The organism is Serratia sp. JSRIV002 (genome assembly GCF_019968725.1).
Lineage (GTDB): Bacteria > Pseudomonadota > Gammaproteobacteria > Enterobacterales > Enterobacteriaceae > Chania > Chania fonticola_B.
Genome location: NZ_CP074143.1, coordinates 403701 through 519043, shown reverse-complemented (window position 1 = coordinate 519043; position 115343 = coordinate 403701). Strand labels below are relative to the sequence as shown.

Annotated in this window: 94 protein-coding genes, 11 tRNA genes, 6 rRNA genes and 1 riboswitch (1 of these 112 only partly in view); of the genes, 49 read left to right on the top strand and 62 right to left on the bottom strand. The window is 53.9% G+C overall.

Annotated features, from left to right (window positions below):
• The 7 genes from hflX to nnr form a co-directional block, all read right to left on the bottom strand.
• Positions 1 to 564: the 5' portion of a ribosome rescue GTPase HflX gene (gene hflX, locus KGP26_RS02325; protein ID WP_021807555.1), read on the bottom strand. Its footprint begins 717 nt before the window's first position; the window shows 564 of its 1281 coding nt (coding positions 1-564); the start codon lies at positions 562 to 564; its stop codon lies beyond the left edge, outside the window.
• Positions 565 to 662: 98 nt separating this feature from the next.
• Positions 663 to 974, bottom strand: a complete 312-nt coding sequence (gene hfq, locus KGP26_RS02320) for an RNA chaperone Hfq (RefSeq protein WP_021179001.1) — start codon at positions 972 to 974, stop codon at positions 663 to 665.
• A 113-nt stretch (positions 975 to 1087) separates the two neighbouring features.
• Positions 1088 to 2029: a tRNA (adenosine(37)-N6)-dimethylallyltransferase MiaA gene (gene miaA / locus KGP26_RS02315; protein ID WP_223664969.1), complete on the bottom strand. Its 942-nt coding sequence runs from the start codon at positions 2027 to 2029 to the stop codon at positions 1088 to 1090.
• Positions 2022 to 3884: a DNA mismatch repair endonuclease MutL gene (gene mutL / locus KGP26_RS02310; protein WP_094982809.1), complete on the bottom strand. Its 1863-nt coding sequence runs from the start codon at positions 3882 to 3884 to the stop codon at positions 2022 to 2024. The genes miaA and mutL overlap by 8 nt, the downstream gene beginning before the upstream one ends.
• A 28-nt stretch (positions 3885 to 3912) precedes the next feature.
• The gene (amiB, locus tag KGP26_RS02305) at positions 3913 to 5655 is read right to left on the bottom strand and encodes an N-acetylmuramoyl-L-alanine amidase AmiB (protein WP_094982810.1); all 1743 of its coding nucleotides are present in this window, start codon (positions 5653 to 5655) and stop codon (positions 3913 to 3915) included.
• 7 nt (positions 5656 to 5662) lie between these two features.
• Complete coding sequence (gene tsaE, locus KGP26_RS02300; protein ID WP_021178997.1) at positions 5663 to 6133, bottom strand: tRNA (adenosine(37)-N6)-threonylcarbamoyltransferase complex ATPase subunit type 1 TsaE; 471 nt, start codon at positions 6131 to 6133, stop codon at positions 5663 to 5665.
• Between the two features lie 10 nt (positions 6134 to 6143).
• A complete protein-coding gene (nnr, locus tag KGP26_RS02295) occupies positions 6144 to 7658 on the bottom strand; it encodes a bifunctional ADP-dependent NAD(P)H-hydrate dehydratase/NAD(P)H-hydrate epimerase (RefSeq protein ID WP_223664968.1) in 1515 nt (504 codons plus the stop codon).
• On the opposite strand from nnr, the gene queG reads away from it, so the two are divergent.
• The gene (gene queG, locus KGP26_RS02290; protein WP_059199518.1) at positions 7657 to 8796 is read left to right on the top strand and encodes a tRNA epoxyqueuosine(34) reductase QueG; all 1140 of its coding nucleotides are present in this window, start codon (positions 7657 to 7659) and stop codon (positions 8794 to 8796) included. The genes nnr and queG overlap by 2 nt on opposite strands.
• A 288-nt stretch (positions 8797 to 9084) precedes the next feature.
• Here the strand turns inward: queG and KGP26_RS02285 are convergent.
• The 4 genes from KGP26_RS02285 to KGP26_RS02270 form a co-directional block, all read right to left on the bottom strand.
• Positions 9085 to 9160 (bottom strand) — tRNA-Gly (locus KGP26_RS02285).
• A gap of 55 nt (positions 9161 to 9215) precedes the next feature.
• Positions 9216 to 9291 (bottom strand) — tRNA-Gly (locus KGP26_RS02280).
• A 64-nt stretch (positions 9292 to 9355) separates the two neighbouring features.
• Positions 9356 to 9431: transfer RNA gene (locus tag KGP26_RS02275), tRNA-Gly, on the bottom strand.
• 233 nt (positions 9432 to 9664) lie between these two features.
• Positions 9665 to 10483: a helix-turn-helix domain-containing protein gene (locus tag KGP26_RS02270; protein WP_021807562.1), complete on the bottom strand. Its 819-nt coding sequence runs from the start codon at positions 10481 to 10483 to the stop codon at positions 9665 to 9667.
• Positions 10484 to 10585: 102 nt separating this feature from the next.
• Between KGP26_RS02270 and KGP26_RS02265 the strand changes: the two genes are divergently transcribed.
• The 10 genes from KGP26_RS02265 (at position 10586) to KGP26_RS02220 (ending at position 19856) form a co-directional block, all read left to right on the top strand.
• Positions 10586 to 11752 (top strand): efflux RND transporter periplasmic adaptor subunit, encoded by a 1167-nt coding sequence (locus KGP26_RS02265; RefSeq protein ID WP_115159448.1) that lies wholly within the window; start codon positions 10586 to 10588, stop codon positions 11750 to 11752.
• On the top strand, positions 11749 to 13275 hold the full coding sequence (locus KGP26_RS02260; protein WP_037376537.1) for a DHA2 family efflux MFS transporter permease subunit: 1527 nt from the start codon (positions 11749 to 11751) through the stop codon (positions 13273 to 13275). The genes KGP26_RS02265 and KGP26_RS02260 overlap by 4 nt, the downstream gene beginning before the upstream one ends.
• A 38-nt stretch (positions 13276 to 13313) precedes the next feature.
• On the top strand, positions 13314 to 13724 hold the full coding sequence (locus tag KGP26_RS02255) for a hypothetical protein (protein ID WP_021807564.1): 411 nt from the start codon (positions 13314 to 13316) through the stop codon (positions 13722 to 13724).
• 269 nt (positions 13725 to 13993) lie between these two features.
• The gene (locus KGP26_RS02250; protein ID WP_223664967.1) at positions 13994 to 15166 is read left to right on the top strand and encodes an acyl-CoA dehydrogenase family protein; all 1173 of its coding nucleotides are present in this window, start codon (positions 13994 to 13996) and stop codon (positions 15164 to 15166) included.
• Between the two features lie 39 nt (positions 15167 to 15205).
• Positions 15206 to 15625, top strand: coding sequence for a thioesterase family protein (locus tag KGP26_RS02245; protein WP_223664966.1), 420 nt, complete (start codon positions 15206 to 15208; stop codon positions 15623 to 15625).
• A 51-nt stretch (positions 15626 to 15676) separates the two neighbouring features.
• A complete protein-coding gene (locus KGP26_RS02240) occupies positions 15677 to 16582 on the top strand; it encodes a CoA ester lyase (RefSeq protein WP_037376538.1) in 906 nt (301 codons plus the stop codon).
• A 4-nt stretch (positions 16583 to 16586) separates the two neighbouring features.
• Positions 16587 to 17252, top strand: coding sequence for a pyridoxal 5'-phosphate synthase (locus KGP26_RS02235; RefSeq protein ID WP_223500762.1), 666 nt, complete (start codon positions 16587 to 16589; stop codon positions 17250 to 17252).
• Positions 17243 to 18472 carry a cystathionine beta-lyase gene (gene metC / locus KGP26_RS02230; protein ID WP_223664965.1) on the top strand — a complete coding sequence of 410 codons (1230 nt, stop codon included), beginning with the start codon at positions 17243 to 17245 and terminating at the stop codon, positions 18470 to 18472. The genes KGP26_RS02235 and metC overlap by 10 nt, the downstream gene beginning before the upstream one ends.
• On the top strand, positions 18466 to 19107 hold the full coding sequence (locus KGP26_RS02225; RefSeq protein WP_094982814.1) for a glutathione binding-like protein: 642 nt from the start codon (positions 18466 to 18468) through the stop codon (positions 19105 to 19107). The genes metC and KGP26_RS02225 overlap by 7 nt, the downstream gene beginning before the upstream one ends.
• A 23-nt stretch (positions 19108 to 19130) precedes the next feature.
• Positions 19131 to 19856 (top strand): glutamine amidotransferase, encoded by a 726-nt coding sequence (locus tag KGP26_RS02220; RefSeq protein ID WP_094982815.1) that lies wholly within the window; start codon positions 19131 to 19133, stop codon positions 19854 to 19856.
• 62 nt (positions 19857 to 19918) lie between these two features.
• On the opposite strand, the gene orn is transcribed toward KGP26_RS02220, so the two are convergent.
• Positions 19919 to 20464: an oligoribonuclease gene (gene orn, locus KGP26_RS02215; protein WP_021182111.1), complete on the bottom strand. Its 546-nt coding sequence runs from the start codon at positions 20462 to 20464 to the stop codon at positions 19919 to 19921.
• A 162-nt stretch (positions 20465 to 20626) separates the two neighbouring features.
• Here orn and rsgA point away from each other — a divergent pair, with 162 nt between their 5' ends.
• The 3 genes from rsgA to mscM all read left to right on the top strand — a co-directional run bounded on the left by rsgA (position 20627) and on the right by mscM (position 25992).
• Positions 20627 to 21676: a small ribosomal subunit biogenesis GTPase RsgA gene (gene rsgA, locus KGP26_RS02210; protein WP_021182110.1), complete on the top strand. Its 1050-nt coding sequence runs from the start codon at positions 20627 to 20629 to the stop codon at positions 21674 to 21676.
• A gap of 64 nt (positions 21677 to 21740) precedes the next feature.
• Positions 21741 to 22634 carry an archaetidylserine decarboxylase gene (gene asd / locus KGP26_RS02205; RefSeq protein ID WP_021807572.1) on the top strand — a complete coding sequence of 298 codons (894 nt, stop codon included), beginning with the start codon at positions 21741 to 21743 and terminating at the stop codon, positions 22632 to 22634.
• A gap of 4 nt (positions 22635 to 22638) precedes the next feature.
• Positions 22639 to 25992, top strand: coding sequence for a miniconductance mechanosensitive channel MscM (mscM, locus tag KGP26_RS02200; protein WP_021807573.1), 3354 nt, complete (start codon positions 22639 to 22641; stop codon positions 25990 to 25992).
• A 50-nt stretch (positions 25993 to 26042) separates the two neighbouring features.
• Here mscM and epmA read toward each other — a convergent pair whose 3' ends face one another.
• Complete coding sequence (epmA, locus tag KGP26_RS02195) at positions 26043 to 27020, bottom strand: elongation factor P--(R)-beta-lysine ligase (protein WP_021807574.1); 978 nt, start codon at positions 27018 to 27020, stop codon at positions 26043 to 26045.
• A 403-nt stretch (positions 27021 to 27423) separates the two neighbouring features.
• Here epmA and frdA point away from each other — a divergent pair, with 403 nt between their 5' ends.
• From frdA to blc, 5 genes are all read left to right on the top strand, one after another.
• Positions 27424 to 29226: a fumarate reductase (quinol) flavoprotein subunit gene (frdA, locus tag KGP26_RS02190; protein WP_021807575.1), complete on the top strand. Its 1803-nt coding sequence runs from the start codon at positions 27424 to 27426 to the stop codon at positions 29224 to 29226.
• Entirely contained in the window at positions 29219 to 29953 is a 735-nt protein-coding gene (locus KGP26_RS02185) for a succinate dehydrogenase/fumarate reductase iron-sulfur subunit (protein ID WP_021182105.1), read from the top strand. Before frdA ends, KGP26_RS02185 begins: the two co-directional genes overlap by 8 nt.
• Positions 29954 to 29969: 16 nt before the next feature.
• On the top strand, positions 29970 to 30362 hold the full coding sequence (frdC, locus tag KGP26_RS02180) for a fumarate reductase subunit FrdC (RefSeq protein ID WP_021182104.1): 393 nt from the start codon (positions 29970 to 29972) through the stop codon (positions 30360 to 30362).
• Between the two features lie 12 nt (positions 30363 to 30374).
• Positions 30375 to 30734 (top strand): fumarate reductase subunit FrdD, encoded by a 360-nt coding sequence (frdD, locus tag KGP26_RS02175; RefSeq protein ID WP_021182103.1) that lies wholly within the window; start codon positions 30375 to 30377, stop codon positions 30732 to 30734.
• A 95-nt stretch (positions 30735 to 30829) separates the two neighbouring features.
• Positions 30830 to 31363, top strand: a complete 534-nt coding sequence (gene blc, locus KGP26_RS02170) for an outer membrane lipoprotein Blc (protein ID WP_223664964.1) — start codon at positions 30830 to 30832, stop codon at positions 31361 to 31363.
• On the opposite strand, the gene sugE is transcribed toward blc, so the two are convergent.
• The 4 genes from sugE to efp form a co-directional block, all read right to left on the bottom strand.
• A complete protein-coding gene (sugE, locus tag KGP26_RS02165) occupies positions 31357 to 31674 on the bottom strand; it encodes a quaternary ammonium compound efflux SMR transporter SugE (RefSeq protein WP_021182101.1) in 318 nt (105 codons plus the stop codon). The two genes, blc and sugE, sit on opposite strands and share 7 nt — an antisense overlap.
• Positions 31675 to 31844: 170 nt before the next feature.
• Entirely contained in the window at positions 31845 to 31976 is a 132-nt protein-coding gene (locus tag KGP26_RS02160) for an entericidin A/B family lipoprotein (protein WP_021807577.1), read from the bottom strand.
• A gap of 120 nt (positions 31977 to 32096) precedes the next feature.
• A complete protein-coding gene (locus KGP26_RS02155; protein ID WP_021807578.1) occupies positions 32097 to 32228 on the bottom strand; it encodes an entericidin A/B family lipoprotein in 132 nt (43 codons plus the stop codon).
• 69 nt (positions 32229 to 32297) lie between these two features.
• Positions 32298 to 32864 (bottom strand): elongation factor P, encoded by a 567-nt coding sequence (efp, locus tag KGP26_RS02150; RefSeq protein ID WP_024484772.1) that lies wholly within the window; start codon positions 32862 to 32864, stop codon positions 32298 to 32300.
• Positions 32865 to 32906: 42 nt separating this feature from the next.
• Here efp and epmB point away from each other — a divergent pair, with 42 nt between their 5' ends.
• Entirely contained in the window at positions 32907 to 33935 is a 1029-nt protein-coding gene (gene epmB / locus KGP26_RS02145; protein WP_179248732.1) for an EF-P beta-lysylation protein EpmB, read from the top strand.
• A gap of 74 nt (positions 33936 to 34009) precedes the next feature.
• Here the strand turns inward: epmB and KGP26_RS02140 are convergent, their stop codons facing one another.
• From KGP26_RS02140 to KGP26_RS02130, 3 genes are all read right to left on the bottom strand, one after another.
• A complete protein-coding gene (locus KGP26_RS02140; RefSeq protein WP_024484770.1) occupies positions 34010 to 34354 on the bottom strand; it encodes a DUF4156 domain-containing protein in 345 nt (114 codons plus the stop codon).
• Positions 34355 to 34657: 303 nt separating this feature from the next.
• Complete coding sequence (gene groL / locus KGP26_RS02135; protein ID WP_021807582.1) at positions 34658 to 36304, bottom strand: chaperonin GroEL; 1647 nt, start codon at positions 36302 to 36304, stop codon at positions 34658 to 34660.
• 48 nt (positions 36305 to 36352) lie between these two features.
• Positions 36353 to 36646 carry a co-chaperone GroES gene (locus KGP26_RS02130; RefSeq protein ID WP_004952634.1) on the bottom strand — a complete coding sequence of 98 codons (294 nt, stop codon included), beginning with the start codon at positions 36644 to 36646 and terminating at the stop codon, positions 36353 to 36355.
• 502 nt (positions 36647 to 37148) lie between these two features.
• Here KGP26_RS02130 and KGP26_RS02125 point away from each other — a divergent pair.
• Positions 37149 to 38084: an IS110 family transposase gene (locus tag KGP26_RS02125; RefSeq protein WP_059199132.1), complete on the top strand. Its 936-nt coding sequence runs from the start codon at positions 37149 to 37151 to the stop codon at positions 38082 to 38084.
• 66 nt (positions 38085 to 38150) lie between these two features.
• On the opposite strand, the gene KGP26_RS02120 is transcribed toward KGP26_RS02125, so the two are convergent.
• Positions 38151 to 38642 (bottom strand): FxsA family protein, encoded by a 492-nt coding sequence (locus tag KGP26_RS02120; protein ID WP_115159442.1) that lies wholly within the window; start codon positions 38640 to 38642, stop codon positions 38151 to 38153.
• A gap of 351 nt (positions 38643 to 38993) precedes the next feature.
• Here KGP26_RS02120 and aspA point away from each other — a divergent pair, with 351 nt between their 5' ends.
• From aspA to KGP26_RS02090, 6 genes are all read left to right on the top strand, one after another.
• Positions 38994 to 40430, top strand: a complete 1437-nt coding sequence (aspA, locus tag KGP26_RS02115; protein ID WP_021807586.1) for an aspartate ammonia-lyase — start codon at positions 38994 to 38996, stop codon at positions 40428 to 40430.
• 122 nt (positions 40431 to 40552) lie between these two features.
• Positions 40553 to 41854, top strand: a complete 1302-nt coding sequence (locus KGP26_RS02110) for an anaerobic C4-dicarboxylate transporter (protein WP_021807587.1) — start codon at positions 40553 to 40555, stop codon at positions 41852 to 41854.
• Positions 41855 to 41980: 126 nt separating this feature from the next.
• Entirely contained in the window at positions 41981 to 42304 is a 324-nt protein-coding gene (gene cutA / locus KGP26_RS02105; RefSeq protein ID WP_021807588.1) for a divalent cation tolerance protein CutA, read from the top strand.
• Positions 42280 to 43995, top strand: coding sequence for a protein-disulfide reductase DsbD (locus KGP26_RS02100; protein WP_223664963.1), 1716 nt, complete (start codon positions 42280 to 42282; stop codon positions 43993 to 43995). The genes cutA and KGP26_RS02100 overlap by 25 nt, the downstream gene beginning before the upstream one ends.
• 40 nt (positions 43996 to 44035) lie before the next feature.
• On the top strand, positions 44036 to 44611 hold the full coding sequence (locus tag KGP26_RS02095) for a transcriptional regulator (protein ID WP_021807590.1): 576 nt from the start codon (positions 44036 to 44038) through the stop codon (positions 44609 to 44611).
• A gap of 143 nt (positions 44612 to 44754) precedes the next feature.
• Positions 44755 to 44830, top strand: a tRNA-Phe gene (locus KGP26_RS02090).
• A 93-nt stretch (positions 44831 to 44923) separates the two neighbouring features.
• Here the strand turns inward: KGP26_RS02090 and KGP26_RS02085 are convergent.
• The gene (locus KGP26_RS02085) at positions 44924 to 45142 is read right to left on the bottom strand and encodes a hypothetical protein (protein ID WP_223664962.1); all 219 of its coding nucleotides are present in this window, start codon (positions 45140 to 45142) and stop codon (positions 44924 to 44926) included.
• A 193-nt stretch (positions 45143 to 45335) separates the two neighbouring features.
• Between KGP26_RS02085 and KGP26_RS02080 the strand changes: the two genes are divergently transcribed.
• From KGP26_RS02080 to KGP26_RS02070, 3 genes are all read left to right on the top strand, one after another.
• Positions 45336 to 46439: a hypothetical protein gene (locus KGP26_RS02080; RefSeq protein ID WP_223664961.1), complete on the top strand. Its 1104-nt coding sequence runs from the start codon at positions 45336 to 45338 to the stop codon at positions 46437 to 46439.
• 444 nt (positions 46440 to 46883) lie between these two features.
• Positions 46884 to 47177 carry a DUF1778 domain-containing protein gene (locus KGP26_RS02075; protein WP_223664960.1) on the top strand — a complete coding sequence of 98 codons (294 nt, stop codon included), beginning with the start codon at positions 46884 to 46886 and terminating at the stop codon, positions 47175 to 47177.
• Positions 47174 to 47662, top strand: coding sequence for a GNAT family N-acetyltransferase (locus KGP26_RS02070; RefSeq protein WP_223664959.1), 489 nt, complete (start codon positions 47174 to 47176; stop codon positions 47660 to 47662). Before KGP26_RS02075 ends, KGP26_RS02070 begins: the two co-directional genes overlap by 4 nt.
• Before the next feature lie 89 nt (positions 47663 to 47751).
• Here KGP26_RS02070 and KGP26_RS02065 read toward each other — a convergent pair whose 3' ends face one another.
• Complete coding sequence (locus tag KGP26_RS02065) at positions 47752 to 48354, bottom strand: NAD(P)H-dependent oxidoreductase (protein ID WP_218519966.1); 603 nt, start codon at positions 48352 to 48354, stop codon at positions 47752 to 47754.
• 109 nt (positions 48355 to 48463) lie between these two features.
• Here KGP26_RS02065 and KGP26_RS02060 point away from each other — a divergent pair, with 109 nt between their 5' ends.
• A complete protein-coding gene (locus KGP26_RS02060; RefSeq protein ID WP_223664958.1) occupies positions 48464 to 49087 on the top strand; it encodes a TetR/AcrR family transcriptional regulator in 624 nt (207 codons plus the stop codon).
• A 36-nt stretch (positions 49088 to 49123) separates the two neighbouring features.
• Positions 49124 to 49657 carry a metal-dependent hydrolase gene (locus tag KGP26_RS02055; protein WP_223664957.1) on the top strand — a complete coding sequence of 178 codons (534 nt, stop codon included), beginning with the start codon at positions 49124 to 49126 and terminating at the stop codon, positions 49655 to 49657.
• A 69-nt stretch (positions 49658 to 49726) separates the two neighbouring features.
• Here the strand turns inward: KGP26_RS02055 and KGP26_RS02050 are convergent, their stop codons facing one another.
• Positions 49727 to 50989 (bottom strand): hypothetical protein, encoded by a 1263-nt coding sequence (locus KGP26_RS02050; protein ID WP_223664956.1) that lies wholly within the window; start codon positions 50987 to 50989, stop codon positions 49727 to 49729.
• A gap of 116 nt (positions 50990 to 51105) precedes the next feature.
• A complete protein-coding gene (gene gltP / locus KGP26_RS02045; RefSeq protein ID WP_021808073.1) occupies positions 51106 to 52422 on the bottom strand; it encodes a glutamate/aspartate:proton symporter GltP in 1317 nt (438 codons plus the stop codon).
• An 885-nt stretch (positions 52423 to 53307) separates the two neighbouring features.
• On the opposite strand from gltP, the gene acs reads away from it, so the two are divergent.
• The 4 genes from acs (at position 53308) to KGP26_RS02025 (ending at position 58801) form a co-directional block, all read left to right on the top strand.
• Positions 53308 to 55266: an acetate--CoA ligase gene (acs, locus tag KGP26_RS02040; protein ID WP_223664955.1), complete on the top strand. Its 1959-nt coding sequence runs from the start codon at positions 53308 to 53310 to the stop codon at positions 55264 to 55266.
• Positions 55267 to 55457: 191 nt separating this feature from the next.
• Positions 55458 to 55769 carry a DUF485 domain-containing protein gene (locus tag KGP26_RS02035; protein ID WP_021182245.1) on the top strand — a complete coding sequence of 104 codons (312 nt, stop codon included), beginning with the start codon at positions 55458 to 55460 and terminating at the stop codon, positions 55767 to 55769.
• Complete coding sequence (gene actP, locus KGP26_RS02030) at positions 55766 to 57418, top strand: cation/acetate symporter ActP (protein ID WP_021808071.1); 1653 nt, start codon at positions 55766 to 55768, stop codon at positions 57416 to 57418. The genes KGP26_RS02035 and actP overlap by 4 nt, the downstream gene beginning before the upstream one ends.
• A 291-nt stretch (positions 57419 to 57709) precedes the next feature.
• Positions 57710 to 58801, top strand: coding sequence for an IS4 family transposase (locus KGP26_RS02025; RefSeq protein WP_223664561.1), 1092 nt, complete (start codon positions 57710 to 57712; stop codon positions 58799 to 58801).
• A gap of 304 nt (positions 58802 to 59105) precedes the next feature.
• Here KGP26_RS02025 and rrf (KGP26_RS02020) read toward each other — a convergent pair.
• The 5 genes from rrf (KGP26_RS02020) to KGP26_RS02000 all read right to left on the bottom strand — a co-directional run bounded on the left by rrf (KGP26_RS02020) (position 59106) and on the right by KGP26_RS02000 (position 64327).
• A 5S ribosomal RNA gene (gene rrf, locus KGP26_RS02020) occupies positions 59106 to 59221 on the bottom strand.
• A 102-nt stretch (positions 59222 to 59323) separates the two neighbouring features.
• Positions 59324 to 62231, bottom strand: a 23S ribosomal RNA gene (locus KGP26_RS02015).
• A gap of 219 nt (positions 62232 to 62450) precedes the next feature.
• Positions 62451 to 62526: transfer RNA gene (locus tag KGP26_RS02010), tRNA-Ala, on the bottom strand.
• A gap of 108 nt (positions 62527 to 62634) precedes the next feature.
• Positions 62635 to 62711, bottom strand: a tRNA-Ile gene (locus tag KGP26_RS02005).
• 75 nt (positions 62712 to 62786) lie between these two features.
• Positions 62787 to 64327: ribosomal RNA gene (locus tag KGP26_RS02000) — 16S ribosomal RNA — on the bottom strand.
• Together the 16S, 23S and 5S rRNA genes with 2 tRNA genes alongside form the textbook arrangement of a ribosomal RNA operon.
• Positions 64328 to 64988: 661 nt before the next feature.
• Here KGP26_RS02000 and purH point away from each other — a divergent pair.
• Both purH and purD read left to right on the top strand, forming a co-directional pair.
• On the top strand, positions 64989 to 66578 hold the full coding sequence (purH, locus tag KGP26_RS01995) for a bifunctional phosphoribosylaminoimidazolecarboxamide formyltransferase/IMP cyclohydrolase (RefSeq protein WP_179249379.1): 1590 nt from the start codon (positions 64989 to 64991) through the stop codon (positions 66576 to 66578).
• A 49-nt stretch (positions 66579 to 66627) separates the two neighbouring features.
• Positions 66628 to 67911 (top strand): phosphoribosylamine--glycine ligase, encoded by a 1284-nt coding sequence (purD, locus tag KGP26_RS01990; RefSeq protein WP_209555371.1) that lies wholly within the window; start codon positions 66628 to 66630, stop codon positions 67909 to 67911.
• A 50-nt stretch (positions 67912 to 67961) separates the two neighbouring features.
• On the opposite strand, the gene KGP26_RS01985 is transcribed toward purD, so the two are convergent.
• The 6 genes from KGP26_RS01985 to nudC all read right to left on the bottom strand — a co-directional run bounded on the left by KGP26_RS01985 (position 67962) and on the right by nudC (position 72344).
• Positions 67962 to 68600 (bottom strand): DUF1481 domain-containing protein, encoded by a 639-nt coding sequence (locus KGP26_RS01985; RefSeq protein ID WP_021808055.1) that lies wholly within the window; start codon positions 68598 to 68600, stop codon positions 67962 to 67964.
• 67 nt (positions 68601 to 68667) lie between these two features.
• Positions 68668 to 68943 (bottom strand): nucleoid-associated protein HU-alpha, encoded by a 276-nt coding sequence (gene hupA / locus KGP26_RS01980; protein WP_021182173.1) that lies wholly within the window; start codon positions 68941 to 68943, stop codon positions 68668 to 68670.
• 189 nt (positions 68944 to 69132) lie between these two features.
• Positions 69133 to 69723, bottom strand: a complete 591-nt coding sequence (locus KGP26_RS01975; protein ID WP_021808056.1) for a YjaG family protein — start codon at positions 69721 to 69723, stop codon at positions 69133 to 69135.
• A 51-nt stretch (positions 69724 to 69774) separates the two neighbouring features.
• A complete protein-coding gene (nfi, locus tag KGP26_RS01970; RefSeq protein WP_223664954.1) occupies positions 69775 to 70458 on the bottom strand; it encodes a deoxyribonuclease V in 684 nt (227 codons plus the stop codon).
• Positions 70459 to 70474: 16 nt separating this feature from the next.
• Positions 70475 to 71539, bottom strand: a complete 1065-nt coding sequence (gene hemE / locus KGP26_RS01965; RefSeq protein WP_021808058.1) for a uroporphyrinogen decarboxylase — start codon at positions 71537 to 71539, stop codon at positions 70475 to 70477.
• Between the two features lie 37 nt (positions 71540 to 71576).
• Positions 71577 to 72344 (bottom strand): NAD(+) diphosphatase, encoded by a 768-nt coding sequence (gene nudC / locus KGP26_RS01960; RefSeq protein WP_059201909.1) that lies wholly within the window; start codon positions 72342 to 72344, stop codon positions 71577 to 71579.
• A gap of 101 nt (positions 72345 to 72445) precedes the next feature.
• Here nudC and rsd point away from each other — a divergent pair, with 101 nt between their 5' ends.
• The 7 genes from rsd (at position 72446) to thiH (ending at position 78775) form a co-directional block, all read left to right on the top strand.
• Positions 72446 to 72961: a sigma D regulator gene (gene rsd, locus KGP26_RS01955; protein ID WP_223664953.1), complete on the top strand. Its 516-nt coding sequence runs from the start codon at positions 72446 to 72448 to the stop codon at positions 72959 to 72961.
• A 104-nt stretch (positions 72962 to 73065) separates the two neighbouring features.
• Positions 73066 to 73188: riboswitch (TPP riboswitch) on the top strand.
• A 117-nt stretch (positions 73189 to 73305) separates the two neighbouring features.
• The gene (thiC, locus tag KGP26_RS01950; protein WP_074032210.1) at positions 73306 to 75249 is read left to right on the top strand and encodes a phosphomethylpyrimidine synthase ThiC; all 1944 of its coding nucleotides are present in this window, start codon (positions 73306 to 73308) and stop codon (positions 75247 to 75249) included.
• The gene (gene thiE, locus KGP26_RS01945; protein ID WP_098929066.1) at positions 75242 to 75895 is read left to right on the top strand and encodes a thiamine phosphate synthase; all 654 of its coding nucleotides are present in this window, start codon (positions 75242 to 75244) and stop codon (positions 75893 to 75895) included. Before thiC ends, thiE begins: the two co-directional genes overlap by 8 nt.
• Positions 75885 to 76634 (top strand): HesA/MoeB/ThiF family protein, encoded by a 750-nt coding sequence (locus KGP26_RS01940; protein WP_223664952.1) that lies wholly within the window; start codon positions 75885 to 75887, stop codon positions 76632 to 76634. The genes thiE and KGP26_RS01940 overlap by 11 nt, the downstream gene beginning before the upstream one ends.
• Complete coding sequence (gene thiS, locus KGP26_RS01935; RefSeq protein ID WP_024531023.1) at positions 76631 to 76831, top strand: sulfur carrier protein ThiS; 201 nt, start codon at positions 76631 to 76633, stop codon at positions 76829 to 76831. Before KGP26_RS01940 ends, thiS begins: the two co-directional genes overlap by 4 nt.
• A gap of 1 nt (position 76832) precedes the next feature.
• Positions 76833 to 77612, top strand: a complete 780-nt coding sequence (locus KGP26_RS01930) for a thiazole synthase (protein WP_223664951.1) — start codon at positions 76833 to 76835, stop codon at positions 77610 to 77612.
• Positions 77612 to 78775, top strand: coding sequence for a 2-iminoacetate synthase ThiH (gene thiH, locus KGP26_RS01925; protein ID WP_223664950.1), 1164 nt, complete (start codon positions 77612 to 77614; stop codon positions 78773 to 78775). Before KGP26_RS01930 ends, thiH begins: the two co-directional genes overlap by 1 nt.
• 178 nt (positions 78776 to 78953) lie before the next feature.
• Here the strand turns inward: thiH and shiA are convergent, their stop codons facing one another.
• The 14 genes from shiA to KGP26_RS01855 all read right to left on the bottom strand — a co-directional run bounded on the left by shiA (position 78954) and on the right by KGP26_RS01855 (position 94699).
• On the bottom strand, positions 78954 to 80300 hold the full coding sequence (gene shiA / locus KGP26_RS01920) for a shikimate transporter (protein ID WP_223664949.1): 1347 nt from the start codon (positions 80298 to 80300) through the stop codon (positions 78954 to 78956).
• A 109-nt stretch (positions 80301 to 80409) separates the two neighbouring features.
• Positions 80410 to 84633, bottom strand: coding sequence for a DNA-directed RNA polymerase subunit beta' (gene rpoC, locus KGP26_RS01915; protein ID WP_021808068.1), 4224 nt, complete (start codon positions 84631 to 84633; stop codon positions 80410 to 80412).
• Between the two features lie 118 nt (positions 84634 to 84751).
• Positions 84752 to 88780, bottom strand: coding sequence for a DNA-directed RNA polymerase subunit beta (gene rpoB / locus KGP26_RS01910; RefSeq protein WP_021182159.1), 4029 nt, complete (start codon positions 88778 to 88780; stop codon positions 84752 to 84754).
• Positions 88781 to 89112: 332 nt separating this feature from the next.
• Positions 89113 to 89478 (bottom strand): 50S ribosomal protein L7/L12, encoded by a 366-nt coding sequence (gene rplL / locus KGP26_RS01905; protein ID WP_021182158.1) that lies wholly within the window; start codon positions 89476 to 89478, stop codon positions 89113 to 89115.
• 65 nt (positions 89479 to 89543) lie between these two features.
• Entirely contained in the window at positions 89544 to 90041 is a 498-nt protein-coding gene (gene rplJ / locus KGP26_RS01900; protein WP_021182157.1) for a 50S ribosomal protein L10, read from the bottom strand.
• A 330-nt stretch (positions 90042 to 90371) separates the two neighbouring features.
• Positions 90372 to 91076, bottom strand: coding sequence for a 50S ribosomal protein L1 (gene rplA, locus KGP26_RS01895; protein ID WP_021182156.1), 705 nt, complete (start codon positions 91074 to 91076; stop codon positions 90372 to 90374).
• Between the two features lie 3 nt (positions 91077 to 91079).
• Entirely contained in the window at positions 91080 to 91508 is a 429-nt protein-coding gene (gene rplK, locus KGP26_RS01890; RefSeq protein ID WP_021182155.1) for a 50S ribosomal protein L11, read from the bottom strand.
• A 157-nt stretch (positions 91509 to 91665) separates the two neighbouring features.
• Positions 91666 to 92211 carry a transcription termination/antitermination protein NusG gene (nusG, locus tag KGP26_RS01885; protein WP_021182154.1) on the bottom strand — a complete coding sequence of 182 codons (546 nt, stop codon included), beginning with the start codon at positions 92209 to 92211 and terminating at the stop codon, positions 91666 to 91668.
• Position 92212: 1 nt separating this feature from the next.
• Complete coding sequence (gene secE / locus KGP26_RS01880) at positions 92213 to 92596, bottom strand: preprotein translocase subunit SecE (protein ID WP_021182153.1); 384 nt, start codon at positions 92594 to 92596, stop codon at positions 92213 to 92215.
• A 256-nt stretch (positions 92597 to 92852) separates the two neighbouring features.
• The gene (gene tuf / locus KGP26_RS01875) at positions 92853 to 94037 is read right to left on the bottom strand and encodes an elongation factor Tu (protein WP_046808053.1); all 1185 of its coding nucleotides are present in this window, start codon (positions 94035 to 94037) and stop codon (positions 92853 to 92855) included.
• 111 nt (positions 94038 to 94148) lie between these two features.
• Positions 94149 to 94224: transfer RNA gene (locus KGP26_RS01870), tRNA-Thr, on the bottom strand.
• A gap of 6 nt (positions 94225 to 94230) precedes the next feature.
• Positions 94231 to 94305, bottom strand: a tRNA-Gly gene (locus KGP26_RS01865).
• Between the two features lie 195 nt (positions 94306 to 94500).
• Positions 94501 to 94585: transfer RNA gene (locus tag KGP26_RS01860), tRNA-Tyr, on the bottom strand.
• A 38-nt stretch (positions 94586 to 94623) separates the two neighbouring features.
• Positions 94624 to 94699: transfer RNA gene (locus KGP26_RS01855), tRNA-Thr, on the bottom strand.
• A 393-nt stretch (positions 94700 to 95092) separates the two neighbouring features.
• Between KGP26_RS01855 and KGP26_RS01850 the strand changes: the two genes are divergently transcribed.
• Both KGP26_RS01850 and coaA read left to right on the top strand, forming a co-directional pair.
• Entirely contained in the window at positions 95093 to 95641 is a 549-nt protein-coding gene (locus tag KGP26_RS01850; RefSeq protein WP_021182235.1) for an N-acetyltransferase, read from the top strand.
• 220 nt (positions 95642 to 95861) lie between these two features.
• The gene (coaA, locus tag KGP26_RS01845; protein WP_021808140.1) at positions 95862 to 96812 is read left to right on the top strand and encodes a type I pantothenate kinase; all 951 of its coding nucleotides are present in this window, start codon (positions 95862 to 95864) and stop codon (positions 96810 to 96812) included.
• Positions 96813 to 96853: 41 nt separating this feature from the next.
• Here the strand turns inward: coaA and birA are convergent, their stop codons facing one another.
• From birA to pepQ, 10 genes are all read right to left on the bottom strand, one after another.
• Positions 96854 to 97816 (bottom strand): bifunctional biotin--[acetyl-CoA-carboxylase] ligase/biotin operon repressor BirA, encoded by a 963-nt coding sequence (gene birA, locus KGP26_RS01840; protein WP_037376753.1) that lies wholly within the window; start codon positions 97814 to 97816, stop codon positions 96854 to 96856.
• Positions 97813 to 98850 (bottom strand): UDP-N-acetylmuramate dehydrogenase, encoded by a 1038-nt coding sequence (gene murB / locus KGP26_RS01835; RefSeq protein WP_094983248.1) that lies wholly within the window; start codon positions 98848 to 98850, stop codon positions 97813 to 97815. The genes birA and murB overlap by 4 nt, the downstream gene beginning before the upstream one ends.
• Positions 98851 to 99494: 644 nt before the next feature.
• Positions 99495 to 99610 (bottom strand): 5S ribosomal RNA (gene rrf / locus KGP26_RS01830).
• Positions 99611 to 99712: 102 nt separating this feature from the next.
• Positions 99713 to 102620 (bottom strand): 23S ribosomal RNA (locus KGP26_RS01825).
• A 242-nt stretch (positions 102621 to 102862) separates the two neighbouring features.
• Positions 102863 to 102938: transfer RNA gene (locus KGP26_RS01820), tRNA-Glu, on the bottom strand.
• A 145-nt stretch (positions 102939 to 103083) separates the two neighbouring features.
• Positions 103084 to 104624: ribosomal RNA gene (locus KGP26_RS01815) — 16S ribosomal RNA — on the bottom strand.
• A 433-nt stretch (positions 104625 to 105057) separates the two neighbouring features.
• On the bottom strand, positions 105058 to 105591 hold the full coding sequence (gene hemG / locus KGP26_RS01810; protein ID WP_021181453.1) for a menaquinone-dependent protoporphyrinogen IX dehydrogenase: 534 nt from the start codon (positions 105589 to 105591) through the stop codon (positions 105058 to 105060).
• 23 nt (positions 105592 to 105614) lie between these two features.
• Positions 105615 to 107066, bottom strand: coding sequence for a Trk system potassium transporter TrkH (gene trkH, locus KGP26_RS01805; RefSeq protein ID WP_021181454.1), 1452 nt, complete (start codon positions 107064 to 107066; stop codon positions 105615 to 105617).
• 35 nt (positions 107067 to 107101) lie between these two features.
• A complete protein-coding gene (locus KGP26_RS01800) occupies positions 107102 to 107716 on the bottom strand; it encodes an IMPACT family protein (RefSeq protein WP_021807951.1) in 615 nt (204 codons plus the stop codon).
• Positions 107716 to 109047 carry a Xaa-Pro dipeptidase gene (gene pepQ / locus KGP26_RS01795; RefSeq protein WP_179254002.1) on the bottom strand — a complete coding sequence of 444 codons (1332 nt, stop codon included), beginning with the start codon at positions 109045 to 109047 and terminating at the stop codon, positions 107716 to 107718. Before pepQ ends, KGP26_RS01800 begins: the two co-directional genes overlap by 1 nt.
• Positions 109048 to 109367: 320 nt before the next feature.
• Here pepQ and fadB point away from each other — a divergent pair, with 320 nt between their 5' ends.
• Positions 109368 to 111560, top strand: coding sequence for a fatty acid oxidation complex subunit alpha FadB (fadB, locus tag KGP26_RS01790; RefSeq protein WP_059199062.1), 2193 nt, complete (start codon positions 109368 to 109370; stop codon positions 111558 to 111560).
• Between the two features lie 10 nt (positions 111561 to 111570).
• The gene (gene fadA, locus KGP26_RS01785; protein ID WP_223664948.1) at positions 111571 to 112734 is read left to right on the top strand and encodes an acetyl-CoA C-acyltransferase FadA; all 1164 of its coding nucleotides are present in this window, start codon (positions 111571 to 111573) and stop codon (positions 112732 to 112734) included.
• 153 nt (positions 112735 to 112887) lie between these two features.
• Here fadA and fre read toward each other — a convergent pair whose 3' ends face one another.
• Together fre and ubiD are read right to left on the bottom strand one after the other, a co-directional pair.
• The gene (gene fre, locus KGP26_RS01780; RefSeq protein WP_021807955.1) at positions 112888 to 113589 is read right to left on the bottom strand and encodes an NAD(P)H-flavin reductase; all 702 of its coding nucleotides are present in this window, start codon (positions 113587 to 113589) and stop codon (positions 112888 to 112890) included.
• 51 nt (positions 113590 to 113640) lie between these two features.
• A complete protein-coding gene (ubiD, locus tag KGP26_RS01775; protein WP_059199063.1) occupies positions 113641 to 115137 on the bottom strand; it encodes a 4-hydroxy-3-polyprenylbenzoate decarboxylase in 1497 nt (498 codons plus the stop codon).
• Positions 115138 to 115343: the final 206 nt, after the last annotated feature.

Below are 115343 nucleotides of genomic sequence, written 5' to 3'. Positions count from 1 at the left end.
CCCTTGATCGCGCTGCTTCTCTACGCGCTCAAGGCGGCGCAGAATCAGACTGATGCGATCGCGTAGCAGACGACGGTCAGTTTCTAACTGAGTCTCCCCCGGCCCGCGTAGGCCAATCCCCCCTTTCTGACGTTCAAGGTGAGTCCAACCACGAACCAGACGAGTGGCAATATGACGCAATTGCGCCAACTCTACCTGCAGCTTACCTTCATGGGTACGGGCACGCTGGGCAAAGATGTCGAGAATCAACCCGGTGCGATCGATCACCCGGCATTCACACAAGCGTTCGAGATTTCTCTCCTGCGCTGCGGAAAGGGCGTGATCAAACAGGACAACAGACGCGCCGCTGGCTTTCACCGCATCTGCAATTTCTTCGGCCTTTCCTTCACCGACAAAGTATTTTGGGTGAGGTGCTTTGCGGCTACCAGTAACCACTTGCAAAGCCTCAACGCCCGCAGAGGACACCAGCGATTCGAACTCACTGAGATCTTCTGTATCTTTGTCTTGCGAGAAATAGATATGAACCAGGACGGCCTGCTCACCGGCTTCATAACGGTCAAACAAGCGTGCAACCTCTCAAACGGAACAAAACCGCGAGTTTGGGGGACATAAACAGCACTGCGCTGCTTATGCTCCCCGTCATGGTTGACTCGCAACGCGCTTTATTCAGCGTCATCGCTTTCCTGCTGCGGCTGTTGCGGCGCAGACGGGTTGTTACCATGGTGATAATTGCTGGTGCCGCCGCTGCTCGGGGTGTTGCTGTGGTGCGATACCGGGCGCGATGGAACAACGGTAGAGATAGCGTGCTTATAAACCATCTGGCTCACCGTGTTCTTCAACAGGATGACAAACTGGTCAAAAGACTCAATCTGGCCTTGCAGCTTAATACCATTCACCAAATAAATAGAAACCGGAACACGTTCACGACGCAATGCGTTCAGGAACGGATCTTGCAAAGATTGCCCCTTAGCCATTCTATCTTTTCCTTATTTGTTTGTTGTTTTTAACCAAGAACCTGTCGGCTCAAAATAAACGACCTAAAAAATTTGCGCGCTGAATACTCATCAATTGTACACAATCACTCAACCTATGCACTAACAACCTGTGTTACCGAGTCTAAAGCCTCTCCCGGCTTTTCACTGTCCAACCACCGAACCGACTCCCAACCCCGTAACCAGGTCATCTGGCGTTTGGCCAACTGACGTGTTGCGCAAATACCTCGAAAAACCATCTCATCGTAACTAATCTCGCCAGAAAAATATGACCACATCTGGCGATAACCGACACAGCGAATGGAAGGCAAATCCGTATGCAAATCACCCCGTGCAAAAAGTGCACGCGCTTCCGCCTCAAAACCCGCCGCCAACATCTGATTGAACCGCAGCTCGATACGTTGATGCAACAACTCCCGGCTGACTGGCGCTATCGCAAATTGGTGAACATGATACGGTAACGATTCACCCGAAATTTTAGTCAGTTCAGTTAAAGTTTTACCCGAAATCAAAAAAACTTCCAGTGCTCTGGAGAGTCTCTGTGGATCATTCGGATGAATACGTAAGGCTGCAACCGGGTCTATCGCCTGCAATTGGCGGTGCAAAGCCTCCCAACCAAGCTCCGCCGCCTGCTGCTCAATCTGCTCGCGTACTGCGGGATCGGCAGAGGGTAATGGCGATAACCCTTCCAGTAACGCCTTAAAATAAAGCATTGTGCCCCCCACCAACAGCGGAATACGTCCGGCGGCAGTAATATCAGCCATTTCCCGCAACGCATCGGCACGAAAATCGGCCGCCGAGTACGCTTGCGCAGGATCGCGGATATCAATCAACCGGTGTGGTGCCTGGGCAAGCTCTTCCGCCGAAGGCTTGGCGGTTCCAATATCCATACCGCGATAAATCAGGGCGGAATCGACACTGATCAGTTCGACGGGCAAGCGCTCACGCAGCGCCATCGCCAAGGCGGTTTTGCCTGAGGCCGTTGGCCCCATGATAAAAATGGCTGGGGGACGAGAGTTCATTTCAATGTCAGTCATGCTTAAGCGCTGCCAATGCAGCCTGCAAATCAACGGGTTGTAAAAGAGCGGCAGGAGGGGATTTGACCAGTTGCGGGCAAAGTCGTTCAACTTCTGTCAACAATTGTATCGCTTGCGAGCTGTTCCACACTTCGTGTTCGCTGCCTAATTGGCTGGCGATCCAGATGGATAGCACCGTTGGCGACATCTCCTGATGTTCGGCCAGATAGCCTAACAGCTCGGGTATCAACTTTTGTAAATTTTGTTGGCGTAATGGTAAAGGTACTGCGCGCAACGTCACACGACCGTGATCGGATTGCAGCTCCAACCCCATTTTGACCAGCAGTGCCTGATGTTGCACGCAGGCGGCCGCTTCATTTTTATTCAACGTCAGCTTAATCGGGATCAGCAGCGGCTGCGGCCGTAATCCCTCTTCCGGCGGGCAAAGCTGCGCCTGACGCAGCCAACGTTCGGCCATGGTCAGATTCAGTAACGCCAACTGCTGACGCTGTTCAACCAGCGCATAGCTCGGCGGGCAAATCATCAGAACGCGGCCAAAACTGTGCTGACTACCAGCGAGCGGGGTTTCCTGCACGGCGTTAACCGGCGGGAACAGCGGCTGTTTTACCGTATCTGCTGGCGGTGTCGCCTGCAACAGCTTGCCATACAGCTCGCCTTCACGCTTTTGGTAACCCGCACCGGCCTGATAGGCTGGCTGCGGGGCTCGTTCACGGGCAGCGGAGGGCTCTGCAGGCTGACGTTCACGCTGTGGCGCAGGCTGGGAGAAGTGGTTGCCACCGGCAGCAACGCGGTTCTCCGGCTGCCAGACGGGAGCCTCCTGCGCAGCGGACTCTTCAGCCAATGGCAGCGCGACATTACCCGCCTGCTGCAACACCGTGGTAACCGCCTGGTAGATAAAATCATGTACCAGCCGAGCCTGATGAAAACGCACCTCATGCTTGGCCGGATGAACGTTGACATCTACCTGATGCGGATCCACTTCCAGATACAGCACATAGGCAGGCAGTTGATCGTCTTTCAACTGATCCTGATACGCCTGACGAATGGCATGATTAATCAGCCGATCGCGCATCATCCGGCTGTTGACGTAGCAATACTGCATTTCGCCAAGCTGACGCGCTCCTTGCGGATCAGCCACCCAGCCGCGGATGCTGAGATCGCCATGCTGCCAGGAAATCGCCAACGCATGCTGCAAGAAGGCGGGGCCACAAATGCTGGCCAGACGCCGCTCATGCTGGCTTTCTTCTTTTGCCGCGCGGTACTGACGCATCAGCTTGCCGTTATGGCTGAGGTTGATCGCCACATCGAAACGCGCCAGCGCAATGCGCCGCACTACTTCGTCGATATGGCCAAATTCGGTTTTTTCGGTGCGCATGAATTTGCGCCGTGCGGGGGTGTTGTAAAACAGATCGAGTACTTCGAGCGTGCTGCCCACTGGATGAGCTGCCGGTTTGACGGTGACCGCCTGATCGCGTCCTTCCGCGTAGGCTTGCCAGGCTTCGCTCTGTTCCGCCGTGCGTGAGGTCAACATCAGGCGTGACACCGAGCTGATACTGGCCAACGCTTCGCCGCGAAAGCCCAGGCTGACTATGGCCTCAAGATCGTCAAGCGTACTGATTTTACTGGTGGCATGGCGCGCCAGGGCCAAGGCCAGGTCGGCTTTGGCAATGCCGCAGCCGTTATCACGGATACGGATCAGTTTGGCCCCGCCGCGTTCGATATCAATATCAATCCGCGTTGCCCCGGCATCCAGGCTGTTTTCTACCAGCTCTTTGACTACCGACGCAGGCCGTTCGACCACTTCTCCGGCGGCAATCTGGTTGGCTAGCTGTGGCGGTAACACCTGGATAGGCATGGGGCTCCCTCTGTTGTTGGCATCAGGCCTACGGAATGATCAGCGTCCGATCCAGCGGCGCAACATCCGACTTTAATTTGTTAACCCGTTTAAGCTCGCTGACGCTGACGCCATATTTCGCGGCGATGGATGACAGCGTATCACCGCGAGTCACCTTATGTTTGCTCGGTTTAGCGCTTTTTGCCTTGGCCTTGGCCTGAGCCGGTGCTGCCGCCGTTTTCCCGGCAGGGACCTTCAGACGCTGGCCAACCCAGACGCCATCTTTTTTCAGTTTGTTCAGCTCACGTAGCGCCGCCATGCTGGTGCCATAACTATCGGCAATGCCGGAAAGCGTTTCCGCCCGCTTCACCACATGGATCTGCGTTTTTCCTACGCTGGCGCTGCTTCTGGCCGGGCTGGTCACCGGCTCAGGCTGTCTGAGATCGTCTGTCGTGGAGTTAACCGCCGCTGCGACGTCCAGCGGGCGGTTTTCCACCTTTGGGTCGGCTTGTAGCGGATGCGCCAGGAAATAACTGCGCAGGCCGTTGTGGATCGCCCGTGCAATTTTATCCTGATATGCGCTACTGCCCAGCAGTCGCTCCTCCGTGCTATTACTGATAAACCCGGTTTCCACCAGTAAAGATGGAATATCCGGTGAACGCAGCACTCCCAGGCTGGCGTGTTCCGGACGGCGTTTGTGCAATGAACCTACGACCTGTAACTGCTGTAATACCTTGACGGCTACGTCATAACCGACGCGCTGCGAATGACCGAACTGCAGATCCAGCACCGCCTGACTCAGATAAGGGTCGGCCTGGCTATTGGCCAACAGATCGCCCGCACCGCCCAGCAGTTCGGACTGTTTCTCGTGCTGTTCCAACCAACCGGCCATCTCGCTGTTAGCCCGGCGATTGGACAATACCCAAACCGAAGCCCCTTTGGCGCTACGATTCGGCGCGGCATCCGCGTGGATGGACACCAACACGTTAGCCCCCTGCTTGCGCGCCACATCAGAACGGCCCATCACCGAAATAAAGTAATCCCCGTTACGCGTCATCACCGCTTTGAACATCGGATCGGCATCCAACAACGCACGCAGACGATGCGCGATAGCAATGGTGACGTTTTTCTCTTTCAGACCGTTTGGCCCGATAGCGCCAGGATCCTGTCCACCATGGCCGGCGTCGATCGCCACCACCACCCGATCGCCAGAACCGGCGGACACCCGGCTGCTACGTGGGGTAATGCTGGTTGCCGTGCCTGATACCGCAGCCGACTTCGGAGTAAATGGATTGGCGCTACTTGACGTGACCGGAGTCTTACGCACTGGCTCACTCACCACCGGCACAGGCACAGGAACTGGTGCCTTACGAACGGTGTTAGTCGCCGTCCTGGCTTCTGAGGTGATGGTGAAGACGACGATGTAACTGTTACCCTCTTGACGCGTCGCTACACGGGTTTTGGCACGTTGGGTTAAATCAAACACCAAGCGTACGCTTTGCGCATTTTTCGGCTGACTGGAACGAATTCTTTTTACCAGGTTCTGGCCGCTGAAGTTCAACGGTAGGCCGCCCACCTTGCCAGTTTGGGTAACGTCCAGCACCACCCGATCCGGGCCATGTAACGTGGCGAAGGTATACTCCGGAGGGCCAGTAAAGCTCACTGACACCGTGGCTTCACGCTGAGCATTGGTCACTTTGACGTCGGAGAGGGACGATGCCGCCCAGGCACCAAACGGCCCCAGCAACGCAAGCAAGGCAATTACAGCAAATCTTCTTAACCCATACATCATTGCTGCGTCATCCTTGTTGCCTCTGGATACTTTCTAATAATTGTTCGCCATAGGCGGAAACCGCCTGGAGCTTCGCCTGACGCCCTTCGTCTTGGTAACTGAGATGCAGTTCCAGATCGGGATCGGGCAGCACGCCGGTACCCTGCTGCGGCCACTCCACCAGGCAAATCGAGTCCTGGGCAAAATAGTCGCGGATACCCATAAATTCGAGTTCTTCCGGATCGGCCAAGCGATAAAGATCAAAGTGATAGACCGCCAGCGGTTGCAGCGCATAAGGTTCCACCAGCGTATAGGTTGGGCTTTTCACATTGCCCTGATGGCCTAACGCCTGCAGAAAGCCGCGGCTGAAGGTGGTTTTACCGGCACCCAAATCCCCATAAAGATAAATCACGCTGGCACGATCGCATGCCTGGGCCAAGACGGCCCCCAGTGCGACTGTGGCTGCCTCATCCGGCAGCGGTAAAACGAGTTCTTTCATTCGATAATGTCTATTTTGCCAACTCAGGGTTAACGTAATAAGGGATCACCGCCAGCAGATCGGTGGCCAGTAATCCCCTTGTTCCTTGTTTTGCAGCAACCTGATCTGCCGCTGCGCCGTGCACTACGCAGCCCGCGCAGGCAGCATCATACAGCGGTAGCTTTTGCGCCAGCAAACCGCCAATGATACCCGACAGCACATCTCCCATGCCACCGGATGCCATGCCAGCATTGCCAACGTCGGCGATCGCCACCTGTCCATGCTCATCGGCGATCAAGGTACCTGCGCCTTTCAGCACCACAACGCCGCCGTATTGCGCGACCAACCTGCGGGTTGCAAGTAAGCGATCACTCTCAATATCAGCGGTGCGGCAGCTCAATAATCGCGCGGCTTCACCAGGATGCGGGGTAATAATACGATTCTGACGCTTCTCGGGGTGTAATGCCAGTAAGTTAAGCGCATCAGCGTCCCATAATGTTGGTTTATCACTGGCTTGCAGCTGTTGCAACGCGTTGCGGCCCCAATCGCCCTGGCCAAGCCCCGGGCCAATCACGACCACATCGGCCCAGTCCAGCGCCTGTTGCAGGATATCATTACTCAGGCGTTGCACCATCAACTCAGGCCGGGCGGTCAGCAGCGGCCCAATGTTCTCACTGTGAGTAAGCACTCGCACTAGTCCAGCCCCAGCACGCAGTGCGGCTTCTGCTGCCATGCGGATGGCTCCGCCAAAACCGTGATCGCCCCCCACCAGCAGTAAACGACCATGCTCCCCTTTATGAGAACAAGGGCGGCGAGGCTTCAGCCATCTACCCAAATCGTCAGCCGTAAGACGCTCGATTTGCAGGGACTGTGTTGCCAGCCAATCCGCTAATCCTAGCGTACTGTAATGCAGTTGCCCCACCCAATCACGCGCCTGCCCGGTCAGCAACCCTGGTTTGAGTGCAATAAAAGTCAGCGTAAGGGCCGCACGGATCGAGACTCCCGGCACGGCTCCGCTTTCAGCCAGCAGGCCAGAAGGGATATCCAGAGCAACCACTGGCGCCTCGGCTCGGTTGGCCGCTTCGATCAGGGCATCATAGGGCGCTCTGGGGGCCGCCCCCAATCCGGTGCCTAATAAACCATCAATGATGAGATCGACATCCTCTGGCCAACGGCTGGTCGCGGGCAGGACTTCTCCGCCACTTGCCAACCAGGCTTGCCGGGCGTTGGCAGCCTCTGGTGGCAATGGACGAACGCCTTCGCAGGCAATCAGCGTCACCTTGATACCCGCCGCACGGGCCAGACGAGCAACCACGTAACCATCGCCACCGTTATTGCCATGCCCACACAGCACCAGCCAATGCCTGCTGGCCGGATACCGGTCGCACGCCAGCTGGTAAGCCGCCGCACCGGCACGCTCCATTAACGAATACAAGGAGAGGCCCAGCGTTGCGGCAGCAGCAGGTTCTGCCTGGCGGATCCAGTCTGCAGACCAAACAGAGTGTGGTAAACTGGAACAGTATTGTTTCTCACTATGGCCCGTCATGACACACCCCCTCGATCTCGATCAACTAGCCCAACATATCAAGCAATGGGGGCAATCGCTAGGATTCCAGCAGGTGGGGATCTGCGATACCGATCTCAGCGCGGAAGAACCCCGATTGCAGGCGTGGCTGGATAAGCAATACCACGGCGAGATGGAGTGGATGGCACGTCACGGCATGATGCGCGCGCGGCCACATGAATTATTGCCCGGCACACTGCGGGTGATCAGCGTGCGCATGAACTATCTCCCCGCGAAAGCCGCGTTCGCCAGTACGTTAAAAAACCCGCAGTTGGGCTACGTTAGCCGTTATGCGCTGGGGCGTGACTATCATAAGCTGCTACGCCAGCGGCTAAAAAAACTCGGCGATCAAATCCAGGCTTACTGCGGTGAACTGAATTTCCGGCCCTTTGTGGACTCGGCCCCCATCATGGAGCGAGCCTTGGCCTCAAAAGCCGGCATCGGCTGGGTTGGTAAACACTCACTGATCCTCAACCGCGACGCCGGTTCCTGGTTTTTCCTGGGCGAGTTGTTAATCGATCTGCCCCTGCCGGTGGATAAGCCGCAGGAAGAGCAGTGTGGCCGCTGTGTCGCCTGCATTACCACTTGCCCCACCGGTGCGATAGTAGCCCCTTACACCGTCGATGCCCGGCGCTGCATCTCCTATCTGACCATCGAGCTGGAAGGTGCTATTCCAGAAGAATTCCGCCCTCTGATGGGCAATAGAATCTACGGCTGCGACGATTGCCAGCTCATTTGCCCGTGGAACCGCTTCTCGCAGTTGACGGATGAAGACGATTTCAGCCCTCGCGCTGCGCTGCATGCCCCGCAACTGATCGAGCTGTTTGGCTGGAATGAGGAGAAGTTTCTCCGTATCACCGAAGGCTCTGCCATCCGACGTATCGGCCATTTGCGCTGGTTACGCAATATCGCGGTAGCACTCGGCAACGCCCCTTATCTGGATCAGATCGTTATCAGCTTGCAGACCCGGCAGGGTCAGGATCCGATGCTGGACGAGCATATCAGTTGGGCACTGGCTCAACAGCTTGCACGCCGTGAAGCCCTGGCGGTTGAGGTGCAGACGATGCAGAAAAAACGTTTAATTCGGGCGGTCGAGAAAGGATTACCGAGGGATGCCTAGAAAACCCTCAGACTCTCCCTGTGGATTTGTGCATAAAAATAAAAATGCGTTGTCTTTCAAGCGTCACAAAAAGAGCAAGTGATCGAGATAACGTTTTATAAGAAATAAATATTGATTATTATCAATAAGATATAAATTTCATTTGTGAGGCGTTGCATTTTTGCACAGAAGGTATTATGTACAGGATCTGTGGATAACTCTGTTCACAACCTATTTTCTGAGTATGTATAACTGAAAGAAAGTCACACCTGAAGCGGCGTAGGATTGAATCTAAACTGGAGATAAATTTGGAGCGGGAAACGAGACTCGAACTCGCGACCCCGACCTTGGCAAGGTCGTGCTCTACCAACTGAGCTATTCCCGCATTGATATGCTTGAAGCATCCGGCCAACAATGAACAACATGGCCTTTGAAATTTTTGGAGCGGGAAACGAGACTCGAACTCGCGACCCCGACCTTGGCAAGGTCGTGCTCTACCAACTGAGCTATTCCCGCGTCGCATGGGTGTTACTTTAACTACTTTTTCTTCATCATGCTACATCAGTAGCATTTTTGAAGTTGGAGCGGGAAACGAGACTCGAACTCGCGACCCCGACCTTGGCAAGGTCGTGCTCTACCAACTGAGCTATTCCCGCCCGGCGTAACGATGGTGAATGAAACGAAATTCTTCATCGGTACGGGGTGCGCATTATACGAGAAATCCTTTTCGCCGCAAGCCCCTGAAAGCAAAAAAACGCGAATTTTGTCTGATTGCTGCTTTAAGCACCGAAATGGTGAATTTTCATGCCAGGATAGGTAAAAACCTGCTTTGCGGGCAACCAAGGTCAGGATTTGGTCTCTCATCACGGTGAACAACCAATGGTCCGAATCACAGCGACTTGCGCTTGGAGAAATAATGGGCGGGAGAATCGCCGAAACACCGTCTAAACATCGCAATAAAGTTGCTGGGGGTCGCGTACCCCAAGGCATCCGCAATACTGCTCACAGGCATACCATTAGCCAACATTTCCAACGCGTGAGACAACCTTGCCTGTTGACGCCATTGTGCAAAGCTGTTGCCCGTCTCGGCCATAAACAATCGCGATAGGGTGCTGGGGGAAAGCCCTCCCCAAGCCGCCCAGGCTTGCAAGGTTCTGGTGTTATCAGGCTCGGCAAGGATCGCATTGGTGATCCGTAACAAGCGCCGGTCGGTAGGCATTCTCAAATGCAGCGGCTGATGGGGCGAACGCCGGATTTCATCCAACAACACCGCAATCATCCGCTCCTGTTCAACCTGCAAAGTCTCTTCAAACGACCAGGACACCGCACGGCGTACTAGCGCATTCATCAACTCACTGATGCCAATCACGCAGGGTTGGTCGGGCAAGTCTTTGCTCGCATCAGGCGTAATCAGCACCGTCCAGCCGCTCATGACGCCGCTGATGCTGACCTTGTGCGGCTCGTGTGAGGGTATCCAGCCAGCGCGGTTCGGGGGTAACAGCCAGGATCCCTGCCTGGTGCGAACATGCAACAAGCCGTTCTCCACGCAGAACAACTGCCCCCGCAAATGATGGTGCCAATCGTATTCGCGCGTCCCCAGACAAAACTCAAGCCCCGGATCGTCTTCACCCCACATAGCGATGAGTGAAGGGCCATCGGCTCGTTCACTGAGGTCGGAGGGATGGTTGGCAAGCACCGCTACCGTCATGATTGTTTCTCATTGTTTTTAGCCTAAATAACGTTACCCAACTTTTCGTCAATTGTCCATTATTCATACATTCTCCGCTCATTGACCAACCAGAGGCCCCTAATGAATGACGTTAAGACCCCTTCCCCCACCCCTGCCAAAAGTAAACGCCCTTGGCTGCTGTATTTACTGGGGGCAGCCTGTCTGCTTGCCGCTATTCTCTGGGGGGGATGGTATGGCATGTATGGCCGCTGGTATGCCAGCACCGATAACGCCTATGTTCAGGGTGATGTCGTACAGATCACGCCACAGTTTCATGGCACCGTGGTGTCCATCAACGCCGATGATGGTGAATTGGTGTTCGCTGGCGATACGCTGGTTGTGCTCGATCCTGGTGACAGCCAACTGGCACTGGACAATGCCAAGGCCCATCTGGCCAACGTGGTGCGCAAAGTACGTGGTTTGTATAGTGCGGTCAGCGGTGCCAAGGCCGAAATCGCTGTCCGCCAGGCCACGCTGGACAAAGCACGCGCCGATTACCAACGACGCCGCGCACTCACCCTTTCTCATGCCATCTCCAAAGAGGAGTTAGCCCATGCCAACAACGCTTTTCTGGAGGCACAGAGCGCGCTGGACGCTATCGAGCAACAGTACCAGCAAACTCTCTCATTAGTTGATAACACCAGCCTGACTTCGCACCCAGAAGTACTGGCAGCGATAGCGGCATTGCGTGTCGCTTACCTCGATCGCTCACGCACCACCATCGTCTCCCCGGTCACAGGGTATGTCGCCAAACGCAAGGTGCAGTTGGGACAGCGGGTACAGCCAGGCGAAGCGCTGATGGCCGTCGTGCCGCTGGATAAAGTCTGGGTCGAGGCTAATTTCACTGAAGCTCAACTGCGTGATATTCGCATCGATCAGCCAGTAGAGATCTATGCCGATGTCTATGGCAAAACCATACGCTATAACGGCCAAGTTCAGAACCTGGGTATTGGAACCGGTGCCGCATTCGCGCTGCTGCCAGCACAAAATGCAACGGGGAATTGGATCAAGATCGTTCAGCGTGTACCGGTACGGATCTCCCTCACTCAGCCCGAGCAACTCATTAGCCACCCGCTACGCATTGGCTTGTCCATGCAGGTCAATGTGGATCTGCATGACCGTAGCGGTGCGTTATTAGCTCAACGCTCGCCAGAGCCCTTGCTGGCGACAGATGTCTATCTTGATCAACTGAGTCAATCAGACGCCTTGATCGAACAGATCGTTAAGGCCAACGGAGGGGACATATGAGCTCCGCTATCCCTGCCCAGGATTTCCGTCCGCCCAGCGTCAACTGGACCACCTTTGGCCTGGCTCTGGCGGTATTTATGTACGTGCTTGATGGCACTATCGCCAACGTGTCCTTGCCGACCATCGCCGGTAATCTGGGAGCCAGCAGTAGCCAGAGCGCCTGGGTGATCACCAGTTTTGCCGCCAGCAACGCGATTGCCTTGCCACTCACCGGTTTTCTGGTACGTCGTGTTGGCCAACTGCGGCTGTTTCTCTGGTCAATGGGATTGTTCACTGCCGCTTCATTAGCGTGCGGAATGGCCATCAATATGGAAATGTTAATTCTCTGTCGCGTGTTACAAGGAGCGGTGGCTGGGCCACTGATCCCGACGACCCAAGCGCTGATGTTGTCGATTTATCCGCCGGAAAAACGGGGTTATGCGCTGTCGATGATCGCCATGGTCACCGTGGTCGCTCCGGTTGCAGGCCCTTTGCTCGGCGGGTGGATCACCGATTATTACTCCTGGCGCTGGACCTTCCTGATCAATATTCCCGTCGGCATTTTTGCCTGCACGCTGGTTGCCAGCCAAATGCATGGTCGCCCCGAGAGCACCCAGCGTGCCAAGGTGGATCGAGTTGGCCTAGTCGCGTTGATCCTGGGGGTTGGAGCACTCCAGATCTTGCTGGATAAAGGCAACGAAGAGGATTGGTTCAACTCTACCCAGATCGTCGTGCTGGCTATCGTTGCCGTGGTCAGCTTACTGTTTTTTGTGATCTGGGAACTGACCGACTCACAGCCGATCGTCAATTTGCAGCTATTTCGTCATCGCAATTTCCGGGTGGGTACGCTTGCGCTGATCGGTGCCTATTCCGCGTTTTACGCTACCAACGTCATCATGCCACTTTGGCTACAGCGCACCTTGGGCTACACCCCCATCTGGGCGGGGTTGGCTGTCGCTCCCATGGGGATCTTGCCGCTGCTACTGATGCCCTTTATGGGCAAATATGCGCCGCGTTTCAACATGCGCTGGCTGGTGTGCGGGGCTTTCATCCTGCTAGCTACGGCCTCTTACCTGCGCTCAGGCTTTGTCATTGAGATTGATTTCCAGCATATCGCGCTGATCCAACTGTTACAGGGGTTGGGGCTGGCCCTGTTTATCATGCCGATCAACGCCATCCTGCTCTCCGACCTCAAGCCAGACGAGATCGCGGCTGGCTCAGGGCTTGCCACTTTTATGCGTACGCTGGGTGCCAGCCTGGCGGTCTCCATCACCACCCTGATGTGGGATCGCCGTGCGATTTCCCATCACGCCCAATTAGGCGAGTCCCTGACGGCCTACGATCAAGACACTCACCAGGCGGTCGCGACTTTAGGGCAGGGCCAGGCGCAGCTAGGCTATGAACGGCTGAATAGCCTGCTCTCCGAGCAGGCCACACAGATCGCCTTCAATGATATTTCTTATGCGCTGGCTGGCGTATTTCTGCTAGCCATCGTGCTGGTTTGGTTTGCCAAACCGCCTTTTGTGCCTAAAGCCAAAGCATAGTCATCATCCCATTCACCTTAATAGACAGAGGAATCACCATGACACTGAGTTCACAACGCTTTACCGTCTACGACATTCGACAATTCCCTTTGGTGATCATGCGTAACCAGGCCATCGTGCCTGGTTACACCAAACGGTGGGAAGAGGAACTCAATAGCCTGATCGCTCAAGCTCTCCCCTTCGTGATCGTTTTCCCCCCCAATCGCCCTAAAGAAGAAAGCAATGACGATCGCAAATGCCGTATGCGCTGGTTCAAAGCGAACAAGGAAAAGTTTGGCAGCATCTGCCGCGCCCTGATTAGCGTCGAACCTGATGCTAAAGAGCGTGAACAACAAATGGCTCATGCCAAAGAAATGATGAAGTTTTTCGGCACCCCGCTGGCAACAGCGGCAACCCTGGAAGAGGCGCTGACATTAGGTGAAAAGTTGATGAGTGCTGATAACCGTTAGCGCATTTTTCGGCGCTGTCGGGTGTCAGTCTCGCTGAATCTCCCAACAGCGTCGAAATAGGGCGACACAGTGATTCGCTAATATGGCCAAAATTCATTATTTTTAGTGCCAAAATCATTATCCGGCTTCCTTTTTATTGTTTAAATATAACCAGTAACGCTAAGCCAGAAAAGCCAAGCCGAAAGATTATCAGTTTTTTCATTGATGAAAAAATACGTTTGTTATGGTGACATCAAAGGATCATAGCGAGAGACATGGAGGGGTTCAAAATGCAATTCGACTGGACGGAAGAGCAAAGAGAAATTCGAGCAAAATATTATGCTGTGGGTACCTCATTAGCCCATCAGGAAAACAACTCCCTCGGTGAATTTAATACCGAAGGATGGCAACGGCTTTTACAGGAAGGGCTTTGGCAGTATATCGTGCCATCGGAATATGGGGGTAACGGGTTAGGATGGTGGCATTTCACCACGGCGCTTGAAGGGGTCGCGTCATCCATCCGGAAACCCGGTTTATTGTTATCGATTATTGCTCAAGCGGGCATGGTACGCGCATTAACGCTGTACGGTAATGACATGCAGCGTGAACGGTATTTCCCTGCCATCCTACGGGGAGAGTTAAGTGCAACCGCCATAGCCGAGCCAGAGACAGGAACCGATACGCGTAACATTAAAACCATGCTCATTGAAGATGAACAAGGTTATCTGCTGACAGGCGAAAAATACAATATTGCTCACGCTCCTATCACTCAATTTACCTTGGTTGTCACTCGCCTGGCCAATACGGAAAATCAGGGTGGTATCGCTTTGGCACTCGTCGATCGCGAAACCACAGGGGTTACCTACCAAACACCAGACAATAAATTAGGGCTGGCAGATTTGCCTACCGGCAGCATACGTTTTGCAAATGTGCGTATCCCCCCTGAACAACTGCTTGGCAAACCGGGCAATGGCCATAAAAACTTAATACAAATCATATCACTAGGCAGAATATATTACGGCTTGGTCGCCGCGCTTATTCCCACCTGCTTTATGAAGGACGCCTTGTCTTACATCCACAGCCGGGCAAGCTTTGGCAGCACCATCGATCGGCACCAGTACGTTCAGCAACGCATCGTCGAAATACAGCTCGGGATCGAGCGCAGCCGCTGGCTGGCTTATGGGGCGTTAAGTCACTTGCTCAATGAGCATACGGAACAGGAATTATTGATGGTCAGTTCCATGGCAAAAATTATGGGTGCCAATGATTTGGTCAATAATGCCACCAGCTTGCTCAAACTGTACGGCAGTATCGGCTATCAGCAAGGGCCAATAGCCGACTTTGTTCGCGATGCGCTCGGTTTTTGCAGCGTGGGAGGAACAGAAGAAATGCATAAAAAGAATATTTTCAATCAGATTAATCGCCTGCCGATTTATAAGCAGCGCATTGACCCAACTCGATAATTTAACTCCCTATTTTCGTCATAACGTTGGAGAATACTTATGGAAAAGCAAGCCTTCATCATTGCGCTGGAAGTCAAATACCGTGACACTGATTCAATGGGGCATGTCAGCAGCCCGGTTTATTACGAATATATTCAGCATGCCTATGTAAAATATATGCACACCCTTTTAGCGATCCCTTACAGCGAAAAGTTACCGCAAATCATGGTGAAAACCTCTTGTGAATATATTGCGCCGGCTATATTAGGCGATAATTTAGAGGTCAGCTGCCGCGTGATCAATTTCGGCAGCAAAAGTTTTGAAATGCATTATGAAATCCATAAAAACCAGCATGGCGACAAGACACTGATTGCGCAAGGTGCCTCTACGCATGTCTGTTTTGATTACCTGATTAATAAATCGGTCCCAGTACCTGATGACATGAAACAACGAGTAAAGAATTTCCAGGACTCGTTATAACGGCTCCAATACTCATCGCTTGATACAGCCTTTTAACACAGGGGATCGTTAATGCCATTATCCGCACCCATAACACCGTCAAACCCACGTCGTTCATGGCTATTTTTAGCTGGGGCCGATCGCGATGCCTTGCGACAAGGGGCAGAGAGTGGGGCTGATGTCCTGATACAGGAACTGGAGACTTTTACCCCCCCAGCACTAAGACCACAAGCCAGGCACTTGACCAAAGAGATCCTGCCCATCTGGCACGCCGCGGGTTCACTGACGTCGGTACGCATCAACCCGCTTGATGACGGGGGGCTAGAAGACCTTGATAGTGTGATGTCCGCACGCCCAGACATCATCATGATGTCCTTGGTTTCCACGCCACAACAGGTTGCAGAATTGGATAAAGCGGTTCATCACTTTGAAATACGCTACGACATTGAGCCTGGTTCGACAGAATTGGTCCCCAATATCGAATCCGCTCGCGGGCTCATCAATACCTGCGCCATTGCACAGGCAAGTTCGCGTATTCGCGCCATTCTGGTCGGCACTGAAGATATGGTGGCCGATATCGGTGCGGAAAGAACCCGGGCCGGCAGCGAATTAAGCTACATACGCCAGCGCTTTTTGGTCGAATGTACGGCAATGGGCATTACACCGATTGATTGCCCCTACAGCTATTCGGATAACGAAGGTGCACAACGCGATATGCGCCAGTCCCGCAGCATGGGGTATCGGGCCAAAGCCATTGTTAATGAGCAATTTGTGGGGCTGGTGAATCAAACGTTAACCCCTTCGGCTCAGGAAATTGCACAGGCCAGGCAGATTATCTCCACGTTCGAAACCGCATGCCAGGCAGCAAATGGCAAGCGCGTTGCCGCCGCCGTGGTGAACGGCTTCCTCACCGAAGTGCCCGACTATCTTGCCGCACAGCGGCTTCTTACATTCGCCGCTCAATTTCACAGGGAGTAATGGCATGCTAATAGATATGAAAACCAAGCTGGCTCAGTTGCAGGTGTTTTCCGGTTATGCACCCACACCGTTCGATACCGCAGTCGCTCCCGGCACACCCCAGGAACTGTTTGAACAATGGCTGGATCAGGCCATTGCCTTGCAGGTGATGGAACCCCACGTGATGACCTTATCCACCGTCGATCGTGAAAACATGCCCGATGCGCGCGCCGTCGTGCTGCTGGATGTCACCACGCAGGGTTGGCACTTCGCCATCAATATGCGCAGCCCTAAAGGCCAACAGCTCGATCATCACCCCTATGCTGCACTCACCTGTTACTGGCCTGAGTTAGCCCAACAAATCCGTCTGCGTGGCCCTGTCGTCCCCCTGTCTGCGGAAGCCAGCATTGCCGATTTTTCACGCCGCCCAGAACGCTCTCGTGCCGCTATTCTGGCAGCACGGCAAAGTGAAATACTCGAGTCCCCAAGGGACTTGGAGACAGCCATACAGGGACAACTGTATCGGCTTAGCGCCGAACCTGGCCTTATCTCTCCACACTGGGTTCTGTTTGCACTGGCTCCCAGAGAAGTCGAATTTTGGCAAGCCGATAGTAATCGCCACTTTACCCGCCTGCGATATCGTCGTGACGGCGACGATCAACGTTGGGAGCGTAACCTGTTATGGCCATAAATCACTCACACGACGAGGTCCTCTCCTCATCCCTAACCGTAGGCTGTAACACCTTGCTGACTCATACGGGGCGTAAATCCAGTGAGTACCACGGCTTTGTAAACCCACCGGTCTACCACGGTTCTACCGTGTTGAGCCCAACGGTGCAGGATTTACTCAACCGAACCCAGCCGTATATTTACGGGCGGCGTGGCACCCCCACTTCTGAAGCCCTGGAACAAGCCTTGAACCAACTGGAAGGGGGCGCAGGGGTGGTATTATGCCCCTCCGGCCTTACGGCCTGTAATCTGGCGTTACTCACCTGCCTGAAACCCGGTGACCACCTATTAATGACCCGGGGTAGCTATGCACCGGTGCGTCATGCCTGCGATACCCTGCTACGCCGTCTGGAGATCAAGACTTATTACTACCAGCCCACCATAGGCAGCGGCATAGCGGCATTAATCACTCGGCGTACCCGTGCCATCTACATTGAAAGCCCCAACTCCAACACCTTTGAGCTACAAGACGTTGCCGCTATTGCCCGTATTGCGCACCAGCGTGGAATTACCGTCATCATGGATAACAGCTGGGCCACCCCATTCTTTTTCAAACCCCATGAGCACGGCGTCGATCTCTCCATTCAAGCGGGCACCAAATACTTGGCAGGGCATTCCGATGCCATGCTCGGTACCGTATCCGCAACGGCACGGCTCTGGCCAAAACTAAAGCAGTTGCACGGCGATCTGGGGCTATGTGTCGGCCCTGATGATATTTATCTGGCACTGCGTGGCTTAAGAACGCTTGGCGTTCGGCTGCGTGAGCATCAACGTAACGCGCTGGCTATCGCACGCTGGTTAACCGGGCGGGAAGAAGTCCAGGCGGTGCTGTATCCGGCCCTGGAAGACTGCCCAGGCCATCCCATTTGGCAGCGTGACTTTAAAGGTGCATCGGGCCTGTTCTCAATAGTACTGCGTCCTTTCCCGGCACAGGCGATTGCCGCCTTCTTAAACGGGCTCAGGCTGTTTGGCCTTGGCTATTCCTGGGGCGGTTTCGAAAGCCTGGCAATCCCATTTGCACTCGATAAACCAAGCGCAGCGGCACGCTGGGCCGCAGGGAGTTCAGGCATTCGTTTGCATATTGGGCTTGAAGATCCCGAAGATTTGATCGCGGATCTCAACGACGGTTTCACCCGGTTGACCACCGTATCCATTGGCTCACAGAGGGAGTTGCCATGCTAAGCGTTTGGGGGCGTAAAAACTCATTTAATGTGCAGAAAGTGATGTGGTTTATCGGTGAATTAGGCCTGCAATATCACCTTATTCCTTTTGGTGGGCAATTTGGCGATTGTGACACAGAGGAGTTTGCCGTCATTAATCCAACCCGCCATATCCCGGTGATCGACCTGGATCGGCAGGTTGTCTGGGAATCTCACACCATCCTGCGCTTCCTTGCTGCCGGTAGTCATTTTTGGCTTGATGATCCGCGAAAACGGGCCCATGTGGAATGCTGGATGGACTGGTGCCAAACCACCTTGGAACCGGATCTGATGATGGGGGTTTTTTGGGGGCTGATCCGCACCCCTGAGGCCGAACGGGACTGGCCAACTCTCCATGACAAGGTGGCCCGCTGTTCTCGTCATTTCCAGGTGCTGGAGACAATACTAAGCCGACAACCTTTTTTAAGCGGGGACAGTTTTGGCCTGGCTGATATTCCCACCGGGGCCACCTTGTATCGCTATTTTTCGTTGGATATCGAACGCCCGCCGCTCCCTGCCGTGGAGGCTTGGTATCAACGGTTACAAAGCCGCCCAGCCTATCGCGAGCATGTGATGGTTCCCTACGATGATTTACGTGGGCAGCGCATTCGTCTGTAAGGTTTCCCCAAAAAGATAATGATATGAAAACAATCGCTAAACCGGCATCTTTGCCAGTACTCATCGTTTTACACCGGGAGCAATCCGCTCCCGGGCGTGTTGGTCAGTTGCTGCTGCAACGGGGCTATTCCCTTGATATTCGCCGCCCACCGCTCGATGATCCGTTACCCGATACACTCGCCAAGCACAGCGGTGCGATCGTCTTTGGTGGCCCCATGAGTGCAAATGACAATACAGACTGGGTTAAGCGCGAAATTGAATGGATAGGAGTCCCCCTGCGTGAAGACGTTCCTTTTTTAGGCATTTGCCTTGGCGCACAGATGATGGTTCGTCATCTCGGGGGCCGGGTGATGGCCAGAGACGATGGACGAGTCGAGATTGGTTACTGGCCCATTTACCCAACCCGGCCAGGTCGAAAGCTAGGTGTTTGGCCGACACATGTTTATCAATGGCATAGCGAGGGATTCGACACTGTCGAAGGCATGGAGCTTCTTGCAACAGGTGAGCAATTTTGTCATCAAGCCATACGTTACGGCAGGCAGGCATATGGCGTACAATTCCACCCCGAGGTCAGCTACCAGACCATGCAACGCTGGGGTAGGGCTGCCGAACATAAATTAAGCCAGCCAGGGGCACAGTCCCTGGCCGAACAGCAACTCAACGGGCAAAGGTATGACCGTGAGGGTATTGCCTGGTTAAGCGCCTTTCTGGATATGTGGCTACGGCCAAACGATAGGAAAAATGATTAACCGCGCAATAGAAAAGGGGGCGAGGATTACTCCTCCGCCCCCTTTTATGAACCTGCTCTCGGCTACAGCTGAATAAAATGCTCGCGGTAGTACGCCAGTTCCGCAACGGATTCGCGGATATCATCCAACGCCTGATGGGTACCCTGCTTCTTGAAGCCTGGCAGGATTTCCGGTTTCCAGCGGCGTGCCAGCTCTTTCAGGGTGCTGACATCCAGATAACGGTAATGGAAGTAGGCCTCCAGCAGCGGCATATAGCGGAACAGGAAACGGCGATCCTGACCAACGCTGTTGCCACAGATAGGTGATTTACCTGCTGGCACCCACGCTTGCAGGAAAGCGATAGTCGCCAGCTCGGCGGCACGATCGTCATGCTTGCTGGCTTTAACGCGCTCCACCAGCCCACTGCCGGTATGCGTACGCACATTCCAGTCATCCATTCGCGCCAGTTGCTCATCTGATTGATGCACCGCGATCACCGGTCCTTCGGCAAGGATATTCAAATTGGCATCGGTCACCAATGTCGCGATCTCGATAATACGATCGCGTTCAGGGTCCAACCCGGTCATCTCCAGATCGATCCAAATCAGGTTGTTTTCGTTTCCTGTCATGATTTTTCCTGCGTAAAAGCCGAAAGATAAACAAACCACGGGCAAACCCGCGGCTAATGCCAGCGTGCGTGGCGGTCAAGAACGGTTATTTAATATAAAATAGCGTGTATCATAGCCTTTTTGCTCGCCCCGAGCGATAAATGCCGATTCAAGTGAGGCTCAGTGAGTAAGAACAAACTGTCCAAAGGTCAAGAACGCCGCGTACAGGCCAACCATCAGCGTCGCCTGAAGCGTACTGACAACAAGCCGGAGCTGGATGATTCCCAATTGGGCGAACCGCAAGACGGGATCGTCATCAGCCGCTTTGGCATGCATGCCGACGTGGAAGCCGCAGACGGCGTCCAGCATCGCTGCAACATTCGCCGCACCCTACGTTCGCTGGTTACCGGCGATCGCGTGGTCTGGCGCCCTGGCGTAGGCACTCATGCGGGGGTCAAAGGCATCGTAGAAGCGGTGCATGAACGCACCTCGGTGCTGAACCGCCCTGATTTCTACGACGGCGTTAAACCTATCGCCGCCAATATCGATCAGATCGTCATCGTGTCGGCCATTTTGCCCGAACTTTCTCTCAACATGATCGATCGCTACCTGGTCGCCTGCGAAACGCTGCAAGTCGAGCCGCTGATCGTGCTCAACAAAATCGACCTGCTGGACGCCGCAGCGCGTAAGGTGGTCGACGGGATGATGGACATCTATCGCCATATTGGCTACCGCGTTCTCGAAGTGTCCAGCCAGACCCGCGAAGGGATGGAAGCCTTTGAACAGGCGCTGGTCGACCGTATCAGCATCTTTGCCGGGCAGTCCGGCGTGGGCAAATCCAGCCTGTTGAACGCCCTGCTGCCGCAGACGGAAAAGCAAATTCTGGTAAATCAGGTTTCCGATGTCTCCGGCCTGGGGCAACATACCACCACGGCGGCGAGGTTGTATCACTTCCAACATGGCGGTGATGTTATTGACTCCCCCGGCGTGCGTGAATTTGGTCTGTGGCATCTGGAGCCAGAGCAGGTCACCCAGGCCTATGTCGAATTCCGCGACTATTTGGGCGGTTGTAAATTCCGTGACTGCCGCCACGACACCGATCCGGGCTGCGCCATTCGCGCCGCGATGGAAAGTGGCGCGATAGCCAAAGAGCGTTTCGACAACTATCACCGCATCTTGGAAAGCATGGCGCAGGTTAAAACCCGCAAAAACTTCCCGGACGCAGATAACTGATCCACAGTGCGGGGGTTGCGCTAATCGCCACCTTCGCCCTTATATCCCCTTTCAAGAGGTTAATGTGCTGGATAGCATCAAGATTAAATTACAGTATTGGCTGCCAAAGCTGGCGTTAACCCGCCTGGCGGGCTGGGGCGCAGATAAAAAGGCCGGTTGGCTGACTAAGCTGGTGGTAAAAGCGTTTGCCCGCTATTACCGCGTGCAGATGCAGGAAGCACAGAACCCGGATTTAGCCTCCTATGCCACGTTCAATGAATTCTTCGTTCGTCCATTACGTGATGGCGCACGCCCGATCGTAGAGGAGCCTCACGTGCTGGCACTGCCAGCAGATGGTGCCATCAGCCAGCTCGGTGCAATCCGCGACGATCAGATTTTCCAGGCCAAAGGCCATAATTACACGCTGGAAGCCCTACTGGCCGGTAACTATCTGTTGGCGGAGCCTTTCCGTAACGGCCTGTTCGCCACCACCTATTTGGCCCCAAGCGACTATCACCGTGTCCATATGCCATGTGACGGCGTACTGCGCGAAATGATCTACGTGCCGGGCGATCTGTTCTCGGTCAATCCGCTAACTGCCGCCAACGTGCCGAATCTGTTTGCGCGCAATGAGCGTGTGATCTGCGTATTCGATACCGCCTTTGGGCCGATGGTGCAGATCCTGGTCGGCGCGACTATTGTGGGCAGCATCGAAACCGTCTGGGCCGGTACCGTAACGCCCCCCCGCGAAGGCATCATCCGCCGCTGGACCTATCCAGCCGAAGGCATGGAAGGCGCGATCCAACTGGTCAAAGGTGAAGAGATGGGCCGCTTCAAACTCGGTTCCACGGTCATCAACCTGTTCACGCCTGGCAGCGTACAGTTCGCACCGCACCTGAACAACGGCACCGTAACCCGGATGGGCCAGGCTTTTGCTGAAGCCGCAGCCGCGCCAGAAGCCACCTTCGAAGGGAATTGATGCTGTGCGCCTGATTATCGCTTTATTGCTCAGCCTGCTACTGATCCAGCCGGCTCTCGCCGCCGCGATCCCCAATGAGTCCCAGTTACGGCAAGAACTGAAGCTGGCCGAGGGCAATAAAAACGCGCCTAATCAGGCGGAAACGGTTGAGGCGCTGCAAAGCGCCATCAACTGGCTCACCGAACGCAAAGAGTCGCAGAACAATTCCCAGCAGTATCAGCGGGTGATCGACGATTTCCCGAAGATGACGCAGGAACTGCGCCGCCAGCTTACCCTCGAAGAAACCAAAATCCTGCCCAACGGTGAAAACCTGCCCGCCAGCGATCTGGAACAGTTAATCCTGCAAACCAGCAGCCAACTGCTGGAACAGGCCCGCCTGTTGCAACAGGAACAGGACCGGACACGCGAGATCAGCGACTCTCTCAGCCAGCTGCCACAGCAACAAACCGAAGCTCGGCGCGCATTAACGGAAGTTCAGCGCCGCCTACAGGCTCAGGGCAATAACCAAACCACGCCATTGGCACTGGCGCAGCTTGCTCTGTTACAGGCAGAAGCGGCGGCACGTAAAGCGAAAGTGGATGAGCTGGATCTGGCTCAACTCTCGGCCAATAACCGCCAGGAACTGGCGCGGATGCGTGCCGATGTCTACAAAACGCGGCATGAAAAAATTGATGTCCAGTTACAGGCGCTGCGTAACAACCTCAACAGCCAACGCCAACGGGAAGCGGAACGGGCGCTGGAAAAAACCGAGCAATTGGCCGAACAGAATGGCGATTTACCCGCCAGCCTGCGCAAGCAGCTGCAAATCAACCGTGAACTTTCTGCTGCGCTGAACGATCAGGCGCAACAGATGGATCTGATCTCTTCCCAACAGCGCCAGGCCGCCGCACAAACGCTGCAGGTACGCCAGGCATTGAGCACCATCATTGAGCAGTCCCAATGGTTGAGCGCCTCTACTGCACTGGGGGAAACCCTGCGCGCCCAGGTCGCCATCTTGCCTGAAATGCCAAAACCCCGGCAGTTGGACAGCGCCATGGCCGATCTGCGCGTTCAACGCCTGAATTTTGAAAACCAGCTGGAAAGCCTGCCTCAGCGAGCTAAAGAGCTTAAACAAGACGACGGTAGCCCCCTGACCAGCGCCCAGCAGCGTATCGTCGATGCCCAGCTACGCACCCAGCGTGAGCTACTGAATTCGCTGCTTTCCGGCTGCGATACCCAGATCCTTGAGCTGACCAAACTGAAGGTGGCCAACACCCAGTTGGTCGATGCGCTGAACGAAATTCAGGATGCAGCGCACCGTTACCTGTTCTGGGTACCAGACGTCAGCCCCATCACACTGTCGTATCCGCTCAATGTGGCACAGGATCTGACCCGTGTACTGTCACTGGATACCCTGACGCAGCTCAGCGGCGCTTTCGTGATGATGGTCACTAGCCGGGAAACCTTGATCCCGCTGTTTGGTGCGGTGCTGTTGGTGATTTTCAGCATCAGTTCGCGCAAGCATTACCATGCGTTCCTGGCACGGGCCAGCAGTAGAGTAGGCAAGGTCACGCAAGATGAATTCCTGCTGACGCTGCGTACCGTATTTTGGTCAATCCTGGTGGCCTTGCCGCTGCCGGTCTTGTGGGCAGCGCTGGGCTTCGGCTTGCAGAATGCCTGGCCGTATCCGGTTGCTGTCGCAATTGGTGAGGGCGTCACCGCCACGCTGCCAGTGTTGTGGATCTGTATGATCAGCGCCGCCTTCGCCCATCCGCAGGGGTTGTTCATCGTGCATTTCGGCTGGCCGGTGAAGCAGGTTTCCCGCGCCATGCGTTATTACCAGATGTCGATCTGGCTGATCGTGCCGTTGATTATGGCGCTGATCACCTTCGACAATCTCAACGATCGCGAATTTGCCAATACCCTTGGCCGCCTGTGCTTCATTCTGCTCTGTCTGGCGCTGGCGCTGGTCACCAACAGCTTGAAGCGGGCCGGTATTCCACTGTATCTGGATAACAAAGGCTCCGGTGAAAATCTGATTAACACCGCGTTGTGGGGGCTGTTGCTTTCCGCACCGCTGATTGCTGCGCTGGCTTCCACCGTCGGCTATCTGACCACCGCACAGAAGCTGCTGGCACGCCTGGAGACCTCGGTTGCCATCTGGTTCCTGCTGTTGGTGATTTACCACATTATCCGCCGCTGGATGCTGATCCAACGGCGCCGTATCGCCTTTGATCGTGCCAAACAGCGCCGTGCCGATATCCTGGCGCAGCGTGCCAAAGGCGAAGAAGAATCCACACATACCCCTAACAGCATCGAAGGTGCGATTGAGGTAGATGAAACGGAAATCGATCTGGATGCCATCAGCGCCCAGTCGCTGAGGTTGGTGCGTTCGATCCTGACGATGGTGGCACTGGTCTCATTGATCGTCCTGTGGTCAGAGATCCACTCGGCCTTCGGCTTCCTGGAAAATATCAAGCTCTGGGATGTCAATTCCACGGTGAATGGCATCGATATCGCTCAGCCGATCACCTTGGGGGCGCTGCTGATCGCCATCCTGGTGCTGATCGTCACCATGCAGCTGGTGCGTAACCTGCCAGCATTGCTCGAGTTGGCGGTGTTGCAGCACCTGGATCTGACGCCTGGCACCGGCTACGCCATTACCACCATCACCAAGTATCTGTTGCTGCTGTTCGGGGCGATCCTCAGTTTTTCCTGGATCGGTATCGAGTGGTCGAAACTGCAATGGGTGGTCACCGCGCTCAGCGTGGGCTTGGGCTTTGGTATGCAGGAGATCTTCTCCAACTTTATTTCAGGCCTGATCATTCTGTTTGAAAAACCGATCCGCATCGGCGATACGGTGACAATCCGTAACCTGACGGGCACGGTTACCAAGATCAATACCCGTGCCACTACCATTTCAGACTGGGACCGCAAAGAGATTATCGTGCCTAACAAGGCCTTTATCACCGAGCAGTTTATCAACTGGTCGCTGTCCGACACGCTGACCCGTGTGGTGTTGACCGTACCGGCACCGGCAGAGGCGAATACGGAAGAGGTGACCAAGATCCTGATCAACTCGGCCGAACGTTGCTCACTGGTGCTGGATAACCCAACACCGGAAGCCTATCTGGTCGATCTGCAACAGGGTATTCAGATCTTCGAACTGCGTATCTACGCCGCCGAAATGGGCCACCGCATGCCGTTACGCCATGAGATCCACCAGTTGATCCTGGCGGGTTACCGTGAACACGGCATCACGCTGCCATACCCACCTTTCCAGGTTCGCACCGAGACGCTGTCGCGCATGACCAGTAATGGCCGCACACCGCCTTCAACTCCTCCGCGCAACACGCGCCGCGAGTCGGGCGGGCTATAAAAGCAAAAAGGGTTCGGCAAGCCGAACCCTTTTTCATTGAGGCAAAAACGTTATGCCCGGCTGACCGGAAACGCGATCACTTCGCTCAGGCTTTCGGCTCCCAACGCCAACATCACCAAACGATCGACGCCCAATGCCACGCCCGCACACTCCGGCATACCATGCTTCAGGGCATCCAGCAGGTTGTTATCAATCGGGTGCTCCGGCAAGCCACGCGCCACGCGTTTACGATTGTCCTGCGTAAAGCGCTGGCGCTGCTCATCGCCGTCGGTCAACTCGCGGAAACCATTCGCCAACTCAAGACCTTTGAAATAGACCTCGAACCGCTCTGCGACACGGTGATCTTCGGTGCTGATTTCTGCCAACGAGGCCTGTGAGGCCGGGAAGTGGTAAACGAATGCCGGTTTATCACGGCCGATATGGGGTTCGACGCCCACGGTAAACAGCAGTTGCAGCAGGGTATCGCGGTCTTCTTCCGTATCGGCAATGTTGCTCAGATCGAGCTTGGCCGCAGCCTCACGCAGCTGTGCCTTCTCCGCCGACAGCGGATCGAGATCCAGATGGCGCAGGAACGCCTGCTGATAGGACAGGGTTTCGGCGCTGTCGCAATCCAGTACCTGTTGCAGCAGATCGTCCACCTCGTTCATCAGGCGATACATATCATAGTGCGGGCGATACCATTCCAGCATGGTGAATTCAGGGTTGTGATGCCGCCCCGCTTCTTCATTACGGAAGCTGCGCCCCAGCTGATAGATCGGGCCGCTCCCTGCCGCCAGCAGACGCTTCATGTGGTATTCCGGGCTGGTCATCATGTACAGCGTCAGGCCATCTGCCGCGCCCGGGCCGACGAAACGCGTCTGGAACGGGACCAGGTGGATGTCGGTGACTGTCGCCTGGCTCATCGCCGGGGTCTCCACCTCCAATACGCCACGATCGGCAAAGAAACGCCGGATCTCAGCCAGTATCGCTGCGCGCTTCAACAAATTGGCGATGGGTGCACTTGGCTGCCAGCTTGCCGTTTCGCTCATGGTAATTACTCCGAAATCAAACAGGGGGTGCAGTCTACTCGCATCCTCTCAAGCAAACAAATTCTTGGCTATTGTGGGCGCTGGTCTACATTAAAATCATAAAAAACATATAAGCCATATAAACCACCGACAATCGCGCGAATCAAAGACAAAGGCGAGGCAACACCTTATTTTTGCAGGAATGCCTCTTGCGTAACGGTTAAAAGGCAAAACAATCGATCACATCAAATTTCTACTACTTAACTTTAGGTATAGTGATAACCCTATATTCGGTAGCAGTTATCTATCCTTAGTGTTTAGTTTTAAAAGTCACTGAATTTAGCTTAGCACCCGAAGCACCTTTATAAATATTAAGCATAGATTAATTAAATTGTCGTTTTAACGAGAACATTGGAGGAGTGCAGTGCAAACCTTTAACGCCGACCTAGCCATCATTGGTGCCGGGGGAGCTGGTTTACGGGCCGCTATAGCCGCCGCGGAAGCCAACCCCCAACTGAAAATCGCGCTGATATCTAAAGTATATCCAATGCGTAGCCACACGGTAGCCGCCGAAGGGGGCTCCGCCGCAGTCACTCAGGATCACGACAGCTACGACTATCACTTCCAGGACACCGTAGCCGGTGGCGACTGGCTGTGTGAGCAGGACGTGGTCGATCACTTTGTTCACAGCTGCCCACGTGAAATGGCCCAGTTGGAGCAATGGGGTTGCCCGTGGAGCCGTAAGCCAGATGGTTCGGTCAACGTGCGCCGCTTTGGTGGCATGAAGATTGAACGTACCTGGTTTGCCGCCGATAAAACCGGCTTCCACATGCTACACACCCTGTTCCAGACTTCGCTGAAGTATCCGCAAATCCAACGTTTCGATGAGCACTTCGTGTTGGACGTGCTGGTAGATGATGGCCAGGCGCGCGGCGTAGTTGCCATGAACATGATGGAAGGTACCCGCGTGCAGATCCGTGCCAACGCCGTCATCATGGCCACCGGCGGTGCAGGCCGTGTTTATCGCTATAACACCAACGGCGGCATCGTCACCGGCGACGGTATGGGGATGGCGTTCCACCACGGCGTGCCACTGCGCGATATGGAGTTTGTGCAATATCACCCAACCGGCCTGCCAGGTTCAGGCATCCTGATGACCGAAGGCTGCCGCGGTGAAGGCGGTATTCTGGTTAACAAAGACGGCTACCGCTACCTGCAAGACTACGGTATGGGCCCGGAAACCCCGCTGGGCGAGCCAAGAAACAAATATATGGAGCTGGGCCCGCGTGACAAAGTGTCGCAGGCTTTCTGGCATGAATGGCGTGCTGGCCGCACCATCGCCACCCCACGCGGCGACGTGGTCTATCTGGATCTGCGCCACCTGGGCGAGAAGAAACTGCTGGAGCGTCTGCCGTTCATCTGTGAACTGTCGAAAGCCTACGTGGGTGTCGATCCCGTTAAGGATCCAATCCCGGTCCGTCCAACCGCGCACTACACCATGGGCGGTATCGAAACCGATCAAAACTGTGAAACCCGCATCAAAGGCCTGTTCGCCGTCGGCGAATGTTCCTCGGTTGGCCTGCACGGCGCGAACCGCCTGGGTTCCAACTCGCTCGCTGAGCTGGTGGTGTTTGGGCGTGTGGCAGGTGAACACGCAGCCCGCCGCGCGCTGGAAAGTGGCCCGGCCAACGGCAGCGCTTTGGAAGCACAAGGCCGCGACGTGGAAACCCGCCTCAGCAATCTGATGAAGCAAGAAGGTAGCGAGAACTGGTCGAAGATCCGCGATGAAATGGGCCTGTCGATGGAAGAAGGCTGTGGTATCTACCGTACGCCGGAGCTGATGCAGAAAACCATCGATAAGCTGGCGGAGCTGAAAGAGCGCTTCAAGCGCGTCAAAATTACCGACAACTCCAGCGTGTTCAACACCGATCTGCTGTACACCATCGAGCTGGGCTATGGCCTGGACGTTGCCGAATGTATGGCGCACTCGGCCTTCAACCGTAAAGAATCGCGCGGCGCACACCAGCGTCTCGACGAAGGTTGCACCGAGCGTGACGACGTGAACTTCCTGAAACATACGCTGGCGTTCCATAACCCGAACGGTGCACCACGCCTGGAGTACAGCGACGTGAAAATTACCAAACTGCCACCGGCCCAGCGTGTTTATGGCGCCGCAGCCGAAGCGCAGGACAAAGAGAGAAAGGATAAGGAGCAGGCGAATGGCTGAGCTGAAAACCCTGAAAATCGAGGTCATGCGCTATAACCCGGAACGCGACGCCGAGCCGCATTTCGAGACCTTCAGCGTACCTTACGATGAGCAGACTTCGCTGCTGGACGCACTGGGCTATATCAAAGATAACCTGGCGCCAGACCTGTCCTACCGCTGGTCGTGCCGTATGGCCATCTGTGGCTCTTGCGGCATGATGGTCAACCGTGTGCCTAAGCTGGCCTGTAAAACCTTCCTGCGTGAATATACCGATGGCATGAAGGTTGAGGCGTTGGGCAACTTCCCGATCGAGCGCGATCTGGTGGTGGATATGACCCACTTTATCGAGAGCCTGGAAGCGATTAAGCCTTACATCATCGGCAACGATCGCAAGCCGGAAGATGGCCCGAACGTGCAAACCCCGGCGCAAATGGCGAAGTATCACCAGTTCTCCGGCTGCATCAACTGTGGCCTGTGCTATGCCGCTTGCCCACAGTTCGGCCTGAATCCGGAATTCATCGGCCCGGCGGCGATTACGCTGGCGCACCGTTATAACCTGGATAACCGCGACCACGGCAAGAAACAGCGTATGCCGCTGCTTAACGGCCAGAACGGTGTCTGGTCCTGTACGTTTGTTGGCTACTGCTCTGAAGTCTGTCCGAAACACGTCGACCCGGCCGCTGCGATCCAGCAGGGCAAGGTAGAGAGTGCCAAAGACTTCATGATCGCAATGCTGAAACCGCAATAAGGGAGGGGAGACAGCAATGACAACACAACGTAAGCCCTATGTGCGTACCATGACGCCAACCTGGTGGCAAAAGCTGGGTTTCTACCGTTTCTACATGCTGCGTGAAGGCACTTCGGTGCTGGCGGTGTGGTTCAGCATCGTGCTGATCTACGGCGTCTTTGCCCTGAAGGGTGGCCCTGAAAGCTGGGCCGGGTTTGTCGGCTTCCTGCAAAACCCGCTGGTGCTGCTGATTAACATCATCGCCCTGCTGGCCGCCGCACTGCATACCAAAACCTGGTTCGATCTGGCACCGAAAGCCGCCAACATTGTCGTCAACAGCGAGAAAATGGGGCCGGAGCCAATCGTTAAGGCGCTGTGGGCAGTGACGATCGTCGTCACCGTGATCATTCTCGCCGTAGCGTTACTGTAATCCGGAGGAAACATGATAAATCAATCACCTAAGCGCTCTGATGAGCCGGTTTTCTGGGGATTATTTGGCGCTGGCGGTATGTGGGGAGCGATCGTTGCTCCAGCTATCGTGCTGCTGGTCGGCATCCTGTTGCCACTCGGCCTGTTCCCTGGCGAAGCTTTAGGTTATGAGCGCGTCCTGGCGTTTTGCCAAAGCTGGATCGGCCGCCTGTTCCTGCTGCTGATGATCATTTTGCCATTATGGTGCGGGCTACACCGTATCCACCATGCCATGCACGATCTGAAAATCCACGTGCCTGCGGGCAAATGGGTGTTCTACGGCCTGGCTGCAATCCTGAGCGTCGTTACCCTGATCGGGGTCGTCACGCTGTAAGACCTCTGGCGGCCAACTCCCGTTGGCCGCCTATTCCGCTACTCCCACTCTTTCGACTACACTGTTTATCTGTAACTGAAAAACAGGAGTCACCCATGCGTTTTTGGTCAAAGCTTTGCGTCATTTTATCCGCCCTCGCTTCCGTTGCCTGTAGCGTGACACCCCCGAAGGACGTCAAGGTCATAGATAACTTCGATAGCAAACGCTATCTGGGCACCTGGTATGAAATCGCGCGTCTGGATCATCGCTTTGAACGAGGCCTGGAGCAGGTTACGGCCAATTACAGCCCGCGCACCGACGGCGGTCTGAAGGTGATTAACCGGGGTTTCGATAGCAAAAAACAGCAGTGGCAGGAGAGCGAAGGCAAGGCGTACTTTATCGGCTCGCCGCAAACGGCCTCGCTGAAAGTCTCATTCTTCGGCCCTTTCTATGGCGGCTATAACGTCATCGAACTCGATCCGGAGTACCGCTATGCGCTGGTTAGTGGCCCAAACCGCGACTATCTGTGGATATTGTCGCGCACGCCGACGTTGGAAGCCGCCACGCGCGACAGACTGGTGCAGATTGCCAAGGGCTACGGCTTTGATACCGAAGCGTTAATCTGGGTCAGTCAGCAGCCCACTCATTGACTGCTGAATTTTAGCCCCAGGATCCCGGCCACGATCAGGCACAGGCTGAGAATACGCATGATGTTGGTCGACTCACCGAGCAGCACCATGCCCATTACCGCCGCGCCCACCGCCCCAATCCCGGTCCACACGGCGTAAGCCGTGCCCGCAGGCAACGTTTTCATGGCGTGCGCCAGCAACACCATGCTCACCACCATCGCAGCGACGGTAATCAAACTGGGGGTCAAACGGGTAAAACCGTGGGTATATTTCAGGCCAATAGCCCAGACGACCTCTAACAGGCCCGCAAAAAGCAAAATGATCCATGCCATGACACTGGCTCCAGAACTTATGGGGTCGTCCCCAGACAACAGAAGCGCAGGCGGGTCGTCCCACTTGGCTGATTGAAGACGTGGATTATAGCAAACAAGAGAATTAAATGGGTATTCCACGGAAGGGAAAATCAAGCGCTGCCGTGGAATACCGTTGAACCCAAAGGAATTTACTGTGCGCTACGCTGGATCGCCTGACCACCAGCTTCAACATCTTTGCCCACACCTTCGGTAGTATTACAGCCCACCAGCGATGACAGGATCAACAAGGAAAAAATGGCGAAAATAGTTTTCTTCAGCATAAGATTACCCTTATTCGTTATTAGTGAAAAAGTGTAGCTCTCTAAGCGTAGTAAAAATCAGGAGGGTTGCCGGAATAAACGGATTTTTCTGCATTATCCGATTAATGGCGCTAATAGGTATCAGCTGGCACTGCGGGAAATCGCGCCGCCTAGGTGTTGAACGTCTTCACCAAAACCACGGAAGGTATTACAGCCGCTGAGGGACATCAGCAACAACAGAGAGACCACGGCCAACAGCGTTTTCTTCATCATGCGGTTCTGCCAACGTGTGACGGGAAGGGATAACACAGAGGAACCACGGGGGTTCCTCTGTGTTGAAACTTATTTAACGCGGGAGACGTATTCGCCAGAGCGGGTGTCAACCTTGATCACTTCGCCAATCTGCACGAACAATGGCACTTTAACTACGGCGCCGGTGCTCAGGGTAGCTGGCTTGCCGCCGGTACCTGCGGTGTCGCCTTTCAGGCCTGGATCGGTATCAGTGATTTCTGCTTCGATAAAGTTCGGTGGCAGAACAGCGATAGGACGGCCATCCCACAGGGTGACGATACATTCCGCGTTGTCCTGCAGCCATTTCGCTACGTCAGAAACGGTTTTCTCTTCAACTTGATGCTGTTCAAAAGTCTCAGGGTGCATGAAGTGGTAGAACTCACCGTCGTTGTACAGGTAGTTCATGTTGGTATCTACCACGTCCGCGCCTTCGCAGGAGTCGGTAGACTTAAAGGTTTTCTCAACGCGGGTGCCGGTCAGCAGGCGACGCATTTTTACACGCGCAAAAGCCTGGCCTTTACCTGGTTTGACGAACTCGCTGGATTCGACAGCGTAAGGTTCGCCTTCGAACATGATTTTAAGACCCGGACGGAAATCGTTGCTAGAATAAGTCGCCATGATGGCCCTCTGAAAATTTAAACTGGTAGCTTAGCCAAAAAAATGGCACACATTATAACCCAAAACACGGCGCATAGAGAAGATTGGTTGCATCAACTCGCCGATGTTATTACCGACCCAGATGAATTACTGCAGCTTCTGTCACTAAATACGCACCCGGAACTGCCACAGGGGCGCGATGCACGCCGCCTGTTTGCGCTACGCGTGCCACGAGCCTTTGCCGCGCGTATGCAACCCGGTGATGCCAATGACCCGCTGCTGCGCCAGGTACTGACCGCCAGCGCAGAATTCATCGATGCCCCAGGCTTCACGACCGATCCGCTGGATGAACAGCGCAGCGTGGTGCCGGGGTTACTGCACAAGTATCGCAACCGTGCCCTGCTGTTGGTAAAAGGCGGCTGTGCGGTTAACTGCCGCTACTGTTTCCGCCGTCATTTCCCCTATCAGGAGAACCAGGGCAACAAGGCAAACTGGCTTCAAGCGTTGGAGTATATCCGTCAACACCCGGAACTGGATGAAATTATTTTCTCCGGGGGCGATCCGCTGATGGCCAAAGACCATGAACTGGATTGGCTGATCGGGGAACTGGAGGCCATCCCACACCTCAAACGCCTGCGTATTCATACTCGCTTGCCGGTGGTGATCCCTGCCCGCATCACCGCCACGCTGTGCCAACGCTTCTCGGCATCGCGCCTGCAGGTGCTGATGGTCACCCATATCAATCATGCCAACGAGATTGACCCACCGCTGCGCGCCAGTATGGCACAGTTGCGTAGCGCCGGAGTGACGCTGCTGAACCAGAGTGTGCTGCTACGGGGGATCAATGATGACGCGGATACGTTGGCAACGCTGAGTAACGCCCTGTTTGATGCGGGTATCCTGCCCTACTACCTCCACGTGTTGGATAAGGTACAGGGCGCGGCCCACTTTATGGTCAGCGACGACGAGGCTCGTGCGATCGTGAAAAGTTTGCTAAGCAAGGTTTCCGGCTATCTGGTACCCCGTCTGACCCGTGAAGTCGGCGGCGAACCCAGCAAAACGCCGTTGGATCTGCGCCTGACGCAAAGCTGAGTGGCCTGCATGAATGCCAAAAGAGGAATGCCTAGGCATTCCTCTTTTGTTTTATACGGGTGCTTATGCCAGCGTTATGGACACTTATACACCTGGCCGATCATTTTGCTGTCCAGCGGTGCAAAACTTGAAAGCAGGTTCTGGCTTGGGCTGGTCGCACCGTAAATCACGTTGCCGCCCATTGCTGCTGCCTTGTTGCGCAGATCGTTAGCCGCGCCGCGCATAGAGCTGCCCTCACCACCGCTCCCCGACAGCCAGTTGCTCTGAGTGCCGGTGACTTCGCCTACCAACTGGCATTCTGCTGCGGGCTTGGTGTCGGTAAATTTGACCTGTTGACCTGCGGCGGTCAGTTCATTGGTGCTGCTGCACCCTGCCAGCAGCAGCGCTGCCGATAGACCCAGTAAGGCTTTAATCCGCATCTTGTTCCCCATATGATGTTGAGAATTACGCAAAAGCTTATCAGAAAGCGTTGCCATCTCTTAAGCATCCGTTGCCACCGGCCACAGGTGCCTGGTCAACGTCTTGAGCGACAGCTGATGAACTATCAGTTTACACGCTTAATGGATACGGTCTGCAAAAATATCATCAAATTCAGCACTGACGCATCGTTAGCCGCTGACGTTGAAAAAAACGGGCACGATATTCAGCCCCACACAGAAGAAAGGAATAAAAAAACCCGGCCGAAGCCGGGTTTTGTGGTTAGCTCACAGAGGTGAGGGGAATTACATCATTCCGCCCATACCCCCCATGCCGCCCATACCACCAGCGCCACCCATGTCTAACTTGTCTTCTTTCGGCAAGTCAGTGACCATGCACTCGGTGGTGATCATCAGGCCAGCTACAGAGGCCGCGTACTGCAGAGCAGAACGGGTCACTTTAGTTGGATCCAGGATACCCATCGCGATCATGTCGCCGTATTCTTCGGTGTAAGCGTTGTAGCCGAAGCTGCCTTCGCCTGCTTTCACCTTGTTGGCAATCACAGAAGCTTCTTCACCGGCGTTGATCACGATCTGACGCAGTGGAGATTCCATAGCACGCAGGGCAACTTTGATACCCACGTTCTGGTCTTCGTTATCGCCTTTCAGGCCAGCAATTTTGTCTGCTACACGGATCAGCGCTACGCCACCGCCAGCAACCACGCCTTCTTCTACCGCAGCACGGGTAGCGTGCAGGGCATCTTCAACGCGGGCTTTCTTCTCTTTCATTTCAACTTCAGTTGCGGCGCCAACTTTGATAACGGCAACGCCGCCAGCCAGTTTAGCAACACGCTCTTGCAGTTTTTCACGATCGTAGTCAGAGGTCGCTTCTTCGATCTGCTGACGGATCTGGGAGACGCGACCCTGAATGGTGGTTTCGTCGCCCACGCCATCGATGATGATGGTGGTGTCTTTGTTGATTACGATGCGTTTTGCCTGACCCAGATCTTCCAGGGTAGCTTTTTCCAGCTCCAGACCGATCTCTTCAGAGATCACGGTACCGGCAGTCAGGGTAGCGATGTCTTGCAGCATGGCTTTACGACGGTCGCCGAAGCCAGGTGCTTTAACCGCAGCCACTTTCACGATGCCACGCATGGTGTTAACCACCAGGGTAGCCAACGCTTCGCCTTCAACATCTTCAGCAATGATCAGCAGTGGTTTGCCCGCTTTCGCAACGGCTTCCAGCACTGGCAGCATTTCACGGATGTTGGAGATTTTCTTGTCAGCCAGCAGGATGAACGGGCTTTCCAGCTCGATAGAACCGGTTTCTGGCTTGTTGATGAAGTACGGAGACAGGTAGCCGCGATCGAACTGCATACCTTCAACCACGTCCAGCTCGTCTTGCAGGCCGGTGCCTTCTTCAACGGTGATCACGCCTTCTTTGCCCACTTTCTCCATCGCTTCTGCAATCAGTTTACCCACGGTTTCGTCGGAGTTTGCAGAGATGGTGCCTACCTGAGCGATAGCTTTAGAGTCAGAGCAAGGTACAGATAATTTTTTAAGCTCTTCAACCGCAGCGATAACCGCTTTGTCGATACCGCGCTTCAGGTCCATCGGGTTCATGCCGGCAGCCACAGCTTTCAGGCCTTCGGTGATGATGGATTGAGCCAGTACGGTTGCAGTGGTGGTACCGTCGCCCGCAGCGTCGTTCGCTTTAGAGGCAACTTCTTTCACCATTTGTGCACCCATGTTCTCGAACTTGTCTTCCAGTTCGATTTCACGAGCAACAGATACGCCATCTTTGGTGATGGTAGGAGCGCCGAAGGATTTATCCAGCACTACGTTGCGGCCTTTCGGGCCCAGAGTCACTTTTACTGCATCAGCGAGAACATTCACACCGCGGAGCATCTTCACGCGAGCGTCATTGCCGAATTTTACGTCTTTAGCTGCCATTGGTATTTCCCTTCAACTCGTTCAGTTCAGAAGATTTATAAAGCGTTATTACGCTTCAACAATTGCCAGAATGTCGCTTTCGGACATGATCAACACTTCTTCATTGTCGATCTTCTCTGCTTTCACGCCGTAACCGTCGTTGAAAATCACGATGTCGCCTACTTTCACATCCAGCGGCTGGATGTTGCCGCTTTCCAGAACACGTCCTTTACCAACGGCTACCACTTCACCACGAGTAGATTTACCCGCTGCAGAGCCAGTCAGAACGATGCCGCCAGCAGATTTTGATTCAACTTCTTTGCGCTTGACGATAACGCGGTCATGCAATGGACGAATACTCATTGAACGCTCTCCTGTAAGAAGGTTTCTATCAGATTTAGGGTTGTGCGCCAGATTATTGATACCGGCTCCGTGGGATTTGAAATGGGGGCGTTCCATCCCCCTTCAAGGGGCAGCAGCAAAAAAATTTTCGATTTGATGACCTACGGTGAACGCCATTAGCAAAAACGCGGCCAATCTCCCCCTCACCCCGACCCTCTCCCACTATACGGACCGGATAATACATGAGCACTTGTTTAGGGAGAGGGGGTAGTCCAGAGTCGCGGTCAGGTACCGGGGGCAAATGTAGCACGTTGAGTCCCCTTGTATGTTTAAGGTACTTTAATTACCCGCCCAAAGGCGGGTAGACTTTAACCGAGTTGTACCTGACGCTACAGCCCGATTCCCCTCTGGGACAACAAGCCCGTGGGAGAGCTTATGGCGTGGCGTCAGTTTTCCTGTTAACCCGAACAGCTGCCAGGGCGGCATCAGCCAGCCCGTATCTTACAAGGCCGGGAGACTTGAAATGACTGAACATGCAACCGTCGGTATCGACATTGCCAAAGACACTTTTGACGTATACATCGACCCAACTCGTCAGCTTCTGCATCTGGATAACACACCGGAAGGCCATCAGCAGTTGCTGAGTTCGCTCTCTGCCATCACCGTCAAGCTTGTCGTGATGGAGGCGACAGGCCGATATCACTCGTTGCTGGCCGCCACGCTTGAGTTGGCTGGGTTACCCGTGGCCGTGGTCAATCCACGCCAGGTAAAAAACTTCGCTCGTGCGCTAGGGACCCTGTACAAAACCGACCCGAATGATGCGCGTATCATCTGCGAGTTTGGCCGGAGAATGGAGCCCGAAGCCCGCCCCACACCGGATGAACAGACGCAGCGTCTGGCCGGGATGGTGACCCGCCGTCGCCAACTGGTCGATAACAGGACCATGGAGATAAACCGCTATAAAAGCTGCGATGACGTGGTGGTCTCAGCGGGCATCAAGCGGCATATCGACTGGCTGACCGCTGAAATCCGGGATGCAGATGACGATATCGACAGGCAAATAAAAGTGATGCCTCTGTGGCGGGAAAAGGCGACGTTGTTGGAGGAAGTCAAAGGTATCGGGCCGACAACGATGGCGGTGCTTCTTGCGATGTTGCCGGAGCTGGGGAGGCTGAATCGGCACAAAATAAGCGCGTTGGTTGGCGTGTGTCCCTATGCCCATGACAGTGGAAAAATGAAAGGGAAGCGAAGTATCTGGGGAGGGCGAAGCGCGGTGCGTTCAGCGCTATACATGGCGACCTTGTCAGCGGTGCGGTACAACCCGACAATCCGGGAGTTTTACGAGCGCCTGACAGGGCGTGGAAAACCGTTCAAGGTGGCGGTGACCGCCTGCGTGAGAAAGCTGCTAACCATCCTGAATGCGATGCTGCGGGATAATAAAAAATGGGTGACAAATTAATCATCACCCGTTGATTTTAAACACAGCTGCTCTCCCTTTGGGAGAGGGTTAGGGTGAGGGGAGATATCAGCGATCGTCACGCTTGTCGTGATCGTCGGGTTGATGATCCAAGGTGAAGCGGTCGTCTTGCTTGCGCTGGAATTCTCCGTCGAAGGTGTTGCCATTAGCGGCACCTCCGCCTTGACCCCAACCACCTGGGCGATAAATGTTCAGATGCGGCATCAGCTTCAGTGTCAACGATTTCTGCACCGGCGGCAACAGCAGCAACAGGCCAAGGAAATCGGTGAAGAAGCCCGGTATCACCAGCAGGAAGCCCGCAAGTACCAGTGAAACGCTTTTCACCATCTCCGCTGCCGGGCTTTCGCCCGCCGCCAGCTTCTGTTGCATCTGCACAAAGGTCTTCATGCCCTGATTACGCACCAGGGAAACGCCGACGCAGGAGGTAAACACCACCAGCAGCAGCGTCATTGCCACGCCGAACACGGCGGCAACTTTGATAAACAAGGATATCTCTATGTAAGCCAGTAGAAATATCAGCAGTAACGGTAACCAGCGCACCTGGTTCTCTCCTCTAGGTAGAGTCGGCGTACCCGCCCGATGGCGCATACGTGATAAATGGGGCCACTAATCGGCCAACCTTCTTAAAATGGGGGCTTCCCGCCGCCATTTCAACCGGGCGATCTTTTTTATTCTCTATGTTACAAACGTGAAGCTCTTCACAGAAATCAAAAGCTGTCATTTGCTGAAGCACCAGATAGTGATCTACGTTCATTCATTTATTACCAACCAGCATATGATCTGGGCAGCGACAATAGCTGCGGTCAATACTTCCGCAGTTGGCCCGCTCGGCAACATTATTTTGTTATCCTGCACATAATTATATTCGGCAGCAACATAGAGAAGGTTCTCATGTCAAACAACATTCGTATCGAAGAAGACCTATTAGGAACACGTGAAGTCCCTGCAGAAGCCTACTACGGTGTTCATACTCTGCGTGCGATTGAAAACTTCTATATCAGCAACAGTAAAATCAGCGACGTTCCTGAGTTTGTGCGCGGCATGGTGATGGTGAAAAAAGCCGCCGCCATGGCAAACAAAGAGCTGCAAACCATCCCACGTAAAATTGCCGACGTCATCATCCAGGCATGTGATGAAGTACTGGATAAAGGCAAATGCATGGATCAATTCCCGGTGGATGTGTTCCAGGGCGGTGCTGGCACCTCGCTGAACATGAACACCAACGAAGTACTGGCAAACATCGGCCTGGAGCTGATGGGCCACCAGAAGGGTGAATACCAATACCTGAACCCTAACGATCACCTCAACAAGTGTCAGTCTACCAACGACGCTTACCCAACCGGGTTCCGCATCGCGGTTTACGCCTCCAACCAGAAACTGATCGATGCTATCAACCAACTGCGTGAAGGGTTTGACCGTAAGGCCAAAGAGTTCGAAACCATCCTGAAAATGGGCCGTACCCAGTTGCAGGACGCGGTGCCAATGACCCTGGGCCAGGAATTCCACGCCTTCAGCGTGTTGCTGAATGAAGAAACCCGTAACCTGCACCGTACCGCAGAGTTGCTGCTGGAAGTGAACCTGGGCGCGACGGCGATCGGTACCGCGCTGAACACCCCGGAAGGTTACCAACACCTGGCGGTTAAGAAACTGGCGGAAGTCAGTGGCCTGCCGGTGGTCCCTGCCGAAGACCTGATCGAGGCCACCTCCGACTGTGGCGCCTACGTGATGGTGCACAGTGCGCACAAGCGCCTGGCGGTCAAACTGTCCAAGATCTGTAACGACCTGCGTCTGCTGTCTTCCGGCCCACGCGCTGGCCTGAACGAAATCAATCTGCCTGAACTGCAGGCCGGTTCTTCCATCATGCCAGCCAAAGTGAACCCGGTGATCCCAGAAGTGGTTAACCAGGTTTGCTTTAAGGTGATCGGCAACGACACTTGCGTTACCATGGCCGCCGAAGCAGGCCAGTTGCAGTTGAACGTGATGGAACCGGTAATTGGCCAGGCGATGTTTGAATCCATTCACATCCTGACCAATGCCTGCTATAACCTGCTGGAAAAATGCATTAACGGTATTACCGCCAACAAAGAAGTGTGCGAGTACTACGTATTTAACTCTATCGGTATCGTTACCTATCTGAACCCGTTCATTGGCCACCACAACGGTGACATTGTCGGCAAGATCTGTGCTGAAACCGGCAAGAGCGTACGTGAAGTCGTGCTGGAACGCGGTTTACTGACCGAAGCTGAGCTGGATGACATCTTCTCCGTAGAGAACCTGATGCACCCGGCCTATAAGGCGAAACGCTATACAGATGAAAATGAACAATAATAGACTCATCCGGTAGCCTGAAAGGCACGCTAATCCTCTGGATAGCGTGCCTTTTTTCTTTCTAAGAATACAAAGTTGCAACCTTTGGTTTTCATAAAAATCCATTTTAAGGGGTAAACACTATGCTAGTAGTAGAATTGGTGATCGTTCTACTGGCCATCTTTTTGGGGGCCAGGCTGGGCGGTATCGGAATAGGCTTTGCAGGCGGTCTTGGGGTATTGGTGCTGGCGATGATCGGCGTTAAGCCAGGCAGCATTCCCTTCGACGTTATTTCAATCATTATGGCGGTTATCGCCGCTATCGCCGCCATGCAGGTCGCTGGCGGGATGGACTACCTGGTGCAGCAAACCGAAAAACTGCTGCGCAAAAATCCAAAATACATCACCATTCTGGCCCCAATCGTCACCTATTTCCTGACCATCTTCGCCGGTACCGGTAATATCTCCCTCTCGGCCCTGCCGGTGATTGCAGAAGTGGCCAAAGAGCAAGGCATCAAACCTTGCCGCCCACTGTCTACTGCCGTGGTTTCCGCGCAGATTGCCATTACCGCCTCGCCTATCTCGGCAGCGGTGGTGTACATGTCTTCCGTTATGGAAGGCCACGGTGTGAGTTATCTGCATTTGCTGATGGTGGTGATCCCTTCCACCTTCCTGGCCGTGATACTGATGTCGCTGCTGGTTACCTGGCTGTTTGACTCCAAGCTGTCTGACGATCCGGTGTATCAAAAACGCTTCGAAGAAGGTCTGGTAGCCCTGCGTGGTGAGAACGTAATCGTGATCAAACCGCGTGCGAAAACCTCCGTGATGCTGTTCCTGGCTGGCGTACTGAGCGTAGTGGCTTATGCCATCATCAACAGCCCAAGCATGGGGCTGGTGACGACGCCGCTGATGAACACCACCAATGCCATCCTGATCATCATGCTGAGCGTGGCCACCCTGACCACCATCCTGTGCCGTGTCGAGACCGACCTGATTTTGAACTCCAGCACCTTCAAGGCCGGGATGAGCGCCTGTATCTGTATCCTGGGCGTGGCCTGGTTGGGTGACACCTTTGTGCAGGCCAACCTTGACTGGATTAAAGAGACTGCGGGTACCGTGATCCAATCCCATCCTTGGTTACTGGCGGTGATCTTCTTCTTCTGTTCGGCGTTGCTGTACTCTCAGGCCGCCACTGCCAAGGCGTTGATGCCGATGGCGCTGGCCCTGAACGTCACCCCGCTGACGGCGATCGCCTCCTTTGCTGCCGTTTCTGGCCTGTTTATTCTGCCAACCTACCCTACCCTGGTGGCGGCGGTACAAATGGACGATACCGGAACGACGCGCATCGGGCGCTTCGTGTTTAACCACCCGTTCCTGATCCCTGGCACCTTGGGCGTGGCGTTTGCCGTCATCTTCGGCTTCCTGATTGGTAGCGTTATTCTGTGATCCTCAAGCGGGGCTTCGGCCCCGCTTTCTCCTCCTCATTCTCCTGCTGCTGATAATCTAACCTTCTAGCCAACACCGCTTCAGGGTATAGTGCCCTGTTACCAAACCTGGTTGAGAGGGCCGAAGATGTCTGATTGCGAAGCTATCGTCATACTCTGTACCGCACCCGATGAAGCCACGGCGCAAGAGCTGGCGGCACGCGTCCTGGGAGAGAAACTGGCGGCCTGCGCCACGCTGCTGCCTGGGGCAACATCGCTGTATTACTGGGAAGGGAAACTGCAACAGGAATACGAAGTGCAGATGCTGTTTAAAAGCGATCGCCAGCATCAACAAGCGCTACTCACCTACCTGAAACAACATCACCCGTACCAGACACCCGAACTGTTGGTGCTGCCGGTGATGGCTGGAGATAAAGATTACCTGTCATGGATCAACGCCTCATTAAACTGATATTGCTGCTTTGCAGCCTGTTCTTTCTGCCGACTGCGGCCCAGGCTTCACTGTTCGGCCAAAACGCGGGCAACCAGTTCGTCCCCGTCGATCAGGCATTTGCCTTTGATTTTAAACAACAGGGCCCCCAGCTGACGCTAAGCTGGCAAATCCGCCCTGGTTACTACCTGTACCGCCAGCAAATCAAGCTGGTGCCACAGCAGGCAACGCTAGGCCAGTTCGAGCTGCCCGCCGGGCTGAAGCATAAAGATGAATTCTTTGGTGAAGTAGCGATATTCAAAGAGCCATTGGCGCTGAATATTCCCCTGTTGCAGGCGGGAGACAATGCCAGCCTGAGCGTCACCTACCAAGGGTGTGCTGAGGCCGGTTTCTGCTATCCACCGGAAACCCGCGTGATCCCACTGAGCGCAGTGGCGCTGGCCGCAGAGCCCGCAGCACCGGTAGCCGTAGCACCAGCAGAAACAGCACCGGCCAATCTGCCCTTCTCCCCTCTGTGGGCCTTGTTGATTGGTATCGGTATTGCGTTTACCCCTTGCGTGTTGCCGATGTATCCGCTGATTTCCGGCATTATCCTGGGCCGTGAGCGGCCGCACAGCAGCGGGCGCATTCTGGTGCTGGCCGTGGTGTATGTGCAGGGCATGGCGCTGACTTATACCCTGCTCGGCCTGGTGGTTGCCGCCGCCGGGTTACAGTTCCAGGCCGCGCTGCAACACCCTTACGTGCTGATCGGCCTGTCGGTGCTGTTTGTCGCCCTGGCTCTGTCCATGTTCGGCTGCTACTCCTTGCAGCTCCCCTCATCACTGCAAACGCGGCTCGCCAACTGGAGCAACACCCAGCAGGGTGGCTCGCTGGTGGGCGTGTTTGTGATGGGCGCTCTGGCAGGCCTGATCTGCTCGCCATGCACCACCGCCCCGCTCAGCGCTATCCTGTTGTACATCGCCCAAAGCGGCAATATGTGGGCCGGTGGTGGCACGCTCTATCTGTATGCCTTGGGGATGGGTATCCCGCTGGTGATTGTGACGCTGTTCGGCAACCGCCTGCTGCCACGCAGCGGCCCGTGGATGCAGTACGTCAAGGAAGCCTTTGGCTTTGTGATCCTGGCGCTGCCGGTGTTCCTGCTTGAGCGGGTGATCGGCGACGTCTGGGGGCTGCGCCTGTGGAGCCTGCTCGGCCTGGCATTCTTCGGTTGGGCATTCGTCCTGAGCCTGAAATCATCCCGTGGCTGGACGCGAGCTGTCCAAGTGCTGCTGTTGGCGGCGCTGGTGATTTCGGCGCGTCCATTGCAAGACTGGGCATTCGGTAACACCGCCTCTGAGCAGGCGGCCCAGCCGCATCTGAACTTCACCCGTATCAGTAACGTTGAGCAGCTTAACCAGGCGCTGCAACAGGCGCAGGGCAAGCCGGTAATGCTGGATCTGTATGCGGACTGGTGTGTCGCCTGCAAAGAGTTTGAGAAGTACACCTTCAGCGATCCAGCGGTGCAGACCCAATTGGCCGATACGGTGTTGCTGCAGGCCGACGTAACGGCCAACAATGCCGAGCAGGCAGCCTTGCTCAAGCACTTGCAGGTGCTTGGCCTGCCGACCATTTTGTTTTTTGACCGAGATGGCAAAGAGTTACCCGCAGCCCGCGTGACGGGCTTTATGAACGCAGAAGCCTTCGACGCACATTTGCAGAAAACCACTCGGTAAACGACACTGAGTTTCAGAACATTTTTTGGAGGGAGCACTAGTGCAACGTGAACAGGTTTTAAATACAGCCCTGGAGCTGTTGGAAAAACAGGGCCTGGCGACCACCACCTTGGAAATGCTGGCAGAAAAACTGGGTGTGCCATACAGCGATTTCAAACCGTTCTGGCCGGACCGTGAGGCACTGCTGTATGACTGCCTGCGCTACCACGGCCAGCAGATTGATACCTGGCGCCGCCAGTTGCAGCTTGATGAGACGCTGAGCCCGCAGCAAAAGCTGCTGGCGCGTTACGACGTGCTGGCAGAACACGTGCAGAATGAACGTTACCCTGGCTGCCTGTTTATTGCCGCCTGTAGCTTCTTCCCAGAGAGCGACCACCCGATCCATCAACTGGCCGAACAGCAGAAGATCACCTCGCTGGACTTCACCCGCGATCTGTTACGTGAGATGGATGCCGACGACGCCGATTCGGTAGCGCAGCAAATGGAACTGGTGCAGGAAGGCTGCCTGAGTAAATTGTTGATAAAACGCCAGTTGCAGGATGTGGCCGTCGCCAAACGGCTGGCCGAAGATATCTTGCATATTGCCCAATGCCGTCAGTTCGGTGCGTTAAGCTAAAGCGTGATATGCAGTGACCTGGTGGCAACAGAGGCAGAATTACGCGGCCTTTGCCTGAAAAGCCAGCAATCGGCGCTGTTTTCACGTTTTTCGACACAAATCCGTTGACGCCGCACGGCCAATACGGTTTAATGCGCCCCGTTGCCCGGATAGCTCAGTCGGTAGAGCAGGGGATTGAAAATCCCCGTGTCCTTGGTTCGATTCCGAGTCCGGGCACCACTATTTAGAAGAACCCGCCTATGGCGGGTTTTTTGCTTTCCAGCCTGACTCAACGATTGCCTAATACTCTCATCCAACCAGCCCCCACTAGCTTTACTCAGCATCAAGCCCTTGTGCGACTACAATCAAAAGTAAAGTCTGATTCGCTAATATTGCCCCTCTTTCACTATCAGTAGGCCTGTTTATGGCTCCACTGACGCAAAAAATCCGTGCAGCCAAACGTAATACAAGTCCTATAAGCTCGCAGACGACGGCAACATGCTTTTGCTCGTTCATACCAACCGCTTTTCTGAGAAGTGACAGGAATGACATCAGGCGATCCGGGTTACGGGTACCTCATTAAAACAGCATAAAAAAACACCTGATTGTCCCCCGGTCATCAAGGAAGCAACTATTGTTAAGGTACGGGCTGTTTGTCTGCTTAAGGCTCCCACCACAGATGTTAGCGGAAAGACCCCAAAGAAGCCGTACCACCTAAATAATCTTGTCATTTTGCGAGGTGCACATGCTTTATGTTGATATCCCTAGCCGTGAAGAATATGCCTATTTAGCTGATATTCATGCGGATGCTTGTATCTCGATTTATCTTGAAACCTCGCCTCTACGCCAGCACTTAGAGGCCAGTAAAATTCAACTTGGTAACTTCATCAAGGAGGCGTTGCTGCAGGTTGCAGACAGCGGCCTGGATAAACGCCGTGTTGCCTTGTTGGAAGAACAGCTTCGTTCAGTGTTGGAAGATGAGTCATTTTGGGACCTGCATGCACGCAGCCTGGCGGTGCTTGCAACACCAGACAGTATCCGAACTTACCGGCTGGCCAATGAGCTATCCAATCGACTTGAAGTGGGCAAACGTTTCTACCTTAAACCATTATTACGTGCGTTAACCTTCCCACATTCGGCCTACATCCTTGCACTCTCTGAAAACCAGACACGCCTGATAGAATTTTTTGCTGATGCTCCCGCAGAAGAGATGACAGTGCCAGAGATGCCCACCACCATGAAGGATGCCATGGGGGATGCAGCATTGAATGACCACCACCATGGCGCGACACATCACAAAGTGCGACTGGCGCAATATACTCGCAAAATTGACCAGGCATTACGTCCACTGTTTGCCAGACATGATTCTCCGCTTATCCTTGTCAGTACCGAGCCGCTGGCCTCGATCTACCGTTCAACAAACTCATTGGCTAACCTGGCAGAGGAAACGCTTTTCAAAAATGCTGAGCACCTTGGTACTTCTGAATTAGTAACGTTGGTGCGGCCATTAATGGATAACTATTATCAGGAGCAATTGAACGCGTTAGCCTCGCGCTTTGAAACACGCTTAGGAGAACGCCGGGTCACTCAGGATCTTTCAGATGCGGCAAGAGCAGCCACGTTCGGCGCTATTGATTTGCTACTGATTAACCTCGACTGCAAGCTGAAAGGCATCATTGATGAGCAAGGATTAATCACTTTCAGTGACAACGATGAGGATGACGCCTACGATTTAATTGATGAGATTGCCAAAAGAGCGATGGCTACCGGAGCAAGAGTTTTAGCCGTACGCAGCGACGATTTACCTTCCGGTGCCGATCTTAACGCCATATTACGTTTCCCACTATAAAAGACTCTGTCTGGTCAAGGAAGGTGCGATCAAATTAGGTCGCACCTTCTTGGATAGCCAGCACCGAGGAGCAAACTTCCGTAAAATCAATTCTCATCAGAGAGAAGTTTTAAACACGCCGCTTTGACTTCTTCCATTAGTTGTTTAGCCAGTAGGGTCACGCCAACCGGTTCGTTTACGGCTGGTAAAAATATGTTGGTAGCAACGGTGCCTCTGCAAGCTCACAATATTACCGTTGGGCTGGATACATCGAATGGAACCTTGTTATTTTCCCATCATATTTGCGGCTGACTTAGCCGCTGTTCTGGATTAATTGGCCTTCAGAGATATGGTGGCCTCACGGGTTCAGGTTCCCCAAACAAACTCCTCGGCAATATGTGTGTAATGACATTAACGTTACGCACCTGTATACGTAGCATCCAGTAATACATTGAGGATTTCACCATGTCGGCAGCTAATAGTGTTCCCGTAAAGCGTGAGACATTAAATCTGCGGATCAAAACCGCTGAGCGTGAGCTTATTGATCGTGCCGCAAAAGCCAGAGGAAAAAACCGCACTGATTTCGTGCTAGATGCCGCTCGTGCTGCCGCTGAAGAGGCATTGATCGAACAGCATATTATCATGGCCGCTCCAGAAGCCTATCAAGAGTTCCTGACACGTTTGGATCAGGCCCCTGCACCCAATGATGCATTACGCAAGACCATGCGTTCTGTTGCACCGTGGGATCAAAAAAAGTGATCTCCGCTCCTCAACCTCTCCGTGCCGAGCACGTCAGAACAGCTTTTTGCTGTGGCGTGGAAAGCATGGATAATTGGCTGAAGCAGAGGGCAATAAAAAGCCAGCTAACGGATTCGTCTCGTACTTTCGTTTGCTGTGATGACATGAAAATAATGGCCTATTACTCTCTGGCATCCAGCGCCGTAATGACTAATGCAGCCCCTGGCCGTTTTCGCCGCAATATGCCCGACCCTATACCGATGGTGGAATTGGGACGGCTAGCGGTGGATCAAGCGTTGTATGGGCAGGGGGTTGGGCGTGCATTAGTGCGTAATGCCGGATTACGGGTAATCCAGGTTGCGGAAACCATTGGCATTCGCGGGATGCTGGTGAATGCGTTATCCGTTGAAGTCAGAGAATTCTATCTACGAGTGGGATTTGAACCTTCCCCCCTCGATCCGATGATGCTGATGATAACGTTGGGGGATTTGATCGAGAGTCTTTAGTGGGGGAAAGTAACGGGATAATACGACCTAAGGTGAGGGGCGCTCGCAACTGATTTTTTGAAGCTTTATTGCGCTCCCTCCTCAGCGGACTACTCGGCGTAAGCGGGTTGAAAAACAGTGCGCCCGATCTGACACGCTGCATCGAGGTAAGCCTTTGGCTCCCCCAGTTCTGGCAGCAGTAGCATTTCAGATGTCTTAACCGAAGCGCCACAATAATCAAAAATACCGTGCGTTATCTGTGCGTTAAAGGCATCGGTAAAGCCGTGACGGTCATAAACGCCCTTGCTTGCCGCCCCAAGAGCAACCAAATGCACCGGTAAATGCCCCAATTTCTTGACCACCGCCCCATCTGCCGTCTCTTCATAAGCCCAGCCATTGGAAAATACGCGGTCTACCCAGCCCTTCAGTAAGGCAGGCATACTCCACCAGTAGATTGGGAACACCAGAACCAGGGCATCCGCGCTATCGATACGCTTCTGCTCGGCCAGAATATCCGCGGGAACGGTGGCCATTTTTAAAAATGCGGCGATATCAGCAGCACCGTACACCGGATCGAAACCTTCCTGAGTGAGATCGGCAATTTCAAACGTATTGGCAGGATCGGCGGCCGCTATCCCTTCGGCAATGGCGGCTGCAACGCCATGGGTTAATGACATATCGAGAGGATGGGAAACAACGATGAGTGCGTGCATTGGGGGTGGCTCCTATTGTCAGGGCGAGGTATAAAACGTACTCTATATACCAACAGTAAGTTACCACCGGTAAGTTACCTTTAGTATATAACGCTGTCAACGGGTAAACATGGCTATGGTCTCCAAACCACATTCGCGAGTTCGGCTATCGAGAGAAGAGCGTTATCAGCAGTTGCTGGCAACCGCATGGGAAATCATTCATGAAGAAGGCACCGAAGCGCTGACGCTCGGCCATCTGGCAGAACGCTCGGGCATCACCAAGCCGGTCGTGTATGACCATTTCACCAACCGTTCGGGCCTGTTTGCCGCGCTATATCAAGAATTTGATTATCGTCAAACCGCGCGGATGGATGAAGCCATCCAAAATACCCAACCGGAGCTGGAGGCCTTAGCCTCGGTGATTGCCACTTCCTACATTGAGTGCGTGCTGCTGCAAGGCCGTGAAATGCCTAGCGTCATGGCTGCACTAGCCGGTACGCCCGAGCTTGAGAAAATCAGGAATGATTACGCCGTGGTGTTCATCGAGAAATGCCGCCAACTCTTTGCCCCCTTCTGCTGCGATAACCAGCTTCAGGACGCCGCACTATGGGGTATGCTCGGCTCTGCGGAAGGGTTGTCCTACGCCACCAGCTGTGGCGCGATTACGGCAGCCCAGGCAAAGGAAGAGTTATTCAGCATCATTATTTCGATGGTGCAGCGAAGTGGCGATCGGCCCGATATGGCTATGCCATAATAAGCACAGTGTTGCCCCTCATCATGGAAGAGAGTTATGCCGACGATCGTTACCCACGCCGCAGTGCCGTTATGTCTTGGTTTAGGGTTGGGCCAGAAAATCATACCGCCCCGCTTGCTGCTCGCGGGCGTGATACTGTCTATGCTGCCGGATGCCGACGTATTAGCGTTTAAATTCGGCGTGGCTTACGGCAATCAGTTTGGCCATCGCGGTTTCACGCATTCACTGCTGTTTGCGTTCCTGATGCCTAGCTTGGCACTGCTGTTCTACCGCTGGTTCAAGACTAACCCCGTCAAGACCTGGTTATTCCTGTTTATCTCGCTGTTATCCCACAGTTTGCTGGATTCGGTGACCACCGGGGGCAAAGGCGTCGGCTGGCTATGGCCATGGAGTGATGAGCGTTTCTTTGCGCCTTGGCAGGTGATCCGCGTAGCGCCGTTTAGCCTCGAGAAATACCTGACTCCTGCTGGGCATGCGGTGATCATGTCGGAATTACTGTGGGTTTGGTTGCCAGGTGCCATCTTGATGATCGGCATGATAGCGCTGCGTAAGTTCATGCAGCGCCAGTGAGAGATTGATTAGATAGGCGGGCGCAGCATGCAGCGCCCCGCTGTGAGCCGGTTAAGGTTTGTAAGCGGCTTAACCGACAAAATCAATTCTGGTCAGCATCAACGTCCCTTGCTGTAGAGTAAACTCCACACGCATTCCCCCTTCACAAACCTCTGACAGCCCAGGGATCATCAGGTTTGAGCCAGTGCCGATAAATACAGCGAGCGTTCCACCCTCAAAATCCCCCGATCCGACCGAATCGCAGGTGCCTTCAACCAACACTTTCTTAGTCCCATCATTGTAATAGAACTGCCCGTCCTCCTCGGCTGGGAAGTATTTTCTGGCTTGCTCCAAAGGGGTTAATGAGTTCACCCGGAAATCAGTCACCTGCTTTTTAGCGAGATTGACACCCAGCAGCGGTATTTCCTTCAAGCCATCCCTGATTTGCTGCGCATAGTGGTCAAACAGTGCAGGGGTAATGCTCTGTTGATGTTCATCAGGCGTTCCTGCCAGAAAGGTATCAGCGACGTTCTCAAGCGGGAAGACAATATGCGCCTTTAAATAGGCCATATCCGCCGTCTTGACCGCCTGTTGGAATAGCTGGAACTGAGTGAGCATCTCAACCTTGATGCCATCATCGATCTCCTGAACGAGTGGCTGATTCACCGCTTCCAGCAACTTTTGTTCGGTGATCGCCGCGGCAGGCCCACTGAAGCTACACTTCTCCACCGTCTTGCTTTCAACCATCAGCGCCTGCCACTCTGCCTTGCCATCTTTGGCCATAATGGCATCGTAGTAATTCATCCCTTGCCGATCCTGGCTCTCTTCCCCTTCCAGCCGCCCGCAGAAATACGCCATCTTGCCGGTTGTGCACAGGTGAGAAACCACAAATCTGGGTTGGGTAATAGCCCCTTGATAACTGCGCCGGACCGCATCAAGCAACGGCTTACGCTCGGCATCATAAAGACCGACGTTTTGGCACCCGCTCGCAGCGGGTTCATCTTGAAGAGTACTATGGCATTGGGCCTGCGCTGGTGAGTCGACATAAGAGTCAAAATTGCTCACCGTCGTCCAGAAGCCTTCCGCTGACTGCTGCAATTCTCGATCGTAGACCACCGTCTTGCCGTTAATTTTGGCGCTACCGCTGCCATCATTGGTTTTGGCAGTGGCACAGAAATACGCCTGCGAGCCGGAAACGCTCAGTTGTTTAACCACAAACTGGATATCGGTGGGATAGCCGATATTGGCACGCATCTGATCCAGAATGACACGCCGTAGCGGATCGTTGGCATCCAGCGTCTGCCCTTGAACATAGGGGGATAACAACACCAGCAACAGCGCATATCTTTTCATTGGGTAAATCTCATCCTGAGCAGACCTTACAGAGAGCGCTAGTATTGGAACAATTTGGCCATCATTCAATAAAAAACCCGCCAACGGCGGGTTTTGAGAAAAAAAGAGGGAGTTACTTAAGCCTGATTGGCAGGGGTCACTTTACTGGCCAGGAACTCCTGTTCGTAGGCCAGCGACTTTTTACGGTCGAACTGATGTTCCCATTTGGCAATCACCAACACCGCCAGCGCATTGCCCACCACGTTCAGAGCCGTACGCGCCATATCGAGGATACGGTCAACGCCGGCGATAAACGCCAAACCTTCCAGCGGAATACCTACGCTGCCCAAGGTCGCCAACAGCACCACAAAGGAGACACCCGGCACACCGGCAATCCCTTTTGACGTCACCATCAGCGTCAGCACCAGAATGATCTCTTGCCCCAGCGACAGCTCAATACCGTACAGCTGTGCAATAAAGATGGCGGCAATACTCTGGTACAACGTAGAACCGTCCAGATTGAAAGAGTAGCCGGTAGGTACCACAAAGCTGGTGATGGATTTTGGCGCGCCGTAGGCCTCCATCTTTTCGATAATACGCGGCAACACGGTTTCCGAACTGGCCGTTGAGTAAGCCAGGATCAGCTCTTCTTTCAAGATGCGGATCAGCGTCCAGATACGCAGGTTACACAGCCGTGCAACGGCCCCCAGAACCACCAAACCAAAAAAGGCAATAGCGAAATAAACCAGCACTACCAGTTTGGCCAACGGCAAGAGCGAAGCGAAACCGAAGTTGGCAACCGTGACCGAGATCAGACCAAACACCCCAATAGGGGCGTAACGCATGATCATGTGTGTCACCTTGAACATGCTCTCGGCCACCGCTTTGAACACCTTCAGCAGCGGCTCTTTGGTCTCCTTCGGCAAGGAAGACAAGCCCAGGCCAAACAGCACCGAGAAGAAGATGATCGGCAGCATGTCGCCTTTGACCATCGACGAGAACACGTTAGAAGGAATTAACGAAAGGATGGTGGCCACCAGGCTATGTGAGCCGCTTTGCACCTGTTCCGTCGTTTTTTCATACTGTGAGATATCGACCGCGGTCAGCGCCGACATGTCGATGCCGTGCCCGGGTTGAAAAACATTAGCCAATGTCACACCCACGATGATGGCGATGGTGGTGATCACTTCAAAATAGATAATGGTTTTCAATCCAATACGGCCCAGCTTTTTGGTATCACCAATACCGGCAATACCGACGATCAGCGTGGAAATAACAATAGGCACCACGATCATCTTGATCAAACGAATAAAGATATCACCGGCGGGGCTCAATATATTACTGACCATCCAGTCACGCGATTCCGTTTGATTATGCAGCACTGCGCCCAAGATAATACCCAATACCAACGCGATCAGGATTTGCCAGGCCAGGCTGATTTTTACATTTTTCATACCCAAAAAGTCCTCAAAGACTCCGTACCAACGTGTTAAACACACCTAGGCTCCGGAAGGAATACTTAATCATTTATTACAGGCTTATGTTTGTGAACCTCTACGCCAACTGCCCTTGGTGTAACGCAGTATAAATCTGTACCATCTGAAGGCGGGCTTCTGCAAGCCTTGTTTCATCTCGATTTTGTCCGTTTCACCAGCAAAAAACCAACAAACAAAAAACGAATCGCAACATAATTACTTGTTCTAAAAAACATAATTTTAGCTTGAGCAGAACAACAGCCCATTGGATAGGACGATTTTTAATCCAAATAAAAGTGCGTGATTTGTCATTGCATTTGCATATTTAGTCTGAAATTATGTTTATATATTGTTAACAAAAAGTTTTGTAAAAGAAAATAAACTCCTCACATGCCCCCTTTAACAGACTAAGATAACTCTCAATATGATTCACACAACTAATAAATGATCGCAAAATCATTCACCAAACATCTTATTTGTATTTTCAAGAAAACAGACATAATAAAGACAGATAAAATAAGCCTCCGATAGGTTGCTGCTAACAATGGCGCTAAGTATTTATAGCAGCCATTAATAAGATCAGATCTGCTGTAAAATATAACCTTGGCCTTATTGTTTCTGGCACCATCAAGCCGATATCTCGCGCTATATTTTTAGTTATCTAAAAACTTTTTTAACAGAAATACGCCCATTCCCGTCTTTTCACCGTCAACCAAACAGTTACACAACACAATTACGACAGTAACTATTACAAATCAACATCTTCGTTGCGTGATCTGCCGCCCAAAAAAGAAACAAACCGTCATGGCAAACTATACTTAACCATCAGTTGACATATCATTAACAATTCTAAGGAGAAAAACCATGAGCCAACTGCACAAACACGCCATTCCTTCTGCAATTGCAGATCGTGCCCTGATTAATCCGGAGCAATACCAGCAGTATTATCAACAATCTGTACAAGACCCAGCGGCATTCTGGGGCGAGCACGGCAAGATCCTCGATTGGATCAAGCCCTATACCTCAGTGAAGAACACCTCCTTCGATCCCGGCCACATCAGCATCCGCTGGTTTGAAGACGGTACCCTTAACCTGTCAGCGAACTGTCTGGACCGCCACTTGGTCGAACGCGGCGACCAAACCGCCATCATCTGGGAAGGTGACGATCCTACCCAATCAGCCAAAGTGACTTACAAACAGCTGCATCACGATGTCTGCCAGTTCGCCAACGTGCTGAAAAAGCTCGGGGTGAAAAAAGGCGATGTGGTGGCCATCTATATGCCAATGGTGCCTGAAGCCGCCGTCGCCATGCTGGCCTGTGCGCGCATTGGCGCCGTGCACTCGGTGATCTTTGGGGGCTTTTCCCCAGAAGCCGTAGCGGGTCGTATTATCGACTCCAACGCCAAACTGGTGATCACTGCTGATGAAGGGCTGCGTGCTGGCCGCGCAGTACCGCTGAAAAAGAACGTCGATGATGCGCTGAAGAACCCAGGGGTGAAAAGCGTCAACAACGTGGTGGTTTTCCAACGCACCGGCAAGCCGGGGTACTGGCAAGAAGGGCGCGATCTCTGGTGGCATGAGCTTACCGAAGGCGTATCTGCCGACTGCCCACCGGAAGAGATGAACGCGGAAGATCCGCTGTTTATCCTCTATACCTCAGGCTCAACCGGCAAACCGAAAGGCGTGGTGCATACCACTGGGGGCTATCTGGTTTACGCCGCACTGACCTTCAAATACGTCTTTGATTACCATGATGGCGACGTCTATTGGTGCACCGCCGACGTGGGCTGGGTTACCGGCCATAGCTACCTGTTATATGGCCCATTGGCCTGCGGTGCCATTACGCTGATGTTTGAAGGCGTGCCGAACTACCCAGGCGTAAACCGTCTGTCGCAGGTAGTGGATAAGCATCAGGTCAATATCCTGTATACCGCACCAACGGCAATTCGCGCCCTAATGGCCGAAGGCGATAAAGCAATCGAAGGCACCAAACGCGATTCGCTGCGCATTATGGGTTCCGTGGGTGAGCCGATCAACCCAGAGGCCTGGGAGTGGTATTACAACAAGATTGGTAACGCCAAATGCCCGATCGTTGATACCTGGTGGCAGACCGAAACCGGTGGCTTCATGATCACCCCGCTACCAGGTGCTACCGAGCTGAAGGCTGGCTCCGCCACTCGCCCATTCTTTGGCGTGCAACCTGCATTGGTCGACAATATGGGCACCCCGCAGGAAGGCGCCTGTGAAGGCAACCTGGTGATCACCGATTCTTGGCCGGGTCAGGCGCGGACCCTGTACGGTGACCATGACCGCTTCGAGCAAACCTACTTCTCTACCTTTAAAGGTATGTACTTCAGCGGTGACGGCGCACGCCGTGACGAAGATGGTTATTACTGGATCACCGGCCGTGTCGATGACGTGCTGAACGTTTCCGGCCACCGTCTGGGCACCGCCGAAATTGAATCCGCATTGGTATCCCACCCCAAAATTGCCGAGGCCGCGGTGGTGGGTATTCCGCATAACATCAAGGGCCAGGCGATTTATGCCTATATCACCCTGAATCATGGGGAAGAGCCAACGCCGGAACTGTATGCCGAAGTGCGTAACTGGGTGCGTAAGGAAATCGGGCCGATTGCCACGCCTGACATTCTCCATTGGACCGACTCTTTGCCAAAAACGCGGTCTGGCAAAATCATGCGGCGTATTCTGCGCAAAATTGCCGCCGGTGATACCAGCAACCTGGGGGATACCTCAACGCTGGCGGATCCGGCTGTAGTCGAAAAACTGTTGGAAGAGAAACAATCAATGAAAGTTCCATCCTAATCCGCGCTGCCTCCGGCCGTTCATCTGCCATACGCAGCTGAACGGCCTGTATACCTGAAAGCTTTCAACTGCAGTAAAGCCGATCCCAGACATTTGGCTGGGATGGGTCAAGGCGGCCCGCAGAGCGCCAATTTGCCAGCTGGAAGGGTATCGCGTGGCGTACTTGTTCAATACCTATTGGAGAAACTCGGATGAATGAAGATATTTATCAAAGGATTGAAGAAAACCCGCGCTTTCAGGAGCTGGTGCAAAAGCGCAGCCGTTTCGCCTGGCTCCTGTCACTGATCACACTCGCGCTGTACGTCGGCTTTATCTTGCTGATCGCCTTCGATCCTCAGTGGTTGGGGACTCCACTCGGTCCCGGATTAACCATTACCCGTGGGATCCCGGTTGGCGTGGGATTGATCGTGATTTCTTTCGTGTTAACCGGGATCTATGTTTATCGTGCCAACGGTGAATTCGATCGCCTGAATGCTGAAATCCTGCGCGAGGTGAAGCAATGAAGCGCCTACTTTCAGCTACCGCACTGTTGGCCCTGCCAGGCCTAAGCCATGCCGATGCCATTGGTGGTGCAGTACAGCGCCAACCGCTGAACATCCAGGCCATCATCATGTTCCTGCTGTTCGTCGGTGCCACTCTTTATATCACCTACTGGGCTTCCAAACGTACCCGCTCTCGTCAGGATTACTATACCGCTGGCGGGCGCATCACCGGGTTGCAAAACGGCCTGGCTATCGCCGGCGACTTTATGTCTGCGGCATCGTTCCTCGGTATCTCCGCGCTGGTTTATACCTCCGGCTATGATGGGCTGATTTATTCCATCGGCTTCCTGATTGGCTGGCCAATCATTTTGTTCCTGATTGCCGAGCGGCTGCGCAACCTTGGCCGATATACCTTCGCCGACGTGGCCTCTTACCGCCTGCAACAGAAGCCGATCCGCTCACTATCGGCCTGTGGTTCCCTGGTGGTAGTGGCGCTGTACCTGATCGCCCAGATGGTGGGCGCGGGTAAATTGATCCAGCTGTTATTCGGCCTCAATTACCACGTCGCCGTTATCTTGGTCGGCATATTGATGGTGCTGTATGTCCTGTTCGGTGGCATGCTGGCGACCACCTGGGTGCAAATCATCAAGGCCGTGCTGCTGTTGGCCGGTGCCAGCTTTATGGCGCTGATGGTGATGAAATCCGTCAACTTTGACTTCAATACCCTGTTTGCCGAAGCCGTGAAGGTGCATCCGAAAGGGCTTGCCATCATGAGCCCGGGTGGACTGGTCTCCGACCCTATTTCCGCCCTCTCCCTGGGTCTGGCATTGATGTTCGGTACCGCCGGTTTGCCACATATCCTGATGCGTTTCTTCACCGTTAGCGATGCCAAAGAAGCGCGTAAGAGCGTGTTCTATGCCACCGGATTTATCGGTTATTTCTATATCCTGACCTTTATTATCGGTTTCGGTGCGATCCTGCTGGTCAGTGCCAATCCGGCCTTCAAGGATGCCAGCGGCGCATTGCTGGGCGGTAACAACATGGCAGCGGTGCATTTGGCTAACGCGGTGGGAGGGAACTTCTTCCTTGGCTTTATCTCTGCGGTAGCATTTGCCACGATCCTGGCGGTGGTTGCCGGGCTAACCTTGGCAGGGGCTTCTGCGGTTTCTCACGATCTCTATGCCTGCGTCATCAAAAATGGCAAAGCAACCGAGCGTGATGAGCTGAAAGTTTCCAAAATCACCGTGGTGTTGCTCGGGGTGGTGGCTATTGCGCTGGGGATCCTGTTTGAGAAGCAGAACATTGCCTTTATGGTGGGGCTGGCATTCTCCATTGCGGCCAGCTGTAACTTCCCAATCATCATTCTTTCCATGTACTGGTCACGTCTGACCACACGGGGAGCAATGATCGGCGGATGGCTTGGTCTGTTAACCGCAGTGATCCTGATGATCCTGGGCCCAACTATCTGGGTACAGATCCTCGGCCATGCCAAACCGATATATCCTTACGAATATCCTGCGCTGTTCTCTATGCTCGTCGCGTTTATCGGCACCTGGTTCTTCTCTGTGACCGACAATTCGTTGGTTGGGCAGCAAGAGCGCGTGAAATTCCGCGCCCAGTTTGTACGTTCACAAACCGGGCTGGGGATTTCGCAGGGAAGTGCACACTAAGGCGTTCATTTGGGCTGAGGTTGACTCGGCCCTGCTTTAAAGAGTTAGCCTGCTGGGTCTTCTGGCAGGTTAATTTGTCAGAGCGAGTCATACCCTTACCCTCACCCTAACCCTCTCCCACAGGGCTGAGGTATCCCCAGAAAAAAATGAAAGGCACGATGAAGTGTGATCTACTGGTTGCGCTAACAAAACAGAAGAGACCTCATCGTGCCTTTACAAACAGTTTGCCAGAAATTTTTCTCCGCGTCTTTACGTGGTATCCATTCCTTTCGTATTAAGGGACTTACAGATATGGCCGCTGCACTCTGCAACGGCGCTGACCTGACGCTAACCAGCATCGGCCGCATGCTTCCAGGTAAGGCCCACGTCAAAAATAAAATCAAGCGAGCCGATCGAACCCTCGGTAATACCGCTCTTCATCGCGACCTGCCTCGCATCCAGCAACTGCTTACCGGTGCTATCACATCATTGATGCCGTTCTGCGTTATTGCTGTCGACTGGACTGGATGGCACGACAAAAACTGGCACTTGTTGCGAGCCAGCTTGATCTGTAATGGCCGTTCACTGCCGCTGATGAGCGAAGTCGTGCCTGCCAAACTGGCACAAAACAGTCAGGTACAGTGCGCCTTCCTTGACCGCCTGCACGCGGCCATTCCCGCTGGAAAGTCCGTCACGATAATCACGGATGCAGGCTTCAGAACTGACTGGTTCAGGCATATAAGCCAACTGGGTTGGTTTTTTACGGGCAGGGTCAAAGGTGTTATCTGCTTCCGTCCTGAAGGAAGCAAACACTGGATGAAAGTCAGTGAACTTCAGGCAGAAGCCAGCCCCCGGAAAGTCGGCAATGGTGTGCTTGCGCGTAAACCCAAACTCCCTTGCGGTGGCAGCCTTTATCTGCAAAAGCGTCCATCGGCAGGGCGGCATGGAAAAGGGACTGAGTCAAAAACAGAAAAAGAACATAGAAAAAGCGCGCAGGAACCGTGGCTACTGTTCAGCAACGTGGAAGGTCTGGAGCCCGCTCAGATAATGACACTCTATAGCCGTCGGATGCAGATAGAGCAAAACTTCCGCGATGAAAAGAGTCACCGCTTCGGGTATGGGATGAGGTATGGGCGGAGTCAGGGTAAAGGACGCCTGGAGGTGCTGAGTGTAGTGGCGGCCATGGCGAGCCTGGTGATGTGGCTGACGGGGTATATGGCAGAAAAGAAACAACTCCATCGCCATTATCAGGCCAATACGGTGAAAGACAGGAGAGTCCTGTCATATCTGAGGCTTGCCTGGGAGATATTACGAGACCGCCCCATAATAGTGAGAAGGATAAAAATAGTTAATGCGCTGAAAATATTAGGAAAGGAGTACAGTAATATGGTCATGGGATGTTGACCATATTACTGGGGATCACTCAGCCCACAGGGAGAGGGAACCGATCGAGTCCGCTGGTATTCCTCTGAACTTCTTATCTTTCTGATTACTCATCACTGCCGAAACGGCATGAGTTCATCACAGGTTCCGACTTGCCGAAGCTGCACTCGCTTATCCACAACGCCGGACGGCTCCCTCTCCCTCCGCACGGGTGTTCAGTTGTTCTCGGCTGGTACTCTGGGAGAGGGTGGGGGTGAGGGGCATTTCTGTTTCCGACCCATAGCAAAAAGGCCATCCTTTCGGATGGCCTCTTGGCTTATTTGATGCCTGGCAGTGTCCTACTCTCGCATGGGGAGACCCCACACTACCATCGGCGCTACGGCGTTTCACTTCTGAGTTCGGCATGGGGTCAGGTGGGACCACCGCGCTATTGCCGCCAGGCAAATTCTGTTTCATTCTTGGCCGTTACTTTCGTAACCACCAGAACCAATCTCGGAACTTCGCTGAAAATTGTCGTCTACTCTAAAACACCTTTGGTGTTGTAAGGTTAAGCCTCACGGATCATTAGTACTGGTTAGCTCAATGCATCGCTGCACTTACACACCCAGCCTATCAACGTCTTAGTCTTAAACGTTCCTTCAGGGACCTTAAAGGCCCAGGGAAGACTCATCTCGAGGCAAGTTTCGCGCTTAGATGCTTTCAGCGCTTATCTTTTCCGCACTTAGCTACCGGGCAGTGCCATTGGCATGACAACCCGAACACCAGTGGTGCGTTCACTCCGGTCCTCTCGTACTAGGAGCAACCCCTCTCAATCTTCCAACGCCCACGGCAGATAGGGACCGAACTGTCTCACGACGTTCTAAACCCAGCTCGCGTACCACTTTAAATGGCGAACAGCCATACCCTTGGGACCTACTTCAGCCCCAGGATGTGATGAGCCGACATCGAGGTGCCAAACACCGCCGTCGATATGAACTCTTGGGCGGTATCAGCCTGTTATCCCCGGAGTACCTTTTATCCGTTGAGCGATGGCCCTTCCATTCAGAACCACCGGATCACTAAGACCTACTTTCGTACCTGCTCGAGCCGTCACTCTCGCAGTCAAGCTAGCTTATGCCTTTGCACTAACCTCACGATGTCCGACCGTGATTAGCTAACCTTCGTGCTCCTCCGTTACTCTTTGGGAGGAGACCGCCCCAGTCAAACTACCCACCAGACACTGTCCTCACCCCGGATCACGGGGCCGAGTTAGAACATCAAACATTAAAGGGTGGTATTTCAAGGTTGGCTCCATGCAGACTGGCGTCCACACTTCAAAGCCTCCCACCTATCCTACACATCAAGGCTCAATGTTCAGTGTCAAGCTATAGTAAAGGTTCACGGGGTCTTTCCGTCTTGCCGCGGGTACACTGCATCTTCACAGCGAGTTCAATTTCACTGAGTCTCGGGTGGAGACAGCCTGGCCATCATTACGCCATTCGTGCAGGTCGGAACTTACCCGACAAGGAATTTCGCTACCTTAGGACCGTTATAGTTACGGCCGCCGTTTACTGGGGCTTCGATCAAGAGCTTCGCCTTGCGGCTGACCCCATCAATTAACCTTCCAGCACCGGGCAGGCGTCACACCGTATACGTCCACTTTCGTGTTTGCACAGTGCTGTGTTTTTATTAAACAGTTGCAGCCAGCTGGTATCTGCGACTGGCTTCAGCTCCGAGAGCAAGTCTCTTCACCTACGCGCCAGCGTGCCTTCTCCCGAAGTTACGGCACCATTTTGCCTAGTTCCTTCACCCGAGTTCTCTCAAGCGCCTTGGTATTCTCTACCTGACCACCTGTGTCGGTTTGGGGTACGATTTGATGTTACCTGATGCTTAGAGGCTTTTCCTGGAAGCAGGGCATCAACTACTTCTGCACCGTAGTGCATCGTCATCACGCCTCAGGGTTGGTAGCGTTCCGGATTTACCAGGAACACCCCCCTACACGCTTAAACCGGGACAACCGTCGCCCGGCTAGCCTAGCCTTCTCCGTCCCCCCTTCGCAGTAACACCGAGTACAGGAATATTAACCTGTTTCCCATCGACTACGCCTTTCGGCCTCGCCTTAGGGGTCGACTCACCCTGCCCCGATTAACGTTGGACAGGAACCCTTGGTCTTCCGGCGAGCGGGTTTTTCACCCGCTTTATCGTTACTTATGTCAGCATTCGCACTTCTGATACCTCCAGCAAACCTCACAGTTCACCTTCAACGGCTTACAGAACGCTCCCCTACCCAACAACGCCTGAGCGTCGCTGCCGCAGCTTCGGTGCATGGTTTAGCCCCGTTACATCTTCCGCGCAGGCCGACTCGACCAGTGAGCTATTACGCTTTCTTTAAATGATGGCTGCTTCTAAGCCAACATCCTGGCTGTCTATGCCTTCCCACATCGTTTCCCACTTAACCATGACTTTGGGACCTTAGCTGGCGGTCTGGGTTGTTTCCCTCTTCACGACGGACGTTAGCACCCGCCGTGTGTCTCCCGTGATAACATTCTTCGGTATTCGGAGTTTGCATCGGTTTGGTAAGCCGGGATGGCCCCCTAGCCGAAACAGTGCTCTACCCCCGAAGATGAGTTCACGAGGCGCTACCTAAATAGCTTTCGGGGAGAACCAGCTATCTCCCGGTTTGATTGGCCTTTCACCCCCAGCCACAAGTCATCCGCTAATTTTTCAACATTAGTCGGTTCGGTCCTCCAGTTAGTGTTACCCAACCTTCAACCTGCCCATGGCTAGATCACCGGGTTTCGGGTCTATACCTTGCAACTATTCGCCCAGTTAAGACTCGGTTTCCCTACGGCTCCCCTATACGGTTAACCTTGCTACAAAATATAAGTCGCTGACCCATTATACAAAAGGTACGCAGTCACACCACGAAGGTGCTCCCACTGCTTGTACGTACACGGTTTCAGGTTCTATTTCACTCCCCTCGCCGGGGTTCTTTTCGCCTTTCCCTCACGGTACTGGTTCACTATCGGTCAGTCAGGAGTATTTAGCCTTGGAGGATGGTCCCCCCATATTCAGACAGGATGTCACGTGTCCCGCCCTACTCATCGAACTCACAATTAATGCATTTTAGTGTACGGGGCTATCACCCTTTGCTGCGCGACTTTCCAGACGCTTCCACTAACACAAGAACTGATTCAGGTTCTGGGCTGTTCCCCGTTCGCTCGCCGCTACTAGGGGAATCTCGGTTGATTTCTTTTCCTCGGGGTACTTAGATGTTTCAGTTCCCCCGGTTCGCCTCGTATGGCTATGTATTCACCATACGATAGTGTGTCGAAACACACTGGGTTTCCCCATTCGGGTATTGCCGGTTATAACGGTTCATATCACCTTACCGACACTTTTCGCAGATTAGCACGCCCTTCATCGCCTCTGACTGCCTAGGCATCCACCGTGTACGCTTAGTCACTTAACCTCACAACCCGAAGGTGTTTCTGTAAACAGAGACACTGTCGTGCTGTTTATTTGAGAGACTCTATGACAGGTTAATCCTTACCCCAATACTTCTACGGAGGGATAAGTTTCAGCTGTCATGTTTCAATTTTCAGCTTGTTCCAGATTGTTAAAGAGCAAAATACTTCGCAGCATACTGTTGCCAGTACACTCTGAAGTATTATCAAGGACCATATGGATATGGTGGAGCTAAGCGGGATCGAACCGCTGACCTCCTGCGTGCAAGGCAGGCGCTCTCCCAGCTGAGCTATAGCCCCATACAGTCACTTGCAGAAACCTTTATTTACCACTCGCTCAGGCAAGGCATGCTCACTGGACGTTTACGGTGTAAACGTATCGCGTGCAACGCAGCACAAGTGCGAATTTGGTAGGCCTGAGTGGACTTGAACCACCGACCTCACCCTTATCAGGGGTGCGCTCTAACCACCTGAGCTACAAGCCTATAAAGGTATTTCTGCTCGTTACTTTTTCATCAGACAATCTGTGTGGACACTGCACTCGAACACATATCTTTAGGTAAGGAGGTGATCCAACCGCAGGTTCCCCTACGGTTACCTTGTTACGACTTCACCCCAGTCATGAATCACAAAGTGGTAAGCGCCCTCCCGAAGGTTAAGCTACCTACTTCTTTTGCAACCCACTCCCATGGTGTGACGGGCGGTGTGTACAAGGCCCGGGAACGTATTCACCGTAGCATTCTGATCTACGATTACTAGCGATTCCGACTTCACGGAGTCGAGTTGCAGACTCCGATCCGGACTACGACATACTTTATGAGGTCCGCTTGCTCTCGCGAGTTCGCTTCTCTTTGTATATGCCATTGTAGCACGTGTGTAGCCCTACTCGTAAGGGCCATGATGACTTGACGTCATCCCCACCTTCCTCCGGTTTATCACCGGCAGTCTCCTTTGAGTTCCCGCCATTACGCGCTGGCAACAAAGGATAAGGGTTGCGCTCGTTGCGGGACTTAACCCAACATTTCACAACACGAGCTGACGACAGCCATGCAGCACCTGTCTCACAGTTCCCGAAGGCACCAATCCATCTCTGGAAAGTTCTGTGGATGTCAAGAGTAGGTAAGGTTCTTCGCGTTGCATCGAATTAAACCACATGCTCCACCGCTTGTGCGGGCCCCCGTCAATTCATTTGAGTTTTAACCTTGCGGCCGTACTCCCCAGGCGGTCGACTTAACGCGTTAGCTCCGGAAGCCACGCCTCAAGGGCACAACCTCCAAGTCGACATCGTTTACAGCGTGGACTACCAGGGTATCTAATCCTGTTTGCTCCCCACGCTTTCGCACCTGAGCGTCAGTCTTTGTCCAGGGGGCCGCCTTCGCCACCGGTATTCCTCCAGATCTCTACGCATTTCACCGCTACACCTGGAATTCTACCCCCCTCTACAAGACTCTAGCTTGCCAGTTTCAAATGCAGTTCCCAAGTTAAGCTCGGGGATTTCACATCTGACTTAACAAACCGCCTGCGTGCGCTTTACGCCCAGTAATTCCGATTAACGCTTGCACCCTCCGTATTACCGCGGCTGCTGGCACGGAGTTAGCCGGTGCTTCTTCTGCGAGTAACGTCAATGAACAGTGCTATTAACACCGAACCCTTCCTCCTCGCTGAAAGTGCTTTACAACCCGAAGGCCTTCTTCACACACGCGGCATGGCTGCATCAGGCTTGCGCCCATTGTGCAATATTCCCCACTGCTGCCTCCCGTAGGAGTCTGGACCGTGTCTCAGTTCCAGTGTGGCTGGTCATCCTCTCAGACCAGCTAGGGATCGTCGCCTAGGTGAGCCATTACCTCACCTACTAGCTAATCCCATCTGGGCACATCCGATGGTGTGAGGCCCGAAGGTCCCCCACTTTGGTCCGAAGACGTTATGCGGTATTAGCTACCGTTTCCAGTAGTTATCCCCCTCCATCGGGCAGTTTCCCAGACATTACTCACCCGTCCGCCGCTCGTCACCCAGGAGCAAGCTCCTTGTGCTACCGCTCGACTTGCATGTGTTAGGCCTGCCGCCAGCGTTCAATCTGAGCCATGATCAAACTCTTCAATTAAAAGCTTGATTTGCTGACACTGTTCATTAAAGAACGGTGCAGCGATGCTCGAAAATTAACTTTCGTAATCATTCATTCGCATGAATGACTGCTTGGTCACTCTTCAAGACTTGATATTTTTTTGCTACCGAAGTAGCTGGATATCGTCTTGTGAGTGCCCACACAGATTGTCTGATAAATTGTTAAAGAGCAGTGAGTTACGCGCTTTCGCTTGCTAACTCGAGGTGGCGTATATTACGCTTTCCTCTTTCAGAGTCAACCTTAATTTCAGGTTTTTTCTCTGCGACCCCCGGAGACTCTGTGAAGTTGTTCACATGTTCCGTGTCGATGGAGGCGCATTATAGGGAGTTCCACGCAGGCCGCAACAGGTATTTTCAACAAAAAACACCGTTTGCTGCATTCCACAGCAAAACCCGTCCTTATACCCGGTTATGCACTAACTTATCCACAGAACGCATTTGGTCGGAAAATTTACGAGCGCCACGCAAACGTTTTCGCTACAATTCCCCGCGACGAAACAATCCCCGTTTTTATCGGGGCGCTACCTGAATCTGTTCCTGTCCTTCTTTATATAGGAAGAAATCCCCTCTATATAAGAAGCAACAAGGTGGAGATCCACGTAACGCTCTTTTATTGCGACTCAAAGCCAAGGGATAAAACCATGCAACAACCTCGTCCAATCCGCCGGGCCCTGCTCAGCGTGTCCGACAAAGCCGGAATCGTTGAATTCGCCGAAGCCCTCTCCCAGAGAGGCGTCGAATTACTCTCCACCGGAGGCACTGCCCGCCTGCTGGCCGATGCCGGTCTGCCTGTTACCGAAGTTTCCGACTACACCGGCTTCCCGGAGATGATGGACGGACGAGTCAAAACCCTGCACCCGAAAGTGCACGGTGGCATTCTGGGCCGTCGCGGCCAGGATGATGCCATCATGGACCAACATGCGATCCAACCGATCGATATGGTTGTGGTAAACCTGTATCCCTTCGCGCAAACCGTCGCTCGCCCAGATTGCTCGCTGGAAGACGCCGTAGAGAATATCGATATCGGTGGCCCAACCATGGTGCGCTCGGCCGCCAAGAACCATAAAGACGTGGCCATCGTGGTCAAGAGCAGTGACTACGCCGCAGTGATCACCGAGATGGATAACAACAACGGTTCACTGTTGTACCCAACCCGTTTCGACCTGGCGATCAAAGCGTTTGAGCATACCGCCGCCTATGACAGCATGATCGCCAACTACTTTGGTACCCTGGTGCCAGCCTATCACGGTGAAACCGAACAACCTTCCGGCCGCTTCCCACGTACGTTGAACCTGAACTACATCAAGAAGCAGGATATGCGCTACGGTGAAAACAGCCACCAGCAGGCCGCCTTCTATATAGAAGAGAATGTGCAAGAGGCCTCCGTGGCCACCGCCGACCAGTTACAGGGTAAAGCGCTTTCCTACAACAACATCGCCGATACCGATGCGGCGCTGGAATGTGTGAAAGAGTTTGCCGAGCCGGCCTGCGTGATCGTCAAGCATGCCAACCCTTGTGGCGTCGCAATCGGTGAAAACCTGTTTGCCGCCTATGAGCGAGCCTACCAAACCGATCCAACCTCGGCCTTTGGCGGCATTATTGCCTTTAACCGTGAACTGGACGCCAAAACGGCACAGGCAATCATCAGCCGTCAGTTTGTTGAAGTCATCATTGCGCCAAGCATCAGTGCAGATGCCCGCACTCTGCTGGCGGCGAAACAGAACGTACGCGTGCTGGCGTGTGGCCAATGGCAACATCGCGTCGCAGGGCTGGACTTTAAACGCGTCAACGGGGGTCTGTTAGTACAGGATCGCGATCTGGGTATGGTGACCGAAGCCGATTTGCGCGTGGTATCCGAACGCCAGCCAACCGCTCAGGAGCTGCGTGATGCGCTGTTCTGCTGGAAAGTGGCCAAGTTCGTCAAATCCAACGCCATCGTCTATGCGCGCGACAACATGACCATCGGCATAGGCGCCGGGCAGATGAGCCGCGTTTACTCCGCCAAGATCGCCGGGATCAAAGCCGCTGACGAAGGGCTGGAAGTCAAAGGCTCCGCCATGGCGTCTGACGCCTTCTTCCCGTTCCGTGACGGCATTGATGCGGCTGCAGCGGTTGGTATTACCTGCGTGATCCAGCCGGGTGGGTCGATTCGTGATGATGAGGTGATTGCAGCAGCCAACGAACACGGCATCGCGATGATCTTCACCGACATGCGCCACTTCCGCCATTAATCCCTTTTGCTGCGTGCGCTCAATGCGCACGCCGTTTATGGAGCACCTGATGAATATTTTAATTATTGGCAACGGCGGGCGTGAACATGCGCTGGCCTGGAAAGCGGCCCAATCGCCATTGGCAGACAAGGTTTACGTGGCCCCGGGTAATGCGGGTACCGCATTGGAAAGCAATCTGACCAACGTCGATATCGCCCCAACAGATATCCCGGCGCTGGTTGCCTTTGCCAAGGATAACGCCATCGATCTGACCATCGTTGGCCCGGAAGCGCCGCTGGTGATCGGCGTGGTAGATGCCTTCAAGGCCGCCGGGTTGAAAATCTTTGGCCCGTCACAGGCCGCAGCACAGCTTGAAGGCTCCAAAGCCTTTACCAAGGATTTCCTGGCTCGCCACGCTATCCCAAGCGCTGCCTACCAGAACTTTACCGAAGTGGAACCTGCCTTGGCCTACGTACGCAGCCAAGGCGCGCCGATTGTTATCAAGGCAGACGGCCTGGCGGCAGGCAAAGGCGTGATCGTCGCGATGACGTTACAGGAAGCCGAGGACGCCATTCAAGATATGCTGGCAGGTAATGCGTTTGGCGACGCCGGGCATCGCATCGTGATCGAGGAGTTCCTGACAGGCGAAGAAGCCAGCTTTATCGTCATGGTCGATGGCGAGAACGTGGTGCCAATGGCCACCAGCCAGGATCATAAACGTGTCGGTGACGGCGATACTGGCCCGAATACCGGCGGCATGGGTGCCTACTCGCCAGCGCCAGTGGTGACGGATGAAATCCACCAGCGCGTAATGGACCAGGTGATCTGGCCAACCGTGCGCGGCATGGCGGCTGAAGGCAACACCTATGTCGGCTTCCTGTACGCTGGCCTGATGATTGCTGAGGATGGTCAACCCAAGGTGATCGAATTCAACTGCCGCTTTGGCGACCCGGAAACTCAGCCGATCATGCTGCGCCTGCGCTCCGACCTGGTTGAACTCTGCCTGGCTGGTGCCGAAGGCAAGCTGGATGAGATGACTTCCGAGTGGGATGAACGCCCTGCTCTCGGCGTGGTGTTGGCGGCTGGCGGCTATCCTGCGGATTATCGCCAAGGGGATGTGATCTACGGCTTGCCTCAGCAAGAAGATGCCAATGGCAAAGTGTTCCATGCCGGAACGCGTATGCAAGGGAATGACGTCGTGACCAACGGCGGGCGGGTGCTATGCGTTACGGCTTTGGGCACAACGGTGGCTCAGGCTCAGCAGTTAGCCTATCAGCTAGCGGAAGGTATTCAGTGGCAAGACAGCTTCTGCCGCAAGGATATCGGCTACCGCGCTATCGCACGCGAGCAATAACAACTCTTTGAGATACCAGCAGGCTCTGTTCGCAGGGCCTTTTTTATGCGCTAAAGGGTATCTTTGGTGGGTTCCCAACTGCAGAAGTCATTATTTGCCACCAATAACAGCTCACGACCTTCCGGCCCATCCAACCAGGCTACGTTCACTGGCTGACTGCTGTTGGCCGCACGCCGCATGATCCACTCTTCAGCCTGTTGGTCCAAACCCGGCTTCACGACTTCGCCGTTGCACAGCTTCACCGCGCCTTGCTGCCAGTGCCCTTGTAACAGCCGTACTCGACCGGCATTTAGCGCATCGCTCAATTCCAGTATCCGCCGTGCCTGATATTGATAGAGCACAACTTCATCGTTGGAGAGTTTCTGGCGCTGAGTGGCCAGTTGGCGCTGCATAAAGCTGACGGTACCGTTGGCGGTGAAACGCAGTTGAATAGAGTCGCGATCGCCATCCGCATCGTTGCGTTTGATTTGATACAACACGCCGCGTTGATATTCATACAACGTTGTGACGGTACCCGGCCCGCGATAAGGGCTGTAGACACTCAACAGCACCACTGGCCGCTGCTGGCCGTCATCTATCCGCCACACCCGCATTACCCCTTGATCGGCCACAAAGCCGCTGGCGGTAAAGGTTGGCGGGGCTGAACGGAAACTACAAGCACTCAAGGCAGCAACAACCGTAACCGCCATGAGTGCCCGTTGAATAAACAAAAGGGGCGCCAACGCCCCCCTGTTTAAACCTTTCACTAACACGCGATTAAGACTTGACCGCGTCTTTCAGTGCTTTACCAGAAACGAACGCAGGTACGTTAGCTGCTGCGATTTTGATTTCTTTACCAGTCTGTGGGTTGCGGCCAGTGCGCTCGCTACGATGGTTTACCTTGAAAGTACCGAAACCAACCAATTGTACTGCATCACCTTCTTTCAGGGACTCAGTAATGGCAGCCAGGGTAGATTCCAGAGCCAGCTTAGCTTGAGCCTTGGAAAGGTCAGCCTTCTCTGCGATTACATCAATCAGTTGAGTCTTGTTCATAAGTTATCCTTACAGTGTGTTTATCGTTTGCAAAGCATCGAGTGCGACGGATATGCCGATGGACAGCACTCTCCTGCATACACGCACCGATAGCCACTTTTTTTTCGCCCCCCAAATGTAGACCAGACAGGGTGCGGATGTGAAGCCTTAAGGCACGACAAATCAGACGTTAAATCACGTTTTCTTGCCTTATTGCGTTAAATTTATCCCAATGTTACTCACCGCGGCCTCGCGCAGGTCAGATCGTAACCCTTTGATCAGATCCAGATCACGCTCTTCGCAGGCGGCCAACAGGCGGAAAATCTCCCATTGAATGTCCCATTCTTCCTCAACGGCAGGCAAAATTTTCAGCTCTTCGTCGGTCATTTCTTTGCCAGCCTGGGTCATTTCCAACATCGCCACGGTGCGAATTGAGGTTTCGCTGATGGCAATGGCGTGCTCCAACGTCTCTCCGCTGAGGCGCGAATGGATCAATTCCCCTAATGCGATGCAGGCATCGATCGCTGGGTAAACGCCATAAAGATCGTAATCTTCTGCCGACGGGATCGCCTCTTCCAACTTTTCCAGCTGGCTGTCAAAGTTGACCTTGGCGTCTTTCACCACCAGCGTTTCCCAGACCAAGTCCAGGATACGGCGATAAACCGCCGGGTCGCCAAATTCCGTCTGTAGACAGAACATCTGGTAATTCGGGTACATACGCTCGCACAGGCAGGCCATAAAGGTCAAATGCTGCCAGCTTTCCAGCTTTTCTAGGCGTAAATGAATCGGGTTACGTAGCATTGTCTACTCTCTTACTCATTATCTGCCGCGCAGTGTACCCGAAATCGCTCATTACGACACCTCTGGATGCTGCTGTAACCAGCGTACAAAGGCCGGGCGGCGTGAGGCAATGGCATCGGCCCAACGCGTGGGCTCCGGCAAGCGGTAGCCAGCCATGCAGCGTTGTACCCAGGCCAAGGCGCTGTCGGTGCTCACGCGATGGCCCGTGGCGATAAATAACGGATTACAACGCTCTTTGCTTCTCCATACCCATCCCAGCTGTTCGCCCTTGTCCTCCAGCGCGGCCAGCGAGCCAACGGTAACGTCCAGCGGGGAAAATTTACCACATAAACGCTTCTTGGCCACGCCAATGGTCGGCACGTTGACCAGCAGGCCAAAGTGGCTGGCAACCCCCAGGCGTCTTGGATGGGAAATGCCATGGCCATCGACAAAGATCAGGTCGGGCTTCTGTTGCAGCTGCTCCCAGGCAGCAATCAGCGCAGGGTACTCGCGAAACGAGAGAAATCCGGGGATATAGGGCATGGTGGTGCTGATGCGGGCGATCTGATACTCCACCAGCTCGAGTGAAGGATAGCGCAGGATTGCAATAGCGGCGCGTGTTACCGCGCCTTCTTGTTCAAAACCGACGTCCGCACCGGCGATAAACGCCGGTGGGTCTTGCAGAAAATCATCGTTACGAATGACTTCCCCGGCGCGCCTTAGCTGTTCGGCGCGCAGAGCCTGAGTATCGATCACAGCGTCTCCTTGCGGTTTAGCGGTGGTATTTGGCCGACAGCGCATGCACCGCTTCAACGAAGGCCCCGGCATGTTCCGGTGGCACGTCTTGATGAATACCGTGGCCAAGATTGAAGACATGACCTTCGCCCTGGCCAAAACCGGCCAGAATGGTTTCCACTTCCTGGGCGATGCGTTCCGGTGCGGCGTATAGCATGGAAGGATCCATATTCCCCTGCAGCGCGACTTTATCGCCCACACGGCGGCGCGCATCGGCAATATCGGTGGTCCAATCCAGGCCCAACGCATCGCAACCGGTGGCCGCCATCGCTTCCAGCCACTGGCCGCCGCCTTTGGTGAACAGCGTCACCGGCACCCGGCGTCCGTCATTTTCACGCAGCAGGCCATCGACGATTTTATGCATATAGTGCAGTGAGAATTCGCGATAATCACGGCCCGTCAGCACGCCGCCCCAGGTATCGAATACCATTACGGACTGCGCCCCGGCTTTGATTTGGGCATTGAGATACAGGATCACGCTGTCTGCCAGCTTATCCAGCAGCAAATGCAGCGTCTGCGGCTCGGCGTACATCATTTTCTTCAGCTTGGTGAATGCCTTGCTGCTGCCGCCTTCAACCATATAGGTCGCCAACGTCCATGGGCTGCCGGAGAAACCGATCAGTGGCACTTCACCCTTCAATTCACGGCGGATGGTACGCACCGCGTTCATGACATAGCCCAGCTCGTCTTCCGGATCAAATGCAGGCAGCTTCTCTACATCGGCACGGCAGGTGATTGGCGAAGAAAAACGCGGACCTTCCCCGGTTTCGAAATAGAGCCCAAGCCCCATGGCATCGGGAATGGTGAGAATGTCGGAGAACAGGATGGCGGCGTCCAGCGCATAACGGCGCAGGGGCTGTAATGTCACCTCACAGGCCAGTTCGGCATTTTTGCACAGCGACATGAAATCCCCGGCCTGAGCACGGGTGGCTTTGTACTCTGGCAAATAACGACCGGCCTGGCGCATCATCCATACAGGGGTGAGATCCACCGGCTGGCGCAGCAGCGCACGCAGATAGCGATCGTTCTTCAACTCATTCATTTCTTGGGCTCCCTTGATTATCTGCCGCCATTGTACCTTATTCTGCCCGACACAGCGCCACGGTGTCCTCGATCAGGCGGCGCGCCACGGTACCAGGCGGTGGCAGCAGCGGCAGTTGGTCATAGCGATACCAGCCCGCATTGAGCAACTCTTTCGGATCGTGGCGCAGTTCACCGCCCTGATACTCGGCCATAAACGCCATCATCAGCGAATGAGGGAACGGCCAGGGTTGCGAAGTCACGTAACGCAGGTTGGTAATGGCGATATTACTTTCTTCCATCACCTCGCGCGCTACGGCCTGCTCCAGGGTTTCCCCCACCTCCACAAACCCCGCCAGCACGGTATGGATGCCGCCACGGTGGCGCACATGCTGTGCCAACAGGATCTCGTCATTGCGGCGGATGGCGACAATCACGCAAGGGGCAATCTGCGGGTAATAACGTTCGCGACAGTTATCACAAAGGCAGGCGCTTTCGGTACGGCTAAGGTGCATCTCATGACCGCAGTAGCCACAGAACCGGTGCGAGCGATAAAAGTCGGCCAGCTGTACGCCGCGCCCGGCCAGTTGGAACAGGCCACGATCGAGACTGAGCAGTTGCCGCACCGATCCCATCTCTTTCGGCATCGGTTGGCGCACCAGCCAGACCGGTGCCCCCTCCCATTCGCCAATTTGCCGAGCCGGTCGGCCTTGCAAGGAAAATAATGCGGCAGAACCAAACGGCAATTCACCGTTTGGTAACCAAATTTTGCTTTCATGGCTGACGATCCACCAGCCATTTTCGTTACCCGTTAATGCAAGTTCCATATGTTGTTGCACAACCTCTGCTTCACTGGCAATCTAGGAATGCTCTTTGTTACATTTTATTAACTTACCACTTTTTCTTTCTCTTACACACGGAGTCAATCATGCTAAACCGATTGGAAAGCCTGACTCAGCGCGTTGGTGGCAGTAATGAATTAGTCGATCAATGGTTACAGGCCCGCAAACAGCTGCTGGTAGCCTATTGCAGTCTAGTCGGCATTAAACCCAACAAAGAAAAGCATACGCCGCTCAATGAAAAAGCGCTGGAGAACTTTTGCCAGAATCTGGTGGATTATCTTTCTGCCGGGCATTTTCACATTTATGACAAAATTATCAAACAAGTGGAAGGCTCTGCCAGCCCCAAGATGGCGCTAGCCACCAAGTTCTACCCAAAACTACAGGGCAATACTGAAATCGTGATGGCGTTCCATGACCGCTACACCGAAGTCGTTATCGATCAGGACGTGTGTGAAGAACTCAATCAGGCACTGTCAGATATCGGCGAAGCCCTGGCGTCACGTTTCGCTTTGGAAGATCAGTTGATCCAACTGGCGACAGAAACCTGGCAGCAGGGCCAACCGGGCACCACGAATACTGAATCTATGCCTCATCCCGCCTAATTATCCCCCTATAGATTTCAAGTCGTAGCCAGGCGGTCAACAACGCTACGGCTTGAAAGATGACGGGGGAGGGCTTGTGGTTTTTGTTGACCCTCTTATACTGAGGGCTCTTGTCGGAGTGCCTAGCGCTGATTTTTCATCAAATTAGCCAGGCTGAGACCGTTAATTCGGGATCCGCGGAACCTGATCGGGTTAATACCCGCGAAGGGAACAAGAGTAATCTATCGCCATAGGCAAGATGCTCCCACCAGGGGCTGTGCCTGCCTTACCGGCTACCATCATTACTCCCTCCGAGCTCCAGACAAGCAATTTTCCACACATCACTCCACTGATAGGAATTTGCTATGTCTACCGTGAACCAACCTCGTGCCCGTAAACAACAGCGTGACCAGGCGCAAGATTTTATCGACTCTCTGCAAGGCGTTACCTTCCCCAACTCACAGCGGATCTATCTCGCGGGTTCGCGCAGCGATATCCAGGTACCGATGCGTGAGATCCAGCTCAGCCCGACGCTGATCGGCGGCAACAAAGACCAGCCCCAATATGAACAGAACGAACCCATTCCGGTGTATGACACCGCAGGGCCGTATGGCGATCCGCAGGCGGTGCTCGACGTACATCGTGGCTTGGCAAAAGTACGAGCGAGCTGGATCGCCGAACGTGCCGATACCGAAGCGTTAAGCGGTGTCAGTTCCGGCTTCACCCAACAGCGATTGGCCGACGTTGGGTTAGACCATCTGCGCTTTGAGCACCTGCCGCTGCCCCGCAAAGCCCTGCCGGGTAAATGTGTTACGCAACTGCATTACGCTCGCGCCGGTATTGTCACCCCAGAGATGGAGTTTATCGCCATTCGCGAAAATATGGGCCGCGAGCGCATTCGTGGTGAAGTGCTGCGCCACCAGCATCCTGGCCAGAGCTGGGGCGCTCATCTGCCGGAAAACATCACGCCGGAATTTGTGCGCCAGGAAGTGGCCGCTGGCCGCGCCATCATTCCCGCCAACATCAACCACCCGGAATCCGAGCCGATGATTATTGGCCGTAATTTCCTGGTGAAGGTGAATGCCAATATCGGCAACTCGGCGGTTACTTCTTCGATCGAAGAGGAAGTCGAGAAGCTGGTGTGGTCAACCCGCTGGGGCGCTGACACCGTGATGGACCTCTCCACTGGCCGCTATATCCACGAAACCCGTGAATGGATCCTGCGTAACAGCCCGGTGCCGATTGGTACGGTACCGATCTATCAGGCGCTGGAAAAAGTGAACGGCGTGGCGGAGAACCTGACCTGGGAAATGTTCCGAGATACCCTGCTGGAACAGGCTGAGCAAGGCGTCGATTACTTCACCATTCACGCCGGGGTGTTGCTGCGCTATGTGCCGATGACCGCCAAACGCCTGACCGGCATTGTCTCCCGTGGCGGCTCGATCATGGCGAAGTGGTGCCTGTCGCATCATCAGGAAAACTTCCTCTATCAGCACTTCCGCGAGATCTGCGAAATTTGCGCCGCTTACGATGTCTCGCTGTCACTCGGCGACGGCCTGCGCCCGGGTTCGATCCAGGATGCCAATGACGAAGCGCAATTCGCTGAGCTGCATACGCTGGGTGAACTGACCAAGGTTGCCTGGGAATATGACGTACAGGTGATGATCGAAGGCCCTGGCCACGTGCCGATGCAGATGATCCGCCGCAACATGACCGAGGAGCTGGAACATTGCCATGAAGCACCGTTCTACACGCTAGGGCCATTGACCACCGATATCGCACCGGGTTACGACCATTTCACCTCCGGGATCGGCGCGGCAATGATCGGCTGGTTCGGCTGTGCGATGCTGTGCTACGTGACGCCGAAGGAACATCTGGGGTTGCCTAACAAGGAAGATGTGAAACAGGGGCTGATCACCTACAAGATCGCCGCTCACGCCGCCGACTTGGCGAAAGGTCATCCGGGCGCACAGATCCGCGATAACGCCATGTCCAAGGCGCGCTTTGAATTCCGTTGGGAAGATCAGTTCAACCTGGCGCTGGATCCACAAACCGCCCGTGCCTATCACGACGAAACGCTGCCGCAAGAATCCGGCAAGATCGCCCACTTCTGCTCCATGTGTGGGCCGAAGTTCTGCTCGATGAAGATTTCCCAGGAAGTGCGTGACTATGCCGCCGCACAAGAGGCTGCCAAACCGATCGAAGTGCAACTGACCGGGATGGAGAAAATGTCGGCTGAATTCCGCTCACGCGGCAGCGAGCTGTACCACAGTGCGGCCAATTTGCAGGAGGAGATAAATAATGACTAACCTCACCTCTCCCTTCCCTGCAACACCGCACAAGCTGGGTTTATACCCGGTCGTCGACAGTGTTGAATGGATCGCCCGCCTGCTGGAGGCAGGCGTTACCACTATCCAACTACGCATCAAAGATCTGCCAGACGAGCAAGTGGAGGCCGATATTGCCGCCGCTATAGCCCTTGGCAAACGCTATCAGGCCCGGTTGTTTATCAATGATTATTGGCGGCTGGCGATCAAACATGGGGCCTATGGCGTACACCTGGGCCAGGAGGATTTAGACACCACCGATCTGGCGGCCATCCATCGGGCAGGATTGCGCTTGGGCGTTTCCACCCATGACGATGCCGAGCTGGCCCGGGCGATCGCCGTCAAACCTTCCTATATCGCACTGGGGCATATCTTCCCAACGCAAACCAAGGAAATGCCCTCTGAGCCGCAAGGCTTGGCCGAGTTGCAACGCCACGTCGCCGGATTACAGCAGTATCCAACAGTAGCCATTGGCGGGATCAGCATCGAGCGCGTCCCCGCCGTGCTGGCCTGCGGCGTTGGCAGCGTGGCCGTGGTCAGCGCCATCACCCAGGCATCAGACTGGCGCGCCGCTACGGCAACGCTGCTGCAACTGATTGAAGGCAAGGAGTCATGCGATGCTCAATGACCAAGAGTTCTTGCGCTACAGCCGGCAACTGCTGCTGGAAGACGTCGGCCCCGAGGGGCAGGAAAAGCTGAGACAAGCCACGGTGCTGATCGTCGGATTAGGAGGGTTAGGCTCCCCGGCAGCGCTGTATTTGGCTGCCGCTGGCGTTGGTACCTTGCTGTTGGCCGATGATGACCAGCTCCACCTTACCAATCTGCAACGGCAAATTCTGTACCGCACCGGTGATATCGGCACCAACAAGGCTCAGTTGGCAAAGCAGCATTTGCAAGCGCTGAACCCTCTGGTGGAGTCGATCACGCTGGAGCAACGCCTGCAAGGGGCAACGCTGAGCGATGCGGTCGCCCGTGCCGATCTGGTGCTCGATTGCAGTGACAACATGGCCACCCGTCATGCGGTGAATGCCGCCTGCATCCAAGCCTGCGTACCGTTGATCAGCGGCAGCGCGGTGGGGTTCAGCGGCCAGTTGCTGGTTATCGAACCGCCCTATGCCCATGGCTGTTATGTCTGCCTCTACCCGGAGCAAACCGAACCGCAGCGCAACTGCCGCACGGCGGGCGTACTAGGCCCAGTCGTTGGCGTGATCGGCACGCTACAGGCGCTGGAAGCGATAAAAATGCTGGCTGGAATACCCTCCTCCCTTAGCGGCAAGCTGCGCCTGTTCGACGGCAAGCAGCAAAGCTGGAGCACCCTGCAACTGAGCAAAGCCAACACCTGCCCCCTCTGCGGAGAGCCAGCATGAAGATTACGCTCAACGATCAACCGCTGGAGCTGGAGCAGCCGTTAAGCATCGGCGCGTTGCTCGAACGGCTGGAACGCCACCAGCCAGGCTGCGCCTTGGCGATCAATCAGGTCATCATTCCACGCAACGACTGGGCCACCCGTCAGGTGCAGGACGGTGATGATATCTTGCTGTTTCAAGCGATTGCCGGAGGCTGACATGCTGCAAATCGCCGATACCACCTTTACCTCACGCCTGTTTACCGGCACGGGGAAATTCGCCACGCCCGAGTTAATGCTGGCTGCGCTACAAGCCTCCGGCTCACAACTGGTCACTATGGCGATGAAACGCGTCGACCTGCGAGGCGGGAATGACGCCATTCTGGCACCGCTACAACGGTTGGGCGTGAAATTACTCCCCAACACTTCTGGGGCAAAAACGGCAGATGAGGCGGTGTTTGCCGCCCGGCTGGCGCGCGAAGCGCTGGGGACTCACTGGGTCAAACTGGAAATACACCCAGAGGTGAAATACCTGCTGCCAGATCCGATCGAAACGCTCAAGGCGGCGGAAACCCTGGTCAAACAGGGCTTTGTGGTACTGCCTTACTGCGGTGCCGATCCGGTGCTGTGTAAGCGGTTGGAGGAAGCGGGTTGTGCCGCCGTGATGCCACTCGGCGCGCCAATCGGTTCTAACCGTGGCTTACTGACACGCGATTTCCTTGAGATCATCGTTGAACAAGCCAAAGTGCCGGTAGTGATTGATGCCGGGATCGGTGCCCCAAGCCACGCGTTAGAGGCGATGGAACTGGGAGCCGATGCGGTACTGGTCAATACCGCCATCGCCGTGGCGCGAGATCCGGTGCAAATGGCCCAGGCTTTCCGCCTGGCGCTAGAGGCCGGAGAGCTAGCACGCAACTCCGGGCTAGGCAGCCGCCAGTCGATCGCCGCCGCATCAAGTCCTCTGACGGCGTTTCTCAGTCATTCAGAGGAGACACGCTGATGGCCAGTGATTTTAGCGAGCGCCTGCTAGAGTGGGATTGGGATGACCTGACGCTGCGCATTAACAGCAAAACGGCGCGTGACGTTGAGCAGGCACTCAATAGCCCCAAGCTGACGCGGGAGGATTTTATGGCACTGATCTCCCCTGCCGCAGCCCCCTATCTGGAGCCCTTGGCGCAACGAGCACAGCAGCTCACCCGCCAGCGTTTCGGTAACGTGGTGAGCTTTTATGTGCCGTTATATCTTTCTAACCTGTGTGCCAACGATTGTACCTACTGCGGTTTTTCGATGAGTAACCACCTCAAGCGCAAAACGCTGGATGCAGCAGAGATCGAACGGGAATGTGCGGCCATCAAGGCGCTAGGGTTTGAGCATCTGCTGCTGGTGACCGGGGAACATCAGCGCAAAGTCGGCATGGATTACTTCCGCCAGCATCTGCCCGCCATTCGCCACCATTTCAGTTCGCTGATGATGGAGGTGCAGCCTCTGGCACAACAAGACTACGCCGAGCTGAAAACCCTTGGGCTGGACGGTGTGTTGGTCTATCAGGAAACCTATCATCCCGCGACCTATCAGCAACACCATCTGCGTGGCCAGAAACAGGATTTTCATTGGCGGTTGAGTACGCCGGATCGTCTGGGGCGCGCCGGGATCGACAAGATCGGCCTGGGGGCGTTGATCGGGCTTTCCAGCAGTTGGCGCACGGACTGCTATCTGCTGGCGGAGCATCTGTTTTATCTGCAACAGACTTACTGGCAGAGCCGTTACTCCATCTCGTTCCCTCGCCTGCGGCCCTGCGCCGGTGGTATTGAGCCGGCCTCGATCATGAGTGAACCGCAACTGGTACAGTTGATCTGTGCTTTCCGGTTATTCGCTCCTGACGTTGAGCTTTCATTATCTACGCGGGAGTCGGCCTTCTTCCGCGACAATATGATCCCGGTAGCCATCAACAGCGTCAGTGCCGGTTCCAAAACCCAGCCGGGTGGCTATGCCGACGATGTACCGCCAGAGCTGGAACAGTTCGAACCGCACGACAGCCGAACGCCGCAGCAGGTGGCACAGGCAATCGGTGCCGCGGGGCTACAGCCGGTGTGGAAAGATTGGGATAATTATCTGGGACGCGCTACGCAACTGCCTGCAACGGTTGCACCATCAAGCCAATAGGTCTGGAAACACTATGCAAATCCGCCAAGGCGAGCTGGCAGGGAAAAATGGCCTGGTTATAGTGGCGGTGTTGGCAAGCGTTCCTAAGCCAACCAAGGTTATCTCCCCCTCTTGATAACCTTGCTTACCAAACGCCGGAGCGTGCGGGGACTGGCCGCACGCTTCCGGTTCCTCTGCTTTATTCGGCCGTCTGGGGTTTCATACGCAGACCTACAATGGCCGAAAGCAAACATCCCAGCGCCAGATAGGCGGCAACCAGATGCCAGGAGCCGTCCATCAACTCCACCAGCAACACGGCAATAAACGGCGTGAAGCCCCCGCCGACCACGCTTGCGACCTGATAACCCACTCCAGCACCGCTATAACGGTATGCCGTGCCGAACAGTTCGGTAAACATTGGCTGCTGCACGCTAACCAGCATGTCGTGCGCCATATTTCCCAGCATGATGGCAAAGAAGATAATCATCACCGTGTTACGGCTCTCGAGCGCAATGAAAAACGGTACCGTGCTGGCAACACCAATCAATGCTCCCGTCACGTAGATCCGGCGTCTGCCAAAGCTATCGGCCAAATAGGCAAAGCAAGGGATCGAGACACAGCTCACCGCTCCCACCAACAAGCCGATATTCAGGAACAGATCCCGTGACAGGCCAAGATGGGTGGTCGAATAGTTCATGGCAAAGGCCGTGACGATATACATCGTCAGCAGTTCGCCAAAGCGTAGGGCAATGATCAACAAGAAGGCTTTGGGATTCTGGCGCAGCGCCTCAAAGATTGGGAACTTGCGGATTTTCTCGGCCCGTTCGTGCAGCGTTTTATTGGCTTCAAACTCCTGCGACTCGTCCATGCCGTTACGGATCCACCAGGCAATGGCGACCAGCACCAGGCTGAACAGGAACGGCAAACGCCAGCCCCAGCTAATAAAGTCCGCATTGCTGGTGAAGTGGCTGACGAGGGAAACCGAGCCGGTAGCCAACAGCAACCCGACGCCAAAACCAATCTGTACACCGCTGCTGTAAAAGGCTTTTCTCTTCTTCGGCGCGCTTTCTACCGCCAGCAAGGCTGCACCGCCCCATTCGCCGCCCACGGCAAACCCTTGCACCGCTCGTAGCAGTACCAGCATCACCGGGGCCCACCAGCCGACTGAATCGAAAGAGGGCAACAGGCCAATCAACGCCGTAGAGATCCCCATCATCCAGACGGTGATCATCAGCATGCGCTTACGGCCCAGCTTATCGCCAAAGTGCCCGAACACCATGCCACCTAGCGGGCGGAACAGAAAACCGACGCCAAAGGTGCCAAAGGCGGCCAGCGTGCCCATCGTTGGGCTGACCTGCGGGAAAAACTCGGTGTTAAAGACTAAAGCGGCAACTATTCCGTACAGCAGGAAGTCGTACCAATCGACTACGGCGCCAACAAAGCTTCCCCAGGCGGCACGCCGCGCCCGGCTTTGAGAGTACTGGGTTGGTGAGGTTATTTCGCTGTTGGCAGCGCGGCTGCCACTGACTGAAGTTGAGGTGTCCATGCCTGTTCCGTTATTTTAACTTTACAGCACTGTACAACAAAAAGCCCCGGCTAGGATAGCCAGGGCTTTAGTCATTCACTGCAAAACGTACAGTCAGGGATCAGGTGACTTATTCGTCACTGCCACCCAGGTTGCCAGCGTTGAGCAATTCGGCCAGGTTGGCTGTCGCTTCTTCCGCGCTAACCAGCGGAACAACCGGAGTTTCACCCAGAGCCTTACGGCGCATACGATCCTGGTGATAAGCGTAACCGGTACCGGCTGGGATCAGACGGCCCACGATCACGTTCTCTTTCAGGCCGCGCAGTTCATCACGCTTACCGGCAACAGCCGCTTCGGTGAGAACGCGCGTCGTTTCTTGGAACGATGCAGCAGAGATGAAGGACTCGGTCGCCAAGGAAGCCTTGGTGATACCCAGCAGATCGCGTGAGAAGGTTGCTTCGATCTTGCCTTCAGCAGCAAGTTTACGGTTAGCAATCTTGACGCGTGATACTTCAGCCTGTTCGCCTTCCAGGAACTCGGTGCTACCAGCGCTAACGATGGTCCCTTTACGCAGCATCTGACGAACGATAACTTCGATGTGTTTATCGTTAATCTTAACGCCTTGCAGACGGTAAACTTCCTGCACTTCGTTGGTGATGTAGCGGGTAACCGCATGCACACCACGCAGACGCAGAATGTCATGTGGAGATTCTGGGCCGTCAGAAACAACGTCACCACGTTCCACAATTTCACCTTCGAACACGTTGAGCTGACGCCATTTAGGGATCATCTCTTCGTAAGCGTCGCTGCCGTCCAGTGGAGAGATTACCAGGCGACGTTTGCCTTTGGTCTCTTTACCGAACGAGATAATCCCGCTGATTTCAGCCAGGATTGCCGGCTCTTTCGGACGACGTGCTTCGAACAGATCCGCAACGCGTGGCAGACCACCGGTAATATCCTTGGTACCGCCGGATTCCTGAGGAATACGCGCCAAGGTATCACCCGCACCGATCTGAATGCCGTCTTCCAGCTGCACAATCGCTTTACCCGGCAGGAAGTATTGAGCAGGCATATCAGTACCTGGGATCAATACGTCGTCGCCTTTGGCATCAACGATTTTCAGTGCCGGACGCAGGTCTTTACCGCTACCGGTACGTTCTGCGCTGTCCAGTACCACCAGAGAAGACAAACCGGTCAGTTCGTCGGTCTGGCGGGTAATGGTCTGGCCGTCAACCATATCGGCGAAGCGAATGAAACCGCTCACCTCGGTCACAACCGGCATGGTGTGTGGATCCCAGTTAGCAACGGTTTCGCCGCCGTTAACTTCTGCACCATCACCTTTGCCCATTACGGCACCGTAAGGCACTTTGTAGCTTTCTTTGGTACGGCCGAATTCGTCGATCAGCTTCAGTTCGGTATTACGCGAGGTAATGACCAGCTTGCCTGAGGCGTTCATAACGAACTTCACGTTGCTCAGCTTCAGGTTACCTTTGTTCTTCACCTGGATGCTGGATTCTGCTGCCGCACGAGATGCCGCACCACCGATGTGGAACGTACGCATCGTCAGCTGTGTACCCGGCTCACCGATGGACTGGGCCGCGATAACGCCGATAGCTTCACCTTTGTTGATGATGTGGCCACGTGCCAGGTCGCGACCATAGCAGTTGGCGCACACACCAAAGTCGGTTTCACAGCTAACTACGGAACGGACTTTAACGCTGTCGACAGAGTTCTCTTCCAACAGGTCACAGGTCTTCTCGTTCAGCAGGGTGTTACGTGGCACCAGGATGTCAGCCGTACCCGGCTTGATGACATCTTCAGCGGTCACACGACCCAGAACGCGTTCACGCAGTGGCTCTTTAACGTCACCACCTTCGATAACCGGAGTCATCATGATGCCGTTGTGAGTACCACAGTCGTCTTCGGTCACTACCAGGTCCTGCGCCACGTCAACCAGACGACGGGTCAGATAACCGGAGTTTGCCGTTTTCAGTGCGGTATCCGCCAAGCCTTTACGAGCACCGTGCGTGGAGATGAAGTACTGGAGTACGTTCAGACCTTCACGGAAGTTCGCTGTGATTGGCGTTTCGATGATGGAGCCATCTGGCTTGGCCATCAGGCCACGCATACCCGCCAACTGACGGATCTGAGCGGCAGAACCACGAGCACCGGAGTCGGCCATCATAAAGATGCTGTTGAAGGAAACTTGTTGTTCCACCACGCCGTCACGGTTAACCACGTCTTCAACCGACAGGTTTTCCATCATCGCTTTAGCAACACGTTCGTTCGCCGCAGCCCAGATATCGATCACTTTGTTGTAGCGTTCGCCCGCGGTAACCAGACCAGACTGGAACTGCTCCTGGATCTCGGCAACTTCGGTTTCCGCTTCTTCGATGATCTCTGCTTTCTTGGCTGGGATAACCATGTCATCGATACCTACGGATGCGCCTGAACGGGCAGCGTAAGCAAAACCGGTGTACATGATCTGGTCAGCGAAGATTACGGTCGGCTTCAGGCCCAGGATGCGGTAACAGGTGTTCAGCATCTTGGAGATCGCTTTCTTGCCCAGAGGCTGGTTAACGATCGAGTAAGGCAGACCTTGCGGTACGATCATCCACAGGATGGCGCGACCGATGGTGGTATCAATAATCGAAGTCTGGTGAACAGATTCACCTTCGGTATTCTTGATCTCTTCTGTAATACGCACTTTTACGCGTGCATGCAGAGAGGCCAGACCGGCGCGGTAAACGCGTTCAGCTTCTTTAGGACCCGTCAGAACCATGCCTTCGCCTTTGGCGTTAACACAGTCACGAGTCATATAGTACAGACCCAATACAACGTCCTGAGAAGGAACGATGATTGGCTCGCCGTTCGCTGGTGACAGGATGTTGTTGGTAGACATCATCAACGCACGCGCTTCCAGCTGGGCTTCCAGCGTCAACGGTACGTGAACAGCCATCTGGTCACCATCGAAGTCGGCGTTGTAGGCCGCACAAACCAGCGGGTGCAGCTGGATCGCTTTACCTTCGATCAGAACCGGTTCAAACGCCTGGATACCCAAACGGTGCAGGGTTGGTGCACGGTTCAGCAGTACCGGGTGTTCGCGGATCACTTCGTCCAGGATATCCCAAACGACAGCTTCTTCGCGCTCAACCATTTTCTTGGCGGCTTTGATCGTTGTGGCCAGGCCACGCAGTTCCAGCTTGCCGTAGATGAACGGTTTGAACAGCTCCAGTGCCATTTTCTTCGGCAGACCGCACTGATGCAGACGCAGGTATGGACCTACGGTGATAACAGAACGACCAGAGTAGTCAACACGTTTACCCAACAGGTTCTGACGGAAACGACCCTGCTTACCTTTGATCATGTCGGCCAAAGATTTCAGAGGACGCTTGTTGGAACCGGTGATGGCACGACCGCGACGGCCGTTATCCAGCAGGGCATCTACCGCTTCTTGCAGCATACGCTTTTCGTTGCGCACGATGATGTCAGGCGCAGCCAGATCCAGCAGGCGTTTCAGACGGTTGTTACGGTTGATCACGCGGCGGTACAGATCGTTCAGATCTGAAGTCGCGAAACGGCCACCATCCAGTGGAACCAATGGACGCAGATCTGGCGGCAGTACCGGCAGCACGGTCAGGATCATCCACTCTGGCTTGTTACCAGATTGCACGAACGCTTCCAGCAGCTTGATACGCTTGGTCAGCTTCTTACGCTTGGTTTCGGAGTTGGTTTCGTTCAGCTCTTCACGCAGCTGCTCACACTCGGCTTCCAGATCCATGTTTTTCAACAGGGCCTGAATAGCTTCCGCACCCATCTTGGCGTCGAATTCGTCACCAAACTCTTCCAGCGCATCCAGATACTGCTCTTCAGTCAGGATCTGACGACGCTCGAGGTTGGTCATACCGCCTTCTACTACCACGTAGGATTCGAAGTACAGTACACGTTCGATGTCACGCAGCGGCATATCCAGCAGCAAACCGATGCGCGAAGGCAGCGATTTCAGGAACCAGATGTGCGCAGTCGGAGAAGCCAGTTCGATGTGGCCCATACGCTCACGGCGTACTTTGGTCTGGGTCACTTCAACGCCGCACTTCTCACAGATCACGCCGCGGTGTTTCAAGCGCTTGTACTTACCGCACAGGCACTCGTAATCTTTTACCGGCCCAAAGATACGGGCGCAGAAAAGGCCGTCACGCTCAGGTTTGAACGTACGGTAGTTAATGGTTTCCGGCTTTTTAACTTCACCGAACGACCATGAACGGATCATGTCTGGCGATGCCAGAGCAATCTTGATCGCATCAAACTCTTCGGTCTTAGTTTGCGCTTTCAGAAACTTTAATAAGTCTTTCACGGATTGGCTCCTGTCGGAGTTAAACCTGTTGGGAGCACGCTGACAAATCGTGCGCCCGTGTGACCTGAACAACCACCCTCTGGCTCCCTAAGGTCGGGAGCCAGAGCTGGAATAGCGATTAGTCGCCTTCCAGTTCGATGTTGATACCCAGCGAGCGGATTTCTTTCAACAGTACGTTGAAGGACTCCGGCATGCCTGGTTCCATACGGTGATCGCCATCCACGATGTTTTTGTACATCTTGGTACGGCCGTTGACGTCATCCGACTTAACGGTAAGCATTTCCTGCAAGGTGTAAGCTGCGCCGTATGCTTCCAGCGCCCACACTTCCATCTCACCGAAGCGCTGACCACCGAATTGCGCCTTACCACCCAGCGGCTGCTGAGTAACCAAGCTGTAAGAACCGGTAGAACGCGCGTGCATCTTATCGTCAACCAAGTGGTTCAGTTTCAGCATGTACATATAGCCGACGGTTACCTGGCGCTCGAACTGCTCGCCGGTACGGCCATCAAACAGCGTAATCTGACCTGAAGTCGGGATACCGCCCATTTCCAGCAGTTGCTTGATTTCTGACTCTTTCGCACCATCGAAGACTGGGGTTGCGATCGGCATACCTTTTTTCAGGTTCTCTGCCAGACGCAAGACTTCGTCGTCGGTGAAGGTGTTCAGGTCAACTTTCTGGCAAACGCCGTCACCCAGATCGTAAGCCTTCTGGATGAATTCACGCAGCTTGGCCACTTCCTGGTGCTGCTTGAGCATTTGGTTGATCTTCTCACCAATGCCTTTCGCCGCCATACCCAGGTGAGTTTCCAGGATCTGACCGATGTTCATACGCGATGGAACGCCCAGCGGGTTCAGAACGATGTCAACCGGCGTACCGTTTTCATCGTAAGGCATATCTTCGATCGGGTTGATCTTGGAGATAACACCCTTGTTACCGTGGCGGCCTGCCATCTTGTCACCCGGTTGGATCTGACGCTTAACGGCCAGATACACCTTGACGATTTTCAGCACGCCTGGTGCCAGATCGTCGCCTTGGGTGATCTTACGACGCTTGGCATCCAGCTTCTTCTCGAAGTCGGATTTCAGTTCGTCGTACTGCTCTGCCAGCTGCTCCAGCTGGTTTTGCTTGTCTTCGTCGGTCAGGCCCAGTTCCAACCAGCGATCGCGTGGCAGTTTGCTCAGCTTCTCGGCTTCGATACCACCAGAAACCAGTACCGCATGGATACGAGCGAACAGGCCAGCTTCCAGGATCTGCAGTTCTTCAGTCAGGTCTTTCTTCGCCTGCTTCAGCTGCATCTCTTCGATTTCCAACGCACGCTTGTCTTTGTCCACGCCATCGCGGGTAAAGACCTGCACGTCGATAACCGTACCGGAAACGCCGTTTGGTACGCGCAGAGAAGAGTCTTTAACGTCAGACGCTTTCTCACCGAAGATCGCACGCAGCAGCTTCTCTTCTGGCGTCAGCTGGGTTTCACCTTTCGGCGTTACCTTACCAACCAGAATGTCGCCACCGGTCACTTCTGCACCGATATACACGATACCGGACTCATCCAGCTTGGAGAGCGCTGCTTCACCCACGTTAGGGATGTCGGCGGTGATCTCTTCCGGCCCCAGTTTGGTGTCGCGAGACACGCAAGCCAGTTCCTGGATGTGGATGGTGGTGAAGCGATCTTCCTGTACTACACGCTCGGAGACCAAGATGGAGTCTTCGAAGTTGTAGCCGTTCCAAGGCATGAACGCGACGCGCATGTTCTGACCCAATGCCAGTTCACCCAGGTCTGTAGACGGGCCATCTGCCAGCACGTCGCCGCGCTCGATTGGCTCACCCAGATTCACACAAGGCATCTGGTTGATACAGGTGTTCTGGTTAGAACGGGTGTACTTGGTCAGGTTATAAATATCGATACCTGCTTCGCCCGGGTACATCTCGTCTTCGTTAACTTTGATAACGATACGGGAAGCATCCACGTACTGGATCACACCACCACGTTTGGCTACGGCAGTAACACCGGAGTCAACCGCTACGGCACGTTCCATACCGGTACCTACCAGCGGCTTGTCAGCACGCAGGGTTGGCACCGCTTGACGTTGCATGTTCGCACCCATCAATGCACGGTTGGCGTCATCGTGTTCCAGGAATGGGATCAGTGAAGCACCAACGGAGACAACCTGCTGGGTTGATACGTCCATATAGTCAACCTGGTCGCGGCTAAACAGGCTTGATTCGCCTTTGCTACGACAGGTAACCAGGTCTTCTTCAAAGCGGCCTTCTTCGTCCAGGTTGGAGTTCGCCTGAGCGATAACGAAGTTGCCTTCTTCAATAGCAGACAGATAGTTGATTTCATCGGTCACCACGCCGTCACGCACGCGGCGGTACGGGGTTTCCAGGAAGCCATACTCGTTGGTCTGTGCGTACACGGACAAGGAGTTGATCAGACCGATGTTTGGACCTTCCGGCGTTTCGATTGGGCACACGCGACCGTAGTGAGTCGGGTGTACGTCTCGAACTTCAAAGCCGGCACGTTCACGGGTCAGACCGCCTGGGCCCAATGCAGAGATACGACGTTTGTGCGTGATCTCGGACAACGGGTTGTTCTGGTCCATAAACTGGGACAGCTGGCTTGAACCGAAGAACTCTTTCACCGCCGCCGAAATTGGCTTGGCGTTGATCATGTCCTGAGGCATCAGGGTATCCAGATCGCCCAGGGACAGACGTTCTTTCACCGCACGCTCAACACGTACCAGACCGACACGGAACTGGTTCTCGGCCATTTCGCCAACGGAACGGATACGACGGTTGCCCAAGTGGTCGATATCGTCCACTTCGCCTTTACCGTTACGGATATCGATGAGCTTCTTCATCACTTCGATGATGTCGTCTTTGCTCAGGATGCCCGAACCTTCGATCTCGTCACGCAGCAGAGAACGGTTGAACTTCATCCGGCCAACCGCAGACAGATCGTAGCGGTCTTCAGAGAAGAACAGGTTCTCGAACAGGCTTTCCGCCGCTTCACGCGTTGGTGGCTCACCAGGGCGCATCATGCGGTAGATTTCTACCAGAGCGCTCAGACGATCGCTGGTTGGGTCGACACGTACGGTTTCAGAGATGTACGCACCGTGGTCCAGATCGTTGGTGAACAGCGTTTCGATACGCTTGTGGCCTGACTGGCTCAGCTTGGCCAACAGATCCAGTGACAGCTCCATGTTGGCTGCACAGATCAATTCGCCGGTATTGGTATCGATATAGTCCTTCGCGACCACTTTGCCCGCGATGTACTCAACCGGTACTTCAATGCTGCGAATTTCGTCTTTTTCGAGCTGACGGATATGACGAGCGGTGATACGGCGTGCTTTCTCAACGTAGATCTTACCGTTGGCTTCGATATCGAAGGACGCAGTTTCACCACGCAGACGCTCTGGAACCAGCTCCATCTGCAGCTTGTTATCACGGATCTCGAAAACAATTTTCTCAAAGAACAGGTCAAGGATCTGCTCAGTGGTGTAGCTCAGCGCGCGCAGAATAATGGTCGCAGGCAGTTTGCGGCGACGGTCGATACGCACGAACAGGTTGTCTTTCGGGTCAAACTCGAAATCCAGCCATGAGCCACGGTAAGGGATGATACGTGCGTTATACAGCACTTTGCCCGAGGAGTGGGTTTTGCCCTTATCGCTGTCGAAGAACACACCAGGACTACGATGCAGCTGGGATACGATAACCCTCTCAGTACCGTTAATGACAAAGGTACCGTTTTCGGTCATGAGCGGAATTTCGCCCATATAGACTTCTTGTTCCTTGATGTCTTTGACCGTACCTTCTGGTGCTTCACGTTCGTAGATGACCAGGCGCAGTTTTACGCGCAGCGGTGCAGAGTACGTCACACCACGGATCTGGCACTCTTTAACGTCAAACACCGGCTCACCAAGACGGTAGCTAACGTATTGCAGCTCCGAATTGCCACTGTAGCTCTGGATCGGGAAAACAGAACGGAATGCGGCTTCTAAGCCGTATTGCCCTTCTGGATCTTGCTCGATAAATTTCTGGAACGAGTCAAGCTGGATAGAAAGGAGATAAGGTATGTCCAAAACTTGTGGACGCTTACCAAAATCCTTACGAATACGTTTCTTCTCGGTATAGGAGTAAACCATAGGGTTCCTCAGCTCGCTGGAAAGTCGAACCTATTGTCCGTCCGGGTAGGGGACGGTTCATGCAACACCGTTTTGTTGACCGGAAAGCGAGAACACTTTCCGCAATACTCGTTTCTATCACGCTTAAATCATTTCATTGCCGTGGCGGCAGATTCGGCTGCGGCGCAGAGGGCAGTATATTAAGTCGTCGATAGAAAGAAATATTGGGGTTAGCCAGTAGTCAAACAGTGTGAAACTCTACTGACGCCCTACAGCGCAAAAAGGCTGGTGACCAAAAAGTCACCAGCCATCAGTCTGTTAGTTAAAACAGACTGCACTCCAAAAGCAGTGGCTTATTTAACTTCAACTTCAGCGCCAGCTTCTTCCAGAGCTTTTTTCAGTGCTTCAGCGTCGTCTTTGCTGATGCCTTCTTTCAGTGCTGCTGGTGCAGACTCAACCAGGTCTTTAGCTTCTTTCAGACCCAGGCCAGTTGCGCCACGTACTGCTTTGATTACTGCAACTTTGTTCGCGCCGATACCTTTCAGTACAACGTCGAATTCAGTTTTTTCTTCAGCAGCTTCAACAGCAGCAGCAGGACCTGCAGCTACAGCAGCAGCAGAAACACCGAACTTCTCTTCCATAGCGGCGATCAGTTCAACGATTTCCATTACAGACAGGGCTGCAACGCCTTCGATAATTTGGTCTTTAGTGATAGACATAACAAAAGTTCCTAAAATTCAGAAATAGTTTAAATACGTAAGCAAAGGCTAAGAAAGAGAGAGGCTTATGCCGCTTCTTTCTGATCGCGTACTGCAGCCAGAGTGCGAACCAATTTGCCAGCAGCGGCTTCTTTCATGGTTGCCATCAGGCGTGCGATTGCTTCATCGTAAGTAGGCAGCGTTGCCAAGCGGTCGATTTGTGCCGCAGGGATCAGCTCACCTTCAAAGGCCGCAGCTTTAACCTCAAATTTTGCATTCGCTTTCGCGAACTCTTTGAACAGACGAGCAGCAGCGCCCGGGTGTTCAGTAGAGAATGCAATCAAGGTAGGACCGACAAACGTGTCTTTCAGGCATTCGAACGCAGTGCCTTCAACTACGCGACGCATCAAGGTGTTGCGAACAACACGCATGTAAACGCCAGCTTCACGACCTGCTTTACGCAGTTCAGTCATTTTATCAACGGTAACGCCACGAGAATCCGCAACTACCGCAGACAGCGCGCCTTTGGCTACTTCGTTGACTTCAGCAACAATCGCTTGTTTGTCTTGAAGATTTAATGCCATTAGCTTTTTGCTCCTGGATTTAGCCGGGGAAATCCCCGGAACTCACTTCACTCAACAGCTTGTGCGAACACGCGCCGTTGAGCGGCTTAACACGGTGAGCAGAATCCAGCAAAGACCATTCTTTTTAAAAAAGAAAAAATTTCTTTAGGCTCTGTCACCGTCTACGCAGGAAGGATTAAGTGCCTTGCGGCACACCTGCGGTCTTGGACGGAGGCCTGGATAGGCCAGGCTCCAACCGAAAAATCTGTTGTTCCGCACGTAGCAGAACCTTGGGGGATAAGATTCTAGATGAATCCCACCCCCAAGTCAAAGCGATTAATCACCAGGTGATTAGTTCGCTACAGCACTCAGACCGCTTTGATCGATAGCAACGCCAGCACCCATGGTGGTGGAGAGGCTAACTTTCTTGATGTACATGCCTTTTGCCTGAGATGGTTTGGCTTTTTTCAGCGCAACCAGCAGAGACTCCAGGTTTTCCTTCAGCTTGTCTGTGTCGAAATCAACCTTACCGATAGTGGTATGGATGATACCGTTTTTGTCGTTACGATAACGAACCTGACCTGCTTTAGCGTTCTTCACAGCTTCTGCAACGTTAGGAGTCACGGTACCCACTTTCGGGTTAGGCATCAGACCACGTGGACCCAGAACCTGGCCCAGTTGACCTACAACGCGCATTGCATCCGGGGAAGCAATAACCACGTCGAAGTTCATCTCGCCTTTCTTGATCAGGTCAGCCAGATCTTCCATACCTACCAGCTCTGCGCCTGCAGCTTTAGCAGCTTCAGCGTTAGGGCCCTGGGCAAATACGGCAACGCGAACGCTGCGACCGGTGCCGTGTGGCAGAACGGTAGCACCACGTACGTTTTGGTCTGATTTACGAGCGTCGATGCCGAGGTTAACGGCAACGTCAACGCTTTCTACGAATTTAGCGGTGGCCAGCTCTTTCAGCAGAGCAACAGCTTCGAGGATGTCATACTGCTTAGTAGCATCAACTTTGTCACGGATCACGCGCATGCGCTTGGTCAGCTTAGCCATTTCTTAATCCTCCACTACCAGGCCCATGGAACGAGCAGTACCTTCGATGGAGCGAATCATCGCTGCAACGTCAGAACCAGTCATGTCCGCAGCTTTGGTTTCTGCGATTTCACGAACCTGTGCACTAGTCACTTTGCCAACTTTATCTTTGTTCGGCTTGCCGGAACCAGATTTAATACCAGCCGCTTTCTTCAGCAGAACTGCTGCTGGCGGGGTTTTGGTAACGAAAGTGAAGGAGCGATCAGAATAAACTGTAATAACAACCGGGATCGGCAGGCCTTTCTCAACGCTGTCAGTTTTAGCGTTGAATGCCTTACAGAATTCCATGATGTTAACACCTTGCTGACCCAGAGCTGGACCAACTGGTGGACTTGGGTTAGCCATACCGGCTGCAACTTGCAGCTTAACGTAGGCTTGTACTTTCTTGGCCATTGAAATTTCCTCGTTTGGGTAATATCGCCTCCTGAGAGGCTCCCCGTGTTTTATCTCGCTGCAAGAGCAAGACATCTAAAAACAAAAGGCGCGAAATTATAGTTCAATCTCGCGCCTCTGACAAGCTACAAACCCGCTCGCCTTGCTGATTATTTGATCAGCCTTTTTCTACCTGGCTAAAGTCCAGTTCCACCGGCGTTGCACGGCCAAAGATGGAGACAGACACTTTCAGGCGGCTCTTCTCGTAGTCCACTTCTTCAACGACGCCGTTAAAGTCAGCAAATGGACCATCGTTGACGCGCACCAGTTCACCCGGCTCGAACATCGTTTTCGGACGTGGCTTATCACCAGCCTGCTGCAGGCGGTTCATAATCGCGTCCACTTCTTTATCGCTGATCGGTGCAGGACGATCGGAAGTTCCACCGATGAAGCCCATAACACGAGGAACACTGCGCACCAAGTGCCAGCTGGCGTCATTCATCACCATCTGAACCAGTACATAGCCAGGGAAGAATTTACGCTCACTCTTACGACGCAGACCACCACGGATCTCCACCACTTCTTCGGTGGGAACCATGACTTCGCCGAACAGCTCTTCCATATCGTGCAGTTTGATATGTTCACGCAGCGATTGCGCTACGCGACCTTCAAAACCGGAAAACGCCTGAACGACGTACCAGCGTTTTTTTGGGGCTTCAGACATTTTAGAACCTCAGGCCAGTAATAAACGATACCAGACGGACCAATATACCATCCAGGCCCCACAGAATCAGTGACATCACGGCGGTTACCGCGGCAACGATCAACGTGGTGTGTAACGTTTCCTGACGAGTTGGCCAGATCACTTTACGTACTTCAGTACGTGCTTCGCGCGCAAACGCAACGGTGGCTTTGCCTTTAGTGGTCATCAATGCCACTGCACCAGCAACGGCAATAACCACGACAACGGCCAACGCACGCAGCGGCAGGCTGAAATCACGGTAGTAATAGTTACCGACGATAGCCACAACCAACAGAACGGCGACGATTGACCACTTGGCCGCTTCAAGGCCGCGCCCGCTCCCTTGAGCCTCGGTATTCGCACTCATAAACCAACCTGTCACTAATGATTCGAACAAACAACTTTGCCTCGCAATGCGAGGCAAACCAAACCGAACAGATGCCGCTTGGCAGCATCCCGGTGTTTTACGCCATGACGTATTTCAGTCAATACCGTTTAAGAGCCCATCTCACCAATGATTATGACTGCAAAATCGCTGATGAGATAGGTTCTAGTTCACAGCGTAGAAAAAGGGCATCAAATGATGCCCTTTTATCGCATGTCGCGTCAAATATTATCCGCGATTAAGCGATAACTTTGGCAACAACACCAGCGCCAACGGTACGGCCGCCTTCACGGATTGCGAAACGCAAGCCTTGGTCCATAGCGATTGGGTGGATCAGGGTAACTACCATGTTCACGTTATCGCCTGGCATTACCATCTCTACGCCTTCTGGCAGTTCGATGGTACCGGTCACGTCAGTTGTACGGAAGTAGAACTGTGGACGGTAGCCTTTGAAGAATGGAGTATGACGACCACCTTCTTCTTTGCTCAGGATATACACTTCTGAATCGAACTGAGTGTGTGGCTTGATGGAACCTGGTTTAGCCAGTACCTGACCACGTTCGATGTCTTCACGCTTGATACCACGCAGCAGAACACCAACGTTCTCACCAGCACGGCCTTCGTCCAGCAGTTTGCGGAACATTTCAACGCCGGTACAGGTAGACTTAACGGTGTCTTTGATACCAACGATTTCAACTTCTTCGCCAACTTTAACGATACCGCGCTCAACACGACCGGTAACTACGGTACCACGACCGGAGATGGAGAAGACGTCTTCGATTGGCAGCAGGAACGGCTGGTCGATAGCACGCTCTGGTTCTGGGATGTAAGAATCCAGGTGACCGGCCAGCTCGATGATTTTAGCTTCCCACTCAGCTTCGCCTTCCAGTGCTTTCAGCGCTGAACCACGAACAACCGGCAGGTCATCACCAGGGAAGTCATAAGCAGACAGAAGTTCACGAACTTCCATTTCTACCAGTTCCAGCAGCTCTTCATCATCAACCATGTCGCATTTGTTCATGAATACGATGATGTAAGGAACGCCAACCTGACGACCCAGCAGGATGTGCTCACGAGTCTGAGGCATAGGGCCGTCAGTCGCAGCTACAACCAGGATAGCGCCGTCCATCTGAGCAGCACCGGTGATCATGTTTTTCACGTAGTCGGCGTGCCCTGGGCAGTCAACGTGCGCGTAGTGACGAGTCGGGGTGTCATATTCAACGTGAGAAGTGTTGATGGTGATACCACGAGCTTTTTCTTCTGGCGCGTTATCGATCTGGTCGAAAGCACGTGCAGAACCACCGTAGGTTTTAGCCAGAACGGTAGTGATTGCAGCAGTCAGGGTAGTTTTGCCGTGGTCAACGTGGCCGATAGTACCGACGTTAACGTGCGGTTTTGAACGTTCAAATTTTTCTTTAGACATCGATTGTCCCTCTAAGACACGGATAAATCGGTGGTATCACCACATCAACCAAGCATTTGCTTGTTGAATTCAGGAAACAGAAAGAAAATCAGGGGGCGAGAAATTAAGAAGTGGTGCTGATAGGCAGATTCGAACTGCCGACCTCACCCTTACCAAGGGTGCGCTCTACCAACTGAGCTATATCAGCACATCTTGGAGCGGGCAGTGGGAATCGAACCCACATCATCAGCTTGGAAGGCTGAGGTAATAGCCATTATACGATGCCCGCATCCTGGAACTCGGCTACCTGACTTTTCTGTAGACTTTAAAGGTGGAGAGAAGGATTGTTCGTCGCTTAACTCTTCACCCTTCGTGCCAGCAACTTCCGTTACGCGGCGCGAACTGTTTGAAGGTTTTCACCTTCCCCGCTCGGCGCTTGATTCAGCATTACCGCTCGGTGTGACCCAGTGCCTCGGGTCTAATATGGTGGTGGGGGAAGGATTCGAACCTTCGAAGTCTGTGACGGCAGATTTACAGTCTGCTCCCTTTGGCCGCTCGGGAACCCCACCAGATTTTAACTACTTTTACTGACCACTTTATACTTGAATGGTGCCGGCTACCGGAATCGAACTGGTGACCTACTGATTACAAGTCAGTTGCTCTACCTACTGAGCTAAGCCGGCATCAAGTGCAGCGCATTCTAGGTAGAGCTGACGGGCTATGCAACAAAAAAATTGCGATCTAAGCCCTATCGCTCATAAATCAGCCGATTTCTGCATCCGGCTCGCAGTTTTTCACCGTTGAGGCGCAAAATTTCATCAAATATGGGCATTAATCTAAACTATTTTAGACCTACCCTGCTGATGCTTTCCCTGCACTTTTGCATATCGCTCAATCAAAGATAGTCTATCGGTTTAAAGCCGCGATCGGGATGGTGCACCACAAAGAGGACGGTGCTCTCTGATGGTGCTGATATACCGCTTTCGTCCCTGGGTTGGCGGCTCCCCCACAGGTTAGCCGCGTTGGCGCGCTTATTGCTTATCATCATTATCCCTAATAGCCAGGAGGAATGACCGATGAAAATTGTCCTGATCAATGCGGCAACGCTTCCCATATACCGCGCCGAGCTGGCGCAGTTGCTCACCGATGCGGTCACTCACGGGGCTTCAGTAGGTTACGACACGCAAATTCCCCACGAGGATGCTGAGAGCTACTTCCATAGCCTGCGCCCAGCGTTGGCCAAAGGAGAGTTGCTATTGTGGATTGCCAGAGACGAAAGCGGCGTCATTGGCACCGTCCAACTCGCCCTGTGTCAAAAGCCTAACGGCCGCAACCGGGCCGAAGTACAAAAACTGCTGGTGCACAGCCGCGCCCGTCGCAATGGCGTTGGACAGGCGTTGATGAAAACGCTGGAAAAAATGGCGCTTGAGATCCGCCGTGGGCTGCTTTATCTGGACACCCAGGCCGGTTCTGCAGCCGAAGGGCTGTATCGCTCGTTGGGCTATCGTTGCCTCGGGGAGATACCCGATTACGCCGCGGCTCCCGACGGGTATTACCACCCTACAGCGATTTACTACAAGCGGCTGTTTGCCGTTCAGCAACCCTCCCGCGCCGCCGCCAGCTGACCTGAAAACGGTATCATTGCCCAGTGATACCGCCTTGCAACAGGCCCTTTCTCAATTGCGTGCCTGTTCGCACTATTGGTAAAAACTGCCGCTAATCGACCACATTTGCGAAAAAAGTCTACGCCTAAAAGCCCGCTGTCTATAATATGCAGTTTGATTATTATCTGGAGTTGGCGTCCAGCGCCTTTCCCAACCTGCGTTAACAGGCAGAATTTGGCTTATGATAAAAAGAGATCAATCTTTAGCGACGCCTTACCTTCAGTTCGATCGCAGCCAGTGGGCCGCGTTACGGGATTCGGTGCCGCTGACGCTGTCGGAAGAAGAGATTGTTAAACTCAAAGGGATTAACGAAGATCTCTCCCTGGAGGAAGTCGCGCAGATCTACTTGCCGCTCTCACGGTTGCTGAACTTCTATATCAGTTCAAACCTGCGTCGCCAGGCAGTTCTGGAGCAATTCCTTGGTACAGATGGCCAACGCATTCCTTATGTGATCGGCATTGCTGGCAGCGTAGCCGTGGGTAAAAGTACCACGGCGCGTTTGTTGCAGGCGTTGTTGAGCCGCTGGCCGGAACATCGTAGCGTCGAGCTGATCACCACAGACGGCTTTCTGCACCCGAACAAAGTGCTGAACGAGCGCGGCCTGATGAAGAAAAAAGGGTTCCCGCAATCCTACGACATGCATAGCCTGGTGAAATTCGTTTCAGAAGTTAAATCCGGTGCCAAACGTGTTACTGCCCCGGTTTACTCTCACCTGATCTATGACGTGGTGCCTGAAGGCAATAAAGTTATCGAACAGCCTGATATTCTGATCCTGGAAGGATTGAATGTTTTGCAAAGCGGTATGGACTATCCACACGATCCTCACCGGGTATTTGTTTCCGACTTTGTTGATTTCTCAATCTATGTCGATGCCCCTGGCGATCTATTGCAAAGTTGGTATATCAACCGCTTCCTGAAATTCCGTCAGGGTGCGTTCTCTAACCCAGACTCCTATTTCCATAGCTATGCTCAGTTGCCGGAAACGGAGGCGATAAATATCGCCACCCAGCTGTGGAATGAGATTAATGGATTGAATTTACAGCAGAATATCTTACCGACTCGCGAGAGAGCCAGCTTAATCATGACTAAGAGTGCCAATCACGCTGTGGAAAGTGTACGGTTGCGAAAATAATCGATAGCGTAAGAGAGGCCAATGGCCTCTCTTATTTTAGCTTATTCAGCACTCCGCAAAGATATTTCACCACCAATAAAGGGTTTAATGACTCCTTCCTGTTCAAGTAGCAATGCACCCTGCTGATCAATACCGCGGGCAATACCGAAAATCTGTTGTTCACCAATTAATAGTTTAACTGGACGATCGATAAAATTATCTAATTGACGCCAACGTGAAATAAAAGGTGCTAGCCCATCTATTTCAAATTGCCGTAATGAATTTCGTAGTTCATTAAGCAATTTGGCGGCCAATTCATTACGATCGATAGTGATCCCGGCTTCCTGTAGGTTGATCCAGCGCTGATCAATCTGACTGGCGTTGGTTTCACGCATCGCCATGTTGATACCCGCTCCGAGCACCAACTGGGCTGCATCCCCGGTTTTACCGGTCAGCTCAACCAAAATACCGGCCAACTTGCGATCGTTAAGATATAAATCATTGGGCCACTTCACACGGACCTGTTCTGCACCGAGATGCTGCAACACTTCTGCCATCACGATGCCAATAACCAGGCTCAACCCCATCGCGGCCGCTGGCCCTTGTTCAAGACGCCAGAACATGGATAAATATAGGTTGGCTCCGAAAGGCGAAACCCACTGCCGACCACGTCGCCCACGCCCTGCCTGCTGATACTCGGCTATACAGGCATCACCGGATGTCAGTTCTGCAAGCCTGTCCAACAGATACTGGTTGGTTGAATCAACCACGGGCAATACCGTGACCCGCTTGTCTTCCAGTAAGCCAAGTATACGCTCAGCATCCAGCAAGTTGATCGCCGCAGGTAGGCTATAGCCTTTCCCCGGAACCGTGAACACATCCAAGCCCCACTCCCGGATAGTCTGAATATGCTTGTTAATCGCTGCGCGGCTCATTCCCAATGACTCACCCAAATGTTCGCCAGAGTGGAACTCGCCGTCCGCCAGTAGGGAGATGATCTTCAGTGGTACTGTGGTATCTCTCATGAAATGACCTCTACGGCATCCAGCTCACCAGTGGCCCCGATAAAACGTACCTCTGGTTCTAACCAGACATCGAATTTCTGCGCGACCGTATTGCGCACATGCCTGGCCAGTGCCACCACATCCTGGCTGCTGGCATTATCGGCATTTACCAATACCAAGGCCTGCTGACGGTGCACCGCTGCGCCACCGATCTGATGCCCCTTGAGTGAACACTGATCGATCAGCCAACCGGCAGCCAGTTTTTCTTGCCCGTCCGGCTGCGGATAATGTGGCATTGCAGGATATTGGGCTAATAATGCTTTAGCGGCTTCCCCGCTCACCAGTGGGTTTTTAAAGAAGCTGCCTGCATTGCCACTAATACGTGGGTCTGGCAGCTTGCTGCGCCGCATGGCGCATACCGCGTCAAATACCTGCTGCGGCGTTACCGTCTTGGGATCCAGCTTGGCAAGGTCGCCGTAGTTCAGCAACGGATTCCACTGTTTGCTAAGCCGTAAACCAACGCCCACAATCACGAATCCTTGCTTAAGCTCATGCTTAAAAACGCTTTCCCGGTAACCAAACTGGCAGCGTTCAGGATCCATACGATCGATTTCACCCGTAGTCAGGTTCAGCAGGTCGACATACTCACAGACCTGTTTGAGCTCGATGCCGTACGCCCCGATATTCTGGATAGGGGCCGAACCGACCAAACCCGGGATCAATGCCAGATTCTCCAGCCCGGGGATGCCACGTTCGAGCATCTGGCTGACCAGATGGTGCCAATTCTCTCCGGCGCTGACATGCAAATGCCAGGCGTCCTGCTCTTCCCTGACGGTGATACCTTTTAACTGGTTAATCATGACCGTACCGGCAAAATCCTCCAGGAACAGGACGTTGCTCCCTTCACCGAGTACCAGCAGTGGCTGTTGGCGCTTTTGCGCTTGCTGCCAGGCTTTAATCATCATTTCAATTTCTTCGGCAATGACTAAATGCGCTGCGTTGACCGGGAGCGCAAAAGTATTGTGATTTTTTAAAGACGCGCTTTCAGTAGACATGATTTAAATACTCTGACGGAACAAATTATCATCTAGTCTACTCGATCCACCGCGCATGGCTATTATTTGTTTTTATTCACTGGTAATTTCTTGTGAGCTAATAACCTCTGACCTCATGGGATATTAAAAATATCCTTTTAAATCATGATAATATGAAAATTCTATTATCTTGATTCAAGCACAAGTCTGAGTTATATAAAATCTATCAGCATTAATGATATGTATGAATTAGCCTGGCGGGTTTGGAACTAAAAATTTCATGAATATTTCCAGGTGGGAACTCGGTTATATTTAATCGTTTACCTATGCGGAGATAATTCGGGATAGCCGAGTGATACCATCCCCTCACCCTAGCCCTCTCCCACAGGGAGAGGGAACCGATCGAGCTCGCGGATCTCTCTGTGTAATACTTCATCTTTCTACTTACTTCCAACGTCCTGAAGCGGTACGGGCAAACCCAACCTCTCCCCACTTTCCGAAGCAGTACGGGCTCATCCACGACGCCGGACGGCTCCCTCTCCCTCACACGGGGGTTCAGTTGTTCTCGGCTGGTACTCTGGGAGAGGGTGGGGGTGAGGGGTATTTCCATTTCCGCCCCATAGCAAAAAGGCCATCCTTGCGGATGGCCTCTTGGCTTAATTGATGCCTGGCAGTGTCCTACTCTCGCATGGGGAGACCCCACACTACCATCGGCGCTACGGCGTTTCACTTCTGAGTTCGGCATGGGGTCAGGTGGGACCACCGCGCTATTGCCGCCAGGCAAATTCTGTTTCATTCTTGGCCGTTACTTTCGTAACCACCAGAACCAATCTCGGAACTTCGCTGAAAATTGTCGTCTACTCTAAAACACCTTTGGTGTTGTAAGGTTAAGCCTCACGGATCATTAGTACTGGTTAGCTCAATGCATCGCTGCACTTACACACCCAGCCTATCAACGTCTTAGTCTTAAACGTTCCTTCAGGGGCCTTAAAGGCCCAGGGAAGACTCATCTCGAGGCAAGTTTCGCGCTTAGATGCTTTCAGCGCTTATCTTTTCCGCACTTAGCTACCGGGCAGTGCCATTGGCATGACAACCCGAACACCAGTGGTGCGTTCACTCCGGTCCTCTCGTACTAGGAGCAACCCCTCTCAATCTTCCAACGCCCACGGCAGATAGGGACCGAACTGTCTCACGACGTTCTAAACCCAGCTCGCGTACCACTTTAAATGGCGAACAGCCATACCCTTGGGACCTACTTCAGCCCCAGGATGTGATGAGCCGACATCGAGGTGCCAAACACCGCCGTCGATATGAACTCTTGGGCGGTATCAGCCTGTTATCCCCGGAGTACCTTTTATCCGTTGAGCGATGGCCCTTCCATTCAGAACCACCGGATCACTAAGACCTACTTTCGTACCTGCTCGAGCCGTCACTCTCGCAGTCAAGCTAGCTTATGCCTTTGCACTAACCTCACGATGTCCGACCGTGATTAGCTAACCTTCGTGCTCCTCCGTTACTCTTTGGGAGGAGACCGCCCCAGTCAAACTACCCACCAGACACTGTCCTCACCCCGGATCACGGGGCCGAGTTAGAACATCAAACATTAAAGGGTGGTATTTCAAGGTTGGCTCCATGCAGACTGGCGTCCACACTTCAAAGCCTCCCACCTATCCTACACATCAAGGCTCAATGTTCAGTGTCAAGCTATAGTAAAGGTTCACGGGGTCTTTCCGTCTTGCCGCGGGTACACTGCATCTTCACAGCGAGTTCAATTTCACTGAGTCTCGGGTGGAGACAGCCTGGCCATCATTACGCCATTCGTGCAGGTCGGAACTTACCCGACAAGGAATTTCGCTACCTTAGGACCGTTATAGTTACGGCCGCCGTTTACTGGGGCTTCGATCAAGAGCTTCGCCTTGCGGCTGACCCCATCAATTAACCTTCCAGCACCGGGCAGGCGTCACACCGTATACGTCCACTTTCGTGTTTGCACAGTGCTGTGTTTTTATTAAACAGTTGCAGCCAGCTGGTATCTGCGACTGGCTTCAGCTCCGAGAGCAAGTCTCTTCACCTACGCGCCAGCGTGCCTTCTCCCGAAGTTACGGCACCATTTTGCCTAGTTCCTTCACCCGAGTTCTCTCAAGCGCCTTGGTATTCTCTACCTGACCACCTGTGTCGGTTTGGGGTACGATTTGATGTTACCTGATGCTTAGAGGCTTTTCCTGGAAGCAGGGCATCAACTACTTCTGCACCGTAGTGCATCGTCATCACGCCTCAGGGTTGGTAGCGTTCCGGATTTACCAGGAACACCCCCCTACACGCTTAAACCGGGACAACCGTCGCCCGGCTAGCCTAGCCTTCTCCGTCCCCCCTTCGCAGTAACACCGAGTACAGGAATATTAACCTGTTTCCCATCGACTACGCCTTTCGGCCTCGCCTTAGGGGTCGACTCACCCTGCCCCGATTAACGTTGGACAGGAACCCTTGGTCTTCCGGCGAGCGGGTTTTTCACCCGCTTTATCGTTACTTATGTCAGCATTCGCACTTCTGATACCTCCAGCAAACCTCACAGTTCACCTTCAACGGCTTACAGAACGCTCCCCTACCCAACAACGCCTGAGCGTCGCTGCCGCAGCTTCGGTGCATGGTTTAGCCCCGTTACATCTTCCGCGCAGGCCGACTCGACCAGTGAGCTATTACGCTTTCTTTAAATGATGGCTGCTTCTAAGCCAACATCCTGGCTGTCTATGCCTTCCCACATCGTTTCCCACTTAACCATGACTTTGGGACCTTAGCTGGCGGTCTGGGTTGTTTCCCTCTTCACGACGGACGTTAGCACCCGCCGTGTGTCTCCCGTGATAACATTCTTCGGTATTCGGAGTTTGCATCGGTTTGGTAAGCCGGGATGGCCCCCTAGCCGAAACAGTGCTCTACCCCCGAAGATGAGTTCACGAGGCGCTACCTAAATAGCTTTCGGGGAGAACCAGCTATCTCCCGGTTTGATTGGCCTTTCACCCCCAGCCACAAGTCATCCGCTAATTTTTCAACATTAGTCGGTTCGGTCCTCCAGTTAGTGTTACCCAACCTTCAACCTGCCCATGGCTAGATCACCGGGTTTCGGGTCTATACCTTGCAACTATTCGCCCAGTTAAGACTCGGTTTCCCTACGGCTCCCCTATACGGTTAACCTTGCTACAAAATATAAGTCGCTGACCCATTATACAAAAGGTACGCAGTCACACCACGAAGGTGCTCCCACTGCTTGTACGTACACGGTTTCAGGTTCTATTTCACTCCCCTCGCCGGGGTTCTTTTCGCCTTTCCCTCACGGTACTGGTTCACTATCGGTCAGTCAGGAGTATTTAGCCTTGGAGGATGGTCCCCCCATATTCAGACAGGATGTCACGTGTCCCGCCCTACTCATCGAACTCACAATTAATGCATTTTAGTGTACGGGGCTATCACCCTTTGCTGCGCGACTTTCCAGACGCTTCCACTAACACAAGAACTGATTCAGGTTCTGGGCTGTTCCCCGTTCGCTCGCCGCTACTAGGGGAATCTCGGTTGATTTCTTTTCCTCGGGGTACTTAGATGTTTCAGTTCCCCCGGTTCGCCTCGTATGGCTATGTATTCACCATACGATAGTGTGTCGAAACACACTGGGTTTCCCCATTCGGGTATTGCCGGTTATAACGGTTCATATCACCTTACCGACACTTTTCGCAGATTAGCACGCCCTTCATCGCCTCTGACTGCCTAGGCATCCACCGTGTACGCTTAGTCACTTAACCTCACAACCCGAAGGTGTTTCTGTAAACAGAGACACTGTCGTGCTGTTTATTTGAGAGACTCTATGACAGGTTAATCCTTACCCCAATACTTCTACGGAGGGATAAGTTTCAGCTGTCATGTTTCAATTTTCAGCTTGTTCCAGATTGTTAAAGAGCAATATCTTAAACACGACTCGCAAGAGTCATCTTTAAGATAATCAGTCACGAATGACCGGTGATAATGTCTTTCACTCATTATCGGATGGCGTCCCCAAGGGGATTCGAACCCCTGTTACAGCCGTGAAAGGGCAGTGTCCTAGGCCTCTAGACGATGGGGACACAAAATCCGATTAAACCCAGGGTTTAACCGTTTCTCGTATCAGCATGAGTCCAGAAGACTCATTACATCAACAGGTAGCGCTTTGCTCATTACTTTTCATCAGACAATCTGTGTGGACACTGCACTCGAACACATATCTTTAGGTAAGGAGGTGATCCAACCGCAGGTTCCCCTACGGTTACCTTGTTACGACTTCACCCCAGTCATGAATCACAAAGTGGTAAGCGCCCTCCCGAAGGTTAAGCTACCTACTTCTTTTGCAACCCACTCCCATGGTGTGACGGGCGGTGTGTACAAGGCCCGGGAACGTATTCACCGTAGCATTCTGATCTACGATTACTAGCGATTCCGACTTCACGGAGTCGAGTTGCAGACTCCGATCCGGACTACGACATACTTTATGAGGTCCGCTTGCTCTCGCGAGTTCGCTTCTCTTTGTATATGCCATTGTAGCACGTGTGTAGCCCTACTCGTAAGGGCCATGATGACTTGACGTCATCCCCACCTTCCTCCGGTTTATCACCGGCAGTCTCCTTTGAGTTCCCGCCATTACGCGCTGGCAACAAAGGATAAGGGTTGCGCTCGTTGCGGGACTTAACCCAACATTTCACAACACGAGCTGACGACAGCCATGCAGCACCTGTCTCACAGTTCCCGAAGGCACCAATCCATCTCTGGAAAGTTCTGTGGATGTCAAGAGTAGGTAAGGTTCTTCGCGTTGCATCGAATTAAACCACATGCTCCACCGCTTGTGCGGGCCCCCGTCAATTCATTTGAGTTTTAACCTTGCGGCCGTACTCCCCAGGCGGTCGACTTAACGCGTTAGCTCCGGAAGCCACGCCTCAAGGGCACAACCTCCAAGTCGACATCGTTTACAGCGTGGACTACCAGGGTATCTAATCCTGTTTGCTCCCCACGCTTTCGCACCTGAGCGTCAGTCTTTGTCCAGGGGGCCGCCTTCGCCACCGGTATTCCTCCAGATCTCTACGCATTTCACCGCTACACCTGGAATTCTACCCCCCTCTACAAGACTCTAGCTTGCCAGTTTCAAATGCAGTTCCCAAGTTAAGCTCGGGGATTTCACATCTGACTTAACAAACCGCCTGCGTGCGCTTTACGCCCAGTAATTCCGATTAACGCTTGCACCCTCCGTATTACCGCGGCTGCTGGCACGGAGTTAGCCGGTGCTTCTTCTGCGAGTAACGTCAATGAACAGTGCTATTAACACCGAACCCTTCCTCCTCGCTGAAAGTGCTTTACAACCCGAAGGCCTTCTTCACACACGCGGCATGGCTGCATCAGGCTTGCGCCCATTGTGCAATATTCCCCACTGCTGCCTCCCGTAGGAGTCTGGACCGTGTCTCAGTTCCAGTGTGGCTGGTCATCCTCTCAGACCAGCTAGGGATCGTCGCCTAGGTGAGCCATTACCTCACCTACTAGCTAATCCCATCTGGGCACATCCGATGGTGTGAGGCCCGAAGGTCCCCCACTTTGGTCCGAAGACGTTATGCGGTATTAGCTACCGTTTCCAGTAGTTATCCCCCTCCATCGGGCAGTTTCCCAGACATTACTCACCCGTCCGCCGCTCGTCACCCAGGAGCAAGCTCCCTGTGCTACCGCTCGACTTGCATGTGTTAGGCCTGCCGCCAGCGTTCAATCTGAGCCATGATCAAACTCTTCAATTAAAAGCTTGATTTGCTTCAACTCGTGAAGCGATGCTCGAAAATTAACTTTCGTAATCATTCATTCGCATGAATGACTGCTTGGTCACTCTTCAAGACTTGATATTTTTTTGCTACCGAAGTAGCTGGATATCGTCTTGTGAGTGCCCACACAGATTGTCTGATAAATTGTTAAAGAGCGTTCGTTACCGGTAAGTTTCTCGGTAACGCGGGAGGTGCATATTACGCTTTCCCGCTGAAGAGTCAACCTTTTTCTCTTGCGAGACGCGGTGTTTTCACCGGGTTGCTTCTTCCTGGCTGGGCGACTTGTTCGTCGTTGTTCCCGGTCAGTGGAGGCGCATTATAGGGAGTTCTCAGAAGGGCGCAACCCCTAAATTCAAAAAACTTTTCAAGCGCGGCTTTTTTCGGCAAAACGCTGCACAAGGCAGCATTTCTATCACTTTTCGTACTGGATGCGGCTGAATTCCTGGGAAAAACGGTCCACCTGCTGCCAATCTGTATATTCCACTTCTTTACTGGTATCCGTCTCTCCCCCGGTCATTTTCATAATAAAGCGGATCATGACGCGATCGAACCAGCGATAACGCGGATAACGCAGCGCACCGGCAAAAACGGCGCACTGCTTCGGCTGCCAAGGTGATGACAATAAGAACTTGCGGGTGTAGGCGTTGGTTTGGGGCGAACGCTTTTCCGGTTTGCGTGCCGTCAGGTTAACCGCGAAGAACGCGCTAGGCATCTGATTCAACTGATCAGCGTGACGCTTCACAAATCGGTGTAATGCCGTATTGAAATGCCCGTAGCGTATCGAAGCCCCTATAAGTACCTGTTGGTACTGCCCAAGCTCGATATGCTCTGCCTGCTGCAGATCGATAACGTCGCAGTTCAGGGTATCCTGCAATTGGTTAGCTATATAAGCAGCAATAGAGTGCGTTTGTCCGTCACGGCTCGAATAGAGAATCAGTGCCTTCATGGCGTTACCCCTCGTAGATACATTTACTCACGCCAGAAAGTCGGTGTGAAGAGAACCAACAGCGTAAACACTTCCAAACGGCCAAACAGCATGGTCAAGACCAGTACCCACTTTGCCGGTGGCGGCATGGTGGTAAAGTTATCGGCGACAACGCCGAGGCCAGGCCCCAGATTGTTAAGCGTAGCCGTTACCGCGGCAAAGGCCGAGAACTCGTCCACACCTGTGGCGATAATGGCCAGCATGCTGACGATAAATACCAATGCATAGGCGGAGAAGAAGCCCCACACCGCTTCAAGAATACGCTCTGGCAACGCGCGGTTGCCTAATTTGATGGTGTAAACCGCATTTGGATGCACCAACCGCTTCAACTCACGCGACCCTTGGAGGTACAGCAGCAGGATGCGGATCACTTTCAAGCCACCGCCGGTTGAACCCGCGCAGCCACCGATAAACGCTGAACAGAGCAGGAGCATTGGCAAGAACAGTGGCCATTTGGCGATGCTGTCGGTGGTAAACCCTGCAGTGGTTGCCATCGACACCACCTGGAAGAAAGCCTGATTAAGCGTTTCCATGCCGCTTCTATATATACCGTGCCACCACAGCACCACGGTACACACCGCCACCAGCGTGAACTGCACGGCGATAAACATGCGAAATTCCGGATCGCGCCAGTACACTTTCAAGCTGCGCCCGCTGAGCAAGGCAAAGTGCAAGCCGTAGTTACAACCGGAGATCAATAGGAATACAGCAATGATGGTGTTGATGGCCGGGCTGGCAAAGTAACCCACGCTGGCATCATGCGTGGAAAAGCCCCCGATGGCGATAGTTGCAAAGCTATGGCCGATAGCATCGAATACCGACATTCCGGCGCCCCATAACGCCAGCGCGCAGGCAATGGTCAGCAGTACGTAAATCAGCCACAAGGTCTTGGCCGTTTCGGCAATACGCGGGCGCATTTTATTGTCTTTCAATGGGCCGGGCATTTCCGCACGGTATAGCTGCATGCCCCCGACGCCGAGGATAGGCAGTATGGCGACGGCCAGCACGATGATCCCCATCCCCCCCATCCATTGCAGCATCTGGCGATAGAATAAGATGGCTTTAGGCAAGGAGTCTAGCCCGACCAGGGTGGTAGCTCCGGTAGTGGTTAAACCCGAGAAGGATTCGAAAAAGGCGTCTGTCAGGGAGAGATTGGGCCGTTCGGAAAACAGGAAAGGTAATGCCCCCACGCTGCCCAGCACGGTCCAGAACAACACCACAATCAGGAAGCCTTCGCGTGGCTTTAATTCATGCTTCTGCTTGCGGTTTGGCCACCACAGCATCAAGCCAATGGTCACGGCTACAAAGAAGGTCTGGCTGAATGCCCGCCCCGCTCCGTCGCGGTATATCAATGCCACCAGGCCAGGAATAAACATTGTCCCGGAAAACAGGATAACCAGCAGGCCCACAATACGGGTTATGGCGCGAAAATGCATTTCAGCACGATCCTTAACAATTCAGTTGGTGGGAATTATTGCGATATAGGGACTAATTGCAAACTTCCGCGGCTGAGATCGCGTAATTTATTCCCGAATGCCTCGGTACCGGTGGCCGGTAGCGCCAAATGTAACACCACGGCAGCACCGTAATCCCCATGCACAATCCGCCCTTCACTAAGCTGTAGCAAATTCTCTACCATTGCCAGCTGAGCATAGTCGCACTGCAAAGTATATTCGAGCTGCGGCACTTTATAGCTGACAACCAACTGCTTAAGCGCCTGTTGTACGCCGCTGCCGTATGCCCGCACCAGGCCACCGGTACCCAGCTTGATCCCACCATAGTAGCGAACTACCACCGCGGTTATTTCACCGATCCCACTGCCCATGAGCTGGCTCAGGATGGGCTTGCCCGCCGTGCCGGAGGGTTCACCGTCATCGGAGAACCCCAACTGCTGCGAATCATTCGGTGCCCCGGCAACAAAAGCCCAGCAATGGTGCCGGGCCGTTGGATGCTCGTCACGCACCTGCTGGATAAAGGCTTTGGCCGCCTCGACCCCGCAGGTGGGGGCCAGCAGGGTGATGAAACGGCTTTTCTTTATCTCTTCACTGACGCTGATGACAGCGCCAGGAATGGGGTAAGGCTGCATCAGGCCAGGTTCAGATCGCGCGTCATATTCTCAATACGCTTTTCGTGGATCACAATATTGTCCTCAATGCGGATACCGCCGTAAGGTTTCAACGCGTCGATACGATCCCAGGCAAAGTGTTTACTGAACTCGCCGCTACGCCAAGGTGCCAACAGGGACTCAATGAAATACAGGCCCGGCTCAATGGTCAGCACCATGCCTGGTTGCATGACACGAGTGCAGCGCAGGAAGGGATATTTTGCGGGTGCTGCCAGATGAGTACCATTTTCATCCTGCATAAACCCGGCGGCATCATGCACCTGCAAACCAAGCGGGTGGCCTAAGCCGTGCGGCAGGAACGGACAGGTGATGCCTTGTTCGACCATCGCTTCTTCGCTGATGCCCGTTACCAGCTTATGATTTTTCAACAGTTTGGCGATACGTTGATGCATCTGTACATGGTAATCCGTGTAGCGCACCCCGGCTTTGATGGTATCTATCAGCGCAAGCTGTTCACCGTTGAGATCTTTCACCAGATGGGCGAATGCATTGTCGCTCTGAGCCGCATAGGTGCGAGTCAGGTCGGCAGCGTAGCCGTTGTATTCCGCCCCTGCATCGATCAGGAAGCTACGGGATTCGGCAGGAGGTTGATGATCCAGCTTGGTGTAATGCAGCACCGCCGCATGCTCATTCAGGGCCACGATATTATCGTAAGGCACGTCCGTATCACGATGGCCAGTGGCGGTCAGATAGGCCAGGTTGATATCGAACTCGCTCATACCGGACTGGAAGGCTTCATGAGCGGCACGGTGCCCCATCACGGCCGTTTTCTGCGCTTCGCGCATGCAGGCCAGTTCATAACCGGTTTTGATCGAGCGACGGAAATCGAGGAAATTCAGCACCGCTTGCGGATTGATGTGCTCGGCCGCAATGCCAAGAGAGAGGGCCCGCTGTTGTGCATAGCCGATATAGCCTACACGCTCGCGCTGCTGCGGCAGTTGGCTGGCGATATCATCTGCATTGGTCAGCGGCAACAGTTCAATGGATTTGGTCCAGAAGCTGTTGGGTAGCGGTTCAACGCTATGCCAGTAATCCACCGGGGAATAGAACCACAGCTTGGGTTTGTTAACGCCGTCCACCCACAACCAGCAGTTCGGCACCGACGTTACCGGCACCCACGCCTTGAAGTTGGCGTTCACTTTAAACGGGTAGCTGTGGTCGTCCAGAAAGACCCGTTGCAGCTCGCCTGAATGGATCAGCAATGCATCCAGATTGTTGCGCTCTAATACTTCACGAGCTCGTTGTTGCAGTGTTGCCAAGTGGTCGTTATACAAAGAAGCCAGCGTTTCCATCACAGTACCCTTATGCCCTCAGAACGGAATGAGCCATCTTAACACACAGATCCCACGCTCCAACCCCATCACCTCCTGCATGAGGTGTGCTTCGCAAACCTCTGCAAACAGATTGCATCCCCAGGTGATATGGCCGCTACGCACCAAAGTTTCTCGCTCAGGGGTAAAAAATAACTTGATTGGGTATCAAGCAATTAGCCATTCCCCCTGTGATCAGGTTTGCAAATATGCAATCTATTATTTGCAATTTATTAACATAAAAACCACACTCGTCATCATCTGGTCATACCAGATCATCTGCGCTGATTCAGGAGATCGACATGCTCTACCAAGGCGAAACATTACAAGTACACTGGCTCGACAACGGCATCGCCGAGTTGGTGTTCAACGCACCAGGCCCGATCAACAAGCTGGATACCAGCACCGTTGCCAGCCTGGGTGCCGCACTCGAGGTGCTGGAACAGCAAACCGAGTTGAAAGGGCTGCTGCTGCGCTCTGCCAAATCCGCATTCATCGTGGGTGCCGACATCACCGAGTTCCTCTCGCTGTTTGCCGCACCGGCTGAAAAGCTGCATGAATGGCTGGTGTTTGCCAATACCATCTTTAACCGGCTGGAAGATTTGCCGGTGCCAACCATCTCCGCCATTAACGGTTACGCGTTAGGCGGCGGCTGCGAATGCATCCTGGCGACCGATTTCCGTATCGCCTCTCCGGACGCACGCATCGGTCTGCCGGAAACCAAACTGGGCATCATGCCAGGATTCGGGGGTTCCGTACGTCTGCCACGCCTGCTGGGTAACGACAGCGCGCTGGAAATCATTGCCGCCGGGAAAGATATCGGCGCGAAAGACGCGCTGAAAGTCGGCCTGGTCGATGCCGTGGTCGCACCGGAGAAACTGGTGGAAGCCGCGCTGAAAGTACTGCAACAGGCGATCGACGGCCAACTCGACTGGCGCGCCTACCGTCAGCCGAAGCTGGAGCCGCTGAAACTGAGCCCAATCGAAGCGGCCATGAGTTTCACCACTGCCAAAGGCATGGTGATGCAAACTGCCGGGAAACATTATCCTGCGCCAATGACCGCGGTAAAAACTATCGAAGCCGCCGCCAAGTTTGGCCGTGAAGAAGCGTTGAAACTGGAAACCGCCAGCTTTGTGCCTTTGGCCCGCTCTAACGAAGCGCGCGCCCTGGTGGGCATTTTCCTCAACGATCAGTTCGTGAAAGGCCAGGCGAAAAAATTGGCCAAGAACGTTGAAGCTCCGAAACAGGCTGCCGTGCTGGGTGCCGGAATTATGGGTGGCGGTATCGCCTACCAATCCGCGCTGAAAGGCGTGCCGGTGATCATGAAGGACATCAGCGACAAATCCCTGACTCTCGGCATGAATGAAGCGGCCAAACTGCTGAATAAACAGCTGGAGCGCGGCAAACTGGATGGCTTGAAGATGGCACAGGTGCTGTCAACCATCCAGCCAACGCTGGACTATGCCGGAATCGAACGCGCCCAACTGATTGTTGAGGCCGTAGTTGAAAATCCTAAGGTAAAAGCGGCGGTGTTGTCTGAAGTGGAAGCCCTGATCGGCGAAGATACCGTACTGGCCTCCAATACCTCAACCATCCCGATCAATCACCTGGCAAAATCGTTGAAGCGCCCGCAAAACTTCTGCGGTATGCATTTCTTCAACCCGGTGCACCGCATGCCGTTGGTTGAGATAATCCGCGGTGAACACACCAGCGACAGCACTATCGCCGCCGTGGTGGCCTACGCCACCCGCATGGGCAAAACGCCGATCGTGGTCAATGATTGCCCTGGGTTCTTCGTTAACCGCGTGCTGTTCCCGTATTTTGCCGGGTTCAGTCAGCTGCTGCGCGACGGCGCCGACTTCCGTCAGATCGACAAAGTGATGGAAAAACAGTTCGGCTGGCCGATGGGCCCGGCGTATCTGTTGGATGTGGTCGGTATTGATACCGCGCACCATGCCCAGGCGGTGATGGCCAACGGTTTCCCTGAGCGCATGAGTAAAAATTACCGCGATGCGATCGACGTAATGTTCGATAACCAACGCTTCGGCCAGAAAAACCAGCTGGGCTTCTACCGCTACAGCCAGGATAGCAAAGGCAAGCCGCGTAAAGATAACGACGAGCAAACCGACACTCTGCTGGCAACCGTGAGCGCATCGGCACAGACCTTCAGCAGTGAAGAGATCATTGCCCGCATGATGATCCCGATGATCAACGAAGTGGTACGCTGTCTGGAAGAAGGCATTGTGGCCAGCCCGGCAGAAGCGGATATGGCATTGGTTTACGGCATCGGCTTCCCGCCGTTCCACGGTGGCGCATTCCGCTATCTGGATACGCTCGGCACCGCCAATTACGTCGAAATGGCCCAGCGTTACGCTAACCTGGGGGCGCTGTATCAAGTGCCAGCCGGCCTGCGTGCCAAGGCGGAACGTAATGAAAGCTACTACCCGGTGGTGACAGCGGCGCTGTCTGATATCTCCACTGGCCAACCGGCATGAGGTTATAAAGATGGAAAACGTAGTTATTGTTGATGCCGTACGTACGCCAATGGGCCGCTCAAAAGGCGGCGCTTTCCGCCAGGTACGCGCGGAAGATCTTTCTGCTCATCTGATGCGTGCCGTGCTGAGCCGTAACCCGGCGCTGAATGCCGCCGAGATTGATGATATTTACTGGGGCTGCGTGCAGCAAACGCTGGAACAAGGCTTCAATATCGCCCGTAACGCCGCGCTGCTGGCCGAGATCCCACATCGTGTGCCAGCGGTAACGGTGAACCGCCTGTGTGGTTCTTCGATGCAGGCCTTGCACGACGCAGCCCGCGCAATCATGGTTGGTGACGCGCAGGTCAGCCTGATTGGCGGAGTGGAACATATGGGCCACGTCCCAATGAACCACGGTGTAGACTTCCATCCAGGCCTGAGCCGCACCGTGGCAAAAGCGGCAGGGATGATGGGCCTGACCGCAGAAATTCTGGCCAAAATGCATAATATCAGCCGCGAAATGCAGGATGAATTTGCAGCCCGCTCCCACCAACGTGCCCATGCCGCTACGTTGGCCGGCTATTTCAAAAACGAAATTATCCCCACCACCGGCCATGACGCCGACGGCGTACTGACTCGTTACGATTATGACGAAGTGATCCGCCCGGAAACCACCGTTGCCAGCCTGGCGGCATTGCGCCCAGCGTTTGACCCGGTCAACGGCACCGTCACCGCAGGCACCTCTTCCGCACTGTCTGACGGCGCTTCCGCCATGCTTATCATGAGCGAATCCCGTGCCAAGTCACTCGGACTGAAGGCTCGTGCCCGCATCCGCTCAATGGCGGTCGTGGGATGCGATCCTTCGATCATGGGCTATGGTCCGGTGCCTGCCAGCAAACTCGCGCTTAAACGCGCCGGCCTGAGCGTGCAGGATATAGACCTGTTTGAATTGAATGAGGCCTTTGCCGCCCAGTCGCTGCCCTGTATTAAAGATCTGGGGCTGCTGGAAAGCATGGACGATAAGATCAACCTTAACGGCGGTGCGATTGCCCTGGGCCACCCATTAGGCTGCTCCGGCTCCCGTATCTCCACCACCTTGCTGAACAATATGGAACGCCGTGACGTGCAGTTTGGTCTGGCCACCATGTGTATCGGCCTGGGTCAGGGGATCGCCACGGTATTTGAACGCGTTTAGCTGTGTCTGATTGGATGCTCCAAAAGGGCATCCCAAAGGTTTTGTTGCCGTACTTCCCGCCTGTCAGGGGCGGGTTTTTTTTATGCCTGAAATTCGATGTCAAAAAAAACGGGGCAGCATCTGGCCACCCCGTCTTTACTACCGCGTATACAATCAGATAAACGCGAAAGCATCGCCAAACATGTGCGCTTCCAGTGCACCACGCTCGGCACAGAAACGCTCACGGGCAATTTTCGCCATCTCGAAACGACCTGCGATATAGATATCATGCTCCGCCAGCGAGCCAAAATCCTGTAACACAGCGCTCAGCACCGTGCCACTGCGGCCACGCCAGTCCTCTTCCGGCTGTTCAACTACCGGGATAACCTTCAGATTTGGGTATTGCAGTGAAATCGCTTCCAGTTCGCTGAGATCATAAAGATGCTTCAGCTCACGCCCACCCCAGTAGATAGAGATATCACGGTCTGGCTGGCGCTCCAGCGCCGTCAGCAAAATCGAGCGCGCGTAAGAGAACCCGGTACCACCGGCAATCAACACCAGCGGGCGCTCGCCCTCTTCACGCAGCCAGGCTTCACCATGCGGAATATCCACGGTGATGGCCTGCTCTTTCAGCACACGATCCATCACCGCCATCGCATACAGGTTCAGTTCAGAAGCACCAATATGCAGCTCGATATAATCTTGCTGTGCTGGCGTCGAAGCCACAGAGAACGGGCGTTTATCACGTTCATCCATCACTACCATCAGGTATTGCCCTGCTTTGAACGAAAACGGTGCCTCTGGCACCAAACGTACCCGATAAACGGTATCGGTAATGGCCTCTACGGAGGTCACTTTACAGCTCAAGATTGTCATGCGTTCCCTCTGTCGGGTCATCAATGCAAGACCGAGAACAAAGACTGGCGCTTAAAGCGTCGGTTCTCTGTCACTGAATATGGCGAGCTCATCCCAGATGTCATCGATACGTGCACGCACCTTCTCATCCATTTGAATCGGACGGCCCCACTCTCTCTGGGTTTCTCCCGGCCATTTATTGGTGGCATCCAGGCCCATCTTCGATCCCAGCCCGGAAACCGGTGAGGCGAAGTCCAGATAATCAATCGGCGTATTCTCCACTAAAACGGTATCCCTTGCCGGATCCATTCTGGTGGTGATCGCCCAAATTACGTCATTCCAGTCACGCGCATTCACATCGTCATCGCAGACGATGACAAACTTGGTATACATAAATTGGCGTAGGAAAGACCAGACCCCCATCATTACGCGTTTGGCGTGCCCTGCGTACTGTTTTTTGATGGTCACCACCGCCAGGCGATAGGAACACCCTTCCGGCGGCAGGTAGAAATCGACGATTTCCGGGAACTGTTTTTGCAGGATCGGCACGAACACTTCGTTCAGCGCCACTCCCATCACCGCTGGTTCATCCGGCGGGCGACCGGTATAGGTCGAGTGATAAATCGCGTTGCGCCGTTGGGTAATATGGGTCACGGTAAAGACGGGGAAGTGGTCGATCTCGTTATAGTAACCGGTGTGATCGCCATACGGGCCTTCCGGCGCCAGCTCCCCTTGCTCGATATAACCTTCCAACACAATTTCCGCGCTGGCGGGAACTTCGAGATCGCAGGACAGACATTTGACCACTTCGGTCTTGTTGCCGCGCAACAACCCGGCAAAGGCATATTCGGACAGGTTATCCGGCACCGGCGTCACCGCGCCCAAAATGGTGGCAGGATCGGCCCCCAGCGCAACGGCAACCGGGAAACGTTCACCAGGATGTTCCTGACACCACTCCTGATAATCCAGCGCGCCGCCACGGTGCGAGAGCCAGCGCATAATCAGCTTGTTCTTGCCCAATACCTGCTGGCGATAGATCCCCAGATTCTGGCGCTCTTTATGCGGGCCACGGGTAACCGTCAGCCCCCAGGTGACCAGCGGGGCGGCATCTTCCGGCCAGCAGTGCATCACCGGAATACGGCCAAGATCGACATCTTCCCCTTGCCACACCTGTTCCTGGCACGGGGCAGAGCCCAGCACCTTAGTCGGCATATTCAGCACTTGCTTGAATTTGGGGACCTTGTCGAACAGATCGCGAAAGCCCTTCGGTGGCTCCGGCTCTTTGAGGAACGCCAACAGCTTGCCCACTTCGCGCAGCGCACTGACGTCTTCCTGCCCCATCCCCATCGCCACCCGCTTGGGCGTGCCGAACAGGTTACAGAGCACCGGCATATCGTAGCCTTTCGGGTTTTCGAACAGCAACGCCGGGCCGCCTGCTCGCAGCGTACGATCGGCAATTTCTGTCATTTCCAGATAGGGATCAATCGGCTGGCTGATGCGTTTTAGTTCCCCTCTCTTTTCCAGCAACGAGAGGAAATCGCGTAGGTCACGGTATTTCATGCAAGCCATTACACCATTGATTTATAGAAGATTTAAACGACGATCCCTGAAAATCTCAAGGGGGTTCGACGTTTAATTAACTGGCTGATTTTAAGGCGTTTCACAGCAACGGATAGATTAACAAATTCTAGCCAATCTGCCCACATTAGCGCTACTAGTTTGGGTTGTCATCACAATGCTGAATCTGTAGGGGCGCCGCATGTGAACTGAACCCC

What these genes read in the sequence shown, in the direction of transcription:
- hfq (WP_021179001.1), bottom strand. Translation starts at nt 974, where the DNA reads ATGGCTAAGGGGCAATCTTTGCAAGATCCGTTCCTGAACGCATTGCGT.
- miaA (WP_223664969.1), bottom strand. Translation starts at nt 2,029, where the DNA reads ATGACTGACATTGAAATGAACTCTCGTCCCCCAGCCATTTTTATCATG.
- mutL (WP_094982809.1), bottom strand. Translation starts at nt 3,884, where the DNA reads ATGCCTATCCAGGTGTTACCGCCACAGCTAGCCAACCAGATTGCCGCC.
- amiB (WP_094982810.1), bottom strand. Translation starts at nt 5,655, where the DNA reads ATGATGTATGGGTTAAGAAGATTTGCTGTAATTGCCTTGCTTGCGTTG.
- tsaE (WP_021178997.1), bottom strand. Translation starts at nt 6,133, where the DNA reads ATGAAAGAACTCGTTTTACCGCTGCCGGATGAGGCAGCCACAGTCGCA.
- queG (WP_059199518.1), top strand. Translation starts at nt 7,657, where the DNA reads ATGACACACCCCCTCGATCTCGATCAACTAGCCCAACATATCAAGCAA.
- nnr (WP_223664968.1), bottom strand. Translation starts at nt 7,658, where the DNA reads ATGACGGGCCATAGTGAGAAACAATACTGTTCCAGTTTACCACACTCT.
- KGP26_RS02270 (WP_021807562.1), bottom strand. Translation starts at nt 10,483, where the DNA reads ATGACGGTAGCGGTGCTTGCCAACCATCCCTCCGACCTCAGTGAACGA.
- KGP26_RS02265 (WP_115159448.1), top strand. Translation starts at nt 10,586, where the DNA reads ATGAATGACGTTAAGACCCCTTCCCCCACCCCTGCCAAAAGTAAACGC.
- KGP26_RS02260 (WP_037376537.1), top strand. Translation starts at nt 11,749, where the DNA reads ATGAGCTCCGCTATCCCTGCCCAGGATTTCCGTCCGCCCAGCGTCAAC.
- KGP26_RS02255 (WP_021807564.1), top strand. Translation starts at nt 13,314, where the DNA reads ATGACACTGAGTTCACAACGCTTTACCGTCTACGACATTCGACAATTC.
- KGP26_RS02250 (WP_223664967.1), top strand. Translation starts at nt 13,994, where the DNA reads ATGCAATTCGACTGGACGGAAGAGCAAAGAGAAATTCGAGCAAAATAT.
- KGP26_RS02245 (WP_223664966.1), top strand. Translation starts at nt 15,206, where the DNA reads ATGGAAAAGCAAGCCTTCATCATTGCGCTGGAAGTCAAATACCGTGAC.
- KGP26_RS02240 (WP_037376538.1), top strand. Translation starts at nt 15,677, where the DNA reads ATGCCATTATCCGCACCCATAACACCGTCAAACCCACGTCGTTCATGG.
- KGP26_RS02235 (WP_223500762.1), top strand. Translation starts at nt 16,587, where the DNA reads ATGCTAATAGATATGAAAACCAAGCTGGCTCAGTTGCAGGTGTTTTCC.
- metC (WP_223664965.1), top strand. Translation starts at nt 17,243, where the DNA reads ATGGCCATAAATCACTCACACGACGAGGTCCTCTCCTCATCCCTAACC.
- KGP26_RS02225 (WP_094982814.1), top strand. Translation starts at nt 18,466, where the DNA reads ATGCTAAGCGTTTGGGGGCGTAAAAACTCATTTAATGTGCAGAAAGTG.
- KGP26_RS02220 (WP_094982815.1), top strand. Translation starts at nt 19,131, where the DNA reads ATGAAAACAATCGCTAAACCGGCATCTTTGCCAGTACTCATCGTTTTA.
- orn (WP_021182111.1), bottom strand. Translation starts at nt 20,464, where the DNA reads ATGACAGGAAACGAAAACAACCTGATTTGGATCGATCTGGAGATGACC.
- epmA (WP_021807574.1), bottom strand. Translation starts at nt 27,020, where the DNA reads ATGAGCGAAACGGCAAGCTGGCAGCCAAGTGCACCCATCGCCAATTTG.
- KGP26_RS02185 (WP_021182105.1), top strand. Translation starts at nt 29,219, where the DNA reads ATGGCTGAGCTGAAAACCCTGAAAATCGAGGTCATGCGCTATAACCCG.
- frdC (WP_021182104.1), top strand. Translation starts at nt 29,970, where the DNA reads ATGACAACACAACGTAAGCCCTATGTGCGTACCATGACGCCAACCTGG.
- frdD (WP_021182103.1), top strand. Translation starts at nt 30,375, where the DNA reads ATGATAAATCAATCACCTAAGCGCTCTGATGAGCCGGTTTTCTGGGGA.
- blc (WP_223664964.1), top strand. Translation starts at nt 30,830, where the DNA reads ATGCGTTTTTGGTCAAAGCTTTGCGTCATTTTATCCGCCCTCGCTTCC.
- sugE (WP_021182101.1), bottom strand. Translation starts at nt 31,674, where the DNA reads ATGGCATGGATCATTTTGCTTTTTGCGGGCCTGTTAGAGGTCGTCTGG.
- KGP26_RS02160 (WP_021807577.1), bottom strand. Translation starts at nt 31,976, where the DNA reads ATGCTGAAGAAAACTATTTTCGCCATTTTTTCCTTGTTGATCCTGTCA.
- KGP26_RS02155 (WP_021807578.1), bottom strand. Translation starts at nt 32,228, where the DNA reads ATGATGAAGAAAACGCTGTTGGCCGTGGTCTCTCTGTTGTTGCTGATG.
- efp (WP_024484772.1), bottom strand. Translation starts at nt 32,864, where the DNA reads ATGGCGACTTATTCTAGCAACGATTTCCGTCCGGGTCTTAAAATCATG.
- epmB (WP_179248732.1), top strand. Translation starts at nt 32,907, where the DNA reads ATGGCACACATTATAACCCAAAACACGGCGCATAGAGAAGATTGGTTG.
- KGP26_RS02140 (WP_024484770.1), bottom strand. Translation starts at nt 34,354, where the DNA reads ATGCGGATTAAAGCCTTACTGGGTCTATCGGCAGCGCTGCTGCTGGCA.
- groL (WP_021807582.1), bottom strand. Translation starts at nt 36,304, where the DNA reads ATGGCAGCTAAAGACGTAAAATTCGGCAATGACGCTCGCGTGAAGATG.
- KGP26_RS02130 (WP_004952634.1), bottom strand. Translation starts at nt 36,646, where the DNA reads ATGAGTATTCGTCCATTGCATGACCGCGTTATCGTCAAGCGCAAAGAA.
- KGP26_RS02125 (WP_059199132.1), top strand. Translation starts at nt 37,149, where the DNA reads ATGACTGAACATGCAACCGTCGGTATCGACATTGCCAAAGACACTTTT.
- aspA (WP_021807586.1), top strand. Translation starts at nt 38,994, where the DNA reads ATGTCAAACAACATTCGTATCGAAGAAGACCTATTAGGAACACGTGAA.
- KGP26_RS02110 (WP_021807587.1), top strand. Translation starts at nt 40,553, where the DNA reads ATGCTAGTAGTAGAATTGGTGATCGTTCTACTGGCCATCTTTTTGGGG.
- cutA (WP_021807588.1), top strand. Translation starts at nt 41,981, where the DNA reads ATGTCTGATTGCGAAGCTATCGTCATACTCTGTACCGCACCCGATGAA.
- KGP26_RS02100 (WP_223664963.1), top strand. Translation starts at nt 42,280, where the DNA reads ATGGATCAACGCCTCATTAAACTGATATTGCTGCTTTGCAGCCTGTTC.
- KGP26_RS02085 (WP_223664962.1), bottom strand. Translation starts at nt 45,142, where the DNA reads ATGTCATTCCTGTCACTTCTCAGAAAAGCGGTTGGTATGAACGAGCAA.
- KGP26_RS02080 (WP_223664961.1), top strand. Translation starts at nt 45,336, where the DNA reads ATGCTTTATGTTGATATCCCTAGCCGTGAAGAATATGCCTATTTAGCT.
- KGP26_RS02075 (WP_223664960.1), top strand. Translation starts at nt 46,884, where the DNA reads ATGTCGGCAGCTAATAGTGTTCCCGTAAAGCGTGAGACATTAAATCTG.
- KGP26_RS02065 (WP_218519966.1), bottom strand. Translation starts at nt 48,354, where the DNA reads ATGCACGCACTCATCGTTGTTTCCCATCCTCTCGATATGTCATTAACC.
- KGP26_RS02060 (WP_223664958.1), top strand. Translation starts at nt 48,464, where the DNA reads ATGGCTATGGTCTCCAAACCACATTCGCGAGTTCGGCTATCGAGAGAA.
- KGP26_RS02055 (WP_223664957.1), top strand. Translation starts at nt 49,124, where the DNA reads ATGCCGACGATCGTTACCCACGCCGCAGTGCCGTTATGTCTTGGTTTA.
- KGP26_RS02050 (WP_223664956.1), bottom strand. Translation starts at nt 50,989, where the DNA reads ATGAAAAGATATGCGCTGTTGCTGGTGTTGTTATCCCCCTATGTTCAA.
- gltP (WP_021808073.1), bottom strand. Translation starts at nt 52,422, where the DNA reads ATGAAAAATGTAAAAATCAGCCTGGCCTGGCAAATCCTGATCGCGTTG.
- acs (WP_223664955.1), top strand. Translation starts at nt 53,308, where the DNA reads ATGAGCCAACTGCACAAACACGCCATTCCTTCTGCAATTGCAGATCGT.
- KGP26_RS02035 (WP_021182245.1), top strand. Translation starts at nt 55,458, where the DNA reads ATGAATGAAGATATTTATCAAAGGATTGAAGAAAACCCGCGCTTTCAG.
- actP (WP_021808071.1), top strand. Translation starts at nt 55,766, where the DNA reads ATGAAGCGCCTACTTTCAGCTACCGCACTGTTGGCCCTGCCAGGCCTA.
- KGP26_RS02025 (WP_223664561.1), top strand. Translation starts at nt 57,710, where the DNA reads ATGGCCGCTGCACTCTGCAACGGCGCTGACCTGACGCTAACCAGCATC.
- purH (WP_179249379.1), top strand. Translation starts at nt 64,989, where the DNA reads ATGCAACAACCTCGTCCAATCCGCCGGGCCCTGCTCAGCGTGTCCGAC.
- purD (WP_209555371.1), top strand. Translation starts at nt 66,628, where the DNA reads ATGAATATTTTAATTATTGGCAACGGCGGGCGTGAACATGCGCTGGCC.
- KGP26_RS01985 (WP_021808055.1), bottom strand. Translation starts at nt 68,600, where the DNA reads ATGGCGGTTACGGTTGTTGCTGCCTTGAGTGCTTGTAGTTTCCGTTCA.
- hupA (WP_021182173.1), bottom strand. Translation starts at nt 68,943, where the DNA reads ATGAACAAGACTCAACTGATTGATGTAATCGCAGAGAAGGCTGACCTT.
- KGP26_RS01975 (WP_021808056.1), bottom strand. Translation starts at nt 69,723, where the DNA reads ATGCTACGTAACCCGATTCATTTACGCCTAGAAAAGCTGGAAAGCTGG.
- hemE (WP_021808058.1), bottom strand. Translation starts at nt 71,539, where the DNA reads ATGAATGAGTTGAAGAACGATCGCTATCTGCGTGCGCTGCTGCGCCAG.
- nudC (WP_059201909.1), bottom strand. Translation starts at nt 72,344, where the DNA reads ATGGAACTTGCATTAACGGGTAACGAAAATGGCTGGTGGATCGTCAGC.
- rsd (WP_223664953.1), top strand. Translation starts at nt 72,446, where the DNA reads ATGCTAAACCGATTGGAAAGCCTGACTCAGCGCGTTGGTGGCAGTAAT.
- thiC (WP_074032210.1), top strand. Translation starts at nt 73,306, where the DNA reads ATGTCTACCGTGAACCAACCTCGTGCCCGTAAACAACAGCGTGACCAG.
- thiE (WP_098929066.1), top strand. Translation starts at nt 75,242, where the DNA reads ATGACTAACCTCACCTCTCCCTTCCCTGCAACACCGCACAAGCTGGGT.
- KGP26_RS01940 (WP_223664952.1), top strand. Translation starts at nt 75,885, where the DNA reads ATGCTCAATGACCAAGAGTTCTTGCGCTACAGCCGGCAACTGCTGCTG.
- thiS (WP_024531023.1), top strand. Translation starts at nt 76,631, where the DNA reads ATGAAGATTACGCTCAACGATCAACCGCTGGAGCTGGAGCAGCCGTTA.
- KGP26_RS01930 (WP_223664951.1), top strand. Translation starts at nt 76,833, where the DNA reads ATGCTGCAAATCGCCGATACCACCTTTACCTCACGCCTGTTTACCGGC.
- thiH (WP_223664950.1), top strand. Translation starts at nt 77,612, where the DNA reads ATGGCCAGTGATTTTAGCGAGCGCCTGCTAGAGTGGGATTGGGATGAC.
- shiA (WP_223664949.1), bottom strand. Translation starts at nt 80,300, where the DNA reads ATGGACACCTCAACTTCAGTCAGTGGCAGCCGCGCTGCCAACAGCGAA.
- rpoB (WP_021182159.1), bottom strand. Translation starts at nt 88,780, where the DNA reads ATGGTTTACTCCTATACCGAGAAGAAACGTATTCGTAAGGATTTTGGT.
- rplL (WP_021182158.1), bottom strand. Translation starts at nt 89,478, where the DNA reads ATGTCTATCACTAAAGACCAAATTATCGAAGGCGTTGCAGCCCTGTCT.
- rplJ (WP_021182157.1), bottom strand. Translation starts at nt 90,041, where the DNA reads ATGGCATTAAATCTTCAAGACAAACAAGCGATTGTTGCTGAAGTCAAC.
- rplA (WP_021182156.1), bottom strand. Translation starts at nt 91,076, where the DNA reads ATGGCTAAGCTGACCAAGCGCATGCGCGTGATCCGTGACAAAGTTGAT.
- rplK (WP_021182155.1), bottom strand. Translation starts at nt 91,508, where the DNA reads ATGGCCAAGAAAGTACAAGCCTACGTTAAGCTGCAAGTTGCAGCCGGT.
- nusG (WP_021182154.1), bottom strand. Translation starts at nt 92,211, where the DNA reads ATGTCTGAAGCCCCAAAAAAACGCTGGTACGTCGTTCAGGCGTTTTCC.
- secE (WP_021182153.1), bottom strand. Translation starts at nt 92,596, where the DNA reads ATGAGTGCGAATACCGAGGCTCAAGGGAGCGGGCGCGGCCTTGAAGCG.
- tuf (WP_046808053.1), bottom strand. Translation starts at nt 94,037, where the DNA reads ATGTCTAAAGAAAAATTTGAACGTTCAAAACCGCACGTTAACGTCGGT.
- KGP26_RS01850 (WP_021182235.1), top strand. Translation starts at nt 95,093, where the DNA reads ATGAAAATTGTCCTGATCAATGCGGCAACGCTTCCCATATACCGCGCC.
- coaA (WP_021808140.1), top strand. Translation starts at nt 95,862, where the DNA reads ATGATAAAAAGAGATCAATCTTTAGCGACGCCTTACCTTCAGTTCGAT.
- birA (WP_037376753.1), bottom strand. Translation starts at nt 97,816, where the DNA reads ATGAGAGATACCACAGTACCACTGAAGATCATCTCCCTACTGGCGGAC.
- murB (WP_094983248.1), bottom strand. Translation starts at nt 98,850, where the DNA reads ATGTCTACTGAAAGCGCGTCTTTAAAAAATCACAATACTTTTGCGCTC.
- hemG (WP_021181453.1), bottom strand. Translation starts at nt 105,591, where the DNA reads ATGAAGGCACTGATTCTCTATTCGAGCCGTGACGGACAAACGCACTCT.
- trkH (WP_021181454.1), bottom strand. Translation starts at nt 107,066, where the DNA reads ATGCATTTTCGCGCCATAACCCGTATTGTGGGCCTGCTGGTTATCCTG.
- KGP26_RS01800 (WP_021807951.1), bottom strand. Translation starts at nt 107,716, where the DNA reads ATGCAGCCTTACCCCATTCCTGGCGCTGTCATCAGCGTCAGTGAAGAG.
- pepQ (WP_179254002.1), bottom strand. Translation starts at nt 109,047, where the DNA reads ATGGAAACGCTGGCTTCTTTGTATAACGACCACTTGGCAACACTGCAA.
- fadB (WP_059199062.1), top strand. Translation starts at nt 109,368, where the DNA reads ATGCTCTACCAAGGCGAAACATTACAAGTACACTGGCTCGACAACGGC.
- fadA (WP_223664948.1), top strand. Translation starts at nt 111,571, where the DNA reads ATGGAAAACGTAGTTATTGTTGATGCCGTACGTACGCCAATGGGCCGC.
- fre (WP_021807955.1), bottom strand. Translation starts at nt 113,589, where the DNA reads ATGACAATCTTGAGCTGTAAAGTGACCTCCGTAGAGGCCATTACCGAT.
- ubiD (WP_059199063.1), bottom strand. Translation starts at nt 115,137, where the DNA reads ATGGCTTGCATGAAATACCGTGACCTACGCGATTTCCTCTCGTTGCTG.